General features: G+C 62.1%; 106 protein-coding genes, 1 other RNA gene, 2 pseudogenes and 1 riboswitch (2 of these 110 only partly in view). Of the genes and pseudogenes, 69 read left to right on the top strand and 40 right to left on the bottom strand.

Annotation, left to right across the window (positions count from 1 at the left end; genetic code table 11):
* On the bottom strand, positions 1-588 hold the 5' portion of the coding sequence (locus B7H23_RS06275) for a flagellar biosynthetic protein FliR (RefSeq protein ID WP_094076455.1). Its footprint begins 162 nt before the window's first position; the window shows 588 of its 750 coding nt (coding positions 1-588); its start codon is at positions 586-588; its stop codon lies off the left edge, out of view.
* Positions 589-596: 8 nt separating this feature from the next.
* On the bottom strand, positions 597-2,957 hold the full coding sequence (flhA, locus tag B7H23_RS06280; RefSeq protein ID WP_276293776.1) for a flagellar biosynthesis protein FlhA: 2,361 nt from the start codon (positions 2,955-2,957) through the stop codon (positions 597-599).
* Here flhA and B7H23_RS06285 point away from each other — a divergent pair.
* The 8 genes from B7H23_RS06285 to B7H23_RS06320 all read left to right on the top strand — a co-directional run bounded on the left by B7H23_RS06285 (position 2,944) and on the right by B7H23_RS06320 (position 9,730).
* On the top strand, positions 2,944-3,708 hold the full coding sequence (locus tag B7H23_RS06285; RefSeq protein WP_158215783.1) for a PaaX family transcriptional regulator C-terminal domain-containing protein: 765 nt from the start codon (positions 2,944-2,946) through the stop codon (positions 3,706-3,708). The genes flhA and B7H23_RS06285 overlap by 14 nt on opposite strands.
* A gap of 147 nt (positions 3,709-3,855) precedes the next feature.
* Positions 3,856-4,860 (top strand): 1,2-phenylacetyl-CoA epoxidase subunit PaaA, encoded by a 1,005-nt coding sequence (gene paaA, locus B7H23_RS06290; protein ID WP_094076458.1) that lies wholly within the window; start codon positions 3,856-3,858, stop codon positions 4,858-4,860.
* 31 nt (positions 4,861-4,891) lie between these two features.
* Positions 4,892-5,176, top strand: coding sequence for a 1,2-phenylacetyl-CoA epoxidase subunit PaaB (gene paaB / locus B7H23_RS06295; RefSeq protein ID WP_094076459.1), 285 nt, complete (start codon positions 4,892-4,894; stop codon positions 5,174-5,176).
* A 134-nt stretch (positions 5,177-5,310) separates the two neighbouring features.
* Positions 5,311-6,033, top strand: a complete 723-nt coding sequence (paaC, locus tag B7H23_RS06300; RefSeq protein WP_240535023.1) for a 1,2-phenylacetyl-CoA epoxidase subunit PaaC — start codon at positions 5,311-5,313, stop codon at positions 6,031-6,033.
* Positions 6,033-6,551, top strand: a complete 519-nt coding sequence (paaD, locus tag B7H23_RS06305) for a 1,2-phenylacetyl-CoA epoxidase subunit PaaD (RefSeq protein WP_094076461.1) — start codon at positions 6,033-6,035, stop codon at positions 6,549-6,551. The genes paaC and paaD overlap by 1 nt, the downstream gene beginning before the upstream one ends.
* Before the next feature lie 10 nt (positions 6,552-6,561).
* Entirely contained in the window at positions 6,562-7,635 is a 1,074-nt protein-coding gene (gene paaE, locus B7H23_RS06310; RefSeq protein ID WP_094076462.1) for a 1,2-phenylacetyl-CoA epoxidase subunit PaaE, read from the top strand.
* Entirely contained in the window at positions 7,625-8,401 is a 777-nt protein-coding gene (locus tag B7H23_RS06315) for a Phenylacetic acid catabolic protein (protein ID WP_206608854.1), read from the top strand. The genes paaE and B7H23_RS06315 overlap by 11 nt, the downstream gene beginning before the upstream one ends.
* A 60-nt stretch (positions 8,402-8,461) precedes the next feature.
* Positions 8,462-9,730: a cytochrome P450 gene (locus tag B7H23_RS06320; RefSeq protein WP_094076463.1), complete on the top strand. Its 1,269-nt coding sequence runs from the start codon at positions 8,462-8,464 to the stop codon at positions 9,728-9,730.
* On the opposite strand, the gene ggt is transcribed toward B7H23_RS06320, so the two are convergent.
* The 3 genes from ggt to B7H23_RS06330 all read right to left on the bottom strand — a co-directional run bounded on the left by ggt (position 9,731) and on the right by B7H23_RS06330 (position 13,876).
* On the bottom strand, positions 9,731-11,557 hold the full coding sequence (gene ggt, locus B7H23_RS06325; protein ID WP_240534987.1) for a gamma-glutamyltransferase: 1,827 nt from the start codon (positions 11,555-11,557) through the stop codon (positions 9,731-9,733).
* A 733-nt stretch (positions 11,558-12,290) separates the two neighbouring features.
* Entirely contained in the window at positions 12,291-12,719 is a 429-nt protein-coding gene (locus tag B7H23_RS15860; protein WP_143534730.1) for a hypothetical protein, read from the bottom strand.
* Positions 12,716-13,876 carry a helix-turn-helix domain-containing protein gene (locus B7H23_RS06330; protein ID WP_094076465.1) on the bottom strand — a complete coding sequence of 387 codons (1,161 nt, stop codon included), beginning with the start codon at positions 13,874-13,876 and terminating at the stop codon, positions 12,716-12,718. Before B7H23_RS06330 ends, B7H23_RS15860 begins: the two co-directional genes overlap by 4 nt.
* Positions 13,877-15,306: 1,430 nt before the next feature.
* Between B7H23_RS06330 and B7H23_RS06335 the strand changes: the two genes are divergently transcribed.
* The 6 genes from B7H23_RS06335 to B7H23_RS06360 all read left to right on the top strand — a co-directional run bounded on the left by B7H23_RS06335 (position 15,307) and on the right by B7H23_RS06360 (position 20,301).
* The gene (locus tag B7H23_RS06335) at positions 15,307-15,543 is read left to right on the top strand and encodes a hypothetical protein (protein WP_094076466.1); all 237 of its coding nucleotides are present in this window, start codon (positions 15,307-15,309) and stop codon (positions 15,541-15,543) included.
* 344 nt (positions 15,544-15,887) lie between these two features.
* Positions 15,888-17,732, top strand: coding sequence for a phosphomethylpyrimidine synthase ThiC (gene thiC, locus B7H23_RS06340; RefSeq protein WP_094076920.1), 1,845 nt, complete (start codon positions 15,888-15,890; stop codon positions 17,730-17,732).
* Positions 17,729-18,733 carry an FAD-dependent oxidoreductase gene (locus B7H23_RS06345; RefSeq protein WP_094076467.1) on the top strand — a complete coding sequence of 335 codons (1,005 nt, stop codon included), beginning with the start codon at positions 17,729-17,731 and terminating at the stop codon, positions 18,731-18,733. The genes thiC and B7H23_RS06345 overlap by 4 nt, the downstream gene beginning before the upstream one ends.
* Positions 18,702-18,899 carry a sulfur carrier protein ThiS gene (gene thiS / locus B7H23_RS06350; protein ID WP_094076468.1) on the top strand — a complete coding sequence of 66 codons (198 nt, stop codon included), beginning with the start codon at positions 18,702-18,704 and terminating at the stop codon, positions 18,897-18,899. Before B7H23_RS06345 ends, thiS begins: the two co-directional genes overlap by 32 nt.
* An 11-nt stretch (positions 18,900-18,910) precedes the next feature.
* A complete protein-coding gene (locus tag B7H23_RS06355) occupies positions 18,911-19,678 on the top strand; it encodes a thiazole synthase (protein WP_094076469.1) in 768 nt (255 codons plus the stop codon).
* A complete protein-coding gene (locus tag B7H23_RS06360; RefSeq protein WP_240534988.1) occupies positions 19,675-20,301 on the top strand; it encodes a thiamine phosphate synthase in 627 nt (208 codons plus the stop codon). Before B7H23_RS06355 ends, B7H23_RS06360 begins: the two co-directional genes overlap by 4 nt.
* A 259-nt stretch (positions 20,302-20,560) precedes the next feature.
* Here the strand turns inward: B7H23_RS06360 and B7H23_RS06365 are convergent, their stop codons facing one another.
* Positions 20,561-21,460, bottom strand: a complete 900-nt coding sequence (locus B7H23_RS06365; protein WP_094076922.1) for a LysR family transcriptional regulator — start codon at positions 21,458-21,460, stop codon at positions 20,561-20,563.
* Positions 21,461-21,593: 133 nt separating this feature from the next.
* Between B7H23_RS06365 and B7H23_RS06370 the strand changes: the two genes are divergently transcribed.
* Both B7H23_RS06370 and purU read left to right on the top strand, forming a co-directional pair.
* Positions 21,594-23,096: a CoA-acylating methylmalonate-semialdehyde dehydrogenase gene (locus B7H23_RS06370; RefSeq protein WP_173861887.1), complete on the top strand. Its 1,503-nt coding sequence runs from the start codon at positions 21,594-21,596 to the stop codon at positions 23,094-23,096.
* Positions 23,097-23,275: 179 nt separating this feature from the next.
* A complete protein-coding gene (purU, locus tag B7H23_RS06375) occupies positions 23,276-24,124 on the top strand; it encodes a formyltetrahydrofolate deformylase (protein WP_094076471.1) in 849 nt (282 codons plus the stop codon).
* 85 nt (positions 24,125-24,209) lie between these two features.
* On the opposite strand, the gene B7H23_RS06380 is transcribed toward purU, so the two are convergent.
* On the bottom strand, positions 24,210-26,498 hold the full coding sequence (locus B7H23_RS06380) for a methyl-accepting chemotaxis protein (RefSeq protein WP_094076472.1): 2,289 nt from the start codon (positions 26,496-26,498) through the stop codon (positions 24,210-24,212).
* A 211-nt stretch (positions 26,499-26,709) separates the two neighbouring features.
* Here B7H23_RS06380 and B7H23_RS06385 point away from each other — a divergent pair, with 211 nt between their 5' ends.
* Complete coding sequence (locus tag B7H23_RS06385) at positions 26,710-27,471, top strand: SDR family NAD(P)-dependent oxidoreductase (RefSeq protein WP_094076473.1); 762 nt, start codon at positions 26,710-26,712, stop codon at positions 27,469-27,471.
* An 18-nt stretch (positions 27,472-27,489) separates the two neighbouring features.
* Here B7H23_RS06385 and B7H23_RS06390 read toward each other — a convergent pair whose 3' ends face one another.
* Positions 27,490-27,843 (bottom strand): hypothetical protein, encoded by a 354-nt coding sequence (locus tag B7H23_RS06390; RefSeq protein ID WP_094076474.1) that lies wholly within the window; start codon positions 27,841-27,843, stop codon positions 27,490-27,492.
* 148 nt (positions 27,844-27,991) lie between these two features.
* On the opposite strand from B7H23_RS06390, the gene B7H23_RS06395 reads away from it, so the two are divergent.
* On the top strand, positions 27,992-28,237 hold the full coding sequence (locus B7H23_RS06395) for a DUF6455 family protein (RefSeq protein WP_094076475.1): 246 nt from the start codon (positions 27,992-27,994) through the stop codon (positions 28,235-28,237).
* Between the two features lie 147 nt (positions 28,238-28,384).
* Here the strand turns inward: B7H23_RS06395 and metH are convergent.
* From metH to B7H23_RS06410, 3 genes and pseudogenes are all read right to left on the bottom strand, one after another.
* Positions 28,385-32,091 (bottom strand): annotated as a pseudogene (gene metH, locus B7H23_RS06400) (methionine synthase).
* Between the two features lie 23 nt (positions 32,092-32,114).
* On the bottom strand, positions 32,115-32,657 hold the full coding sequence (locus B7H23_RS06405) for a carboxymuconolactone decarboxylase family protein (RefSeq protein ID WP_206608857.1): 543 nt from the start codon (positions 32,655-32,657) through the stop codon (positions 32,115-32,117).
* Between the two features lie 56 nt (positions 32,658-32,713).
* The gene (locus B7H23_RS06410) at positions 32,714-33,667 is read right to left on the bottom strand and encodes a methylenetetrahydrofolate reductase (RefSeq protein ID WP_240534989.1); all 954 of its coding nucleotides are present in this window, start codon (positions 33,665-33,667) and stop codon (positions 32,714-32,716) included.
* 244 nt (positions 33,668-33,911) lie between these two features.
* Here B7H23_RS06410 and B7H23_RS06415 point away from each other — a divergent pair, with 244 nt between their 5' ends.
* From B7H23_RS06415 to B7H23_RS06430, 4 genes are all read left to right on the top strand, one after another.
* Positions 33,912-35,942 (top strand): putative bifunctional diguanylate cyclase/phosphodiesterase, encoded by a 2,031-nt coding sequence (locus tag B7H23_RS06415; protein ID WP_094076476.1) that lies wholly within the window; start codon positions 33,912-33,914, stop codon positions 35,940-35,942.
* A gap of 121 nt (positions 35,943-36,063) precedes the next feature.
* Positions 36,064-38,715 carry an HWE histidine kinase domain-containing protein gene (locus B7H23_RS06420; protein WP_158215784.1) on the top strand — a complete coding sequence of 884 codons (2,652 nt, stop codon included), beginning with the start codon at positions 36,064-36,066 and terminating at the stop codon, positions 38,713-38,715.
* 157 nt (positions 38,716-38,872) lie between these two features.
* Entirely contained in the window at positions 38,873-39,232 is a 360-nt protein-coding gene (locus B7H23_RS16010; RefSeq protein WP_158215785.1) for a response regulator, read from the top strand.
* A gap of 78 nt (positions 39,233-39,310) precedes the next feature.
* Positions 39,311-39,844 (top strand): superoxide dismutase family protein, encoded by a 534-nt coding sequence (locus B7H23_RS06430; protein ID WP_094076479.1) that lies wholly within the window; start codon positions 39,311-39,313, stop codon positions 39,842-39,844.
* 54 nt (positions 39,845-39,898) lie between these two features.
* Here the strand turns inward: B7H23_RS06430 and B7H23_RS06435 are convergent, their stop codons facing one another.
* The gene (locus B7H23_RS06435) at positions 39,899-41,425 is read right to left on the bottom strand and encodes a cryptochrome/photolyase family protein (protein WP_338044320.1); all 1,527 of its coding nucleotides are present in this window, start codon (positions 41,423-41,425) and stop codon (positions 39,899-39,901) included.
* Positions 41,426-41,629: 204 nt separating this feature from the next.
* On the opposite strand from B7H23_RS06435, the gene B7H23_RS06440 reads away from it, so the two are divergent.
* The 8 genes from B7H23_RS06440 to B7H23_RS06475 all read left to right on the top strand — a co-directional run bounded on the left by B7H23_RS06440 (position 41,630) and on the right by B7H23_RS06475 (position 52,538).
* Positions 41,630-42,562, top strand: a complete 933-nt coding sequence (locus B7H23_RS06440; RefSeq protein WP_094076480.1) for an ABC transporter permease subunit — start codon at positions 41,630-41,632, stop codon at positions 42,560-42,562.
* Entirely contained in the window at positions 42,562-44,223 is a 1,662-nt protein-coding gene (gene livM, locus B7H23_RS06445) for a high-affinity branched-chain amino acid ABC transporter permease LivM (RefSeq protein WP_240534990.1), read from the top strand. The genes B7H23_RS06440 and livM overlap by 1 nt, the downstream gene beginning before the upstream one ends.
* A gap of 4 nt (positions 44,224-44,227) precedes the next feature.
* Positions 44,228-45,205 carry an ABC transporter ATP-binding protein gene (locus tag B7H23_RS06450; protein ID WP_094076481.1) on the top strand — a complete coding sequence of 326 codons (978 nt, stop codon included), beginning with the start codon at positions 44,228-44,230 and terminating at the stop codon, positions 45,203-45,205.
* On the top strand, positions 45,202-45,930 hold the full coding sequence (locus B7H23_RS06455; protein ID WP_094076482.1) for an ABC transporter ATP-binding protein: 729 nt from the start codon (positions 45,202-45,204) through the stop codon (positions 45,928-45,930). Before B7H23_RS06450 ends, B7H23_RS06455 begins: the two co-directional genes overlap by 4 nt.
* Positions 45,931-45,939: 9 nt before the next feature.
* The gene (locus B7H23_RS06460; RefSeq protein ID WP_094076483.1) at positions 45,940-46,281 is read left to right on the top strand and encodes a DUF6867 family protein; all 342 of its coding nucleotides are present in this window, start codon (positions 45,940-45,942) and stop codon (positions 46,279-46,281) included.
* 134 nt (positions 46,282-46,415) lie between these two features.
* On the top strand, positions 46,416-47,621 hold the full coding sequence (locus B7H23_RS06465) for a branched-chain amino acid ABC transporter substrate-binding protein (protein ID WP_094076484.1): 1,206 nt from the start codon (positions 46,416-46,418) through the stop codon (positions 47,619-47,621).
* 224 nt (positions 47,622-47,845) lie between these two features.
* Complete coding sequence (pyc, locus tag B7H23_RS06470) at positions 47,846-51,310, top strand: pyruvate carboxylase (protein ID WP_094076927.1); 3,465 nt, start codon at positions 47,846-47,848, stop codon at positions 51,308-51,310.
* A gap of 64 nt (positions 51,311-51,374) precedes the next feature.
* Positions 51,375-52,538 (top strand): MFS transporter, encoded by a 1,164-nt coding sequence (locus B7H23_RS06475; protein WP_094076485.1) that lies wholly within the window; start codon positions 51,375-51,377, stop codon positions 52,536-52,538.
* 66 nt (positions 52,539-52,604) lie between these two features.
* Here the strand turns inward: B7H23_RS06475 and B7H23_RS06480 are convergent, their stop codons facing one another.
* From B7H23_RS06480 to B7H23_RS06500, 5 genes are all read right to left on the bottom strand, one after another.
* Positions 52,605-52,757 (bottom strand): DUF3309 family protein, encoded by a 153-nt coding sequence (locus B7H23_RS06480; RefSeq protein WP_094076486.1) that lies wholly within the window; start codon positions 52,755-52,757, stop codon positions 52,605-52,607.
* Between the two features lie 107 nt (positions 52,758-52,864).
* Positions 52,865-55,138, bottom strand: a complete 2,274-nt coding sequence (locus B7H23_RS06485; protein ID WP_094076487.1) for a xanthine dehydrogenase family protein molybdopterin-binding subunit — start codon at positions 55,136-55,138, stop codon at positions 52,865-52,867.
* Entirely contained in the window at positions 55,131-55,634 is a 504-nt protein-coding gene (locus B7H23_RS06490; protein WP_094076488.1) for a (2Fe-2S)-binding protein, read from the bottom strand. Before B7H23_RS06490 ends, B7H23_RS06485 begins: the two co-directional genes overlap by 8 nt.
* 104 nt (positions 55,635-55,738) lie before the next feature.
* Positions 55,739-56,872, bottom strand: a complete 1,134-nt coding sequence (locus B7H23_RS06495; RefSeq protein ID WP_094076489.1) for a patatin-like phospholipase family protein — start codon at positions 56,870-56,872, stop codon at positions 55,739-55,741.
* Positions 56,873-57,073: 201 nt separating this feature from the next.
* Positions 57,074-57,433 carry a hypothetical protein gene (locus tag B7H23_RS06500; RefSeq protein WP_094076490.1) on the bottom strand — a complete coding sequence of 120 codons (360 nt, stop codon included), beginning with the start codon at positions 57,431-57,433 and terminating at the stop codon, positions 57,074-57,076.
* Between the two features lie 190 nt (positions 57,434-57,623).
* On the opposite strand from B7H23_RS06500, the gene ispG reads away from it, so the two are divergent.
* Both ispG and B7H23_RS06510 read left to right on the top strand, forming a co-directional pair.
* On the top strand, positions 57,624-58,874 hold the full coding sequence (gene ispG, locus B7H23_RS06505) for a flavodoxin-dependent (E)-4-hydroxy-3-methylbut-2-enyl-diphosphate synthase (protein WP_094076491.1): 1,251 nt from the start codon (positions 57,624-57,626) through the stop codon (positions 58,872-58,874).
* 4 nt (positions 58,875-58,878) lie between these two features.
* Positions 58,879-59,721, top strand: coding sequence for a lytic transglycosylase domain-containing protein (locus tag B7H23_RS06510; RefSeq protein WP_094076492.1), 843 nt, complete (start codon positions 58,879-58,881; stop codon positions 59,719-59,721).
* A 12-nt stretch (positions 59,722-59,733) separates the two neighbouring features.
* On the opposite strand, the gene B7H23_RS06515 is transcribed toward B7H23_RS06510, so the two are convergent.
* Positions 59,734-60,663: a polyprenyl synthetase family protein gene (locus tag B7H23_RS06515; protein WP_094076493.1), complete on the bottom strand. Its 930-nt coding sequence runs from the start codon at positions 60,661-60,663 to the stop codon at positions 59,734-59,736.
* Between the two features lie 216 nt (positions 60,664-60,879).
* On the opposite strand from B7H23_RS06515, the gene mtgA reads away from it, so the two are divergent.
* The gene (gene mtgA, locus B7H23_RS06520) at positions 60,880-61,650 is read left to right on the top strand and encodes a monofunctional biosynthetic peptidoglycan transglycosylase (protein ID WP_094076928.1); all 771 of its coding nucleotides are present in this window, start codon (positions 60,880-60,882) and stop codon (positions 61,648-61,650) included.
* A gap of 159 nt (positions 61,651-61,809) precedes the next feature.
* The gene (rpmF, locus tag B7H23_RS06525; RefSeq protein WP_094076494.1) at positions 61,810-61,989 is read left to right on the top strand and encodes a 50S ribosomal protein L32; all 180 of its coding nucleotides are present in this window, start codon (positions 61,810-61,812) and stop codon (positions 61,987-61,989) included.
* 72 nt (positions 61,990-62,061) lie between these two features.
* Here the strand turns inward: rpmF and B7H23_RS06530 are convergent, their stop codons facing one another.
* Positions 62,062-63,285 carry an AGE family epimerase/isomerase gene (locus tag B7H23_RS06530; protein ID WP_094076495.1) on the bottom strand — a complete coding sequence of 408 codons (1,224 nt, stop codon included), beginning with the start codon at positions 63,283-63,285 and terminating at the stop codon, positions 62,062-62,064.
* A gap of 87 nt (positions 63,286-63,372) precedes the next feature.
* The gene (gene phaR / locus B7H23_RS06535; protein ID WP_094076496.1) at positions 63,373-63,975 is read right to left on the bottom strand and encodes a polyhydroxyalkanoate synthesis repressor PhaR; all 603 of its coding nucleotides are present in this window, start codon (positions 63,973-63,975) and stop codon (positions 63,373-63,375) included.
* A 282-nt stretch (positions 63,976-64,257) separates the two neighbouring features.
* On the opposite strand from phaR, the gene B7H23_RS06540 reads away from it, so the two are divergent.
* From B7H23_RS06540 to B7H23_RS06570, 7 genes are all read left to right on the top strand, one after another.
* Complete coding sequence (locus B7H23_RS06540) at positions 64,258-65,439, top strand: acetyl-CoA C-acetyltransferase (protein WP_094076497.1); 1,182 nt, start codon at positions 64,258-64,260, stop codon at positions 65,437-65,439.
* Between the two features lie 202 nt (positions 65,440-65,641).
* Positions 65,642-66,370 carry an acetoacetyl-CoA reductase gene (phbB, locus tag B7H23_RS06545; protein WP_094076498.1) on the top strand — a complete coding sequence of 243 codons (729 nt, stop codon included), beginning with the start codon at positions 65,642-65,644 and terminating at the stop codon, positions 66,368-66,370.
* A 538-nt stretch (positions 66,371-66,908) separates the two neighbouring features.
* Positions 66,909-70,229 carry a helicase-related protein gene (locus B7H23_RS06550; RefSeq protein WP_094076499.1) on the top strand — a complete coding sequence of 1,107 codons (3,321 nt, stop codon included), beginning with the start codon at positions 66,909-66,911 and terminating at the stop codon, positions 70,227-70,229.
* A 14-nt stretch (positions 70,230-70,243) separates the two neighbouring features.
* Positions 70,244-70,588, top strand: coding sequence for an RNA-binding S4 domain-containing protein (locus tag B7H23_RS06555; RefSeq protein ID WP_240534991.1), 345 nt, complete (start codon positions 70,244-70,246; stop codon positions 70,586-70,588).
* 125 nt (positions 70,589-70,713) lie between these two features.
* Positions 70,714-71,052 carry a ferredoxin FdxA gene (gene fdxA, locus B7H23_RS06560; protein ID WP_094076501.1) on the top strand — a complete coding sequence of 113 codons (339 nt, stop codon included), beginning with the start codon at positions 70,714-70,716 and terminating at the stop codon, positions 71,050-71,052.
* A gap of 353 nt (positions 71,053-71,405) precedes the next feature.
* Positions 71,406-71,975, top strand: a complete 570-nt coding sequence (locus tag B7H23_RS06565; protein ID WP_094076502.1) for a CarD family transcriptional regulator — start codon at positions 71,406-71,408, stop codon at positions 71,973-71,975.
* 306 nt (positions 71,976-72,281) lie between these two features.
* Complete coding sequence (locus B7H23_RS06570) at positions 72,282-73,151, top strand: RNA polymerase factor sigma-32 (protein WP_094076503.1); 870 nt, start codon at positions 72,282-72,284, stop codon at positions 73,149-73,151.
* Between the two features lie 75 nt (positions 73,152-73,226).
* Here B7H23_RS06570 and B7H23_RS06575 read toward each other — a convergent pair whose 3' ends face one another.
* Positions 73,227-74,789, bottom strand: a complete 1,563-nt coding sequence (locus tag B7H23_RS06575; protein WP_094076504.1) for a M48 family metalloprotease — start codon at positions 74,787-74,789, stop codon at positions 73,227-73,229.
* Between the two features lie 182 nt (positions 74,790-74,971).
* On the opposite strand from B7H23_RS06575, the gene B7H23_RS06580 reads away from it, so the two are divergent.
* Positions 74,972-75,682 carry a thiamine diphosphokinase gene (locus B7H23_RS06580; protein ID WP_094076505.1) on the top strand — a complete coding sequence of 237 codons (711 nt, stop codon included), beginning with the start codon at positions 74,972-74,974 and terminating at the stop codon, positions 75,680-75,682.
* A 3-nt stretch (positions 75,683-75,685) separates the two neighbouring features.
* Positions 75,686-77,503, top strand: a complete 1,818-nt coding sequence (locus B7H23_RS06585) for an ABC-F family ATP-binding cassette domain-containing protein (RefSeq protein ID WP_094076506.1) — start codon at positions 75,686-75,688, stop codon at positions 77,501-77,503.
* On the opposite strand, the gene B7H23_RS06590 is transcribed toward B7H23_RS06585, so the two are convergent.
* Both B7H23_RS06590 and B7H23_RS06595 read right to left on the bottom strand, forming a co-directional pair.
* Complete coding sequence (locus B7H23_RS06590; RefSeq protein ID WP_094076507.1) at positions 77,504-77,860, bottom strand: cell division protein ZapA; 357 nt, start codon at positions 77,858-77,860, stop codon at positions 77,504-77,506.
* 22 nt (positions 77,861-77,882) lie between these two features.
* Entirely contained in the window at positions 77,883-78,155 is a 273-nt protein-coding gene (locus B7H23_RS06595) for a DUF4164 domain-containing protein (RefSeq protein ID WP_094076508.1), read from the bottom strand.
* A gap of 281 nt (positions 78,156-78,436) precedes the next feature.
* Between B7H23_RS06595 and tkt the strand changes: the two genes are divergently transcribed.
* The 7 genes from tkt to B7H23_RS06630 all read left to right on the top strand — a co-directional run bounded on the left by tkt (position 78,437) and on the right by B7H23_RS06630 (position 85,888).
* The gene (tkt, locus tag B7H23_RS06600; protein ID WP_094076509.1) at positions 78,437-80,437 is read left to right on the top strand and encodes a transketolase; all 2,001 of its coding nucleotides are present in this window, start codon (positions 78,437-78,439) and stop codon (positions 80,435-80,437) included.
* A gap of 163 nt (positions 80,438-80,600) precedes the next feature.
* Positions 80,601-81,611, top strand: coding sequence for a type I glyceraldehyde-3-phosphate dehydrogenase (gap, locus tag B7H23_RS06605; RefSeq protein ID WP_094076510.1), 1,011 nt, complete (start codon positions 80,601-80,603; stop codon positions 81,609-81,611).
* Between the two features lie 4 nt (positions 81,612-81,615).
* Positions 81,616-82,179, top strand: a complete 564-nt coding sequence (locus B7H23_RS06610; RefSeq protein ID WP_094076511.1) for a putative glycolipid-binding domain-containing protein — start codon at positions 81,616-81,618, stop codon at positions 82,177-82,179.
* Complete coding sequence (locus tag B7H23_RS06615) at positions 82,176-82,805, top strand: LysE family transporter (protein ID WP_094076512.1); 630 nt, start codon at positions 82,176-82,178, stop codon at positions 82,803-82,805. Before B7H23_RS06610 ends, B7H23_RS06615 begins: the two co-directional genes overlap by 4 nt.
* 104 nt (positions 82,806-82,909) lie before the next feature.
* Positions 82,910-84,100, top strand: a complete 1,191-nt coding sequence (locus tag B7H23_RS06620; RefSeq protein ID WP_094076513.1) for a phosphoglycerate kinase — start codon at positions 82,910-82,912, stop codon at positions 84,098-84,100.
* A 9-nt stretch (positions 84,101-84,109) separates the two neighbouring features.
* On the top strand, positions 84,110-84,937 hold the full coding sequence (locus tag B7H23_RS06625) for an SGNH/GDSL hydrolase family protein (protein ID WP_240534992.1): 828 nt from the start codon (positions 84,110-84,112) through the stop codon (positions 84,935-84,937).
* Positions 84,938-85,006: 69 nt separating this feature from the next.
* The gene (locus B7H23_RS06630; RefSeq protein ID WP_094076514.1) at positions 85,007-85,888 is read left to right on the top strand and encodes an SGNH/GDSL hydrolase family protein; all 882 of its coding nucleotides are present in this window, start codon (positions 85,007-85,009) and stop codon (positions 85,886-85,888) included.
* 12 nt (positions 85,889-85,900) lie between these two features.
* Here B7H23_RS06630 and B7H23_RS16090 read toward each other — a convergent pair whose 3' ends face one another.
* Positions 85,901-86,056 (bottom strand): hypothetical protein, encoded by a 156-nt coding sequence (locus tag B7H23_RS16090; RefSeq protein ID WP_094076515.1) that lies wholly within the window; start codon positions 86,054-86,056, stop codon positions 85,901-85,903.
* 204 nt (positions 86,057-86,260) lie between these two features.
* On the opposite strand from B7H23_RS16090, the gene B7H23_RS06640 reads away from it, so the two are divergent.
* A complete protein-coding gene (locus B7H23_RS06640) occupies positions 86,261-86,845 on the top strand; it encodes a hypothetical protein (RefSeq protein WP_094076516.1) in 585 nt (194 codons plus the stop codon).
* Positions 86,846-87,012: 167 nt separating this feature from the next.
* Positions 87,013-88,938 carry a propionyl-CoA synthetase gene (locus B7H23_RS06645; RefSeq protein WP_094076517.1) on the top strand — a complete coding sequence of 642 codons (1,926 nt, stop codon included), beginning with the start codon at positions 87,013-87,015 and terminating at the stop codon, positions 88,936-88,938.
* A 94-nt stretch (positions 88,939-89,032) separates the two neighbouring features.
* On the opposite strand, the gene B7H23_RS06650 is transcribed toward B7H23_RS06645, so the two are convergent.
* From B7H23_RS06650 to B7H23_RS06660, 3 genes are read right to left on the bottom strand one after another with little or no spacing between them, the layout of a single operon-like run.
* On the bottom strand, positions 89,033-90,205 hold the full coding sequence (locus B7H23_RS06650) for a DUF3618 domain-containing protein (RefSeq protein WP_094076518.1): 1,173 nt from the start codon (positions 90,203-90,205) through the stop codon (positions 89,033-89,035).
* Positions 90,202-90,663, bottom strand: a complete 462-nt coding sequence (locus B7H23_RS06655) for a phage holin family protein (protein ID WP_094076519.1) — start codon at positions 90,661-90,663, stop codon at positions 90,202-90,204. The genes B7H23_RS06650 and B7H23_RS06655 overlap by 4 nt, the downstream gene beginning before the upstream one ends.
* A 1-nt stretch (position 90,664) precedes the next feature.
* Positions 90,665-91,423 (bottom strand): hypothetical protein, encoded by a 759-nt coding sequence (locus B7H23_RS06660; protein WP_094076520.1) that lies wholly within the window; start codon positions 91,421-91,423, stop codon positions 90,665-90,667.
* Between the two features lie 273 nt (positions 91,424-91,696).
* On the opposite strand from B7H23_RS06660, the gene B7H23_RS06665 reads away from it, so the two are divergent.
* Positions 91,697-92,488, top strand: a complete 792-nt coding sequence (locus tag B7H23_RS06665) for an SDR family NAD(P)-dependent oxidoreductase (protein WP_094076521.1) — start codon at positions 91,697-91,699, stop codon at positions 92,486-92,488.
* Here the strand turns inward: B7H23_RS06665 and B7H23_RS16015 are convergent, their stop codons facing one another.
* Positions 92,489-92,656 carry a hypothetical protein gene (locus B7H23_RS16015; protein WP_158215786.1) on the bottom strand — a complete coding sequence of 56 codons (168 nt, stop codon included), beginning with the start codon at positions 92,654-92,656 and terminating at the stop codon, positions 92,489-92,491. It lies immediately after the preceding gene.
* Positions 92,657-92,737: 81 nt separating this feature from the next.
* Here B7H23_RS16015 and B7H23_RS06670 point away from each other — a divergent pair, with 81 nt between their 5' ends.
* A complete protein-coding gene (locus B7H23_RS06670; RefSeq protein ID WP_094076522.1) occupies positions 92,738-93,106 on the top strand; it encodes a VOC family protein in 369 nt (122 codons plus the stop codon).
* A gap of 39 nt (positions 93,107-93,145) precedes the next feature.
* Positions 93,146-93,892, top strand: a complete 747-nt coding sequence (locus B7H23_RS06675) for a helix-turn-helix transcriptional regulator (protein ID WP_094076523.1) — start codon at positions 93,146-93,148, stop codon at positions 93,890-93,892.
* A gap of 3 nt (positions 93,893-93,895) precedes the next feature.
* On the opposite strand, the gene B7H23_RS06680 is transcribed toward B7H23_RS06675, so the two are convergent.
* Entirely contained in the window at positions 93,896-94,615 is a 720-nt protein-coding gene (locus tag B7H23_RS06680) for a DUF1013 domain-containing protein (RefSeq protein WP_094076524.1), read from the bottom strand.
* A gap of 263 nt (positions 94,616-94,878) precedes the next feature.
* Between B7H23_RS06680 and ykgO the strand changes: the two genes are divergently transcribed.
* The 3 genes from ykgO (at position 94,879) to B7H23_RS06695 (ending at position 96,912) form a co-directional block, all read left to right on the top strand.
* A complete protein-coding gene (gene ykgO / locus B7H23_RS06685) occupies positions 94,879-95,004 on the top strand; it encodes a type B 50S ribosomal protein L36 (RefSeq protein ID WP_012709334.1) in 126 nt (41 codons plus the stop codon).
* A gap of 74 nt (positions 95,005-95,078) precedes the next feature.
* Positions 95,079-95,786 (top strand): tetratricopeptide repeat protein, encoded by a 708-nt coding sequence (locus B7H23_RS06690; RefSeq protein WP_094076525.1) that lies wholly within the window; start codon positions 95,079-95,081, stop codon positions 95,784-95,786.
* Between the two features lie 31 nt (positions 95,787-95,817).
* On the top strand, positions 95,818-96,912 hold the full coding sequence (locus tag B7H23_RS06695) for an alpha/beta fold hydrolase (protein WP_240534993.1): 1,095 nt from the start codon (positions 95,818-95,820) through the stop codon (positions 96,910-96,912).
* A 12-nt stretch (positions 96,913-96,924) separates the two neighbouring features.
* Here the strand turns inward: B7H23_RS06695 and B7H23_RS06700 are convergent, their stop codons facing one another.
* The 4 genes and pseudogenes from B7H23_RS06700 to B7H23_RS06715 form a co-directional block, all read right to left on the bottom strand.
* Complete coding sequence (locus B7H23_RS06700) at positions 96,925-97,551, bottom strand: LysE family translocator (protein ID WP_206608858.1); 627 nt, start codon at positions 97,549-97,551, stop codon at positions 96,925-96,927.
* Between the two features lie 62 nt (positions 97,552-97,613).
* The gene (gene pyk / locus B7H23_RS06705; RefSeq protein ID WP_094076527.1) at positions 97,614-99,065 is read right to left on the bottom strand and encodes a pyruvate kinase; all 1,452 of its coding nucleotides are present in this window, start codon (positions 99,063-99,065) and stop codon (positions 97,614-97,616) included.
* Positions 99,066-99,596: 531 nt separating this feature from the next.
* Positions 99,597-99,998: pseudogene (locus B7H23_RS16220) on the bottom strand (DUF1036 domain-containing protein); the annotation flags it as partial.
* Between the two features lie 141 nt (positions 99,999-100,139).
* Positions 100,140-100,955, bottom strand: coding sequence for a hypothetical protein (locus B7H23_RS06715; protein ID WP_094076528.1), 816 nt, complete (start codon positions 100,953-100,955; stop codon positions 100,140-100,142).
* Between the two features lie 169 nt (positions 100,956-101,124).
* Between B7H23_RS06715 and B7H23_RS06720 the strand changes: the two genes are divergently transcribed.
* The 3 genes from B7H23_RS06720 to B7H23_RS16370 all read left to right on the top strand — a co-directional run bounded on the left by B7H23_RS06720 (position 101,125) and on the right by B7H23_RS16370 (position 102,270).
* Positions 101,125-101,436: a DUF1244 domain-containing protein gene (locus B7H23_RS06720; RefSeq protein WP_094076931.1), complete on the top strand. Its 312-nt coding sequence runs from the start codon at positions 101,125-101,127 to the stop codon at positions 101,434-101,436.
* A gap of 124 nt (positions 101,437-101,560) precedes the next feature.
* On the top strand, positions 101,561-101,824 hold the full coding sequence (locus B7H23_RS06725) for a DUF2312 domain-containing protein (protein WP_094076529.1): 264 nt from the start codon (positions 101,561-101,563) through the stop codon (positions 101,822-101,824).
* Between the two features lie 113 nt (positions 101,825-101,937).
* Positions 101,938-102,270 (top strand): four-helix bundle copper-binding protein, encoded by a 333-nt coding sequence (locus B7H23_RS16370; RefSeq protein ID WP_476703821.1) that lies wholly within the window; start codon positions 101,938-101,940, stop codon positions 102,268-102,270.
* A gap of 60 nt (positions 102,271-102,330) precedes the next feature.
* Here B7H23_RS16370 and B7H23_RS06735 read toward each other — a convergent pair whose 3' ends face one another.
* Both B7H23_RS06735 and B7H23_RS06740 read right to left on the bottom strand, forming a co-directional pair.
* Entirely contained in the window at positions 102,331-102,510 is a 180-nt protein-coding gene (locus tag B7H23_RS06735) for a hypothetical protein (protein ID WP_094076531.1), read from the bottom strand.
* A gap of 95 nt (positions 102,511-102,605) precedes the next feature.
* The gene (locus tag B7H23_RS06740) at positions 102,606-103,802 is read right to left on the bottom strand and encodes a vWA domain-containing protein (protein WP_094076532.1); all 1,197 of its coding nucleotides are present in this window, start codon (positions 103,800-103,802) and stop codon (positions 102,606-102,608) included.
* 130 nt (positions 103,803-103,932) lie between these two features.
* Here B7H23_RS06740 and B7H23_RS06745 point away from each other — a divergent pair, with 130 nt between their 5' ends.
* Positions 103,933-104,871 carry a GGDEF domain-containing protein gene (locus B7H23_RS06745; RefSeq protein ID WP_094076533.1) on the top strand — a complete coding sequence of 313 codons (939 nt, stop codon included), beginning with the start codon at positions 103,933-103,935 and terminating at the stop codon, positions 104,869-104,871.
* 23 nt (positions 104,872-104,894) lie between these two features.
* Here the strand turns inward: B7H23_RS06745 and metA are convergent, their stop codons facing one another.
* Both metA and B7H23_RS06755 read right to left on the bottom strand, forming a co-directional pair.
* Entirely contained in the window at positions 104,895-105,839 is a 945-nt protein-coding gene (gene metA / locus B7H23_RS06750; protein ID WP_094076534.1) for a homoserine O-acetyltransferase MetA, read from the bottom strand.
* Between the two features lie 68 nt (positions 105,840-105,907).
* A riboswitch (SAM riboswitch) is annotated at positions 105,908-105,986 on the bottom strand.
* Positions 105,987-106,081: 95 nt separating this feature from the next.
* Entirely contained in the window at positions 106,082-106,924 is an 843-nt protein-coding gene (locus tag B7H23_RS06755; RefSeq protein ID WP_094076535.1) for an AAA family ATPase, read from the bottom strand.
* 144 nt (positions 106,925-107,068) lie between these two features.
* Between B7H23_RS06755 and ssrS the strand changes: the two genes are divergently transcribed.
* The 4 genes from ssrS to B7H23_RS06775 all read left to right on the top strand — a co-directional run bounded on the left by ssrS (position 107,069) and on the right by B7H23_RS06775 (position 109,547).
* Positions 107,069-107,225: non-coding RNA, 6S RNA (gene ssrS / locus B7H23_RS06760), on the top strand.
* A 44-nt stretch (positions 107,226-107,269) separates the two neighbouring features.
* Positions 107,270-107,860, top strand: coding sequence for a 5-formyltetrahydrofolate cyclo-ligase (locus B7H23_RS06765; RefSeq protein ID WP_173861898.1), 591 nt, complete (start codon positions 107,270-107,272; stop codon positions 107,858-107,860).
* 8 nt (positions 107,861-107,868) lie between these two features.
* Positions 107,869-108,690 (top strand): TIGR00282 family metallophosphoesterase, encoded by an 822-nt coding sequence (locus tag B7H23_RS06770; RefSeq protein WP_094076536.1) that lies wholly within the window; start codon positions 107,869-107,871, stop codon positions 108,688-108,690.
* A gap of 74 nt (positions 108,691-108,764) precedes the next feature.
* Complete coding sequence (locus tag B7H23_RS06775; protein ID WP_094076537.1) at positions 108,765-109,547, top strand: TerC family protein; 783 nt, start codon at positions 108,765-108,767, stop codon at positions 109,545-109,547.
* 164 nt (positions 109,548-109,711) lie between these two features.
* Here B7H23_RS06775 and B7H23_RS06780 read toward each other — a convergent pair whose 3' ends face one another.
* Together B7H23_RS06780 and B7H23_RS06785 are read right to left on the bottom strand one after the other, a co-directional pair.
* Positions 109,712-110,596: an MBL fold metallo-hydrolase gene (locus B7H23_RS06780; RefSeq protein ID WP_094076538.1), complete on the bottom strand. Its 885-nt coding sequence runs from the start codon at positions 110,594-110,596 to the stop codon at positions 109,712-109,714.
* A gap of 85 nt (positions 110,597-110,681) precedes the next feature.
* Positions 110,682-111,194, bottom strand: coding sequence for a GFA family protein (locus B7H23_RS06785; RefSeq protein ID WP_094076539.1), 513 nt, complete (start codon positions 111,192-111,194; stop codon positions 110,682-110,684).
* A 152-nt stretch (positions 111,195-111,346) separates the two neighbouring features.
* Between B7H23_RS06785 and B7H23_RS06790 the strand changes: the two genes are divergently transcribed.
* Together B7H23_RS06790 and B7H23_RS06795 are read left to right on the top strand one after the other, a co-directional pair.
* Entirely contained in the window at positions 111,347-112,093 is a 747-nt protein-coding gene (locus B7H23_RS06790; RefSeq protein ID WP_094076540.1) for a YebC/PmpR family DNA-binding transcriptional regulator, read from the top strand.
* Between the two features lie 51 nt (positions 112,094-112,144).
* On the top strand, positions 112,145-112,486 hold the full coding sequence (locus tag B7H23_RS06795) for an Rdx family protein (protein WP_094076541.1): 342 nt from the start codon (positions 112,145-112,147) through the stop codon (positions 112,484-112,486).
* Between the two features lie 43 nt (positions 112,487-112,529).
* On the opposite strand, the gene B7H23_RS06800 is transcribed toward B7H23_RS06795, so the two are convergent.
* Entirely contained in the window at positions 112,530-112,958 is a 429-nt protein-coding gene (locus tag B7H23_RS06800) for a cupin domain-containing protein (RefSeq protein ID WP_094076542.1), read from the bottom strand.
* 252 nt (positions 112,959-113,210) lie between these two features.
* Between B7H23_RS06800 and B7H23_RS06805 the strand changes: the two genes are divergently transcribed.
* Positions 113,211-113,376: the start of a hypothetical protein gene (locus B7H23_RS06805; RefSeq protein ID WP_139945436.1), read on the top strand. It continues 470 nt past the right edge of the window; the window shows 166 of its 636 coding nt (coding positions 1-166); it begins with the start codon at positions 113,211-113,213; the stop codon falls past the right edge of the window.

The raw sequence follows: 113,376 nt of genomic DNA on the forward strand, positions 1-113,376 counted from the left end.
GACGATGATACCGTAAGCCAGAAACGGAATGCCAAGACGCAAAGCCAGGAGGAAACCGTCCGTCGCCAGATTGTTGGCGCGTGTCAAAACGGCCTCGGCCGAAAGGCCCATGCCGATGGGCAGGAGCTGATAGGACTGGACCAGCGAGGCGATCACCGCATGATGGAAATTCAGCGTAAAAAGAAGGGTGAGCGCCGAAAGAGAAATGAAGGTGCCGAGGGAAGCCTGCGGCGTCGATTCGGCAACAGCCGGCCCAAGCATGCCGCCATAACCGATTGTCATGGCGATAGCTGAGGTAATGAATTCCAAGGCTGCGACCACGATCCTGACCGAAAATCCAATGATAACGCCGATCATCGTTTCGGTTGCGATCAGGCGAAGCAGATTGTCGCTTTCGGCCAGCCGGGTCGTGCCTGTGACGGTCGTTACCGAAGGTAGGATGGCGGCGGCAAGCGTGATGACCAGCAACATGCGTACGCGCGGCGGGATCCGGGAGGAGCCTATGCCAGGCAGAATCATCAGGCACCCGCCGATCCGGCAGAGAACGAGGAAGAATTCCAGGCCGAGCTGTTGAACCAGGAACGCCAATTGCCGTCCTAACCTATCGAACCCAGCAGCTTGACCTGCATGCCGCGCGCCAGTTCGGAATGGGCAATGACCGGCAGGCTCGGATGCAAACGCTCCAGGATCATCCTGACATAGGGACGTGTTTCCGCCGAAGTCAGAAGGGTGAAAGGCGCGCCGCTCTTCGCATGTTCGGCGATGACGGTTCCAGCATCGTCGGCGAATTTCTCCAGCGCCGCCGGGTTCATGTCGAAATCGCGAACCTCGCCATTATTGTCGCGGCGCAGGCTCTCCTGAAACAGGATATCCCACTGCGTTCCGAGCCGCAGAACGTTGAGAACGCCATTCTTGGACAGATCGCCGCAGATCTGCTGGCTGATGCGCATGCGAACATGTTCGACCAGCTTCTCGGTCCGGCGCATATGCGGCGCGACCTCGGCGACCGCTTCCAGAATGAGGTTGAGGTTGCGGATCGAAACCCGGTCTGCCAGCAGCATTTTCAGGATCGCCTGGAGGCCGGGATAGGACAGATGGTTGGTGCAGACATCGTCGGCAAGCTTGCGGTATTCCGGCTCCAGCCGGTCGATCAGATGTCGGACGGCTTTGTAGGATAGAAGCTGCGGCAGATTGTTGCGTACCACTTCCGATAGGTGGGTCAGAAGGACACTGACATTGTCGGCAGTGGAGATGCGACGACGTTTCAGTTCGTCTGCAAGGTGACCTGGCAGGCTCATCGCATCCATGCCGAAAGCCGGCTCCTTCACTTTGACGGAAGGCAGGTCCGCGACCGCCTCTTCCGGACAGAGCGCCAATACCTCTCCGAGGCGCAGTTCGTAGGATGCCAGAACCGTGCCGAAGACACGGATTTGATAGTGGCCGGGGGGGATGGTCAGATCGTCCTTGATCGCCACTTCCGGGATGACAAAACCGTATTCGCTGGCGAATTTCTTGCGGATCCGCGACATGCGGAAGGTCAGCTCTTCGTTTTGCGGCAACAGCGCTACGGAAACCTGTTTGCCCATCACCACTTCGATCTCGCTGACGGCAAGAGAGTGTTTCAGCGAGCGGTCGTCGGCCTGCTGTTGCTCGGCGACCTCCGCGTCGCGCTCGCTCTGGGCAAGAGCCTCATTGTCGCGTGTGGTTCGCTGGATCTTGAGAGCCGCAGCGGTGAAGATCGCGCATAGAATGATGAACGGCAGGAAGGGTAGTCCGGGCATGAAGGCCAGAACGCCCAGAAGTCCCGCGCCGACATAGAGCGCGCGGGGATAGGCGCCGAGCTGCTTGAACAGGATAACGTCGGCCGAGCCGCGCGTGCCGCCCTTGGAGACCAAAAGGCCGGCGGCAAGCGACGTAATCAGCGCCGGGATCTGCGAGATCAGGCCATCACCGACGGAGAGCTTGACGAAAACGTCGGCTGCCTCGCCGAAATCCATATTGTGACGGGTATAGCCGATAGCGATCCCGCCGAAGACGTTGACGGCAGTAATGATCAGACCGGCTACGGCGTCGCCGCGTACGAATTTCGATGCACCGTCCATGGAGCCGAAGAACGCGCTTTCCTCTTCCAGTTCCCTGCGCCGGACCTGCGCTTCCTTTTCCGTGATGATGCCCGCGCCAAGATCGGCGTCGATGCTCATCTGCTTGCCCGGAATGGCGTCCAGCGTGAAGCGCGCGCCGACCTCGGCAATACGCGTCGCACCCTTGGTGATGACGATGAAGTTGACCACGACAAGGATCAGGAAAACCACGACGCCGATGAGGAAATCGCCACTCATCACGAATTTGGCAAAACCGCCGATGACATGTCCCGCGGCGTTCTCGCCTTCGTGGCCTTCCGACAGGATGACACGCGTTGTGGCGATGTTTAGCGACAGGCGCAGCATAGTGGCGATGAGAAGGACGGTCGGAAAGGCCGAAAAATCGAGCGGCCGGTCGATCCACAATGCCACCAGCAGGATCAGGATGGAGAGCGAGAGCGAAAGCGCCAGTCCCATATCGATCATGAAGGACGGGATCGGCAGGAACAGGATGACGAGAATCATCGCGACACCGACGGCCAGACCGATGTCGGACCGTCTGGCTGCACCGTTCTTGGCAGGACTGCTAACCAGGCTCAATGGGAACTCCGCACGCTGATCGCGGCAGACTAGGCCGGCAAGCTTGCGCCTGACTGGCGACCCGCCGGTGCGTCCATATCGATTGCCATGGATCGCCACGCCCCCTTGGCCCAATTTTCGGCCGGATCGTTCGCCGAAGGGGTGTTTTGCTCTCCTGCCGATCCCTATTAGAGTAGCCTGTCCGCCAGCCAGAAGGCCACTCATGCCAGCCAATGCGTTGATCCGATCCATCTGCGGAGCGACCACGCCGCGAGCGCCGGCGATGATCGTCACCATCTATGGCGATCTTGTCATGCCGAATGGCGGGGTCATGGGCATGGCCGCATTGATCGCGCTCTGCGAACAGTTGGGATTTTCGGAAAGTCTCGTTCGGACCGCCGTATCACGACTTGTTGCGGCCGGACGGCTGGAAGGCGAACGGCACGGACGGCGCAGCTACTACCGTTTGACCGAAGCCGCCCATCGCGAATTTTCTGAGGTCGCGCGCCAACTCCACAATCCACCGCCCCCACCGAAGGGCTGGGCAATTCACATGGCGCCCGCGACGCTGGCCGCTCTCCAGACACCGGAACGTCCTCTCGGACGTCTCGCTGGCGATCTTTTCCTGGCGCCGGACCGGACCGCCCCGAATGTCGATGCGCAACTGACCTTCCAGATCGCATCGGTTTCCGACAGTTCAGCGCTTCGCGATCTTGCCGCATCGATCTGGCCGCTTGACGATCTGGGCAATGGCTACCGTGCGTTTCTCAATCGCTTCTCCGCTCTTGAAATGCGTGGCTCTGCGCAGCAGGCGCTTCTGCTTCGGCTATTGCTCGTCCATGAATTTCGGATGCTGCTTCTGGGCGATCCACGTCTGCCGGCCGATGGTTTGCCAACGGACTGGCCCGGCGAGGCGGCGCGTGGGCTGTTCGAAGGTCTGCACCGCAACCTTTCCCAATTAGCGGATGCTGCAATAGCCCCGCTTTTCGAAGATATGCCGGCGTTCGGCGACACCGGCTCTGCGGGCAGGCCACTACCAACCGTCTGACATCGTGATTTAAAGCATCACATAAATTACCCTTTTTCTTCCATTCCGTGATGTCTTGTGCTATCATCCCCGGAAGGAGGAAATGCGATCAAGCGAATGCCCTGCTGGAAGAGGCGGGACGTTCGATTGCCGCTATGGAGGATTTGCATGTACGGTCAGGAACTGGGCGCGACCCAACGCGACGGTATCGAAGCGGGAACCGAGGAACTGGAAGCAGCCTTCCAGGCGCGGATCGACAATAATGAGCGCATCGAGCCGAAAGACTGGATGCCGGAACATTACCGCAAGACGCTGATCCGCATGATGGGCCAGCACGCCCATTCGGAAATCGTCGGCCAACTGCCCGAAGGCAACTGGATCACCCGCGCGCCGACGCTGGAGCGCAAGCAAATCCTTCTGGCCAAGGTTCAGGACGAGGCCGGTCACGGTCTCTATCTATATTCCGCCGCCGAGACCCTTGGCGTCACCCGCGACGATCTGACCGAGCAGCTTCTGTCCGGCAAGATGAAGTATTCCTCCATCTTCAACTATCCGACGCTGAACTGGGCCGATATCGGCGCGGTCGGCTGGCTGGTCGACGGCGCGGCGATCATGAACCAGGTACCGCTGCAGCGGACGTCCTACGGGCCATATTCCCGCGCGATGATCCGCATCTGCAAGGAAGAGAGCTTCCACCAGCGGCAGGGCTTCGACATCATGCGCAAGATGGCGAACGGCACGCCGGAACAGCGTGAGATGGCGCAGGATGCGCTCAACCGCTTCTGGTATCCCTCGTTGATGATGTTCGGCCCGTCCGACAAGGAATCGGTGCATTCCGACCAGTCGATGAAATGGCGCATCAAGATCAACACCAATGATGAACTGCGTCAGAAATTCGTCGATCAGACCGTGCCGCAGGCCGAGTTCCTCGGCCTGAGCGTGCCGGACGACAAGCTCGCCTGGAACGAGGAAAAGGGCGGCTACGACTTTTCCGAGCCAGACTGGAACGAGTTCTTCCAGGTCATCAAGGGCAATGGCCCCTGCAATGAAGAGCGTATCGAGGCGCGTCGCAAGGCGTGGGACGATGGTGCCTGGTTCCGCGATGCGCTGACCGCCCATGCCGAAAAGCAGGCGCAGCGTCGGGGCGAGGGCGTGCTGCAGGCCGCCGAGTAAATTTCCAACACAGATCAATTGGGAGAGAGCCGTGAGCAAGGATTGGCCGCTCTGGGAGATATTCATTCGCGGACAGCACGGGCTGAATCACCGCCATGTCGGCAGCCTTCATGCGCCCGATGCCGAGATGGCGATGAACCATGCCCGCGATGTCTATACGCGTCGCAAGGAAGGCGTTTCCATCTGGGTGGTGAAGTCGGTCGATATCACCGCTTCGTCGCCGAGCGAGAAGGGGCCGCTTTTCGATCCTGCCGAGAGCAAGACGTACCGCCACCCCACCTTCTATGACATTCCCGATGAAGTGGGGCATATGTGATGCCATCTCTTCCGGACATGAACGCCACCGATGTTGTCGATATGGCGCGCCGCGCCGCCGAACATCAGGCGCCGCGCGACCACCATATCCACAATGAGGACCTGAAGCCCGCCCTCTTCGAATGGCTGTGCCGGATGGGCGACAGCTCGCTCATTCTCGGTCACCGCGTCTCGGAATGGTGCGGCCATTCGCCGGTCCTGGAAGAGGACATCGCGCTCGCCAATATCGCGCTCGACCTGATCGGCCACACGCAGATGTGGCTGGGTCTCGCCGGCGAAGTGGAGGGCAAGGGCCGCGACGCCGATGCGCTGGCCTATCGGCGCGACGCCGCGGATTTTCGCAACTTCCTGCTGGTCGAAAAGCAGAACGGCGATATCGGATCGACGTTGATGCGCCAATTTCTGTTCGACGCCTGGCATATCGAGCGGTTGCGCGGGCTGAAGGGGTCGTCCAGCGAGCGGGTTGCCGAGATCGCGACCAAGGCCTTCAAGGAAGTCAGCTATCACGTCGATCGTTCCGCCGATCTCGTCATTCGGCTGGGTGACGGCACCGATGAAAGCCACCGGCGGATGCAGAAGGCGCTCGATTCGCACTGGACCTACGCCAATGAGATGTTCACGGACGATGGGCTGGACGAGGCGGTCGCCGAGGCCGGAATCGCGATGCGCCCGTCCGGGCTGAAGCCAGCCTGGGACGCGCTGGTGGACGAGGTTCTCGCCGAGGCGACGCTGACCCGACCGCAGAACGACTTCGCTCGCAGAGGCGGCAAGACGGGCGAACGGCACACCGAGCACCTCGGGCACATTCTGGCTGAAATGCAGTTCCTCCAACGAGCCTATCCCGACGCGAGCTGGTGATGGCGACCACGACGCTGCCAAGCACCGAACAGGTCTGGACGTGGCTGGCCGACGTGCCGGACCCGGAAATCCCGGTCATCTCGGTCACCGATCTGGGGATCGTACGCGATGTACGGATCGAGGACGAAACGGTGATCGTTGCCGTCACGCCCACCTATTCGGGCTGTCCGGCGACGTCGATCATCGAACTCGACATCGAAACCGCCCTGGCGCGGCAGGGTGTGGAGAAGGTTCGTATCGAGCGGCGCCTGTCGCCCTCCTGGACGACGGACTGGATCGGTGACGAAGCGCGCGAGAAGCTGCGCCAGTACGGTATCGCGCCGCCCGACAGGGCGGGGGCGTCGTCCGCTGGAACCTTGCGGGCTTCTAGGCTGGGCGGCGGCGAACTGACCGTGGCGTGCCCGCGCTGCGGCTCCACCGAGACCGAGAAGGTCAGCCAGTTCGGCTCGACGCCCTGCAAGGCCGCCTATCGCTGCAAGAGCTGCCTCGAACCCTTCGATTATTTCAAATGCATCTGAGTGAGACGCCATGAGCCGCTTTCTGCCGTTGACCGTGACGGGGATCGATCGTGACACGCGCGATTCCGTCATCCTTTCCCTGGAACCGAGCCAGGAAGACCGCGACAAGTTCGCGTTCACGCAAGGCCAGTATCTGACCTTTCGGCGGACATTCGGCGATGAGGAATTGCGGCGATCCTATTCGATCTGCGCCGGCTGCAACGATCCGGTCCTGAGGGTCGGGGTCAAGCGCGTCGATGGCGGCGCCTTCTCCACTTTCGCCAATGAGGAACTGAAGGTGGGCGACCGGCTGGACGCCATGGCGCCGCAGGGGCGGTTTCATACGGCCATCGAGCCCGACGCGGCGAAGCATTATGTCGGCTTTGCCGCCGGCTCCGGCATCACGCCGATCCTGTCGATCATCCGCACCGTTCTGGCGCGCGAGCTGAAATCCAGCTTCACGCTGGTCTATGCCAACCGACAGGTGAACACGATCATGTTCCGCGAGGAACTGGAGGATTTGAAGAACACCTATCTGGGGCGGCTTTCCATCCTTCATATCCTGAAGTCGGAAGCGGGCGAGAACGAATTGTTCGGCGGGCGTATCGACCGCGAAAAGCTGGACCGGCTGTTCGACCTTTGGATCGAACCGGAATCGATCGACACCGCCTTCATCTGCGGGCCGGAAGCGCTGATGCTGACGATCGCGGACGCGCTGCGCGATCATGGCGTGGACGATGGCCGGATCAAGTTCGAACTGTTCGCCTCCAGCCAGCCGGGCCGCGCCGCCAGGAAGGCGCAATCCAGAAACTCCGTGCAAAGCGAGGGCGATACGGCCGCCACGGTCACCCTCGATGGCGTGACCCGCTCCTTCGCCATGCGAAAGGATGTAAGCCTGCTCGACGCAGCGCTGGAGCAGAAGATGGACGCGCCCTATTCGTGCAAGGCGGGGGTCTGTTCGACCTGCCGGGCCAAGGTGCTGGAAGGGGATGTCGAGATGGAGACCAACCATGCGCTGGAAGATTACGAGGTGCGGGCCGGCTACGTGCTGTCCTGCCAGTGCTTCCCGATGAGCGAGACGGTGGTGTTTTCCTATGACGAGTGAGGAGCGCAAGGTGAACGGCAATGAGGAGATGGCGAACTATCTGGCCCGCGGCGGCGTTCTGACGTCGCCGGACAATGTGCCGCCCCGCTACCGGGGCGAACTGCTGCGGCTCATGTCCTCCTTCGTCGACAGCGAACTGGCGGGCTCCTCCGGTTTCGCCGACGCCATCAACGAGGCGCCCGGCATCAAGGAGCGTATCGCCGCCAGCCGGATCGTGCTGGAAAAGGCCGATCATGCCGAGCGCGTGCTCGACCTGATGGCCGAATTCGGCACCGACAAGGCACGTTACAACAGTGCCCATGACTGGGCGGCGCGGCTCGATCGCGACGCCGAGGTGGCGGCGCGCCGGCAGGGTGCGGACATGCGTCTCTCCGTTTTTCATCTGCCCATCGATGGGTGGACCGATGCCGTTGTGCTGAATGTGCTGATGGGGCTCGCGACCGATGTTCACCTCGCCGAGATGGCGGAGGTCTCCTATGCGCCGCTCGCCGAGGTGATCCGCGACATCCGGCCCCGCGAGAAGCGCCATACGGAGCTCGGCATCGAAGGGCTGGAGAAGATCGCTGCCGACGAGGCGGGCCGTAAGGAAGCGCGCGTCTCGGTCGCCTATTGGCGGCCGCGCGTGGCCGATACGTTCGGCGAAGCGCAGTCCGAACGCTTCGAGCGCCTGCAGGCCAAGGGGCTGCGTTCGCGGCCCAACAGCGAATTGCTGGACGATTGGCGGCAGATTGCGGACAAAACGCTTGCGCCGCTGGGCCTCGCCTAGCGCGGATCGGCCGCCGCTTCGGATCGGGCAGGGCCGCGGGATGGACGGGAGGAGAGGGTGATGACGGGGCAGGATTCCGCAACGGCCGACCGACAGGCCGGGACATCGGACGGGGAACTGGCGCAGACTTTCAGTCTTGCGCAGCCGCCTGCCGGGTTTGTCGACGATCCCTATCCGACCTATGCGGCGCTGCTCACCCATGCGCCGGTCAAGAAGCTCGGCGAAAACAGCTACATGCTCAGCCGCCACGCCGACCTGACCGCCGTCTACAAGGACACCGCGCTCTTTTCCTCCGACAAGACGGTGGAGTTCGGCGAGAAATACGGCGACACGCCGCTCTTCGAGCATCACACCACCAGCCTCGTCTTCAACGATCCGCCGCTGCATACGCGCGTCCGGTCGATCCTGGCGGGCGCACTCAACCCGCGCGCGGTCTCGGCTCTCGAAAGCGATGTCGAAGCGCTGGTCGGCCGGCTGCTGGACCAGCTCGAAGCCAAGGCGGACCGCGGCGAGGCGGTCGATCTGATCGAGGATTTCGCCTCCGCCATTCCCGTTGAGGTGATCGGCAATCTTCTGGCCGTGCCGCATGAGGAGCGCGAGCCGTTGCGCGACTGGTCGCTTGCCATTCTCGGCGCGCTGGAGCCGGTGCTGAGCGCGGAGGAGGAAGCGCGGGGCAACAAGGCCGTCACGGATTTTCTCGCCTATCTTGAGACCTTGGTGGCACGGCGGCGCGAGCAGCCGGGCGATCCCGAAAGGGACATGCTGACCCGGTTGATCCAGGGCGAGAAGAGCGGTGAGAAGCTGTCCGAAAAAGAGCTTCTGCAGAACTGCATCTTCATCCTCAATGCGGGCCATGAAACCACCACCAATCTGATCGGCAACGGGCTGGAACTGCTGCACCGTTTCGCCGAGCAGCGGCAGCGCCTGCTCGACGATCCTACGCTGATCCGCACCGCCGTGGAGGAGATGCTGCGCTATGAATCGTCGAACCAGCTCGGCAACCGGATGACGACGGGGCCGGTAACGTTCGACGGGATCGAGATGCCCGCCGGCACCTTCCTCACGCTCTGCATCGGAGCGGCCAACCGCGATCCGGCGGTGTTCGACGATCCCGACCGGTTCGACATCGCCCGGCGGCCGAACCGGCATCTGGCGTTCGCCTCCGGGCCGCACCAGTGCATCGGCATGAGCGTGGCGCGCATGGAAGGTCAGATCGCGATTTCCCGCTTTCTGGAACGGTTCCCCGCCTACCGCCTCACGGAGGGCGCGGTGCGGAGCCGCCGTTTGCGCTTCCGCGGCTATACGACCCTGCCGGTGCGCCTGCGCTGATCACTCCCCGAGCGCGATGCCTTCGCGGCGGGGGTCCGCCCCGCCGGACAGCGCGCCATCCTCTGCTATCGCGATGGCGTGAAGGCCCGAATTGAGGGGCCGGACGGCCACTTCGAAACCGAGGTCCTCCAGCGCTTCCAGATCATCAGCAGCGGCGGTGCCCTCTTCCAGATCGTAAGTGCCGAAGCGGTTGACGGCATGGGGCAAGGCGAGGGCAGCCTGTGCGTCGAGGCCCCAGTCCAGATGAGCGACGATGGCATTCGCGACATAGGGAATGATGCGGCTGCCGCCGGGACTGCCGATCGCCAGACGCGGCGTACCGTCTTTCAGCACGATGGTCGGCGCCATTGAGGACCGTGGGCGCTTGCCCGGCTCGGCCCGGTTGGCGATGGGCCGGCCATCCTCATGCGTCGCGAAGGAAAAATCCGTAAGCTGGTTGTTCAGCAGGAAGCCGCCGACGAAGAGCCGCGAGCCGAAGGCGTTCTCGATGCTGCTCGTCATGGCGAGCGCATTGCCGTAGCGGTCGACGATGGACAGATGCGTCGTCGAAGGCTGTTCCGGCGAAACGCCGTCGCCGAGATCGAGCGCGGCATGGTCCCATTCCGGCTCGCCCGGCGCGACATCCGGCAGCGCGTCGTCGCCTTTCAGACGTTCCGAACGCGTCCGCAGATAGGCAGGGTCGATCAGGCCCTCCACCGGCACCGGCACGAAATCGCTATCGGCGAGGTAGCGGCCGCGATCGGCGAAGGCCAGGCGCGCGGCATCGCCCAGCAGACGCCGCGCTTCCGGTGCGTCCGGCGACAGGGCGGCCAGATCGAACGGAGCGAGGAGGCCGAGGATCTGGCCGACCGCGACGCCGCCCGAGGAGGGCGGGCCCATGCCGCAGACCTCATGGGCGCGATAGGCGACGCAGACCGCCGGGAGCTCCTTCACCGCATAGGAGGCGAGATCGGGCAGAGCGAGCCGGCCGGGATTGCCGTCCGCCTGCCGGACCGTCCGCACGATGTCTTCGGCGAGCGGGCCGCGATAAAAGGCGTCGGCGCCGCCTTCGGCCAGCGCCCGCAGCGTCGCCGCATAGGCCGGGTTGCGCAACGATGCGCCGGCTTCGATCGGCCGCCCGCCCGGCAGGAAATAGGCGGAGGTCGCCGCGAAACTGTCGAGGCGCTGGGCATCGCCGGCGACCAGTTCGGCCAGGCGCGGCGAGACCGGAAAGCCGTCATTCGCCAGCGCGATGGTCGGTTCGAACAGCGCGGGCCAGTTCGCCTTCCCCCAGCGGCGGTGGGCCTCTTCCATCAAGGCCGGCACGCCCGGCACGCCGACCGAGCGGCCGCCGACCACGGCGTCGAAGAAGTCGAGCGGGGCGCCATCCGCATCGAGGAAAAGCTTCGGCGTCGCCGCCATCGGCGCGGTTTCGCGGCCGTCCAGCGTGGTGACCGCGCCCGCCGCCGCATCGTACCAGACGAGGAACGCGCCGCCGCCGAGGCCGGAGCTTTGCGGCTCGACCAGCCCGAGCATCGCCTGCGCGGCGACCATGGCGTCGGCGGCGGTGCCGCCCGCTTCCAGAACCGCTGCGCCCGCTTCGGCGGCATGAGGGTTGGCGACCGCGATCATCCAGTCGCGCCCGGTGACGGGCTTACCCTGCGCCTTCCGCTTGAGCGCATCTTGAACGCGGGCGGGCAAGGCGGCGAAGGCGTCGGTCGGCGATGACGCCTCGCTCGCCTTTTCCGGCGCGACGGCATCCGCCGCCTGCTGGGCGTGAAGCGGCGCGGCGCTGAACAAGGCGAGCGCCAGAAGCGCGGCGAGCATCCCTCTTGGTGTTCCGGTCATGGCCCTTTCCTCCCGCGCTGGCGTTTGGCGGGCAGCGTAGCACAGACCGGCAGAGGATCGACCGGGTTGGGGAGATAAAGGCCGGGCAGGCCGAAACGCGCCACCGGCGCGGCGGGCCGGAAGCGTTGAAAAGGAAATGAGCAAGCCGGCGGCCGGATCGTCGCTCCTGGGTAGTGTAAGACCGCGACCATCCGGCCGCCGGCTGACGATTTGTGGCGTTCGCCTTTCAGACGGGGGGCCTTCCGGGCGTCGAACGCCCGTGGCGGAACCCCGCCGCCGAGACCTAGCGCGTGGCGCTGGCAGCCTCGGCTATCGACGACCCGCAGCCAAAGGGGATTGCTGCACCCCACCGCAACCGGCCACGGATCGCCGGCTGCGCGCTGCGCTCGTCACCGCCCTCCCAGGAATCTCCGGTTCGCGATCCCGTTGCTCCAAAAGGCGGCTGGTGGGGATTGTAGGGGAGGTTGGGAGGGGGTGGATAGGATGATCTAAAAAAAAGCCTCGAACGGAATCACAGAATCCGCGCCACCTATTCCGTCGTGCCGATGGTGATAAGCAAACGAAGCCACGCCACGTCCGCATAGTAATAAAAAAAAAGAGGTTCTGGTAGCAATTTTCGAAGATACGATACTTCGCACGGTGTCCGCATCCCAATCGAGAGGGCAAATTCAAACTCCTTGGCATCCCGAATTGCTATAAACCCTTGTTCAAATCTCTGGGCGAACTCTCCCGATCAGGGATCTATCATCTTATAAGGTGGAAATTTACTGCATCGTGTAATGCCATTGCCAAAAACTTCAGACAGAATCTGATTACGCTTCGCCATAAAACTATCTTGGATTTCAAGAACGTTGCCACCTTTTCTTACTGCAATACAGTGCTTGAAAAGATGATCGTCATTCTCGCCATGTCGGTATTGATTTGCCGCGATGGCTTCGTCCGTTTTATCCCCCGCAAGCTTATAATCATCGAGAGTTGGGCTTTCCACCAGAACACCGTAGGCTAGAGCTGCATCAACCATCTCGGCATCGTACTTACGTAACATCCCTTCGTCGGTTGAACAAAGAACAGGACTTCCGCCTTGAGCAGCTTCATGCACGCATTGATTGGTGTGGCAATCGGAAAAACTCTCAAGCGCCTCAGGCTCCAATACCAACGTCATCTATCAACCTCCACGAAGGTTTTGACTATTCCGTTAATCCTAACCTTTGAAAGACCTGTTGCTTCTGAAATTTCAATCGGTGAAGCAACTCCCGAACGAATTGATCGTGCAATAATGTCACTTGCAAAATTGCCAATGAGCGCTCGGGCAATTACACCTTGATCGGGACCATCTTCTGGCCCTCCTCCTTGTTTATTTTTCTCTGAGTCTGGACTATTTCTACCCCGATTATTCGATATAAAAGCCCGGGCCTCCTCCTGAGAAATCAATTCTTCTTCGGCGCATTTCCAGTAAGCTGCGCTATAAGATGTATGAAAACGATCAGCTATACGCCTCACTATATAACTGTTATCCTTGGATTTATCAAAATCAAATCCTTGATCTGCGATGAAGCGATTTAACTGACCGACAGGTATCAAGGTCTCCGCAGCGAAAATGTTGTTGAATTTCTCGAATCTATTATCACTCTGATAATCATTGGAAACGCCGGATTTTCTATTAAGAATATGTCCATACTCATGCAAAAGAGTAAAGTTTTTTCTACCGTCGCTGCGACTTCTGGTATTTATGTATACGAAATGGAGATTTTCATGATCAGAGGAATAGGCAAAACCATCGATGTTTTCTTCAATATTGTGGTCTATAACAACTATTACTCCCTGACTTTCGATTGCTGATCGCAAATTTCTAAAATAATCGCGGCGATCAGAGGATATGCTGGATATGTCATCAATGGATAGCAACTTCCTAATTCTCTCTGAAAGTTCAGGTGCACTTTCACCGTCATCCCTCTGAGGTGGTGAGGACGCAACATTTTCCTTCACGCGCGCCCTAAGGCCGGCTATGAATCTAGCAAATTTCAGTTGACGAGCGATCAACTTTGTATTTTTACGATACCTAAAAGGAGCTGGGTCCGCCGACCGGAAATCAACCAAATCAATTTCCGGCGGCGGCATACGCTTAGAAAAGAAAAACACAGGCGAAACTGCTAGTTGCTCCGCTAACGTTCTAATTTGTCGGGCTGTTGGGCTTCGATCACCATTTAGAATGGCTGGCAAACGCGCAGGTGAAAATCCTCCAACTGCGGGAAGCTCATCTGTTGTATACCCACGTAACTCAGCCGCCTGTACCAGTCTATCGGCAAGAAACTCCGGCATGATTTCCCCCAGCGAAGCAGTACCTATCTTACAGCTGCAGCCAGCTCTAGCAATAGGAATTGGCGCAGGCTTAGCTTTTCCGACCGCTACACAGATACGTATCGCTACGGTGGCGGAGGTGATCACGCGCGCTAATAATCGCTTTGAAACGCTAGATCGACAGCGTAACGAAACCTTAAAAAGTGAACTAGGTAAAGCAATAAGAAGGGTCGAGGGTCTGAAAGCGTCTGACGAGCGACGATCAACGAGGCTTTCGCGCTACTCGTTTTACATAGCTGGTGCCAACTCACTCGGCTTTATAGCAACTACAATACTGATGGAATTGTCGATATCGAAAGGGGTGTTCTTTATCATATCTATACTCGCCGTATTGCCCGTGTATATGATGATAATGGAGGCAATTTTTGCGATATATAGCACGCGGTCGATCAGAAAAATACTAGATTGTTCATTTGAGAGATGAAGGCGAGTTCACTTCTGGTCTTTTATGCTTTTTTGAGTTTCTTTCTCAGTTTGATAAGCGCCAAGACCGATTTTGTCCGAGCGGAGCGGAAGGGGTCCAGCGCCGACGCCTCGTCATTCTCGGGTCGGGCACGAAGATAGCTTCTGTTGTTGGGAGGGTGACGCTCTTTCAAAGCACGTCTATCCCCTCACCCTAGTGCAGCATCGGCTCGGCTATGCCTTGCCGTGCCTGCCTATCCCTCTCCCCAATGGGGCGAGGGAAACGTTCAGCATCGCTCCCCGTCCTGCGGACCCCCAAAGGGTAGAGGGAACGCGGTGGCGTGCAGCGTTTCACCTCCCCCTTGAGGGGAGGTCGGAGAGACGAGCGAAGCGAAGACGATCCGGGTGGGGGATGGACACGGTCGCATTGTCACCCCCACCCGCGGCTGCGCCGCGACCTCCCCCATCGGAGGGGGAGGTGGGCGGCGTCGTGTCTGAAGCGGATCGATGGCGACGTTGGATGAAGGGGTTTGCGCCGTGGTTGCCCCCTCTCTGTCGGCTGCGCCGACATCTCTCCCGCAAGGGGAGAGAGTGACGTGCACACCCTCCCCCGACGTGGGGAGGGTCGGACCAAAGGTCCGGGGGGGGCGAGAGACGCTTTTAGCCTGCACCCCCACCCGTCGCTTCGCTCCGACCTCCCCCATCAAGGGGGAGGTGGGCGTCGGCCCTTCCTGCGCCTCGGCGTTCGACCGTCGCCGGCGCGCCGGGCGTTCGTTGCTTCGCGAGCCAAATCGTTGGCTTCCGATCGGCCTGCGGCCGACCGCGCCTCACCCCCTCACCCAAGTGCGGCATCGGCTCGGTGGGCCCTCGCCGTGCCTGCCTATCCCTCTCCCCAATGGGGCGAGGGAAACGTTCAGCGTCGCTCACCCGGAACCATTCCCTCGCCGCGCGGATTGTTCGTCCGAACCATTCGAGCGAGGAGAGACATCATGGCGCAGTGCGACCTTTGCGGAAACGATTACGAACGGGCCTTTCAGGTCACGATGGACGGGCAGACCCACACTTTCGACAGTTTCGAATGCGCCATCCAGAAGCTGGCGCCGAACTGCGCGCATTGCGGCTGCCGGGTGATCGGCCATGGCGTGGAAAAGGGCGACACCGTCTATTGCTGCGCCCATTGCGCCAGCCAGGACGGCGTAACGGGCCTGACCGACAGCGTCTCCTGAGCGCGGGCGGGCGGGGCCTGCCGTTCGGCGCGGAAGCCGCCGTCGGGGAAGCACCCCTTGCGCAACGGGCGCGGCGCGCGTATCTCTTAAGGCATAGAGCCAGGGGGGCTCCACCGGCGCCAACCGTGCCGAGGAGCTGAGAGGCCGATAAGCGCAATTGCCCAAAAGCGATGCGCGGCGCGGCGACCCTTCGAACCTGATCCGGCTGACACCGGCGGAGGGAGCGCGAGACGGACGTCGAACATCGCAGCCGGACCTTTCCAACCCGGCCTTTCTCGTCCGGTTTCCCTTTCCTTCCGTTTCGTTTCTTCGGATCGCCATGCTGCGAAGCCGAGGAGCGCGCCATGAACGTCGTCAAGCCTGTCACCCCCGAAGTTACCCAAGGGCCGCTACCGGCATCCAGCAAGGTGTTCGCCAAGGGCGAGCATCATCCGCAGATCGCGGTGCCGATGCGCCAGATCGCGGTGCATCCGACGGCGGGCGAGCCGCCGGTCACGGTCTACGATTCCTCCGGCCCCTACACCGATCCCGACGCGCTGATCGACATTCGCGCCGGGCTGCCGCGTCATCGCGAAGCCTGGATCGCGGCGCGGGGTGACTGCACGCAGGTCGAGGGCCGCGAGGTGAAGCCGGAGGATAACGGCTTTGCCAAGGGCGACAAGCTGACGCCGGAATTTCCCGTTCGCAACAAGCCGTTCATTGCCAAGGACGGCAAGGCCGTCACGCAGATGGCCTATGCGAAGGCCGGCATCATCACGCCGGAGATGGAATATGTCGCGATCCGCGAAAATCTCGGCCGCGAAAAGGCCAAGACGGCGCTGGAGCGCGATGGCGAGGATTTCGGCGCGGCGATTCCCGATTTCGTGACGGCGGAGTTCGTGCGCGAGGAGATCGCGCGGGGGCGGGCGATCATTCCCTCCAACGTCAATCACCCCGAGCTGGAGCCGATGATCATCGGCCGCAACTTCCTGACCAAGATCAACGCCAATATCGGCAATAGCGCCGTCACCTCCTCCATGGCCGAAGAGGTGGAGAAGATGGTGTGGGCGATCCGCTGGGGCGGCGACACGGTGATGGACCTGTCGACGGGCCGCAACATCCACAATATCCGCGACTGGATCATCAGGAATTCGCCGGTGCCGATCGGCACGGTGCCGCTCTATCAGGCGCTGGAAAAGGTGAACGGCGTTGCCGAGGACCTCTCCTGGGAAGTGTTCCGCGACACGCTGATCGAGCAGGCCGAGCAGGGCGTCGACTATTTCACCATCCATGCGGGCGTGCGGCTGCATTACGTGCCGCTGACCGCCAATCGCGTGACGGGTATCGTTTCGCGCGGCGGTTCGATCATGGCGAAGTGGTGTCTGCACCATCACCGCGAAAGCTTCCTCTACGAGCATTTCGACGAGATCTGCGACATCTGCCGCGCCTATGACGTCTCGTTCAGCCTCGGCGACGGCCTTCGTCCCGGCTCCATTGCCGACGCCAACGACGCGGCGCAGTTCGCCGAGCTGGAAACGCTAGGCGAATTGACCAAGATCGCCTGGGCGAAGGACTGCCAGGTGATGATCGAAGGCCCCGGCCATGTGCCGATGCACAAGATCAAGGCCAATATGGACAAGCAGCTCGAAGTGTGCGGCGAGGCGCCGTTCTACACGCTCGGACCGCTGACGACCGACATCGCGCCCGGCTACGACCACATCACATCCGCCATCGGGGCGGCAATGATCGGCTGGTTCGGCACGGCGATGCTCTGCTACGTCACGCCGAAGGAGCACCTCGGCCTGCCGGACCGCGACGATGTGAAGACCGGCGTCATCACCTACAAGATCGCGGCCCATGCGGCGGACCTCGCCAAGGGCCATCCGGCGGCAAAGATCCGCGACGATGCCCTGTCCCGCGCGCGGTTCGAGTTCCGCTGGGAGGACCAGTTCAATCTGGGTCTCGACCCCGACACGGCGCGCGCGTTTCACGACGCCACGCTGCCCAAGGAAGCGCACAAGGTGGCCCATTTCTGCTCGATGTGCGGGCCGAAATTCTGCTCCATGCGGATCAGCCACGACATCCGCGCCGAAGCGCAGAAGGAGGGCATGGAGAAGATGGCGGAGAAATACAGGCAGGGCGGCGATCTCTACATGACGCCGGAAGAAGTGGCGGAACTGGATGGCAAGACGGAGACGCCCGCCGAATGACCGTTCTTATCGCCGGGGCCGGCGTTGCCGGCCTCGTCACAGCGCTGACCCTTGTCGAAGCCGGGCACACCGTGCGCGTCATCGATCGCGCGTCCGGCTTCGGCGCCGACACCTGCAGCTGGTATTCCGGCGCGATGCTGTCGCCGTGGATCGAGGCGGCGACGCAGGAGGAGATCGTCAAGCGGCGCGGGCTGCCGGCCATCGAATGGTGGGCCGAACGGGCCTGCGTGAAACGCATGGGCTCGCTCGTGGTCGCGCCGGGTCGCGATACCGCCGAACTGACGCGTTTTGCACGGCGGACCGAGGCGTTCGAATGGCTCGATGGGGAGGACATTGCGACGCTGGAGCCCGATCTTGCCGGGCGGTTCTCCAAGGCTCTCTTCTTCGCCGATGAGGGCCATCTGGATCCGCGCGAAGCGATGGTGAGCCTGATGGCGCGGCTTGCCGCCCAAGGCGTGACTATCGAATACGAGACCGATCTTTCCGGCGAGATCGCATCGTTCGGCGGCACGGTGGTCGATTGCCGGGGTATGGGCGCGAAGGCCGATCTGGCGGACCTGCGCGGAGTTCGCGGCGAGATGCTGGTGGTGAAGACGCACGATGTTGCGTTGTCGCGCCCGGTGCGTCTGCTGCATCCGCGCTTTCCCTGCTACATCGTGCCGCGCGGCGATGGGCGTTTCATGGTCGGGGCGACACAGGTGGAAAGCGAGCGGCGCGGTCCGATCACCGCGCAGGGCACGGTCGACCTTCTGAACGCGCTCTATGCGTTGCATCCTGCCTTTGCCGAAGCCGAGGTGCTGGAAACCGGCGCCGATCTGCGGCCCGCCTTCCCGGACAATCTACCGCGCATCGTTCAGGACGGACGGGTGATCCACGCGAACGGCCTTTTCCGCCACGGCTTCCTGCTCTCGCCTGCGCTCGCGGAGGATGTTGCCGGGCTGCTGGCCGGCCAAACTGTGGAGTTTCTGCATGAAACTGATCGTCAACGGGCAAGCGCGTGAGGCGCAGGCGAGCGATCTCGCCGCGCTTTTAGCTGAGATGGACTATGCGGACAGGCTGGTCGCCACGGCGCTGAACGGCGAATTCGTGCCGAAGGACGAGCGGAAGAGCGCTGCGCTCGCCGATGGCGACCGGATCGAAATCCTCGCGCCGATGAAGGGCGGCTGACAGGCACAATCATGACAAGCTTCTACGGTTTCGAACCGGCCTCGCGCCTCTTTCTCGGAACGTCCCAATATCCATCGCCGAAGGTGCTGGAAGATGCGGTGCGCGCCGCGGGCGTCGACGTCGTGACCGTCTCGCTGCGCCGGGAAGGGGCGGATGGGGCCGGGCAGGCCTTCTTCGATCTCATCAAGGCGCTGGATGTGCGCGTTCTGCCCAACACGGCCGGCTGCCATGGGGTGAAGGAGGCCGTCACAACGGCGCACATGGCGCGTGAAGTGTTCGGCACGCCGTGGATCAAGCTGGAGGTGATTGGCGAGAACGACACGCTCTGCCCCGATGTGATCGCTTTGGTCGAGGCTGCGCGCATCCTCAGCGAGGATGGGTTCGAGGTCTTTCCCTATTGCACCGAAGACCTCGTCATCGCCGATAAGCTGCTGGCTGCCGGATGCGAAGTTCTGATGCCCTGGGGCGCGCCGATCGGCACCGCGCGCGGGCTGAACAATGAATACGGGCTGCGCTCGTTGCGCGGTCATTTCCCGGACGTGCCGCTGGTCGTCGATGCCGGGATCGGCCTGCCGAGCCATGCGGCGCGGGCGATGGAACTGGGCTACGATGCCGTTCTGCTGAACAGCGCGGTGGCCGGGGCCGGCGATCCGGTCGGTATGGCGAAGGCCATGGCGCTCGCGGTGGAAGCCGGCGCCCTCGGGCGGCAGGCGGACCCGCTCGATCCGCGCGACATGGCGGTGCCCTCGACGCCGGTTTTCGGAAAGGCGATGCTATGAGCCGCGAAGCCATGCAGACGGCGCTCGATCCGTTCTATCTGATCGTGGACGACGCCGACTGGGTCGAGCGGCTTGTGCCGGTTGGCGTGAAGCTGGTGCAGTTGCGCTGCAAGGGGATGAGCGACGACGAACTGCGCGAGCATATCCGCCGCGCCAAGGCCTGCTGCATCGCCCATGACTGCACGCTGGTCATCAACGATTATTGGCGCCTCGCCATCGAGGAGCAATGCGCCTGGTTGCATCTGGGCCAGGAGGATCTGGCGCAGGCCGATCTACCAGCCATTCGCGCAGCAGGCTTGAGGCTTGGCATCTCGACTCATGACAAGGCTGAATTGACAACAGCACTGGCAGCACAGCCCGACTATGTTGCGCTCGGCCCCGTTTGGGAGACCAAGCTGAAGAAGATGCCGTGGTCGCCGCAAGGTCTGCCGAAAGTCGGCGAATGGAAAAGGCGGATCGGCGGTCTGCCGCTGGTCGGCATTGGCGGGGTCACGGTGGAACGCTTACCGGACCTCTTCGCTGCCGGAGCGGATATAGCCGCTGTGGTCACGGACATCACCCATCACGAAGACCCGGAAGCGCGCACCAGAAAATGGATCGACGGAACACGGGCTGCGGTCTGACGACAGAAACCGGGCCTTTCCGCTCTGTCTGCAATGTGCGTACATATCAATGAATTTGCAGGGAAAATTCACCACGAGAGGAAATTTGTCCTTGCTCATAAATCAAAACATGCTAAATTAGACCGGTCTAGATGACTTGGAAGGCAGCCTTCGGGTCGCTTTCTGGATGGTTGTCACGGCCATTCGGCGTCACTGCCCCGACGCCGGATAATTTGCGCCCGATGTGTTATGCATCGGGCGCTTTTCTACCCGCCCGGCCTTATCGCGTTTCGGGCTGTCGGACGAAGAGGTCCGACGCTTCCTTTACTTCACCGATCAGAAAATTCGATGCCGCGCGAATACGGGCCAGCCCCCGTAGACTCTGATGATGGATCAGCCAGTAATCGCGGCGCGTCGACAGGTGCGGAAGAAGACGAACGAGATCGTCGCGTCCGGCAGCCATGAAGTCGTGAAGGACAGCGATGCCCGCACCGCCGCGAACCGCCTCGAACTGGCCCATCGTGCTGGAGACTTCGATGGTGGAGCGCCAGTTCGGGTGAAACTCCTGCGCGTAGGCGAGCATGGGCGAGAACACCAGATCGTCGACGAAGCCGACCAGGCGATGGTCGAGCAGATCGTCACGTCCGCCCGGCACGCCGAAGCGAGCGAGGTAGTCGGGTGAGGCGTAGAGGCCGAGCGTATAATCGGTGAGCTTTCGGGCAATGAGACGGCCCGATTGGGGCCGGCCCAGCGTGACCGCGATATCGGCTTCCCGCTTGGATAGCGAGAATGTCTGCGACACCGGCACGAGCTGGATCTGCAGATCGGGACAGGCCGAGGCGAACGCATCGAGACGGGGCGCGATGAAAGCGTGGCCGAAGCCATCCGGCGCGCCAATTCGCACCGTGCCGGACGGGCTTTCGCCGCCTTCCGTCAGGGCGGCCTGCGTCTGGAGGAACTCGTTCTCGACCCGCTCCATGGCGTCAGCGAGCGTTCGACCGGCTTCCGTCAGAGTGCAACCCGTCGTCCGCCGGACCAGAAGCGAGGTTCCTATCGATGTCTCCAGCGCGGTCAGCCGGCGGGAGAGGGTAGCCTGATTGAGGCCGAGCGTGCGGGCTGCATCCAGCATCGTGCCGGAGCGCGCCACGGCCAGCAGCAGGCGGCCATCGTTCCAATCCATCATCGCAAACAATCCCCTCCGTCAAATCGGGTCGTCATTATGCTTTTTTGCATAACGATTATCGATTTGGCAGAATTGTTATGCAAGAAGATTTGCTCCATCTCTGCGGCACAACCATTCATGGAGAAGCCTGATGAGCCCCATCCCCCATTATGTTGACGGAAAGACCGTTGCCAGCGTTTCCGGCCGCAGCCAGCCTGTCTTCAACCCGGCAACCGGCGAGAGCGACAAGACCGTTCCCCTGGCCAGTGCCGATGAGGTGAACACGGTCGTCGCTTCCGCCAAGGCTGCATTTGCCGACTGGTCCGGGCTGTCGCCACTGCGCCGGGTGCGCGTGCTCGACAAGTTCAAGACGATCCTCTGGGACCGGATGGAGGAACTGGCGACCGCCATTTCCGCCGAACATGGCAAGACGCTGGACGACGCCAAGGGTGAGGTCACGCGCGGCATCGAGGTCGTGGAGTTTGCGGTCGGCATGCCCAGCCATCTGATTGGAGATTTCTCCGGCCAGGTGGGCGGCGGCATCGATACGCACGCGTTGCGTCACCCGCTCGGCGTTGTGGCCGGCATCACGCCGTTCAACTTTCCGGCCATGGTGCCGATGTGGATGTTTCCGGTGGCGCTCGCCTGCGGCAACACCTTCGTGCTGAAGCCGTCCGAGCGCGATCCCTCCGCCGCGATGCTGCTGGCCGAATGGCTGACGGAGGCCGGCCTTCCCGACGGCGTCTTCAATGTCGTGCATGGCGACAAGGAGGCGGTGGATACGCTGCTTCATCACCCGGATGTGAAAGCGATCTCCTTTGTGGGCTCGACGCCCATTGCGCAGTATATCCATGCGACGGGTACGGCGAACGGCAAGCGGGTTCAGGCGCTGGGCGGCGCGAAGAACCACATGATCATCATGCCGGATGCCGATCTCGACATGGCGACGAACGCGCTGATGGGTGCGGCCTTCGGTTCGGCCGGCGAGCGCTGCATGGCGATCTCGGTTGCCGTGCCGGTTACGGACGCGGTCGCCGACGCGCTGGTCGAGAAGCTCACCCCGAAGATCGAGGCATTGAAGATCGGCCCCTATAGCGATGGCGAGGCCGAGATGGGCCCGCTGGTGACGCGCGAAGCCAAGGAGCGGGTGCTCGGCTATATCGACAAGGGTGTCGAGGAGGGCGCCAGGCTCGTGGTCGACGGTCGTGACTTCAGGCAGGACAAGCAGGGCTACGAGAACGGCTATTATGTCGGCGGCACGCTGTTCGACCATGTGACGCCCGATATGAGCATCTACAAGGATGAGATCTTCGGGCCGGTGCTTTCCATGGTGCGGCGCGATTCCTATCAGGATGCGGTCGATCTGATCCACGGCCACAACTACGCCAACGGCACGGCGATCTTTACGCGCGACGGCGATACGGCGCGCGCTTTCAGCCACGATATCGAGGTCGGCATGGTCGGCATCAACGTGCCGATCCCGGTGCCGATGGCGTTCCACTCCTTCGGCGGCTGGAAGGCTTCGATCTTCGGCGATCACGCCATGCACGGAATGGAAGGGGTGCGCTTCTATACGCGGATCAAGACCACCACGACGCGCTGGCCGAGCGGTCTTCGCGACGACGCCCAGTTCACCATGCCGACGCTTGGCTGAGAGCGCCAGGCGCAAGACGAAAGGCCGGTGCGGTTTGCGCCGGCCTTTTTTCGTTCGGCCATGACGGTTTTGGCGCAGGAAATGACGCGTATCGACCATGGCGCAAAGCGATCTTCCCCGTTATAAGCGCCAAGATTTTCCGGCAGGGCCGCCTGCCGCTCCGAACGGGCCTTGCGCATATGAACCGGTTTGTCATCACGCTTTCCTGCGCCGACCAGGTGGGCATCGTCGCCGCCGTGACCACCGAACTGGCCGCCGCCGGCGCCAATATCGCCGAGAGCGGACAGTTCTGGGACCGGCACACCAACCGCTTTTACATGCGCCTTGCCGTGATCGTGCCGGAGGCGGTCGATCGCGACGCCATCGAACACGCACTGAAACCGGTGACTGACCGGTTCGACATGCGCACGCGGGTGTTCGACGCCGCCCGCAAGCCGAAGATCGTTCTGATGGTCAGCAAGTTCGATCACGCCATGCTGCATCTTCTCTACCAGATCCGGGTCGGATGGCTGAACGCCGAAGTGGTCGCCATCGTCTCCAATCACGAGGAGAGCCGCCGGACCGCGGACTATGAAGGCATTGCCTATCATCACTGGCCCGTGACGAAGGAGACGAAGGCGCAGCAGGAGGAGAAGATACTGGCATTGGTGAAGGAAAGCGGAGCCGAACTGGTGGTGCTGGCCCGCTACATGCAGGTTCTGTCGGACAATCTGTCGAACCGCCTCTTCGGGCGGATCATCAATATCCACCATTCGTTTCTGCCGAGCTTCAAGGGCGCCAAACCGTATCATCAGGCGCATGCGCGTGGCGTGAAGCTGATCGGCGCCACGGCGCACTACGTTACCCCAGCGCTCGATGAGGGGCCGATCATCGAGCAGGAAACCGAACGGGTGAACCACGCCATGACGGCAGAGGATTTCGTTGCCGCCGGCCGCGACATCGAGAGCCGGGTGCTGGCCCGAGCGGTGAAGATGCATCTTGAGGGCCGTGTGATGCTGAACGAATCCAAGACGATCGTCTTTGCGTAAAGGTCCGCCTCCGCTTATCGCCGTTGAACGACAAAGCCCGGCGCGATGGCCGGGCTTTTCGTTTGCACCATGTTCTTTGCGACGATCAGGCCGCGTCGGCGATTGATGCCATTTCCTCGGCGGCGGAAACGTCGAACTGCGACAATTGCCGGTTGAGCGCGGCGGCCTCGCCGGCCAGAACCTGGCTTCCGGCCGTGGATTCTTCGGCGATGGCCGCGTTCTTCTGGGTCTCCTGATCCATCATCCGCATCGTGCTGCTCACCTGCGACAGCCCGTCGGACTGGCTGCGCATGGACAAAGTGATCGCGGTGACATGTTCGCTGATGTCCGCCACTTCGCTGACGATGCGCTTCAGCGTATCGCCGGTATCGCTGACGAGGACGGAGCCGGACTTCACCTTCTCAACGGAGCGGGTGATCAGGCCGCGAATCTCGCCCGCCGCATCGCCGCATCGCTGCGCCAGCTCGCGCACTTCCTGCGCCACGACGCCAAACCCCTTGCCGGCATCCCCGGCGCGGGCGGCTTCCACGCCCGCATTCAGGGCCAGCAGATTGGTCTGGAAGGCGATCTCGTTGATGACGCTCACGATCTGCGTGATTTCATCGGAGGACTCCTCGATCTCGCGCATGGCGTTCATCGCGCGATCGACGATTTCCGCCGATTCGGCTGCCTCCTTCTGGGCATGATTGACGATCGACTGCACCTGATCGGTTCGCCCGGCCACCTCGGAGGCGTTCGAAGCGATCTGCGACAAGGTATCGGACGATTGTTCGATCGAAGCGGCCTGGGTTTCGGTGCGCTTGGCCAGATCGCCCGCCGCATTGCTGACTTCGGCCGATGACAGGCAGATCGAATCGGCGCTGCGAGCGGCCTGATAGAGCGCATCGGCCAGTTTTTCGGCCGCTTCGTTATAGTCCAGCCGAAGCTGGTCGAACTCGGCGGCGAAGGGCATGGCGATCCGATGGCTGATATTGCCGGCTGAAAGGCTTTTCAGCGCCGTGCCGAGCGTATCCAGCGCATGGCGGCGCGCTTCGTTGTCCTGTGCGGTCACGGCCTCGCGTTCGGCGCGCTCACTTTCGGACCGATTGCGCATCTGCTCGGTTTCGCCCTCTATGCGACGCTTTTCCAGCGCCTGTTCGCGGAAGATCTCCACGGCCGACGCCATCGAACCGATCTCGTTGCGAAGATCGTAATCATAGGCGGCGTTCTGGAGATCGCCATCGGCAAGCCGGCGCATATCCTCGGTCAGAACGTTGATCGGGCGGGCGACGATATTGGAAAAGATCATGCCGGTGATCGATACGAGGATCAGGGCAGCCAGCGTTAGACCGGCCATGGTCAGGCCCATATTGCTGACACCGGCCATGGCCGCATCCTGTTCGTACAATGTGATGACATGGAACGTCCTGCCGTCGAAATCGACATCCGAGGCCGCCGCGAGCGACGTGCCGAAACCCTGCGTGTCCTCGATAAGGCCATGGCTGATGCCATCGTCGCCAGGTTTCAGCGCCGACAGATCGAGCGGCTCAGGGCGCTTGCGGCCATCGCTGCTGGCGACAACCTGGCCGGAGGCGTCCGTCATGAGGATCGACCGGCTTTGAGGATCGAGCTGCTGCCTGGCGAACATTTCGGAGAATTTGATCGCGGAAACGCGAAAGGCGACGACCGCCATTGGCGGAGCGACCTCACCCTCGGCAAGGCCGAAGGTGGATTTGCGTTCAACCCCGTGCGCCAGGATAAGCGAAGGCCCGCCGACGGGGAAGCGTTCGAACCCCTTGCTCGACAGACTGGTGGCTTCGCCTGCCATGATGGACTGGAAGAACCGGTTGAGCGAGCCGAATTCGCTCGCCTGAAGGTTCTGCATGAATTCTTCGGACTTGGTGACCGTGTAGACGATGTTGCCCTTGTCATCGATCAAATAGAGATCCGAAAGACCAAGATCCTTCCAATAGCTGAAAAGCGAATTGTGCACCTCGGAATGCTTCCATTCGTAGATGCTGACATTGCGGTTGCGGCCGGCGAACTGAGCGCGTTCCTCCGGCGTCGCGCCGGAATTGCGGAACGTGTCGATGTTCTCCTGCCGCTTGCGCTCGACATTGAAGCCGATCGAAAGTTCGGCCAGGCTGTTGGGCACCATCGCGCCGCCGGACATATTGGTGATGGCTTCGTTGAGACGTTGTTCGTAATCGTTGACGAGTTGAGCCTGGTTGCTGGCGATGAGGCCGAGCTCGCGTGCGATGGACTGCCGCATCTCGCCCGCCGACTGGATGTAGCCGACCGTGCCGACGACCGCGCTGGCAAGAACGGCCAATACCGCAAATAGAGCCGAAAGGCTGAAGCGAAGACTATATCGCCCAACAATGTTCGCGAGCATTCGTATCTCCTATTAGACCATTCGTTCCATTGGATGCCGCAAGACATTTAAATTTGATTTAAACCGGATGAATTGCGCGCCGGGTGCTTATCGACGAGTGCGAAGTCCCGCACGGCCAGAAATTGCGCATGTGCTGCAACGATAAATGGTTTGCCAGGCGGATTTCGGCCTGTATGTCGTAGCCGACCGCAGACAAAAGAGGAGGAATTTCATGATTATTTCAGGACAGGCCGCATTGGTGACGGGTGGCGCTTCGGGCCTCGGTCTGGCGACCGCGAAACGCCTGGCCGAAGCCGGTGCGAACGTCGCCCTGCTGGATATGAACGAGGAGGCTGGCCGCAAGCAAGCCGAGGCTCTCGGCGGTCATTTCATCAAGGTCGATGTCGGCGATGACGCCGCCGTTCGCGATGCCGTGGCCGAAGCCGAGCAGAAACACGGCGTGGCTCGCGTCCTGGTCAATTGCGCCGGGGTCGGCACGCCCTCGAAGATGCTCGATCGCGAAGGCAAAGCGACGCCGCTCGACTTCTTCGCCAAGGTCGTCGGCATCAATTTGATCGGCACCTACAATGTGACCGCCAAATTCGCCGAACGGCTGGCCGCGAACGAACCCCTCGACGAAGAGCGCGGCGTCGTCATCAACACGGCATCGGTGGCGGCATTCGACGGTCAGATCGGCCAGCCGGCCTACGCGGCCTCCAAATCCGGCGTCGCCGGCATGACGCTGCCGCTCGCCCGCGAACTGGCGCGATACGGCATTCGCGTCATGACCATCGCGCCCGGCATCTTTCGCACGCCCATGGTGGCCGGCCTGCCGCAGGAGGCGCAGGACAGTCTCGGCAAGCAGGTGCCGTTTCCCAGCCGCCTTGGCGAGCCCGACGAATATGCCAAGCTGGCCGAAGCGATTATCGGCAACCCCATGTTGAACGGCGAGACGATCCGCCTGGACGGCGCGATCCGCATGGCCCCGAAATAGGATCGCGAGCCTCGTCGATCAGAACAGTCCGCCATAGGCGAGGGCCATGCTGATCGGCGAGAACGAGCCGAAAAAGAGAAGCGTCATGGCGCAGGCAAAAGTCCAGAGCGCCATGGCCCACACGCCGGGCGTCCATCCGTCGGCGCGTTTCGCGCGCCATGTCAGCCAGGCATTGTAGCCGATCACGCCAACGCCGATTGCCAACGCCAGAACGACGAAGACAAAGGGCGGCATGGCGGCCAGCGCACCGCCTTTCGCCAGAAGGCTGTAGACGAAGGCGAGCGCCGGCACGCCGAACAGATTGACCAGCACGAAGGTCTTTGCCGTGACCTCAAAAGCTGGCGGCGGCGGCAGTTCGATACGGCCTTTCAAAGGTCTGGTCCCTTTCGACGGTCGGCGGAATCAGCCGCGGCGCGGCTGGCCGGTGAACAATGATGCGTGTTTCGTTGATTCAGATCAAACGCTCATTCTCAAGGAGCGATTAAGTTCTCACCCTACGAGAGGCGTTGGGAGAGGCACGATGGGTTTTTTCAATAGGTCCGAAAAGCATGGCGACTTGGTTGGCGCCATGATGGACCGGACAGGCGCGCTGGACGATGAGCGTATTCTTCGCCTTTCCGATTCCGTTTTGCGCACGGCATGGTTCCGATGCCAGGGCTGCCGTCAGGCCGACGCCTGCGCCGAGTTCCTGGAAACGGGCGATGCGGACGCGCCGACGCCGGATTACTGTCAGAACAAGGCGCTTATGGACTCGCTGGCCCGCTGAGGTCCGGGCTGCGCGCCGATGGATCGGCAATGACAGCATTCGCTCGTCCGGCGTTCAGCGCCGGCGGCGAAACAGCCACGATGCGATAACGAACGCCGCAATGAAAATGGCAATCCAGATCAGCCAGCGCAGCATGACGTTCTCCTCCTAGCGATCGTAATTGAGGATGGGCGCCAGCCAGCGCTCCATATCAGCCAGATCCATCTTCTTGCGCCGCGCATAATCCTCCACCTGATCCTTCTCGATCTTTCCGACGCCGAAATAGACACAGTCCGGATGGCTGAAGTAAAGGCCGGAGACCGATGATGCCGGATGCATGGCAAAGCTCTGCGTCAGCGTGACGCCGGCTTCCTCGGTGGCGTTCAGCAGCGAGAAGAGCGTCGCCTTCTCCGTATGGTCCGGCTGCGACGGATAGCCCGGCGCGGGGCGGATGCCGCGATATTTCTCGCCGATCAGCTCGTCATTTGAGAGGGCTTCATCCGGCGCATAGCCCCAGAATTCGCGGCGGACGCGCTTGTGCATGTGTTCGGCAAAGGCCTCGGCCAGCCGGTCGCAGAGCGCCTTGAACAGAATGTTGTTGTAGTCGTCATGGGCTGCGGTGAAGGCTTTCGAGCGAACCTCCTCGCCGAGGCCTGCCGTGACGCAAAACCCGCCCATCCAGTCTTCCGTCGGAGAGACGAAATCGGAAAGGCAGTAATTGGGGCGCTTGTTGCCCCGCTTCTGGATCTGTTGCCGCAGGCCATGGAAGGTCGCGATGCGGTTCTGCCGGGTTTCGTCCTCGAAAATCGCGATATCGTCTTCCTGGTCGCGGCGGGCCGGCCAGAAACCGATGACGGCGCGGGCTTCTACCCACTTCTCCTCGACCATCTTGTCGAGCATCTCGTTGGCGTCGCGGAAGAGATCGCGCGCCGCCGGCCCATAGCTCTCGCTTTCCAGAATGGCCGGATAGCGGCTCTTCATCTCCCAGGTCGCGAAGAACGGCGTCCAGTCGATATGCTCGCGCAGGGTGGCCAGATCGTACTCGACGAAATTGCGAATGCCGGTGAAGGTCGGCGCGGGGGGCGTGTAGGTCTCGAAATCGAGCTTTGCGGCGTTGTCCCGCGCTTCCTTGAGCGTCAGGCGTTCCTTCTTGCCCTGCGAATCCAGATGGGCGGCGCGGGCCTTTGCATTCTCGTCGCGGACGCGGGCGACATAGCCGGCCTTCTGCTCGCCGAGCAATTGGCCGACAACGCCGACCGCGCGCGAGGCATCGGTCACATAGACCACGGCGTCGTTCTCGTAGGCCGGTTCGATCTTGACCGCAGTGTGGGTCGATGAGGTGGTCGCGCCGCCGATCAGCAGCGGAATGCGCATATCCAGACGCTGCATCTCCTTGGCGACATCGACCATCTCATCGAGCGAGGGCGTGATCAGGCCGGACAGGCCGATCATGTCGACCTTGTTGTCGTTGGCCTCCTGCAGGATTCTTTCCGCCGGCACCATGACGCCCAGATCGATGACGTCGTAGCCGTTGCATTGCAGCACGACGCCGACAATGTTCTTGCCGATGTCGTGGACGTCGCCCTTCACCGTCGCCATCAGGACGGTGCCGTTGGATTTGCCGGCATTGCCGCTCTCTTCCTTCTCCGCTTCCAGATATGGGAAGAGATAGGCGACGGCGGCCTTCATGACGCGGGCGCTCTTGACGACCTGCGGCAGGAACATCTTGCCGGCGCCGAAGAGATCGCCGACCACGTTCATGCCGTCCATCAGCGGCCCTTCGATGACATGGAGCGGGCGCTCGGCCTTCTGGCGCGCCTCTTCGGTGTCCTCGACAATGTAGTCTGTGATGCCGTGAACGAGCGCATGTTCCAGACGCTTGGTCACGGGCTGCTCACGCCATTTCGTGTCCTGCTGGCGCGCCTTCGCGCCACCTTCGCCACGATATTTGTCGGCGATGGCGAGCAGGCGGTCGGTCGAGTCGTCGCGGCGGTTGAGGATGACGTCCTCGACAGCCTCGCGCAGCTCTTCGGGGATGTCGTCATAAATCGTCAGCTGCCCGGCATTGACGATGGCCATGTCGAGACCGGCCGGAATGGCGTGATAGAGGAAGACCGAATGCATCGCTTCGCGGACAGGTTCGTTGCCGCGGAACGAGAAGGAGACGTTGGAGAGGCCGCCGGAAATCCGCGCATGGGGCAGATGGGCCTTGATGCGCCGGCAGGCGTCGAAAAATGCCACGGCGTAGTCGTTGTGCTCTTCGATGCCGGTGGCGACGGCGAAGATGTTGGGATCGAAGATGATGTCTTCCGGCGGGAAATCGATTCTGTCGACGAGCAGATTATAGGCGCGCTCGCAGATCGTGAATTTGTGCTCGGCCGTTTCGGCCTGACCGTCCTCGTCGAAGGCCATGATGACGGTCGCCGCGCCATAAGCCTTCACCTTGCGGGCCTGTTCGAGGAACTGTTCTTCGCCTTCCTTCAGGCTGATGGAATTGACGACGGCCTTGCCCTGCACGCATTTCAGCCCGGCCTCGATCACCTCCCATTTGGAGCTGTCGATCATGACCGGCACGCGGGCGATGTCGGGTTCGCCGGCCATGCGCTGCAGGAAGGTCGTCATCGCCTCGGCGCCGTCGATCAGGCCGTCATCCATATTGACGTCGATGATCTGGGCGCCGTTCTCGACCTGCTGGCGGGCAACGGAAAGCGCTTCCTCGAACCGGCCATCGACGATCAGCTTCTTAAACTTCGCCGAGCCGGCGACATTGGTGCGCTCGCCAATATTGACGAACTGGGTGGAGGCGGTCTGGCTCATGCGTTCACCGCGATCTGGAAGGGTTCGAGACCGGAGAGTCGAAGGGTCGGCGTGATTTGGGGCGGCTGGTGAGGTTTCGTCGCCTCGACGGCCTTGGCGATGGCGCGGATATGGTCGGGCGTGGTGCCGCAGCAGCCGCCGAGAATGTTGACATAGCCTTCGTCCGCCCATGGCTTGAGCTGCGCCTGCATCTCATCCGGGCTCTGGTCGTATTCGCCGAAGGCGTTGGGCAGGCCAGCATTCGGGAAGGCCAGGATGCTACAATCGGCGACCTTGGAAATCGCCACGATATGGGGGCGCATTTCGTCGGCGCCAAGGGCGCAGTTCAGCCCGACCGCGAAGGGTCTGGCGTGCTTGACCGACAGCCAAAAGGCTTCCGGCGTCTGGCCGGAGAGGGTGCGGCCAGACCGATCCGTGATGGTGCCGGAAATCAGAATCGGCTTTTCCGCGCCATGGGCATCGAACGCCTCCTGCGCGGCAAGGATGGCGGCCTTGGCATTGAGCGTATCGAAGATCGTCTCGATCAGCAGCGCGTCGACATTGTCGAACATCGCGTCGATCTGGCCGCGATAGGTCTCTTTCACCTCGTCGAAGGTGACATCGCGAAAACCGGGATCCTCCACTTTGGGTGAGATCGACAGCGTCTTGTTGAGCGGGCCGATGGAGCCCAGAACGGCGCGTGGCTTGTCCGGTGTCTTCTCCGTCCATTCATCGGCGCATTGGCGGGCGACCTTCGCGGCGGCGGCGGCGATCTCGCCGGCATGATCCTGCAGGCCGTAATCGGCCTGGCTGATCGTGGTGGCGTTGAAGCTGTTGGTTTCGATCAGGTCCGCACCGGCTTCCAGATAGGCGTCGTGGACTTTCGCCACCGCTTCCGGCTTCGTCAGCGACAGAAGATCGTTGTCGCCTTTCAGCGGCAACTTCCAGTCGACGAATTGCGTGCCGCGAAAATCCTCTTCCTCCAGCTTCTGGCGCTGGAGCATCGTGCCCATCGCGCCGTCGAGAATGAGAATGTGGTTTGCGGCCCGCTCGGTGACGTCTTTCCAACGCTCAGTCATGAAGTTCAATCCCTGATGGTGGCCTATTGGGCCGCCGGTTCGGTTCTTGTTGCGGTTTGGGCTTTCGCAAGCCGGCGCATCGTTTCGATATTGCAAGCCGTCGCATAGCCCAATGCGCGCTTGATGCCCGGCAGGATGGCCGCGCCGTTCATGGCGTAGGCCAGTTCGATCAGACCTGGGTCGCCATAGGCCGCCCGGACAGCCTCACGGGCCTCGGTGTCGTCGGTTCGATCGCGGACGGTCGCGTCGGCAAGCCGACAAACCCATTGCAGGTCGGGTGTAAGGTGCTGGCCAGTCAAAGCGCGATCGATGGTCGCGTCATCCATTCCGGACTGCCTGGCCAGGTTGATCTCGACTTCGACGCAAGCGCCGCGTATTCGCGCCACATGGTAAGCATCCTTCGGGGCATGGCGGTTCGGATCGAGAAAGCCGAACAGCCTGTTGTAACGCATCAGAAGGCCAAAATCCGTTTTCGCGATCTCGCGCACATAGTCCAGCGTCACGCCGAGCCGCTTTTCCCCACGACGGATCATGGAAAGCGCGAGCATTGTCAGAGGTGAAGTCATGCCAATTCCTTCCGTGCCGGATTTTGCCTGCATGTCAAAGCAGCTGCCCTGACAGTTCATTCTCTGTGTCGGATACGGGCATGGGCTTCGCCCAGCGCACGGCTGACCGCAATGGCGATGTCCGCCCGGTTCAGCGTGTAAAGGTGAAAGTCGCGAACACCGCCATCGTAAAGTTCGGCACACAGATCCGTCGCAACCGATGCCGTGAGCATCTGGCGGGTCGGAAGATCGTCCTCCAGCCCTTCGAAGAGGCGCCGATACCAGTCCGGCACCGCGACGCCGACGGCGTTCGCCATGCGCGACAGGCCCTCGACATTGGGTTGCAGCATGACGCCCGGCACGATGTCGATGTCGATCCCGGCATCGGCGACACGGTCGCGGAAGCGAAAGAAGATGTCCGCTTCGAAGAAGAACTGGGTGATGGCCTTACTTGCGCCCGCGTCGGCCTTGCGCCGCAGCACGTCGAGTTCGGTCTGCCAGTCGGGGCTTTCGGGATGCCGTTCGGGATAGGCCGAACAGAACACCTCGAAATCATGGCGTTTCTTCAGCCCCTCGATCAGTTCCGGAGCATAGGGATAGCCCTCGGGATGCGGCTCGTAGCGACCGCCGAAGCCGGACTGCGGATCGCCGCGCAGGGCGACGATCGACCGGACACCGGCCTCCCATAATTCATCGGCCACCGCATCGATGGTCGCGCAGCTTGCGCCGACGCAGGTCAGATGAGCAGCCGGCGTCAGAGACGTCTCGCGCACCATTCTGGCGACGGTGCCGAGAGTGCGCTCCTGGGTGGTGCCACCCGCGCCATAAGTGACGGATACATAGGAGGGCTGGAGGATCTCCAGTCGTTTGACGGCGTCCCATAAAGCCGCCTCGGCCTTCTCGGTCTTTGCCGGGAAAAACTCGTAGGACACCTTTACATCGGCATCGTTCGCGCCATCCAGCCGAATGACGGGAGCCCGGTCCGTGCTCTCCCGAAGGGGCGTATGCGGCATCGCCATCATGGTCTCCATTGGCCCTGGCCTCCGGCGCGGCATGAGGTCAACCGCTGCGGGAAGTCAAGCGGCGAACCGACCTGCGCTCCAGGTGGCGCGAGGACATAAACAATTCTTTATGTCTCTTGTCAATGGTTCGCGGCAGAAGCGGCGCACATCATATCCAACCTGACATTACGTAAGGTGCAATTCGTTACAAATTAAGCAGGTGTCAAGGGTTGATGCTGCAAGTTGATATTCGCTGCCAAAGGAACTCAGGGCTATGCCGGCCAAGCAAACCTATCGTATTCTTCTTGCTGACGCGGATCGCGACCGGTTGCTTGTGGTGCGCGAAGCTCTGAGTGAACTCACCCGAACATCGCTTTCGGTCACGACCTGCCATAGCGCGGGCGCCATGATCGGCCTGCTCAAACGCGACACATTCGACTTGATCCTGGCTGCCGCCGACCTTCCCGGCTGCTGTGGCGCCGAACTGCTGTGTTGGATGAAGGCGCAGGCCCGGCAGGTGCCGATCGTGCTGATAGCTCCCGAGTGGCAGAATTCGGACGAGATGGAATATAGCGGCGCAGCGGATCTGCTGCATCATGGCGAACTGACCGCGCCCATTCTGGAGCGCGCCATCCGCTATGCGGTGTACGGCCATGACCGACAGGCCATGACGATGTCCGTTCTGGAGAACACCGAGGCGGCCATCGCCGTCATCGATGGCGAAAACCGTGTGAGAATGGCCAATTCGGCCTTCTGGAGCGCCGCGGCACAATCGGCGGCGAGCGCGGGCCGCTTTCAGTCCGACGTACTTCTGGCCAAAGTCCTGCGCCACGAAACCGGCCAGATCCACGTCGGCGACCGTGTGTTCGAAAGCCGTGTCGTCGACCTGCCGCATGATTTCCGGTCGATCGTGCTGGTCGACGTCACGCGCCACGCCATGGCTCTGGAAGAGCGGCGGGACACCGAGAAGCGCATCACGCACCTGGCCACGCACGATCCGTTGACCGGCCTGCCCAACCGGCTCGGTTTCAGCGGCGAAATCAACAAGCGCATTCGTTCGGCCAAGCTGGAGGAACGCGAATTCTACCTCGTCACCTTCGATCTGAAGCGCTTCAAGGAGATCAACGACGTTTTCGGACATGCGACCGGAGACGGCTTGCTCCGAAGCGTTGCCAAGCGAATGCGCGAATGCCTGCGGGAAGATGAGTATCTGGCCCGGCTGGGCGGCGACGAATTCGTTGTCATTCAGCCGAAGACACAAAGCGATGACGACAAGCTGCCCTCGGTCGTTCGGCGTGTCCTCAAGGCCTGCGACCAGAGCTTCAGCATCAAGAAGAAGCTGATCAACGTGTCGCTCAGCGCCGGCATATCGATCTATCCGGACCACGGCCGCACTGCGGAGGAACTGCAGGCCAATGCGGGCTGCGCGATCGGGCGCATCAAACAGAACCCGCTGGAACGCGTTTGCACCTTCGACGAGAATATGGACCGGGCTCTCCGCAAGCGGCGGACATTGGCCGCCGATCTGCAGAAGGCGCTGGAGGACCGCGCCATCGAAGTGCATTTCCAGCCGAAAGCCAGGGTCGGCGATTGTCGCCTGACCGGTTTCGAAGCGCTGGCGCGATGGACCCACCCCGAGCTCGGACCGATTTCACCGGTCGAGTTCATCTCGATTGCCGAAGAGTATGGCATGATCATCGAACTGGGCCGATGCCTGATGGAGAAGGCCTGCTCCATCGCCTATCACTGGCCGCGCGATCTTCAGCTCGCGATCAATGTCTCGCCCGTTCAGATCATCCATACCGATCTGGTCGAAACGGTACGCGAAACGCTCCTGACGACCGGTCTCAATCCCAAACGGCTTGAAATCGAGATCACCGAATCCCTCCTTATCGGGGATACGGAGCGGACGCTGGACGTGCTGCGCAAGTTGCGGGCCATGGACATATCGATCGCCATGGACGATTTCGGCACGGGCTATTCCTCGCTATCGGCTCTCATGGCCTTCCCCTTCGATACGCTGAAGATCGACCGGAGCTTCATCGAGAAAATCACGCATAATCCGCAGGCCTACGAAATCGTACGCTCGGTGATCGGTCTGGGCCGGATGATGGACTTCAAGGTCGTGGCCGAAGGCGTCGACATGCAAAGCCATATCGACTTTCTGCGCGAGCATGGCTGCTCGGAAATGCAGGGCTTCCTTCTCGGCAAACCGATGCCTGCCGAACAGGTCACAAGGCTGATCGAAGCGGGACCGGTGCTGAAATATACCGCGTCGCCGGGCGTGGTGCCACGCGCCGCCTGATCGCCGGGTCGCGCCGGCGGGCGGTGGCTGCCACTTTGAACAAAGCTATGGGATCGGAAACGACTATCCGTTGTATTCTGCCCGAAGCTTGTCCATGTTTGCGATGGATTTGGCAGGGTTCATGGACTATCGATTGACCGGCAACATTCTGGGTGAATTGCACCAGCGTCGGCTCGGTCTACTGCCGGCCAACGTCGTTGCCTTTCTCTTCTTCTTCACGGCGTCGGGCGGTGTGCTTTACCTGTCCGACCGCACCGATACGTTTGCCCCGATCTGGCCTGCGGCGGGCGTGGCGCTCGCCATGATTTCGCTGTTCGGCTATCGCGTCGTTCCAAGTCTCTTCCTGGCCAGCCTTCTGGCGCTGCGCTTTTTCGCCGGCAATCTGGCCTTGGGTGAGATGCTGGTCATCGCCGCCGTCGACGTGGCAGGCCCGATGGCCGGGGTTGCGGCGGCACGGCTGATTGGCGTGCGCGACCCCTTCGAGCGTGTTTCCTCACTCCTGTTATTTCTTCTGGTCGCGGGCATACCGAGCGCTTTGGCCACCGTCGGCACCTCGCTGATCGTCGAGACGCAGAACGGACATCTGCCCGCCGACCGCTGGCACGATCTGGGTCTCGTGCTGTTGCTCGGCCAACTGGTCGGCATCGTCACCATCTGGCCGCTTCTGGAAAGCTGGTGGCGATATGGCGTGCCGCAACGTCCGGGCCTTCTGGTCCTGATCGTCGCACTCATCGTCAGCGCCACCAGTGTGCTTCTTCTGACAGACAGCATCTATCTGCGCTTCATCCATGTGGCGCCACTGATCATCTGGGCCTCGCTTGCCTATGATGTGCGGGGCGCCTCGCTGGCGGTGGCGCTGGTCGGCCTGCTCTACAGCGTCAATCTGATCTGGCAGGCGGACACGGTAATGGGCGTGGACATGGTTCAGGGCCGCACCGCCTTTCTACAGCAACAGCTCTTCATCGTTGGAGCGATCGCCCTGGTGGTCGGGGTCATCGACTATTCCCGGCAGAAGAAGCAGCAGGACCGACTTTCGCTCGCGGCCGATGCTGCCGGGCTCGGTTTCTTCGAAGCCAATCTGAAAACCGGCGTCATGCTCGTCGATGAGCGCATCCGCCAGGTGCTCGATCTTCCGGCTTCGAACCAGCCCATCAGGATCATCAGCTTTTTGAACCAGCTAAACCCGGATGACGCGGTCGCGCTTCGGCCGATTCTTCTGCATGACGACCAGTCCGACGGCACGACCTTCACCGTGGAGCCGCGCATCGACGACAAGGCAACCGCACTGCCGCGCTGGGTTTCGATCAATGGCAGGATCGCTCATGAACGCCGCAGCATGGGCGCCACGCGGATCATGGCTCGCGGCTCGGTGCGCGACATCACCGAGCGGAAGCGCGTCGAGCGGCGCGTACGCCAGCATGAACGTCTGTTGCGCGGCATTCTCGATAGTCTGGCTGCCTGGGTGGCGGTGGTCGGCCCGGATGGCACGGTTGTGGAAACCAATGAGGGCGACTTCGTGCGCACCGATCGTTCGATGACGGGCCTTCTCGGCACGAAGATCTGGAACGAGACCTGGTGGGACGGCAGCGCCGATGCCGCCTCCATGGTGCGCGAAGCGGTGCAGGCGGCCACGCGGGACGGCGAAACGTCCCGTTTCGATATTCGCATGAGCGGGCCGGACGGGCAGAGTTTCGAAGCTTTCTGGATCGATTTGCAGATCGCGCCATTGCAGGGCGCGCCGATCACCGGCTCGGTGGTGCTGTCCGGTATCGACATCACCTCGCGCCGCGCTGCGGAGAAATTGTCGCGCAGCCTCGGCGATATTGTCGATGCCACGCCCGACTATGTGGCGTTCGGCACGCCCGACGGATCGGTGAGCTTTCTTAATCCGGGCGGTCGCCGGCTGCTTTCCGAAGGCCGCGACCGGAGCGATGCGCACGATCCCGTGCCCGACGAAGCGCCCAATCTCTTCGCCAATCTCACCGACGATCAGCGTGATACGCTCTTCACCGACGGGTTCTGGATGGGTGAAAACACGCTGGAACTGGCGAATGGACGGCGCATTCCCGTCAGTCAGGTGCTCATCGCCCATAAGGACGACGGCGTCGTGACATCGCTATCGACCATCATGCGCGACATGACGGAACAGCAACGGAGTGTGGAGCGACAATCGCTTCTCATGCGCGAACTCTCACACAGGGTGAAGAACACGCTGGCCGTGATCCAGGGCATGGCCCGGCAAACCTTGCGGACGGCCGACAGCCCCCAGAATTTCGCCGACAGCTTCATGGGCCGGATCGCCAGCCTTTCGGCAAGTCATGCTCTTCTGACGGAACGCGACTGGTCGGCGCCGAGTCTTCGCGAGGTGATCCATTCGCAGTTGCGCCCGCTTCTCGGCGCGGACCGGTCGATCGAGATTTCCGGGCCGGTCGTTCTGCTACCGGCGGAAACCGCCACGCAGTTCGGCCTGGTCATTCACGAACTCGGAACCAATGCGATCAAGCATGGCGCGCTGGCGTCGGACGAAGGGGCGCTTTCGATTACATGGACGATGGGGGACAGGCGGCGTCTGCATTTCGTCTGGAAGGAAAAACACTCGCCGTCCCAATCCTGTGACGAGAGCGATACGACCGGGTTCGGAACGCGCCTGCTTCAGATGACGGCGATCGGACTGGAGCGACGTTTCGAGGCCGATGGGCTGCGTGTCATATTCGATCTGGAACTGCCCGACAGCGCGGAACGGCTCGTCGATCCAGCCACTTCGCGGCAGTGAAACCGGCCAGATTCACGCATTTTCTGCAGTTCGGCTTCCGATCGAGCTGTCGCGAACCGGCACACTTTACCGTTCGATAACGATAAACATGCTCTTTTCGTATCTGGGAGAAACTAAAGCGATGATCGAACATTGTTCTTCCCGAAAGGACAATAAAATGATGACAGTTTTATTTAAGAACGTCCTAATTGTAGAAGACGAGATGCTGATTGCCATGGATGCGGAGGACAGCCTGGAATCGGCTGGTCACGGCGTTGCGAGCATCGCCCGGACGGTGAGAGACGCCATGAGCATTCTTCAGAATGCCAAGGTGGACGCCGCCCTTCTGGATTTCAATCTGCCGGACGGCACATCCGCCCCGATCGCCCAATGGCTGCAGGACCATGGCGTCCCCTTTGCGATCGTGACGTCTCAGAGCCCCAACCAGCTTTGTGACGAGGGCCTGCCGCGCTCGCGCATCTATCAGAAGCCATCCGATTACGCAGCCATAGCGCAGGATCTCGCCGCTGCGGCCTGATCGCCGGAGTTTGCCTGGAACAGCTTTTGCCGCAATGGCGTTGGTCTCCCGCAAGTCACTTGTGAGGAGACCTTTTTTATGCGCATCACCTCGACAGCCATTCTGGCTCTTTGCCTTTCCACCATGGCCGCACCGGCTCTGTCTCAAGACGAAGGCGGCGCCATGGCTTCAGCGACGGCCGCGCTCAAAGGCGCGGATGGCGCCGATCACGGTTCGGTCATGCTCAAGCAGACGCCCAATGGCGTGCTCCTGACACTGGATCTGAAGGACGTTCCCGCCGGTGTTCATGGGTTCCATATCCACGAGACCGGCAAGTGCGCTCCCGACTTCAAGGCCGCCGGCGGGCATTTCGCCGAGGGCAAGGACCATGGCTTTCTGGCCGAGGGCGGTCCGCATCCCGGCGACATGCCGAACATCCATGTCGACGATAGCGGAGCACTCAAGCAGGAAGTCCTGAACACGCGGATCAGTCTGAACGAAGGCGAGGACGGCTATCTGATGGACGAAGACGGGTCGGCCATCCTGATCCATTCCGGGGCAGACGATTATCAGAGCCAGCCGAGCGGCGATGCCGGAGACCGGATTGCCTGCGGAGTCATCGAGACGAATTGAGGCCGCCCATCGCGGTCGATCATGAGGGCGGTGCCGTGCCGCCCTTTTTTGTTGTCAAAGCGCGTCGAGAAACCGTTTGGCGTCTTCGCGGATCGTCTCGACCTTCTCGTCATCGAACCGGTCCAGCGTCTTGTACATCATGCCGATACGCGGATTGTCCTTCAGCCTGTCGCGATTGCGGTCGAGGAAGTCCCAATAGAGATAGTTGAAGGGGCACGCATCCGGTCCGTGCCTGCGTTTGACCGCATAGTCGCAATGGACGCAGTAATCGCTCATCTTGTTGATGTAGCTGCCGGAGGCGGCATAGGGCTTGGATGCGAACAGGCCGCCATCGGCGAAGAGGATCATGCCGACGACATTGGGCATTTCGACCCATTCATAGGCGTCGTGATAGACGATCAGATACCATTCCTGCACCTCCTTCGGATCGAGACCGGCCAGAAGGCAGAAATTGCCGATGACCATCAGCCGCTGGATATGGTGGGCGTAGGCATTGTCGCGGGTCTCGGCAATGGACTGCTTCATGCAGTTCATCTTCGCATCCCCGGTCCAGAAGAAGTCGGGCAAGGGCCGTTGCGCCAGCAATTTGTTCGACCGGCCATAGCCGGGCATCTGGCTCCAATAGACGCCGCGAATAAATTCGCGCCAGCCGATGATCTGGCGGATGAAGCCTTCCGCGGCATTGATCGGCACATGGCCCGCCCGCCAGGCCTGCTCGGCCTTCTCGACCGCTTCCATCGGCGAGAGCAGCCCGCAATTGATGAGCGCCGACAGGTGGGAGTGGAAAATGAGCGGGCGGCCCTGTTTCATCGCGTCCTGATATCGACCGAAGCAGGGCAGGGCCTCTTCGATGAACCAGTTGAGATAGTGCGTGGCCTGTCGCCGCGTGACCGGATAGGCGAAATTGTCCAGCGTGCCGAAATGATCCGAAAACCGGCTTTCGACCAGATCGATCACCTCCTGCGTGATCGCGTCGACCGTCCAGTCGGGCCGGTCCGGGATTTCGACCTGGCCATCGAGGGGCTCGCGATTGTCCTTGTCATAGTTCCACTGCCCGCCAGCCGGCTCGCCATCCTCCATCATGATGGCGTACTTCCTGCGCATGGTGCGGTAGAAATATTCCATGCGCAGCGTCTTGTTGCCCTCGGCCCAGTCGCGAAATTCCTCATGGGTGCACAGGAAGCGGTCGTCCGCCCGCACCTCGACCGCGCAGTCGAACATTTCGACCCAGCCCTCGATCATCTGCTGGACGCGCCATTCGCCGGCTTCGGTAACGACGATCCGATCCGGCGCGAATTCGTTCACCGCATCTATGAGCGCCTGGGTGAAGCTTTGCGGACCATTCGCCTCGTCGAGCTTGCGATAGTGCACCGCGTATCCCCGTTCTTCCAGGTCGGCGGCGAAATGACGCATTGCGGAAAAAAGAAAAGCGATCTTTTTCTTGTGGTGCTTCACATAGGTGGCTTCGTCCGACAGTTCGGCCATCAGGACGATGTCATTACGTGGATCGGCGTCGCGCAGCGTGGCAATGTCGGTGGAAAGCTGATCGCCGAGAATCAGGCGAAGTGTCCTGGGCATCATCCACCATCCTTCATGGCACGCGCGAAGCGGGAGCGAATCATGACCTAGCGCGGCATGACCGGTTCGCCAGCGACCGCACCGCACAATATCTAAGCGATACCTCAAGCTGTGGAAAAAATAGGCGGAAGGGGGTTGGCGCGCCTTAAATTCTAAGATTATTGTCACCCAAACAGGCCGCCGGCCCATGGGGATACCGAACCTTCAATGGAATATTTCATACAGCAGCTCATCAATGGGCTGACGCTTGGCTCTATCTACGGGCTCATCGCCATCGGCTATACGATGGTCTACGGCATTATCGGCATGATCAATTTTGCTCATGGCGATATCTTTACTGTGGGCGCCTATGTGGCGCTCGCCGTCATTCTCCTTCTCGGCATTAGTGGCGCAACGGGCGCCACCATGCTGGTTCTCGCGCTATTGCTGGTGCTGGTGATCTCGATGGTGTTCACAGCCGTATGGGGCTGGACGGTCGAGCGGATCGCCTATCGGCCACTGCGCGGATCGTTTCGCCTTGCGCCGCTCATCACGGCCATCGGCATGAGCATTGTTCTGCAGAACTTCATTCAGGTGACGCAGGGTGCGCGCGTCAAGCCGATCCAGCCGATCATTTCCGGCGGTATTCCGCTGTTCGACGGGCGCAGCGATGGTGGCATCATCGTGCAGCTTTCCTGGATGCAGCTTCTGATCATCGTCTCGACATTCGTTCTGATGGTCGGGTTCACGTTCCTGATCACCAAAACAGCGCTCGGACGATCGCAGCGGGCCTGCGAGCAGGATCAGAAAATGGCGGCGCTGCTGGGCGTCGACGTCGATAAGACGATCAGCCTGACCTTCGTGATGGGCGCCGCGCTCGCCGCCGTGGCCGGACTGATGTTCCTGCTGCTCTATGGCGTGCTGGACTTCTACATCGGGTTCCTTGCCGGCATCAAAGCGTTCACCGCGGCCGTGCTGGGCGGAATCGGATCGCTGCCCGGCGCCATGCTCGGCGGCATCGTGCTCGGCCTGATCGAAGTGTTCTGGAGCGCTTACTTCTCCGTGGAATACAAGGATGTGGCGGCGTTCTCGATCCTCGCCATCGTGCTGATCTTCATGCCGAGTGGTCTTCTCGGCAAGCCGGAAGTGGAGAAGGTCTGATGGCGGGCGAAACCGAGAGCGGAACCGGCCAGGATCAGCCGGTCGCGACCACGCATCCCGAAGGGGCGCAGATCAAGACGGAAGAGCGGGCCGAAGCCCCGAACCTCGTTGTCAGCACCGGGCCGCGCGGTTTGTCGGAGCGCGTGAAGCAGGCGGCGATCGCCACCTTCATCACCGCTGTTTTGGCCTTCTTCTTCTTCCCGATCCGCACCAGCATTGCGCCTGGCGGGCTCGACATTACCTGGCGCTGGAGCCTCTATGCGCTGGCGCTGATCTTCGCCTTTTTCGGCAAGCTTCTCGTCGACGCCTATCTGCTGTCGCCGGCGGGCCCACGCGTTCGGGCAATGGTCTCGGGGCTCTTCATTCTGGGCTTCGTGATCCTCTACGCCTGGCATCCGCTTGGCGACATTCTGTTCGGCACGGGCCAGTTCGAAGAGCTTCTCGGATCGATCCTCATCGGTACGGTGTTCGGCGCTATTCTGCTGGGGCTGGTCGTTCTCATTTCCCGGGCGACCGGCAAGATCGGCACGGCCGCAACGGGTGTCGCCGCTCAGAAGAAGGCCGACCGGATCAGCACCTTCGGCAAATGGGCGCTGCGCGTGCTCTTCGTCGTGGCGCTCATGCTGCCGTGGATCGTCATGTTCCTCTTCCCCAATCGCGACCGTCAGCTCATCGATATTTCGATCCTGATCCTGACCTATGTGATGCTGGGCTGGGGGCTGAATATCGTGGTGGGCCTCGCCGGCCTCCTCGATCTCGGTTACGTCGCGTTCTACGCCGTCGGCGCCTATGCCTATGCGCTTCTGGCGCAGTATTTCGGCTTCGGCTTCTGGATGGCGCTGCCGCTGGCGGGGCTTTTCGCCGCGATGTGGGGCATCATGCTGGGCTTTCCGGTTCTGCGCCTGCGCGGCGACTATCTCGCCATCGTGACGCTGGCTTTCGGTGAGATCATCCGCGTGGTGCTTCTGAACTGGTCGGAGTTCACGGGCGGGCCAGACGGGATCGGCCGCATTCCAAAACCGACCCTGTTCGGCATCGAGTTCAATCGAGGCGAGGGCGGCTTTGCCGATATTTTCGGCCTCGACTACGACACCATCCACCGGTTCATCTTCTTCTACTACATCATCTTCGTGCTGGCGCTGATCACCCATTTCGCCACGATGCGGCTGCGCCGGCTGCCGGTCGGACGCGCATGGGAGGCCTTGCGCGAAGACGAGATCGCCTGCCGCTCGCTCGGCATCAACACCACGCTCGTCAAGCTGTCGGCCTTCTCGATCGGCGCGATGTTCGGCGGTTTCGCCGGCTCGTTCTTCGCCACCCGGCAGGGCTTCATCAGCCCGGAGAGCTTCACCTTCATCGAAAGCGCGATCATCCTGGCCATCGTCGTCCTTGGCGGCCTCGGCAGCCAGATCGGTGTCGTGTTCGCCTCCATCGTGATGATCGGCGGGATCGAATTGCTGCGCAATATCGGCTTCCTGTCGGTGGTGTTTGGCGAGAATTTCGATCCGACACAGTTCCGCATGTTGATCTTCGGCCTTGCCATGGTGCTGATCATGGTCTGGAAGCCGCGCGGATTGATCTCGGCGCGCCAGCCCAGCGCGGTCTATAAGGAACGCAAGAGTATCGGAGCCGACGTCGTCGCTCAGGGCGAGGGGCACTAATCCAATGAATGTGACCACGACATCCCGGTATCCCTGGGAAAACGATCCCCTTCTGACCGTCGAGAACCTGACCATGCGGTTCGGCGGCCTCGTTGCGGTGGACAATCTGTCCTTTACCGTCGGGCGCGGCGACATCACCGCGCTGATCGGGCCGAACGGCGCCGGCAAGACCACCGTCTTCAACTGCGTGACAGGGTTCTACAAGCCGACGGAAGGCCGCATCGTGATGCGCCACGGTCCGGGCCGGCGCGACGAAGCGGTGGAGGAACTGACCGATTCGGCAGCGCGCTACGCCCGTCAGGAGGACGGCGCCGTCTTCCTGCTGGAACGGATGCCGGATTTCACCATCAGCAGCACGGCAAAGGTGGCGCGGACGTTCCAGAACATCCGTCTTTTCGGGGGCATGACCTGTCTGGAAAACCTTCTGGTCGCCCAGCACAATCCGCTGATGCGGGCATCGGGCTTTTCGATCGCCGGCCTTCTGAACCTGCCCTCCTACCGCTCGGCGGCGAAGGAGGCGAAGGATCGCGCGATCTACTGGCTGGAGCAGTGCCAGCTGATCCATCGCGCCGACGACCCGGCGGCGGATCTGCCCTATGGCGATCAGCGGCGTTTGGAAATCGCCAGAGCGATGTGCTCAGAGCCGCATCTTCTGTGTCTGGACGAGCCGGCGGCTGGTCTGAACCCCCGTGAATCGGCCGAACTCAATGCGCTGTTGCAGTTCATCCGCTCGGAGACGGGCACGTCCATTCTGCTGATCGAACACGATATGGGCGTGGTGATGAAGATTTCCGACCACGTCGTGGTGCTCGATTACGGGCGCAAGATCGCCGACGAGACAGCGGATGCGGTTCGCAACGATCCGAAGGTGATCGCCGCCTATCTTGGCGTCGACGATGAATCTGAGATCGACGACGAAGACATTCGCGCCGATCTGCATCGCGGCGAACACCAGGCCGGAACCCAGGGAGGCGAGGCATGAGCGCGCACCCGATGCTGAAGGTCGAGGGCCTTCATGCCGCTTATGGCAAGATCGTCGCCTTGCGCGGTGTGGATGTGGAAGTCGCCAAGGGCGAGATCGTCACGTTGATCGGCGCCAACGGCGCCGGTAAATCCACTTTGATGATGAGCATTTGCGGCACGCCGCGCGCCAAGGCCGGTCAGATCCTGTTCGACGGGGAAGACATCACGACCACGCCGACGCATCTGATCATGCGCAAGGGGATCGCACAGTCGCCGGAAGGGCGGCGCATCTTCGCCCGCATGACGGTGATGGAAAACCTGCAAATGGGCGCCAGCCTCGTCGACGAACAGTACTTCGACGAAGATCTGAACAAGGTGTTCGACCTTTTCCCGCGTCTGAAGGAGCGTTCGGCCCAGAGAGGCGGCACGCTGTCCGGAGGCGAGCAGCAGATGCTGGCGATCGGGCGCGCGCTGATGAGCCGGCCGAAAATGCTGATGCTGGACGAGCCGTCGCTTGGCCTGGCGCCGCTGATCGTCAAACAGATTTTCGAGGCGGTGCGCGAACTGAACCGCAATGAGGGGCTGACCGTCTTCTTCGTGGAACAGAACGCGTTTCATGCGCTCAAACTGGCCCATCGCGGCTATGTTCTCGTGAATGGCGAGATCACCATGACGGGCACGGGCGCGGAACTGCTCAAGCGGGAGGATGTTCGCGCGGCCTATCTCGAAGGCGGCGCGCATTAGGAGGTTTCTATGAACCCGATCTGGGAAGTTGGTCTAGCGGACTTTCTGCTCGTCACGGTCTTTCTGGGCGGCGGGGCCGCGTTCATGACCGGTCGTGCCGCCGCAGCAGACTGGCGCGGTCCGCGCGAACTGGGCCTTTACGTGCTGCTGCTCGGCTGTGCCGTGCGGTTCTTACACTTCGCTCTCTTCGAGGGCACATTGCTGCAGCCCTACTATTATCTGATCGATGTTCTGGTCCTCGCCGGCTTTGCATGGCTTGGCCGCCAATTGACCCGCGCAAAGCAGATGAGCCAGCAATACAGCTTCACTTTTGAAAAGAGTTCGCCACTGACCTGGAAGCGAAAGTCTTGAAATTCCAGCGCGGTGCCCCCTTTTCAACGGCAGCGTGATACGCTTTCATGCGTTTCACAGGGACTAGGGAGGCAGCCGGCACACACCCACCGTGCTGCAGGCCCGACAAAAACAGGGTGGAATTTGGAGCGAACATGAAGAAACTACTTCTTGCTGGCGTGGCCCTCGGTTTCATGGGTGCGGCGCCCGCTTCCGCTGAAATTCTCGTCGCTGTGGCCGGACCGATCACGGGTCAATACGCATCCTTCGGCGCTCAGATGCAGGCTGGCGCCGAACAGGCCGTCGCCGACATCAACGAAGCCGGCGGCGTCAACGGCGAAATGCTGAAACTGGTCGTGGGTGACGATGCCTGCGATCCGAAACAGGCCGTGGCCGTCGCCCAGGATTTCGCCTCGCAGGGCGTGGCCTTCGTGGCCGGGCACTTCTGCTCGGGCTCGTCGATCCCCGCTTCCTCGGTCTATGCCGATGAGGGTATCATTCAGATCACGCCGGCCTCCACCAACCCGGCCTATACGGACGATCGCCCCGGACCCGGTATCTATCGCGTCTGCGGACGCGACGATCAGCAGGGTGAAACGGCCGGCGCGTATCTCGCCAAGAACTTTGCCGACGCCAATATTGCGGTCATCAACGACAAGACCGCTTACGGCAAAGGCCTCGCCGATCAGACACAGGCGGCCATGGAAGCTGCAGGCAAGGACGCTACGGTCGTCGAATCCTACAGTGCCGGTGAAAAGGACTACTCGGCCCTGATCTCCAAGCTGAAGGAAGAGGGCGTGACCGTCCTTTATGTCGGCGGTTATCACACCGAAGCCGGTCTGATGGCCCGTCAGGCCAAGGAACAGGGCATGGACCTGCAGATCGTTTCCGGCGATGCGCTCGTCACCGACGAGTACTGGGCCATCACCGGCGATGCCGGCGAAGGCACGCTGATGACCTTCTCGCCCGATCCGCGCAACAATGAAGGCGCGGCCGAGATCGTCAAGGAACTGGAAGATGCCGGTAAGCCGACCGAGGGCTATGTGCTCTACACCTATGCGGCGATCCAGGCCTTCAAACAGGCGGCCGAAACGGCAGGCTCCACCGAGTTCGACGCCATGGTGACGGCGCTGGACGATGGCGAGTTCGACACGGTGCTCGGCAATCTCAGCTTCGACGACAAGGGTGACGTCTCGCTTCCGGGCTACGTCTTCTATGAGTGGAGCGGTGGCAAGTACACGCAGATGGACACTGCGATGGCCGACACCGGCATGGAGAAGAAAGACGACGCATCGATGGAAAAGACCGACGATGCCGCTAACGACAATATGGAAGCTGGCGAAGAAAAGAAGGCTCAGTAATCCATTACGTCCGATCCTTCCGGCTTCGGCCGGGAGGGCCTCTATAGAACGGGTCCGGCAATCGCCGGGCCCGTTTTTTTGCAAGGCACCCAATCGACGATGCGCTTGAGTGCCCCAGCGGCATCATGTAGTTCATCTTGCGTTGCAGCAAATTCTTCTGCGCCTGCCTTCTAACTTCGGTGCCGGTTAGCGCCTGCGCCCTTCTGTTCCAAGGATCCGCCAACGTGAAGATCAAGAAGCTCCTCGTCGCCAACCGCTCCGAAATCGCCATCCGCGTTTTTCGCGCCGCCAATGAACTCGGTATCGAGACGGTCGCCATATGGGCCGAAGAGGACAAATATGCGCTGCACCGGTTCAAAGCCGACGAGAGTTACCAGATCGGTCGGGGTCCGCACCTGAAGACGGATCTCGGGCCGATCGAAAGCTATCTGTCGATCGACGAGGTGATCCGCGTCGCCAGGATGGCCAAGGTGGACGCCATCCACCCCGGTTACGGCCTTTTGTCGGAGAGCCCGGAATTTGCCGACGCCTGCGCCGAGGCCGGCATCGTCTTCATCGGCCCGAAGCCCGACACCATGCGCCGCCTCGGCAACAAGGTCGCCGCGCGCAACCTGGCCGTCGAGGTCGGTGTGCCAGTCGTGCCCGCGACGGAGCCCTTGCCGGAGGATATGGATAAGGTCGCCGAAATGGCCGAGGAGATCGGCTATCCGGTCATGCTCAAGGCGAGCTGGGGCGGCGGCGGGCGCGGCATGCGCGCCATTCGCTCGGCGGATGATCTTGCCCGGGAGGTGACCGAAGCCAAGCGCGAGGCCCGCGCCGCCTTTGGCAAAGACGAAGTCTATCTGGAAAAGCTGGTGGAACGGGCGCGGCACGTCGAGGTGCAGGTGCTGGGCGATACGCACGGCAATCAGGTGCATCTGTTCGAGCGCGACTGCTCGATCCAGCGGCGCAACCAGAAGGTGGTGGAGCGTGCGCCGGCCCCCTATCTCGACAATGCACAGCGGCAGGAGCTTTCGTCTCACGCGCTGAGGATCGCGGAGGCGACGGATTATATTGGCGCGGGCACCGTGGAGTTCCTGATGGATTCCGACACGGGCGCCTTCTATTTCATCGAGGTCAATCCACGCATTCAGGTGGAGCACACCGTCACCGAGGAAGTGACCGGCATCGACATCGTGAAAGCGCAGATCCGCATCCTGGAGGGCGAGGCCATCGGCACGCCGGAAAGCAAGGTGCCGGCGCAGGCCGACATCAAGCTGAACGGCCATGCGCTGCAATGCCGCATCACGACCGAGGACCCCGAACAGAACTTCATTCCCGATTACGGCCGCATCACCGCCTATCGCGGGGCGACCGGCTTCGGCATTCGGCTTGATGGCGGCACGGCCTATTCCGGCGCGGTCATCACGCGCTTCTACGATCCGCTTCTGGAGAAGATCACAGCCTGGGCGCCGACGCCGGAAGAGGCCATCGCGCGGATGGACCGCGCGCTACGCGAATTCCGCATCCGCGGCGTGGCGACGAATCTGACCTTCCTCGAGGCGATTATCAGCCATCCGAAGTTTCAGGATAACAGCTACACCACGAAGTTCATCGACAATACGCCCGAACTGTTCTCGTCGGTGAAGCGGCAGGACCGTGCGACCAAGCTTCTGCGCTATGTGGCGGATGCGACGGTGAACGGTCATCCCGAAACGCGTGGCCGGCCACGCCCGCCAGCGGATGCGTCTGCACCGGTGCCACCCTATTTCGACGGCGCCGCGCCGGATGGCGCGCGGCAGGTCTTCGAAACGAGGGGTGCGAAGGGATTTGCCGAATGGATGCGTGAGCAGACCCGCGTACTCGTCACCGACACGACGATGCGCGACGCTCATCAGAGCCTGCTTGCCACCCGCATGCGCAGCCACGACATCACGGCGATCGCCGGCACTTACGCCCGCGCTCTGCCGCAGCTCCTTTCGCTGGAGTGCTGGGGCGGCGCGACGTTCGACGTGTCCATGCGCTTCCTGACCGAAGATCCGTGGGACCGGTTGAGCGCGATCCGCGAGGCGGCGCCGAACATGCTCACGCAGATGCTGCTACGCGGCGCCAATGGCGTCGGCTACACCAATTATCCGGACAATGTGGTGCGCTATTTCGTGCAGCAGGCGGCAGAGGGCGGCGTCGACATCTTCCGCGTCTTCGACTGTCTGAACTGGGTGGAGAACATGCGCATCGCCATGGATGCGGTTGGCGAAAGCGGCAAGATCATCGAAGCGGCGCTTTGCTATACGGGCGACATTCGCGATCCCGACCGCTCCAAATACGATCTGAAATACTACGTTTCGCTTGCCAAGGAGCTTGAGGATGCCGGCGCGCACGTTCTGGCCGTCAAGGATATGGCGGGCCTGCTGAAGCCGGCAGCGGCAACGGTACTGTTCAAGGCGCTGCGTGAGGCGACGGACCTTCCGATCCATTTCCATACGCACGATACGAGCGGCATCGCGGCCGCCTCGATCCTGGCGGCGGTCGATGCCGGCGTCGACGCGGTCGACGCGGCCATGGATTCGTTCTCCGGCAATACCAGCCAGCCCTGCCTCGGCTCCATCGTGGAAGCGCTGTCGGGCACCGAACGCGATACCGGTCTCGATCCCGCGTGGATCCGGCGGATCAGCTTCTACTGGGAAGCGGTACGCGCGCAATATGCCGCATTCGAGAACATCTCCCAGAGTCCGGCCTCGGAAGTCTATCTGCACGAGATGCCTGGCGGTCAGTTCACCAATCTGAAGGAGCAGGCCCGCAGCCTCGGCCTGGAAAGCCGCTGGCACGAAGTCGCGCAGGCCTATCACGACGTCAACATGATGTTCGGCGATATCGTCAAGGTGACGCCGTCCTCCAAGGTCGTCGGCGATATGGCGCTGATGATGGTGAGCCAGGATCTCACCATCGCCGATGTGAAGGATCCGAACCGGGACATCGCCTTTCCCGACAGCGTGGTCTCAATGATGCGGGGCGATCTCGGGCAGCCGCCGAACGGCTGGCCGGACGATATTCAGAAAAAGGTGCTGAAGAGCGAAGATGCCTATACGGTGCGGCCGGGTTCGCGCCTGCCGGATGCCGATCTCGCCGAGGAGCGCAAAACAATCGAGGAGAAGCTGGGCCATTCCATCGATGACCGGCGCTTTGCCTCCTATCTGATGTATCCGAAGGTCTTCACCGACTTCATGACCGTCCGCGAAGAATACGGGCCGGTCGATGCGCTGGCGACCCCGATCTATTTCTACGGCCTGCCGGTCGAGGAAGAGACCTATATCACCATCGAGCAGGGCAAGACGCTGACCGTCCGCACGCTTGCCGTCGGCGAAACCGACGAGAAGGGCGAGAAGACCGTCTTTTTCGAGTTGAACGGCCAGCCGCGCCGGGTCAAAGTGCCGGACCGCCTGCATGGCGGCGATGCGGTGAAGGCGCGGGCCAAGGCGGAAGCCGGAAATACCGCGCATATCGGCGCGCCCATGCCGGGCGTCATCTCCTCGGTGGCGGTGAAAACCGGGCAGGACGTGAAAGCCGGTGATGTTCTTGTCTCGATCGAGGCGATGAAGATGGAAACCGCGCTTCACGCCGAAGCGGACGGGAAGGTGGCGGACGTGCTGGTTGCGCCGGGCGACCAGATCGACGCCAAGGATCTGCTGGTGCGGATGGAGGCGGGCTGAGCGGTTTCAGCCGTAACGAAGTCGAAGAAAGCGAGGGCGCTTGGGCGTTGTCGGGGCGAAAGTCATGCCGGAAACCCGATGGCCGCTTGCGCGGATCGCCATCGGTTGCGCCTTTTTACAGTCGGGCCTGATCGTCGGATGCTGGGTGCCGAAAATTCCTGAATTCGCCGAGCGCATGGGCGTCGGCGAACGGGGGCTGGGACTCTTCATCTTTTTCTTCGGCATCGGCTCGCTGACGACCATGCCGCTTGCGGGCCGCTGGATCGTCCGCAGCGGCGCACGGGTGCCATTGCTTATCGCTCTTTGGCTGAGCCTTCTGGTTCTGCCGGTTTTGACGCTCGCGCCCGGACCGGTGGTCGGCGGCATCTCGATCTTTCTGTCCGGGGCGGTGATCGGGCTCGTCGAGGTCAGTATGAACAGTGCGGCAGCGGAAACCGAACGCCATATGGGCCGACCCATCATGAGCGCCTGCCATGGGTTCTGGTCGCTCGGCGGGTTCTTCGGCGCGGCCAGCGGTGGCTGGCTGATCGCCTATTACGGGTTGTGGGGGCAAACGGCGGTGGCCACGCTGGCCGCCCTGCTTCTGACCGTCGTGGCGTCGCTCTGGCGTGAATCCGACCCATCGCATCGGTTCGACGCCGAGAACGGAAAGCGCGGGACCAACTGGCCGCTGGCCGCGCTTCCCTATCTTATCGCCGGGCTGGCGCTGATCGCCTATGTAACGGAAGGTGCGCTTCTGGACTGGAGCGCCTTGTTCCTGCGCGAAGAGCGCGCGGTGCCAGTGGCGCTTTCGGGCTACGCTTTCGGCTTCTTTTCGGCGGCAATGGCGCTCATGCGTTTTGTCGGTGATCCGCTCAGGCGGCGGTTCAGCCTCTGGTGGTTGCTTGGCGGCGGTGCGGTGGTTGGCTGTGCCGGCCTGTTCCTCTTCGGCATGGCGACGTCGTTGCCGCTGATTCTCGTCGGCGCGGTGCTGGTCGGCATCGGTCTCAGCAATATGGTGCCGGTGCTGTTCGTTCTGTCCTCGTCCATTCCTGGCGTTCCCGCCGCAACCGGTATCGCTATCACTTCGACGATCGGGTTTTCCGGCATTTTGCTGGCGCCGTCCGTGATCGGACTGATCGCATCGTGGACAAGCCTGGGCGCCGTGATGGTCAGCCTGTCGGCGCTTCTTTTGATCTTCCTTGCGGTGTTGCCGCTCGTTCGAAGCCGGGTCGCGCCCGGGAACTGAACGCAAAAAGAAACGCCCGGCGGGACAAGCCGGACGTTTCTCTGGAGGTCAAATCCTGTCTGTCGGTCAGATGTAACCGACCAGCACCAGAATGATCACGATGATCAGTATGACACCGAGAATGCCTATCGGTCCGTTACCGAAACGGCCGCGGGCCGGAATGGCGCCCAGCAGCAGCAGGACCAGAATGACAAGAAGAATAATGCCGAGTGTGCTCATTTCAAATCTCCCCAATTATTGAATGGAAATGCGGCAAGCGGCGATTTGTTCCATGTTGACAGGGCCATAGGAAGTTTCGCGTTGAAACCTCTTGGGGCGGCCCCGATCTAAGCGAAAGTGACGGCCTTGTTCAGCGGTAGGGTGCGAACCCGCTCGCCGGTCAGCGCAGCCACAGCGTTTGCAAGGGCGGGCGCGGCCGGCGGCGTGCCCGGTTCGCCAACACCGCCCATGAAGGTCTGCCGGCGACTGAGCGAGACCTCGATGGAGGGGCACTGATGATACCGCATCATCGGGTAGGTATCGAAATTGCCCTGCTCGACAGCGCCGTCCTTCAGGGTGATCTCCTGCATCATCGCCGATGAAAGGCCGAAGACGATACCGCCGGACAATTGCGCGCGGACAATGGCCGGATCGAGCACAAGCCCGCAATCGGCGGCACACCAGACCTTGTCGATCGAGATGCGCTCGTCGTCGTCCCGCGACACTTCAACGATCTGGGCGACGGAGGTGTTGAAGGAGAAGCAGAACGCCAGGCCCTGCGCGCGGTTCGGCCCGACCGAGCCGCCCTGCCAATTCGCCATCTCGCCGACCTTGCGCAGCACCGCCTTGGCAGGCTCGAATCCGTCGAGCAGCGACAGGCGCAGTTCAAGCGGGTCGCGGTCCGCCGACCGGGCGATCTCGTCCAGAAAACACTCCATGAAGAACGCATTGTTGGAATTGCCGACCGAGCGCCAGAAGCCGACATTCAGAGGCAGATCGATCTCGGGCGTCGAAACGCGGAAGTTCTCCAGCCGATAGGGCTGGTTGCCCGCGCCCTCGCTCATCGTCGCATCCTGGCCGAAAGCGGACATGCCCATCCGACCCATCAGCGACCCCAGAATGGAGGGCGAGGCGAGTTGCATGTCGAGCGCGGCGATCGCGCCATCACCGTCCAGCCGGGCTCGGCATCGCGCACGGGCCGGCGGGCGATAGAGATCGTGGCGGGTGTCCTCTTCGCGGCACCATGTCACCTTGACCGGGATGCCATCGGTGCGCTCGGCCATTTGCGCGGCGTAAAGCGCGAAGTCGAATTCGGCGCGTCGGCCGAAACCGCCACCCAGCATCATGGTGTGGACCCGGCAGTCTTCCTCGTCCAAGCCGAGCCCTTCCGCGCAGAAGCGACGGACCAGTGTCGGCGCCTGATTGCCGCACCAGATATCGAGTTTGCCGTCCTTCAGCCGTGCGGTCGCATTCATCGGCTCCATGGTGGCATGGGCGAGAAGCGGCACGGCGTAGTCCGCCGCCAGAATGTCGTCTTCCGCTGCTTCGGAGAAGATCGAATCCACATCGCCATCGTCGCGGTGAACGTCGCCGCCGCCGGCATCGAACGCCTCGTCAAAAGCAGCGTTCAGTTCGGTTTCGCCGTAGCTCTCCTCGCTCTCCCATTCGATGGCGAGCGCCTCGCGCGCCTTGAACGCCGTCCAGGTGTTGTCGGCGATGACGCCGAATCCCTCGCCATAGACGCTCGACAGCGGAACGACGGCGCGAACGCCGGGAATTGCCAGCGCGGCATTGCGGTCGGCCTTCTTTGCCTTGACGCCGGGCAGCGGGCCCATGGCGACGGTGCCGTAGAGCATCTCGTCGAAAGCCATGTCGACGCCGAAGATCGGCGCTCCCCTGACCTTGGCCGGGACATCGACACGGTGCTGGCTCCGACCGAGAATGGTCCATTCCGACGGATCGCGCGGCTCGATATCGGTAATCGGCTCGCGAAGGGCCGCAGCAGAGGCGAGTTCGGCATAACGGACCGAGCGTGGCCCGGAAGGGTCGATCACCGAACCGTTGCGTGTCTGAAGCGTCGAACGGTCGACGTTCCACACCTCGGCAGCAGTGGCCTTCAGGGTTTCCCGGGCGCAGGCCCCGGCAATGCGCATTCTGTCGAAGGCGTCGCGTGTCGAGGTGGAGCCGCCGGTCAACTGCATGCCCATCACCTTGCCGACGATGCCTGCGAACTGGCGGAACCCGTCGGCCATCATACCGTCGTCCCAGGGCTCGACCGGCATGGCGGACGTGATGAGGGCGGCGTTGTAATAGGCGCTGGAGGCAGGGCCGTGGATAACGGCGATATCCGACAGGCCGACATCGAGCTCCTCGGCGACGAGGGCCGCGAGCGTCGTCGTGACGCCCTGGCCCATCTCGGCGCGCGGCACGACGATCGTGACCGTGCCGTCTTCGGCGATCAGGACGAAGGGGTTGAGCGCAGTATCGCCGGAATCGGGATTGCCGCGAAACGGGTTTTCGAGCGGCTGGTTCACCCGCCAGGCTACGAAGGCGACGCCGGCGCCGATGGCCGCCGTACCCACCAAAAGCGTCCGTCGGGTGATGGTGCCGAGCTTACCCACGGTCGATTGTCCTTTCCGACGCATTCGCGGCCGGCGGGCCGGTTTCCTGGCCGGATGCACGTAAAATGGCCGCGCGGATCGCGGGATACGTGCCGCATCGGCAGTAATTGCCGGTCATCGCCCGGGCGATCTCTTCTTCGCTCGGTTCAGGGTTCTCCTCAAGCAGAGCCACGGCGCTCATGATCTGGCCGGCCTGGCAATAGCCGCATTGTGGCACCTGTTCGTCGATCCATGCCTGCTGAACCGGATGGGGCCGATCGCCGACCGCCAGACCCTCGATGGTGGTGATTGAGGCATCCTCGAGCGATCCCACGGGTGTGACGCATGAGCGGCGTGGCATGCCATCGACCATGACCGTACATGCGCCGCATTGGGCGATGCCGCAGCCGAATTTCGTTCCCATCAGGCCCAGAACGTCGCGCAATGCCCACAGCAGGGGCATTTCGGGATCGACGTCGAATTGGGCCGGCTGGCCGTTGACCGTCAGCTTCACCATAGGCTCCTTTGCGGCAAGGGCTGTCTCGGACCGCCCATATGCAATGAAGAGAATATAGGCAATCAATTCAATTGTCGCGTGTAGCGGCCCAGATAGTCAGCGCGTCAGCGGCTCACAAGTCCGCGTATCCGGTCCATCAGCATGGTTTTGACCTGTTTGTGCCGATAGGGTTGCAACAGTCGACCATCTTCCGTCAGGCCGGGAAGGTCGAACGTTTCCTCCCTGCCGACCCGATCGAGACAGCCGGTCATCCAGTCATCGGCCGCCGCACGGCCAAGGTCGCGCATATGGGTCAGAAACTCCCACTCCGCCGATACTTTCGAACTGGCGCCCAGTTCGTCCAAATGGCTGTCGCCATCGATCCGATGGAAACGCTGCAGTTTGACGGCGGATGGATCGAGCTTGCCCTCCGCTATCAGGCCACGGAACATGGCGATATCGCGCAATTCGCGCAAAAGGGTGGCGTTGAAGGTAATCTCGTCGACGCGGTTCTGAATGGACCGCGCGGTTTGCGGCACGCCCTGGCGAACAATCGGATTGATCTGAATCAGCAGTAGATCGGGATGATCGTTGGCGTCCCGAAGCGGAAAGAGCGCCGGATTGCCGCCATATCCGCCATCCCAATAATATTGCCCGTTAATCTCGACGGCGGGAAAGAGCGTCGGCAGGCAAGTGGAAGCGGCGATGACGCGCGAATCCAGCTCGTCATTGATGAAAAGGCGAAGCTGGCCCGTCTCCACATTCGTCGCTGCAATAAAGAGATCGATAGCGCATTTGCGCTGGATCAGATCGAAATCGATCTCCGCATCAACCACCTCTTTGAGAGGGTTGTGATTGAAAGGGTTGGCCATATTCGGCGATACGGTTCGCGACAGCGCTTCCAGCCAGTTGAAGCCGACCGTGTTTTCGACCGACCAATTGCCCCATGCCCGGTCCCACGGGTTCCGCTGGATCGGAGAGAATCGGCCCTTCAAACCGACGCGTCGCCAGACATCGTGCAGCTTCTGCCGCGCGCCTTCGCGCCCGTTCTCGGCCCAGCCATGCGCCAGCGCCACGGCGTTGACAGCGCCGGCCGACGTACCCGAGATCGCGGGGAATGCCAGGCGTCCGTCTTCGAGCAACCGGTCCAGAACGCCCCATGTGAAGGCGCCGTGACTGCCGCCGCCCTGAAGGGCCAGATTGACGAGCAGGCCATCTTTCGCCGTTATCGTGTTCCTGCAAAATGCGCTCTGATCCATATATGGTCGGTCCTTGTCGCTTCAGCCGGTGTCGTGGGGGTTCTATGGCTGTCGGCGTTTGTTCGGCTTCGCCCATCGGGTTGAAACGCGTCACCCTTAAATGGGTCCGCATAATCTCTTCGCAACTGCAGCATTTTATCATAACAAGAAAAAGGCCGCCGTGGAGGGCGGCCTTTCAATCATTGTTACGCCTGGCGCGTATCAGTTATCCGACGGTGGCGGCGTCGGCGTTCCGGGATAGTCGCGCTGTTCGGTCCTGGACGACTGGCTGAGGAAGAAGGTAGCCGCCAGGCCCACGAGCGCCACGCCCACGAGCGCTGCCGCAGCCGTTGTTCCCGGATTGTCGCTCGCCAGCCGCGAGCCGCGTTGATAGAAGCTTTTCGGCGGGTTGAAGTAGTCGCGGATGGTTTCGAAAACATCCTCGCCCGTGTGGCGGGTCGATGCGACGGCACGGCTCGATTTGCGTGATGCGTCGCGGCGCAGCGAAGCGATCTCGCCACGCAGAGCCTCAAGCTGTTCGGACAGATCGTCGCGCCAGTCGTTCTCGCGAAAGAAACTCATGAAAATATCCCTTTGATCCTCTAATACTGATCCTGCTTTTCAACGAAGCGGAATGAAACGGGTTCCATTCTTCCCCGTCTTCAATCACCGGCTTGACGCCTTTACGCGCTTGACGCAAGCGCTTCGGTAACCGACCTAGGAACGGAAGGGTTTCGACCCTGTCAGGACCGCGACGACAGAGAGGTTTGTCATGACCGCCATTCTCCGTGAGCCGCTTGCCCGCCGCCATTCGGTCGGGGTCAGCGTCGGAGGCGTGACCGTCGGTGGACAGGCGCCGGTGGTTGTCCAGTCGATGACCAATACGGATACGGCCGATATCGACGGGACGGTCGCGCAGGTCGCGGCGCTGCACCGCGCCGGCTCCGAGATCGTCCGCATCACGGTGGATCGCGACGAAGCAGCGACTGCCGTGCCGAAAATCCGCGAACGGCTGGAGCGGCTCGGCCTCGATGTGCCGCTCGTCGGCGATTTTCACTATATCGGACACAAGCTTCTGGCCGATCATCCGGCCTGCGCCGAAGCCCTTGCCAAATACCGCATCAACCCCGGCAATGTCGGTTTCCGCGACAAGCGCGACCGGCAGTTCGCCGAAATCGTCGAAATGGCGATCCGATACGACAAGCCGGTAAGGATCGGTGTCAATTGGGGGTCGCTCGACCAGGAACTGCTGACGCGGCTGATGGACGAGAACCAGGCGAATGGCTCGCCTCTATCGGCGCGCGAAGTGACGCGCGAAGCCATCGTCCAGAGCGCGCTCCTGTCCGCGGAACTCGCCGAGAGCATCGGCCTCGGGCGCGACAGGATCATCCTGTCGGCCAAGGTCAGCCAGGTGCAGGATCTGATCGCGGTCTACGCCATGCTTGCCGAGCGGAGCGATCACGCCCTTCATCTCGGCCTGACCGAGGCCGGCATGGGCACCAAGGGCGTCGTCGCTTCGTCGGCGGCGATGGGCATTCTGCTCCAGCAGGGGATCGGCGATACGATCCGCATTTCGCTGACGCCGGAGCCGGGAGGCGACCGCACCCGCGAGGTGCAAGTGGCGCAGGAACTTTTGCAGACCATGGGGTTCCGGCAGTTTCTGCCGGTGGTCGCGGCCTGCCCCGGATGCGGGCGGACGACATCGACCGTCTTTCAGGAACTGGCGCAGCGGATCGAGAGCGATCTGCGCGAACAGATGCCGCTCTGGCGCGAGAAATATCCCGGCGTCGAGGAACTGAAGGTCGCGGTGATGGGCTGCATCGTCAACGGGCCGGGCGAGAGCAAGCATGCCGATATCGGCATCTCGCTGCCCGGCACCGGCGAGAGCCCGGCAGCGCCGGTCTATGTCGAGGGGCGCAAGGCGGCCACGCTACGCGGCAACAATATTGCCGAGGATTTCCGCGCCATGCTCGCCGATTATATCGAGCGACGATTCGGCCGAAACGCCGACGCGGCGGAGTGAGGCCATGCGGGGCCGGCGCATCGGCCTTGCTCTCTGCCTTCTCCTGCTTGCCGTGCCGGTTTCGGCCCAGCCTGTGGAAACCGCGCCGGCCGCGCATGTGAAACGGGTCTGCGGCCTGATCAAACGCGAAGCGGAGAAGAACGGTCTTCCCGCCGCTTTTTTCGCCCGCCTGGTCTGGACGGAGAGCCGATTCGATTCCGGTGCGATCTCGCCGGTCGGCGCGGAAGGCATCGCGCAGTTCATGCCCGGCACTGCCAAGCTGCGCGGTTTATCCGATGCGTTCGATCTGGAAACGGCGCTGGCGGCATCGGCGGCGTATCTTGCCGAGATGCGGGCGCGCTACGGCAATCTCGGCCGCGCGGCCATCGGCTACAATGCCGGCGAAGAACGGTTGCGCAAATGGATCGGCGGCAATCCATGGCTGCCGCTCGAAACCGAAAATTATGTGCTCAAAGTGATGCAGGAGCCGGCGGATCGCTTCGCCGATGCGTCTTATCGGAGCGGGATCGCGCCGCTGAGCGTCAAGCACTCCTTTCTCAAGGGATGCGAACGCCTGCCGGTGATTCGCACCCGTTCGCCCGCCATGGCGCGCTCGGCCAAGCGCTGGTTGGTGCAACTGGCCGGCAGCTTCCGGCGATCGGCGGCAGAGCGGCAATTGCAGCGGCTGCGGCAGCGTCATGCGATGCTGGGGCGCCACGATCCGGTCGTGACAAGAATGCGGCGGCCCGGCGTCAGAGCGCGGATCTATGCCGCCGGGATTGGCGCGGACAGCCGCGCCGAGGCCAACCGTCTGTGCGCCGAATTTCGCCGGCAGGGCGGAAGCTGCGTGGTGCAGCGCATCCGCTGACGGGCGTTGACGCTAGCGGTCGCGAAAGGCGATGTAGCGCGCCGTCTGCACGAGGATGTCCGCCTTCGATCCAAAGGGGTCCAGCAGATCGGTCGCTTCGACCACGAGGTCGCGCAGGCGCGCGGTCGTCCAGTCGATGCCATGAAGCGAGGGCAGCGTCGCCTTGTTGGCAGCAGCATCCTTGCCGGTCGCCTTGCCGGTGGTGGCCGTATCGGAGGTCAGGTCCAGCAAATCGTCGGCAAGCTGGAAGGACAGTCCGACGATTTCGCCAAAGCGGCGCAGCCGCGCCCGTTCATCGCCCGATGCGCCGGCGGCAATGGCGCCCGCTTCGCAGGCATAGCGCAGGAGCGCGCCGGTCTTCATGCTCTGAAGCATCTCGATGTCGCGAATTGCGAGCGGCCGGTCGGTCTTTTCCGCCTCCAGGTCGCGCATCTGGCCACCGACCATCCCGCCAATGCCGGCAGCGCGCGACAGGCCGGCGACCAAAGCGAGCTTGCGGGTCGGGGGCAGATCCGTTTCATCGCTCGACACGATGTCGAAGGCGAGGGTCAGGAGGGCATCGCCCGCCAGGATCGCCGTCGCCTCGTCGAAGGCGCGATGGACCGTCGGCCGACCGCGCCGGAGATCGTCATCGTCCATGGCCGGCAGATCGTCATGGATCAGCGAATAACAATGAACGCATTCGAGCGCCGCTCCGACCCGAAGAACGGCGTCTGTATTTGCGTGGAACAAAGCCGCGCTCTGCTCGACCAGAAAGGGGCGCAATCTTTTGCCGCCACCGAGCAGCCCATGCGCCATTGCCGCGCGCAGCCGTTCCGGTCGGGCGATTTCATCGCAGAGCGTCTGCGGCGATAAAAGCCGGTCCAGCAATTTCTCCATCCGCTCGGCATGATCGGCAAGAACGGCGGGCGGCGTTGCAGGGGTGGGGCGGCTTTCATCCATGGCGGCTGACCTGCCCTGTCCTTATCGCCCGGTCAAGCGTGGTCCGATCCTCATTCGGCGGCGTTGCGCCCGGCGGCCTCCCTCAGTATGGCAAGAGGACAGCTGGAGCGCGCCGCGCGATACGGACAAACGGGATATAATTGTGTGCCAAAGCGTGATGACAGCAGCATGGCAGACGGCACGAAGAGCGATGGCGCGTCCTTTCCCGATGCGGTCATGGCCGAGGACCGCGTCTTGAGCCGCGGGCCGAAGGCGAAGCCGGGCCGCCGTAAGGGCAAGGCAACTGCGCCACGCCGTGGAAAGCGCGGCCGGCGCTGGTTCGTGCGGGCCGCTCTGGTTCTCGCCATCATCGCGCTCCTTCCCATCGGTCTGATCGCGCTGGCGCTCGTACCGCAGATTCGTCCGGTCTCCACATTGATGATCGCCGATCTGATCGCGCTGAAGGGCTATGAACGGCAATGGGTCTCTCTGGACGAAATGGCGCCGGTCCTGCCACGCAGCGTGATGATGAGCGAAGATGGCCAGTTCTGCCGCCATTACGGCGTGGATCTCGGTGAATTGAAGGTGGTCGTGGAAGACGCGCTGGACGGGGAGAAGACGCGCGGCGCGTCCACCATTCCGATGCAGCTTGTGAAGAACCTCTTCCTCTGGCCGTCGCGCTCCTTCGTGCGCAAGGGGATCGAGATCCCATATGCCGTTGCGATGGACGCCATTCTGCCCAAGCGCCGGATCATGGAAATCTACCTCAATGTGGTGGAGCTGGGTGAGGGGATTTACGGCGTCGAGGCGGCTTCGCAGCACTATTTCGGCCGTTCGGCGGCAAAGCTGTCGGCGGAGCAGGCAGCAAGGCTGGCCGCCACTTTGCCGAACCCTGCCGAACGCAACCCGGAAGCGGGCGGGCCGGGCACCCGCAAGCTGGCGCGGCTGATCCAGCGCCGGGCAACCCGAAGCGGAGCCTATACCGGATGTCTGGAACTGGATGGCTGACCGAGGAAACGGTCGCGTTGCGGTGCAATTTTTCGCCGCAAGGTGCTGGCCATCGCCGCATGGACGGTGTATAGGCCCGCCAATTCATAAAACCATCGCCGCTCTGGATGGTCCTTTCGTGAGGGCCGGCAAGCGTGTTGAGCCAAATGGAGACGCACCATGGCAGTGCCGAAAAGGAAAGTTTCGCGTGCGAAGCGTGGTATGCGCCGCAGCACGGATGCGCTGAAGCAGCCTACCTATATCGAAGATTCGAATTCGGGCGAACTGCGCCGTCCGCATCACATCGACCTGAAGAGCGGCATGTATCGCGGCCGCCAGGTGCTTCAGCCGAAGGACTGACGCGGCACCCCTGCGGCGAACGACGTCTTTCGATGGTGAGCCGGCCTCCTTCGGGACGCCGGCTTTTCTGCGTCACGTGCTATCCAGCGAACGCCGCACAGCGGCGGCGTAGGTCGGTGCAAGCGGAAGTCGCGCAGCGAGAACGGCCTGGTAGGCATGGTAGAGGTCCGGCTTGCCCCGATAGATGGCCTCGGAGGGCTGGTTCCGACCGTCCACCTCGTTCCACCAACCGGCGAACGCCTCATCGACAAACACATCTTCGATGGTGGCCCAGAATCGGTTACGCCATTCGGCATAGCCTTCACCGCCGGTTCGGCCGGACAGAAATTCGGCAGCGACTGCTGCTTCGGCTATGACCCAGTGCGGACGGTTTTCAACGCTCGCCTCGCCATCCCAGCCAACCGTGTAGACGATACCGGGCGGCTCATCCTTCCAGCCATCGCGCAAGGTGGCGGCGAACAGTCCCTCCGCGTCGTCGCGAAGGGTGGAAGGGGACGCGCGTCCGGCCTCCTCCAACGCCATTTGCAGCCGCAACAGCAGATGAGACCATTCGGCGTAATGGCCCGGCGTCAGTCCGTAAGGGCGAAGATCGTCATATGGCCGTTCGGCGTTGAAGGTTCTCAGGACATTCCAGGTCCGGTCGAAATGCTCGATCACGGCATGGCCATTGCTTCGGGCGTGGTCATGGATCAGCCGCTCGACGATCCGTTCGGCCCTTCCGAGCCATTCGGTATCACCCGTCACGTCGGCAAGAGCGAGAAACGCTTCGACGCTATGCATGTTCGCATTGGCGCCGCGATAGTCCATTTCGCCGGTCCAGTCCGCCTCGAAGCGTTCGCGCATCGCGCCCTCGTCTTCGGACCAGAAGCGCCGTTCGATCACGGCGATGGCTTCGTCGAGAAGGTCGCGGGCGTCGTAGCCGAAGCCGACGGCGGTGCTGGCGGCCAGCGCCACGAAAGCGTGGAGGTAGGCCTCCTTGCGGCGGTCTTCGCCAGTATCGTTCTTGTACCAGCCACCATGTTTGTCATCGCGCAACGGGCCCCGAAGGGCCTTGAGGCCGTGGCCGACGAGATGGGCGCCGTCAAATTCGCCCAGCGCCGTCGCCAGCGCGTAGCTGTGGATCTTGCGGCAGGTCAGAACACCGTCGATCGGCGCGTCCGTCGGCAACCGTCCAGCAGTGTCCAGCACCCCGAACCCACCGCCGGGTATGGCGGCCGCGACGGAAAACTCAAGAAGGCGCCGGGTTTCGCGTCGCAAGAAGTCCGGCTGCGGCGGCAAGGGTTTGGCTGACGGCATCGTCCGGTCCTGGTCCTGACAGGGAAGGATCAAGCTGCGCCCCACGCATTCGAAGAAGCCGGCGCTGCGTTGCGATTGTCCGGAGGATCAGCTGCTGCCGAGCTTGTCGAGCTTTTCCTGCATGGCGGCGATCTGGCGCTTCATCTCACTTAGATCATTGCCAGACTGGGTCTCCTGGCCACCGTCGACCTCCATGGCGTCGATGCCGGCAGCCGGGCCCGCGGCGAACGGATTGAACATGCTCATCGCCTTGGTGAACATTTCCATATTGCGCCGGGCCTGCTCTTCCATGGCCTTCTGGCCGACGCTCATCAGCTGAACCGGGTCGCCCATCGCGCTGGTGAATTCCTCGCGAAGCTGTTCCTGACGGCTCTGGAACGCCTTCATCGACTGTTCGAGATAGGACGGGACAAACATCTGCATCTGGTCGCCGTAATAGGCGATCAGTTGACGCAGGAAGGGTATGGGCAGCATGGCGTTGCCCGTCTGGTTCTCCAGCTCGAAAATGATCTGGGTCAGGACGGAATGGGTGATATCGGCACCGGTCTTCGCGTCCTGCACCACGAAGTCCTCGTCGCGCTTGACCATGTTGGAAAGGTCTTCAAGCGTAACGTATGTGCTGGTGCCCGTATTGTAGAGCCGGCGGTTGGCGTATTTCTTGATGACGATGGTGCCGCCCTTTTCTGCCATTCCATGTCTCCCTGTCTGATGACGGATCGCAATCCGGCGTTGCTGCATCGTTTTGCACTGTGCTGCGACAATAGGCATGGCAATTGTGCGATGCCAAGCGGTATTGTGCAGATGCGTAGAAGAATTGTGACCCTTGCCAAAGGGCCTGTCGAAAGCAATTCTTACCCAGAGGCAAATGCGGACGCACGTCAAGGGAGGATATTGGGGCCAGGGCTGGTCTTGATCCGGGGCCTCATATAGGCCGACAAACAGAAAAGTCTTTGCAAGGAAGGTTAATAACCGATGAGCCAATCCATCGTCATCGCCAGTGCGGCGCGTACCCCCGTGGGTTCATTCAACGGCGCTTTCGCCAATGTTCCGGCCCATGAGCTGGGCGCTACCGCCATCAAGGCCGCGCTGGAGCGTGCGGGTGTCGATCCCAACGAGGTCGACGAGGTCATTCTCGGCCAGATCCTGACGGCGGCGCAAGGCCAGAACCCGGCGCGCCAGGCCGCGATGGCGGCGGGCTGCCCTCAGGAGACGACGGCGTGGGGGCTCAACCAGCTCTGCGGATCGGGCTTGCGCACGATTGCCATCGGTATGCAGCAGATCGCCATGGGTGATGCCTCGATCATCGTGGCCGGTGGCCAGGAAAGCATGAGCATGGCGCCTCATGCCGCGCATCTGCGCGGCGGCGTGAAGATGGGTGACCTCAAAATGCAGGACACCATGCTGAAGGACGGCCTGATGGACGCTTTCTACGGCTACCATATGGGCAACACCGCCGAGAACGTGGCCGAGAAATGGCAGCTTTCGCGCGATACGCAGGACGAATTTGCTGTTGCATCGCAAAACAAGGCGGAAGCCGCCCAGAAGGCCGGCAAGTTCAAGGATGAGATCGTGCCCTTCACGGTGAAGGGCCGCAAGGGCGATACGGTCGTCGAGGATGACGAGTACATCAAGCATGGCGTGACGAAGGAAAAGATCGGCAAGCTGCGCCCGGCCTTCAACAAGGAAGGCTCCGTCACGGCGGCCAATGCCTCCGGCATCAATGACGGCGCGGCGGCCGTGGTGCTGATGAGCGAAGAGGAAGCGTCCAGGCGCGGCATCACGCCACTGGCGCGGATCGTGTCCTGGGCGACGGCGGGCGTCGATCCGCAGATCATGGGCACCGGCCCGATCCCGGCTTCGCGCAAGGCGCTGGAAAAGGCTGGTTGGAAGGTCGACGATCTGGACATTGTGGAAGCCAACGAAGCCTTTGCCGCGCAGGCCTGCGCGGTCAACAAGGATATGGGCTGGAACCCCGACATTGTGAACGTCAATGGCGGGGCGATCGCCATCGGCCATCCGGTCGGCGCCTCGGGCGCGCGCATCTTCAACACGCTTCTGTTCGAGATGAAGCGCGGCGGCGCCAAGAAGGGGCTCGCCACGCTCTGCATCGGCGGTGGCATGGGCGTCGCCATGTGCGTCGAAAACATGAACTGATCTTCGGAGCGTTTCCCGATGAACGGCCCGCGATTTTCCTGAGGAAAGTCGCGGGCCTTTTCTATGGTGCTTTTGGCTCGGTTTGTGTTGCGGTGCGGCAAAAACTAAGCCGAATGAAGCACTTGCGCTGACCTACCCCTGTCCTACAAAAAGAAGGGTGGAATGACGGAAAACCGTCATCCCGGACAATTGGGAGGACTATATGGGACGAGTAGCAATCGTGACGGGAGGCAGCCGCGGCATTGGCGCGGCGATCTCAAAAGCGCTGAAAGAGGCTGGCCATACAGTCGCCGCCACCTATGCCGGCAATGACGAAAAGGCCGCCGCCTTCACCGAGGAAACCGGAATCAAAACCTTCAAATGGGATGTCGGATCCTTCGACGCCTGCAAGGAGGGGATCGCCAAGGTGGAGGAGGCGCTCGGCGGGCCGGTGGAAATCCTGGTCAACAATGCCGGCATCACCCGCGATGCGCCGTTCCACAAGATGACGCCCGAACATTGGGACGCCGTTATTGGCACCAATCTGACCGGCCTCTTCAACATGACCCGTAATGTCTGGGAGGGCATGCGCGATCGCGGCTTCGGACGTATCATCAATATATCATCGGTCAACGGGCAGAAGGGCCAGTTTGCGCAGGCGAACTATTCGGCGGCCAAGGCCGGGGACCTCGGTTTCACCAAGGCCCTGGCGCAGGAAGGCGCGCGCAAGGGGGTGACGGTCAACGCGATCTGCCCGGGCTACATCAACACCGACATGATGAGCACGATTCCGGAAAAGGTGATGAACGAGACGATCCTGCCGCAAATTCCGGTCGGCCGGCTCGGCGAGCCAGAGGAGATCGCGCGTTGTGTCGGGTTCCTTGCCTCCGACGACGCGGCCTTCATTACCGGCTCGACCCTGTCGCCGAATGGCGGCCAGTACATGATCTGACGGTTTGGGATCGTAAACGTGATGCGATGGCGCGCTCATTCGAGCGCGCCATTTTTTCGTGACATCGCATTGTGGCATTTCGTGCCGCGTCCGCTTGCCAAGGAACGACGAAATGCGTTCAGACTTCGTTAGGAAAATGCGCTGGCCGAGTCGGCGAATCGGTGTGTTCCGTTTCGGCCTCCCTTCGTTCCGGTATCGTTTCAAAACCTAACAAAATCAAAATTTTGCGGTAAGACATCGATAGGGTTTCTTTCTGAAAGGTTTCTCCCCGGCCGGTCCGGCACTGCTTCATTAACGTTTCGGCTCCGGATGGCGGACCGGGCAGGTCAGCGTCTCCTATATTTCGGTGCGAGCCGAGCCCTCCGCGCACGATCTAGCGGTGAACAAAGCGGCAATCCGCCGATACACGCGATTCGGCCACGGTCCGTTCCATTCCCGTTCCAACCCTTAACGTACCGGGCCGGCCTCTCTATGTACTGGCTGAATAAAGAAGGGGCGAAAGGCGCGGTGCGCGCCTGGCGGACGGTCGAAAGAGGCGATGCGGATCACGCAGAAAAAGCAGAAGCCGAGTTCGCCCTTTTCCGGGGCGGGCGTGACGGCGATCCTGGGGCCCACCAATACCGGCAAGACCCATCTGGCGATCGATCGGCTCGTTGCCCACCCATCCGGGATAATCGGTCTGCCGCTGCGGCTTCTGGCGCGAGAGGTCTATAGCCGCGTCTGCGAGCGGGTCGGCAGCGCCAATGTGGCGTTGATCACGGGCGAGGAGAAGATCGCGCCGCCCGGCGCACGATACAGCGTCTGCACGGTGGAAGCGCTGCCGCGTCAGACCGATGTCTCCTTCGTCGCCATCGACGAGGTGCAGCTTGCTGGCGATCTGGAACGCGGGCACGTCTTCACCGATCGCATCCTGCATCTGCGGGGACGGGACGAAACCCTGCTGCTCGGCGCGGCCACGATGTCGGGCATTCTGTCGCGCCTTCTGCCGGGGGTGACGATCACCACCAGACCCCGCCTTTCGCAGTTGTTTTACGCCGGTTCACGAAAGATCACCCGGCTGCCGCGCCGCACGGCCATCGTCGCCTTCTCCGCCGATCAGGTCTATTCGGTCGCCGAACTGATCCGCCGCCAGCGTGGCGGTGCGGCGGTGGTGCTGGGGGCGTTGTCGCCGCGCACTCGCAACGCGCAGGTCGAGCTCTACCAGAATGGCGATGTCGATTATCTCGTCGCGACCGATGCGATCGGCATGGGGCTGAACCTCGATGTCGATCATGTGGCCTTCGCGCAGGGCTGGAAGTTCGACGGTTTCCAGCATCGGGCGCTGAACCCGGCGGAACTGGCGCAGATTGCGGGCCGCGCCGGCCGCTATCAGAATGACGGCACGTTCGGCGTGACGGGCCTGCAGGACCCGTTCGACGAAGAGATCGTGCAACGGATCGAGAGCCATGAATTCGCGCCGGTCCGCACCATGCAATGGCGCAGCCGCGCCTTCGATTTCTCGTCCGTTAAGGGGTTGCTTGCCTCGCTGGACGTTTCGCCCGTCGTCGAAGGGCTGACCCGCGCGCTGCCGGCAACGGATGCGCAGGCGCTCGCCTTTCTTACCAAGGACGAGGACGTTCGCGCGCTGGCGAAGGGCCGTAACCGGGTGTCGCTTTTGTGGGATTGCTGCGCGCTGCCAGACTACCGACGGATCGCGCCGGCCCAGCACGCCGACATTATCGGCCAGCTTTTCGGCGATCTGGCGCGCACTGGCCATGTCGACGAGGATTACATGGCCGGGCAGGTGAGGCGGGCCGACCGGATCGACGGCGATATCGACACTTTGTCGTCCCGCATCGCCCAGATACGGACCTGGACCTATGTTTCTCATAGAATGGGCTGGCTTCGCGACCCGATCCACTGGCAGAATGAGACCCGACGGATCGAGGATCGTTTGAGCGATGCGCTGCATGAGCGGTTGACGAAACGCTTCGTTGATCGCAGGACAAGTGTTTTGATGAGGCGGCTGAGAGAGAATGCCATGCTGGAAGCGGAAATTGGTTCTGCCGGGGAGGTAACGGTAGAAGGCCACACGATCGGAACTCTGAACGGGTTCCGGTTCACGGCCGACCGTACGGCGGAAGGGGAGGAGGCCAAGGCCATCCGGAGTGCCGCCGAAAGGGCGCTCGCCGCCGAGTTCGAGAAACGGGCGGAGCATTTTTCGACCGCGCCCAACAATGATCTGGCCATCGGTTCGGACGGCGTTCTGCGCTGGGTCGGCGATCCGGTGGCCTCGCTTACATCGGGCGAGGACGTGCTGACGCCGCGGATCGTGCTGCTGGCGGATGAGCAACTGACCGGGCCGATGCGCGACAAGGTGCAGGCGCGGGCCGAGCGCTATTTGCGTCATCTCGTCGATGTGCAGTTGAAGCCGCTGCTCGACTTGAAAGCGGGGGAGGGGCTGGACGGTATGGCCAAGGGCCTCGCCTATCAGCTGTTCGAAGCGCTGGGCGTGATCGACCGGCGCAAGGTTGCCGAAGAGGTGCGCGGCCTCGATCAGGATGCGCGGGCCGGTCTTCGCAAGCTGGGCGTACGCTTCGGCGCCTATCACATTTTCGTTCCGGCTCTTCTGAAACCGGCTCCGGCCGGGCTTTTGACGACGCTTTGGCAGATCGCCAACGATGCGCGCGGCGAACCGGGTGAGGGCGATGTCATCGCCGCCCTGATGCAGGGTCGCACCTCCTTTCCGATCGATCCGTCCTGGCGAGAGGAATTTTACCGTCTCGGTGGGTTTCGCGTTCTGGGCCAGCGTGCGGTGCGCGTCGACATTCTGGAGCGGCTGGCCGATCTCATCCGCCCGGCCCTGTCGTGGAAGCCAAGCGATGGAACGCCGCCGGACGGGGCCGTCGAAGGCCGCGCCTTTTTCGTGACGCCCGCCATGATGAGCATTCTCGGGGCGACGTCGGACGATATGGAGGAGATTCTGAAAGGCCTCGGCTATCGCGGGGAGACCAGGCGCGAGGCCGATATCGTCATTCCGAAAACCGATGCGGCCGATGCGCCCGCTACATCGGAAAAAGACGCCGAGAAACCGGAGGGGTGGACGCCGAAAGCGACGTCGCCCCTGGTCGCCGACACGGACAATGCCCGTGAGGAAGAGGCCAAACATGCCGGTGAAGTCAATGAGACATTGTCTCACGCCCATGCCGCGGCGCAGGTCAATATTGCCCGTCAGAGGAAGCTGAAGCCGGAGCCGCACGATCCCCATGCCGTGCTTGGCCAAATCATGGGCGATGTTCCGGGTTCCGGGCTTGCCGAAGCGGATCGGCATGCCGAGAGGAAACCGATCTCGCCCGCTGCCGTTGCGGACCTGGAAGGCGACCGGGCACAACGCGACGAAGAAGAGCATATCGGCGAATTGAACGAGACGCTGTGCAGCGCCCATGCCGCTTCTCACATGTCCAAGCATGCCAAGCCGATCGTCGCCAAAAGCGATCCTCATGCCGTGATGGCGGCGACGCACGGTCCAGGCGTGACTGCCGGCATCAGCAGCGATGAACTTGGCGAAAAGTCGGCTGTGGTCGAAGACGCGGGGTCCGACCCGGCAGCCGAAGCCGAAGAAAAGACGATCACCATCTGGCGGCCGGGCCGGACGGATCGCGCCCCGCGTCATGGCGGCAGAAACGCCCGCAATGCTGGCGGCGAACGCGGCGGACCCAGTCGCAAGGCTCAGCCGAATGGTCGTCCGGCCGGCAAGGGCCAGCGCTCTGCCAAAAAGGGTGGCGGCAAACCGAAGCAGTACGAAGCACGGCCCCAGAAGGTGGATCCGGATTCACCCTTCGCCAAGCTTCAGTCCCTGAAGGACAAGCTTGGCGACTGACCGGACCGGACGGCGTGCGGGCACCAAAGCGTTCGCGAAGCGAGGAAGGCGGCGACCCGGCTATGCGGAGCCAGCGGCTGGATCGCTGGCTGTATTTCGCCCGTATCAGCAAAAGCCGGACATTGGCGCAGAAGCTCTGCCAGGCGGGTCATGTGCGGATCAATCGCGACAAGGTGCGGAGCGGCGCGAAGGCGGTTCGGCCCGGCGATGTGCTCACCCTTTCGCTGCCATCGCGGGTCCGCGTGCTGAAAATCGCCGCCCTCGGCGATCGTCGGGGGCCGGCGGCCGAGGCGCAGACCCTCTATGAAGACATGACGCCGGCATCGCCATCGCCACAGCTGTTTCCGCCACGGCGCTGAAATAATGTTTCGCCTTTCGAATGTCTGGCAGACGCATCTGTGCCTTGAAAGGCAAAGCCGGACATTATAGGTCCGTGCCGACGTCTCCCGAGACACATCTACCGCAATTCCGAAAGTGGAACTCGATGACCTATCTCGTCACGGATAACTGCATCAAATGCAAATATACCGACTGCGTGGAAGTTTGTCCGGTAGACTGTTTCTACGAAGGTGAGAACATGCTGGTCATCCACCCGGACGAATGCATCGATTGCGGGGTGTGCGAACCGGAATGCCCGGCAGACGCCATCAAGCCCGATACCGAACCGGGGCTCGACAAATGGCTGGAAATCAACACCGAATATGCCGAAAAATGGCCCAATATCACGGTGAAGAAAGAGCAGTTGCCGGAAGCCGAGAAGTTCGATGGCGAAGATGGCAAGCTCGACAAATACTTCTCGCCGGAGCCGGGCGAAGGCGACTGACCGGCAAAGGCGAACCGCAGCCTTCGCTATGGACATGACCGCGATGGCTGCGTAAACCATAGACAATGATTCTGGCATCTTGCGGTATTCGCGCACGCAGCAAATATTTGCTTTGCGGCGTATTTCGTGTTACGTTTCTGACGCATGCCGCAACATCAAGCAGTTTTCAGGCGCTTTCTTTGACCACTTGCTGAGACTTCGCAGTTCTGACCGTACTCGTTTCGACAAACGCTGGACGGTAGAGCCAAATTCGTTTCGCTGCGGACACGGTTAAAGATATGTTAATCGCCGAGTTGATGGCGGTCTGCGACTTCAAGCCCCGCGCCGTGGGGCGAATAGGGAGTTTGCCGAGTATGGCCAGTAAGAAACCAGCACAGCGTCAAGGTTACAAGACGGGACAGTTCATCGTCTATCCGGCGCATGGCGTGGGTCAGATCACAGCGATCGAAGAGCAGGAAGTCGCCGGCATCAAGCTGGAACTGTTCGTGATCGATTTTCAGAAGGACAAGATGCGGCTGAAGGTGCCGGTCGCCAAGGCCGAATCGGTCGGGATGCGCCGTCTTTCCGAAGGCGACTATGTCGAGCGCGCCCTGAAGGTCGTGCAGGGCAAGGCGCGTGTGAAGCGCACCATGTGGTCGCGCCGCGCCCAGGAATACGACGCCAAGATCAATTCCGGCGATCTGATCTCCATCGCCGAAGTGGTCCGCGATCTCTACCGTGACCAGAGCCAGCCGGAACAGTCCTACTCCGAACGCCAGCTTTATGAAGCGGCGCTGGATCGTATGGCGCGCGAAATCGCAGCGGTGAACAAGATGAGCGAAACCGAAGCGGTTCACCTCATCGAGCAGAATCTGGCCAAGGGCCCGAAACGCGGCGCGAAGGCCAATGACAGCGAAGCCGATTCCAAGGAAGAAGCGGCCTGATCGCGATCGATCTGCAGGACAGACCTTTTGAAGAACCCGGCTTCGGCCGGGTTTTTTACGCGACTGTCACAAAAAGGATTTGGCAAGGCCTTGACCGCCTCTGCAACTTCGAGACGGACTTGTCAAGTCTAAAAACCTAAGAAATTCCGAGGGTTCCGGCTATAAAAATTTCTGTGGGGCCGGAACCTTGCCCGCCAAACGGCATTCTTCCTTCGAGGCTGGATGTGGTGGCGTGAAATCTCCTCTTCGTCTGGTTCATGACTCAGCCTTGCCTCAAGGCTGCATTTTATGACGAAAGGGATTGCCATGCGAAACGACAGCGGCCGCTCCTCCATGATCCGGGCAGCGATGAAGGCGCCCTATCTCGAACGGCAGGAAGAACACGAGCTTGCCGTTCGTTGGAAGGACCAGCAGGATCAGGTCGCTCTTCACAAAATCACGACGGCCCATATGCGGCTGGTGATTTCCATGGCTTCCAAGTTTCGCAATTTCGGTCTTCCGATGAGCGATCTCATCCAGGAGGGCCATGTCGGTCTTCTCGAAGCGGCCGCGCGGTTCGAGCCGGAACGCGAGGTTCGCTTCTCCACATACGCCACCTGGTGGATCCGGGCCTCGATTCAGGATTACATCCTGCGGAACTGGTCCATCGTTCGCGGAGGCACATCCTCCGCTCAGAAATCGCTGTTCTTCAATCTTCGCCGCCTTCGCGCCAAGCTGAGCCAGGGCGGCGAAATGCTGTCATCCGCCGTGATGTACAAGGAAATCTCCTCGGCGCTCGGCGTTTCCGAATCGGATGTGGCGCTGATGGATAGCCGCCTTTCCGGTCCCGATTCCTCGCTGAATGCGCCGATGGTTGCCGACAGCGACGGCAGCGCGGATCGCCAGGACTTTCTCGTCAGCGACGATCCGCTGCCCGATGAGGTTGTCGGCACAAGCATCGATGAGAGCCGCCGGACCGAGTGGCTCCGCACGGCGCTGTCTGTGCTGAACGAGCGAGAATTGCGGATCATCAATGAGCGCCGCCTCTGCGATAATGGCGCGACGCTGGAAGCGCTCGGCGACAAGCTGGGCATCTCCAAGGAGCGCGTCCGGCAGATCGAAAGCCGTGCCATGGAGAAGCTGCGCGGCGCGCTGATGAAGGATCATCCCGAAATCGTCGATCACGCCACGGCCTGACTGGTCTGATCCGCCATTCACCGGCGGGATGCACGCACGAAACTTTTGCCCGGTCTTTTCGAAGGCCGGGCCTTTTTATTCGACGACCAGCTTGAATTTTTCGCCCGCGCGAATCCTGTCGTTTTTGCTCAGCCCGTTCAAGACGAGGAAGAGCTGCTCCTTGCGCGTTACCGGGGCCATCTTCGCTGCAAGGCTGCCGATCGTGTCACTGCCGCTCGCGGTAACGATCCTGATCCGCAGGGGTTTCAGGGTGGCGCGTTCCGATTTCGGCAGTACGCGGAAGGAGCGGGCGGTCGTATGGGCCAGCCTGGCGAGTTCCTTCGTTCCGACGGGCGCAGCGGTAAGCAGTCGATAAACGGTGTTGTCGACACGGTAGACCGAAATGGCGAACTCCCAGCCATCGGCGGCGGCCCGCGCGCGCGCATAGGGCAGGCCGTTGACCTGACCCGCCTCGACAGAATTGGGATCGAGCCCGCCGATCCAGCCGCTGGCCAGATAATCCGTCAGCGAAATGCTGCGGGCCACGCGTACCCCATCGAACCGGATCGCCATGTCATTCGGCCCCGCCGCCGTGACCGCCTCGGAAGAATTGTCGATGACGAAACCTTCGGGCACCCGAAAGCCGATACCGATTCTGGGATGCAGGAAATCGCGGCCGCGAATGAAGCCCTCGCGCGCCGTGTCGCCATAAGTCATGCCGTCGATGCCGGCTAGATAGGCGTCGCGCGCGCGTGTTCCGACGCCCGGCCCGCCCTGCTGCCGCGCCAGGCGCTGGGCGATTTCCATGCGGCGCTCGCTGGTCGGATGGCTGGCTAGAAAATCCAGCTCGGGCTTGGCGCCCGTGACCGAGCGAAACCGTGTGTAAGCACTGAGAGACCGGAGAAACCGGACGGCAGCGTAGGGATCGAAGCCAGCGGCGGCCGTGGCGCGAATGCCGATGGCGTCGGCCGCCAATTCCTGCCCGCGTGAAAACTGCGCCAGGCGAAGCTGGCCGCGAATAGCCGCCGCGCGCGCCGCATTGGAGCTGCCGAGCAGGTCCTCGGCGACTTTGGTCGCAACGGTCTCGGCCCGCTCCATCTTCTGGCGTTCGATGCCATGATTGGCCGTGACATGCGCCATCTCATGGGCGATCACGGTCGCAAGCTCCGCCGAATCACTGGCAAGAGCCAGAAGGCCGCGAGTGATATAGAGATAACCGCCGGGCAGCGCGAAAGCGTTGATCGAGGGCGAATCCAGCACGGTAATATTGTAGATCTGCGTATTGTTGTCGCCTGCGGTCGTCAGTTCGCCCACAATGCGTGCGACCGTCCGCTCCAGCTTGGGATCGTTGTATTCGCCGCCATAGGACGCCACGATCTTCGGGTGCTGCTCGGCAGCCAGCCGGCGCAGGCGGTTGTTGCCGGCCACATTGTCCACCGTCACCGGCTTGGAGGATGGGCTGAGAATGGCTTCGCCCCGGGACTGGCCCGACGTCTCCACAATGCTGTCGGTCACGGCGGCACAGCCGGAAAGGGCCAGGCCCGCAAGAGCGACAAGGCCGATGGCGCGCCGATGGACCGTGCCGCCTTTCCGCAAAACGGTGAAATTCGGGCCGTATATCAAACGTGAAAAACCCCGTTCATCCCTAATCGTTCGCATGTGTCCCGCCCATGCCGGCCGCTAAAGCCCAACCGACCGTGTGCTGGCCTAATTCAGGATTATGGCCCCTTCCGGGCATTTGCGTGGCGCGAGACGTCGCAAGACTATGGCTGGCGAAAGGTGAAGGAAATGGTTAGAGCGGGCGGCTTGAATTGGGCTGGCGAAGAATGAGGCGACACGACATGACCCGCTATGCGCTGTTTCTCGGAGGCGACATGGACGCCACGCCGCGCCTGATGAGCCAGGTTGCCGGCCTGCCGGCTATCGCTGCCGATAGCGGTATGAAACATGCCGAGACGCTCGGCGTGACCCCGGAACTGTGGATCGGCGATTTCGACAGCGTAACCCCGGGCGACATGGAGCGATTCCGCGATGTCGCCATGGAACGCCATCCGGTTGACAAGGATATGACCGACGGCGATCTGGCGTTTCGCGAGGCGATCCGGCGGGGCGCGCGTTCTCTGCTCGTGGTCGGCGCGTTTGGCGGTGCACGCCTCGACCATGCGATGCAGATCACAATGGCCGCGATCGGATTGCACGAGGCGGGGATCGACACGATGCTGACCGATGGTCGGCAGGAAGGCCATCCGCTTCGCATCGGCGAAGAGAACCGGTTCGAGCTGTCCGAAGGCACGCTGTTTTCTATTCTGGTCTTCGCCGATCTGAAGGATCTGTCAGTCAGCGGCGCCCGTTGGCCGCTTGCCGATGAAGCGATCCCGTTCGGCTCGTCGCGGACGCTCTCCAATGTGGCGGAAGGGCCGGTCACGATCACCCTTTCGGCCGGGCGCGGCCTGCTGCTTGTGACGCAGGACGTCATCGAGCCGGCCTCAACCGACCGCATGGTCGCCGAGATGATCGCCGATGCCGCCGAATCCGGCGAAGGGGCGGGCTGATCAATGGCGCCGCCGCTACTGACGCTCGACGGCATTTTCCTTACCTTTGGCGGCGCACCCTTGTTCGAGGGCGCGTCGCTTTCGATCGCGCCTGGCGAGAAGATCGCGCTGATCGGACGGAACGGATCCGGCAAATCGACGCTGCTGAAGATCGCGGCCGGCCAGACCGAGCCGATGGATGGCGAGATCTTCCGCCAGCCGGGCGCGACGCTGCGCTATCTGCCGCAGATGCCGGATTTCGAGGGATTCGAGACGGTCGAAGCCTATGTGGAGGCCGGTCTCGGCCCGGCGGACGATCACTGGCGCGTTCTTTACCTTATCGAGCATCTCGGTCTGTCGGCATCGGCCGACCCTGCCACGCTTTCCGGCGGGGAGGCCCGGCGCGCGGCGCTCGCCCGGCTGATGGCGCCGGAGCCGGACATCCTGCTGCTCGACGAGCCGACCAACCATCTGGACCTCGCCACGATCGAATGGCTGGAGGAGGAACTGGTGCGCAGCCGCTCGGCCCTTGTCACGATCAGCCACGACCGGCGGTTTCTGGAAAATGTGACGGACAGGGTGGTCTGGCTCGACCGGAGCCGGACCCGCCGGCTGGACGAGGGGTTTGCCAAATTCGAGGATTGGCGCGACAAGCTGATGGAGGAGGAAGAAGCAGCCCATCACAAGCTCGGTCGCAAGATCGAGCGGGAGCAGCACTGGATCGTCCATGGCGTGTCGGGCCGGCGCAAGCGCAATATGCGACGGGTCGACGAGCTTGCCGAACTGCGCCGGCAGTTTCGCGAACGGCGCGGCCCGCAGGGCAATGCGACGATGGCGGCCAGCGAGGCCGAGGCGAGCGGCAAACTGGTGATCGAAGCGAAGGGTCTTGCCAAGAGCTATGATGGGCGGCCTATCGTCCGCGATTTTTCCATCCGCATTCAGCGCGGCGACCGGATCGGTCTCGTCGGGCCGAACGGCGTCGGCAAGACAACGCTTCTGAAACTGCTGCTCGGCGATCTTTCCAGCGATGAGGGGTCGCTGCGGCATGGCACCAATCTGGAAGTGGCGATGCTCGACCAGCGCCGCGCGGCGCTCGATCCCGATATGGGTTTGGCCGACTGGCTGACGGGCGGGCGGGGCGACCAACTCGTCATCGACGATCAGCCACGCCACGTCATCTCCTATATGAAGGACTTCCTGTTCTCGCCGGAACAGGCGCGCACGCCCATCCGCGAATTGTCGGGCGGTGAGAAGGCCCGCCTGCTTCTGGCGCGGACGCTGGCGCAGCCGGCCAATCTGCTGGTGCTGGACGAGCCGACCAATGATCTCGACATGGAAACGCTCGATCTGCTGCAGGAGCTGGTGGCCAATTTCAAAGGCACAGTCATTCTCGTCAGCCATGACCGCGATTTCCTTGATCGCACGGTGACGAGCACGCTCGTGCCGGAAGGCGACGGGCGCTGGACCAACTATGCCGGCGGCTATTCCGACATGCTGGCGCAACGCGGCAGCCGGCCCTTCAAACCCATCGGCGAGGCAGCCGAGAGCAAGCCGAAGGCTGCGTCTGCCACAGCTCCCTCGAAACCCGAAGCGAAAAAGAAAAGCGCCAAACTGTCCTACAAGCAGCAGTTCCGGCTGGAGAAGCTGCCGGGCGAAATGGAAGCGCTGGCTGCCGAGATCGAAAAGGGCGAAGTGAAGCTGGCCGCGCCGGATTTCTTCGGCCGCGACCCGCAAGGCTTCAACGCGCTGGCGAAAAAGTTGGAAGCGACGAAAGCCGAGCTGGCGAGCGCCGAAGAGGAATGGCTGGAACTGGAAATGCTGAAGGAGGAGATGGAGGGTTAGTCAGCCATCCAGCTTCTTGGCGATGGTCTGCACCCGCTCGGCAAGGCGGGTGATGTCGCCGGCAATGGCGCCACCGGCGTCGCGCGCCTTCTTCTCGGCGCTGTCGCGCTCGCTTCTCAGCGTCTCGATCTCTTTCTCCAGCTTGTCCAACCGCGCCTTCGTGTCGGACAATTCGTCCATCACCATGATACCGGCCATGACGGAGAGGCGATGATCGCCGATCTCGCCGAAACTGCCTTTCAGATGACGGATATAGCCATCCAGCTGTTCGGCGAGCCCCAGAAGGTGCTCTTCCTGACCTTCATCGCAGGCCATGCGATAGGTCTTCTCATCGATGGTAACGGAGACTTGCGCCATTCAGCCGGGTCCTGCCCTTAATCTAGCGATCCACGACCGCGCGGATGGTTTCCATGGCCGAAACGAGGCGGCCGGAGACTTCGCGATTGGCGTCCGCCAGCCTTTCGGCGCGGCCCTCGCTCTCATCCAGAAGGTCGGCGAGGCGGGCGCGGTCGGTGTTCATCCGCTGCACTTCTTCCTGCGCGCCCGCGAAATCCTGCTCGCGCTCCAGCCGGGCATCGACGGCGTTCTCCAGCGTTCCAATCGCCTCGGCGAGCTTTTTGATCGCCTGTCGAAAATTGCTCTCCTGCGTCATTGTCCCCCACCGAAAGATCACGGCTGCCTGCGAATCAACGCGGCTTTTCCGTCGATTAGAAAGCGCAGCTTATGGGCCGCTTTAAGGAAGGGTCAACGCGCCGGGTGCGCCATCCACCTCATTTCGGGCGCGGTTCGATTGACTCATTTCACGGCCCTGCTATGTCTCGCCGGCATTTTCAACCGGATCGGGCGACCAGCGCGAGCGCGCTTCCCTTGAGAATCCATGACGGCCCCACCAGACGGGCGCCCGGGCCCAACACCATCAATCAGCGAGCGATCATGACCCAATCGGAGAAACATGAGCGGATGGCCAATGCGATCCGCTTCCTTTCCATGGATGCGGTGGAACAGGCCAATTCCGGTCATCCCGGCCTGCCGATGGGCGCGGCGGACATTGCGACCGTCCTGTTTTCGCGTTTCCTGAAGCACGATCCGAAGAACCCTGACTGGCCTGACCGCGACCGCTTCGTGCTGTCGGCCGGTCATGGCTCCATGCTGCTCTATTCGCTCCTTTACCTCACCGGCTACGAGGATATCACGCTCGAGGAAATCAAGAATTTCCGCCAGTTCGGCAGCAAGACGGCGGGCCACCCGGAATATGGCCATGCCGCCGGTATCGAAACCACGACCGGCCCGCTCGGCCAGGGCATCACCAATGCGGTCGGCATGGCGCTGGCGGAGCGGCTTCTGAACGCCCGCTATGGCGACGCGCTGGTCGACCATTACACCTACACCATCGCCGGCGATGGCTGCCTGATGGAAGGCATCAGCCAGGAGGCCATCGCGCTGGCGGGCCATCTGCGGCTGAACAAGCTGATCGTCTTCTGGGACAATAACGGCATCACCATCGACGGTTCCGTCGATCTGTCCGATTCGACCGATCAACGGGCGCGGTTCGAAGCGTCGGGCTGGGCGACGCTCGATGTGGATGGCCACGACGCCGAAGCGATTGCAGAGGCCATTGAGAAGGCGCGCGAAAGCGACAAGCCGACCATGATCGCCTGCAAGACCGAGATCGGTCGCGGCGCGCCCACCAAGGTCGGCACCAACAAGGTGCATGGCAGCCCGCTTGGCGCCGACGAAATCACGGCGACGCGCAAGTCGCTGGACTGGGCGCATGAGAGCTTCGACATTCCGAGCGAAATTCTGGACGACTGGCGATTGGCGGGACTGCGCTCCACCAAGGCGCGGACGGCCTGGGAAGGCCGGCTTCAGGACGCCGATCCGGAGATGAAGGGCGCGTTCGAGCGGGCCATGCGCGGCGATCTGCCGGGCGCGCTGGAAACGGCGATCGCCGATTACAAGAAGTCGCTGGCGCACGACAAGCCGAAGGTCGCGACCCGAAAGGCGTCCGAAATGGCGCTCGAAGTCATCAATGGCGCGGTGCCCGAGACCATTGGCGGATCGGCCGATCTGACCGGCTCGAACAACACCAAGACCAGCCAGACCAAGCCCGTCTCGGCCGACGATTTCTCTGGTCGCTACATCTATTACGGCATTCGCGAGCACGGCATGGCCGCCGCGATGAACGGCATCGCCCTGCATGGCGGCCTCATCCCCTATGGTGCGACCTTCCTCGTCTTCACCGACTACTGCCGCCCGGCCATGCGCCTGTCCTCTCTGATGGGGCTGCGCGTCATCTATGTGATGACCCACGATTCCATCGGTCTTGGCGAAGATGGGCCGACGCACCAGCCGGTCGAGCATCTGGCGGCGCTGCGCGCCATTCCGAACCACTACATCTTCCGCCCGGCAGACGCCTGCGAGACGATGGAATGCTGGCAGCTGGCGCTGGAGAGCCGCAAGACGCCCTCGACGCTCGCCCTGACGCGTCAGGGTCTCGCCACGGTGCGCCACGAGTTCGAAGAAGAGAATATGTGCCGCTATGGCGCCTATGAGCTGGAAACGGCGTCCGCCGAACCCAAGGTGACGATCTTCGCCACCGGTTCGGAGGTCGGCCTGGCGCTGGAAGCCCGGACGGCGCTGGAAGCCAAGGGCCATCCGACGCGCGTCGTCTCGGTGCCCTGTTTCGAACTGTTCGAGCAGCAGAGCGAAGCCTACAAGGCGGCCATTCGCGGCGATTCGAAGGTGCGCATCGGCGTCGAAGCGGCCATTCGCCAGGGCTGGGACCTGTTCCTGGACCGCGACGATCCCTTCATCGGCATGAACAGCTTCGGCGCATCGGCGCCGGCGGACGAGCTGTTCCGGCATTTCGGCATCACCACCGAGGCCATCGTGGCCGCGGCCGAAAAGCGGCTCGCCGCGCTCGAACGGGGCTAGCCGCCGCCTGCCGGCGGCCGCATGCACCGCAATTTGTCTCGGCGATAATGCGCGGGGTGGATTCTTCCGCGCGGCAGGATTATGAGCGGGGCGAACCGAATTCAGGGGCGCGCGCTGCGGAAAGCGGCGGCCGGCGGCCCGCTTCCCGCAGGAGAAATCGCTCATGACGCTTCGTATCGCCATCAATGGCTTTGGCCGCATCGGCCGCAATGTGGTTCGCGCCATTTATGAGAGCGGCCGCACCGATGTGGATGTGGTGGCCATCAACGATCTGGGCCCGGTCGAGACCAATGCGCATCTGATGCGGTTCGACAGCGTGCACGGCGCGTTTCCGAAATCCGTCGAGGTCGATGGCGACACGATCAGAATCGAGGGCGGCGACAGCTTCAAGGTGCTGTCGGAGCGCGATCCGAAGGCGCTGCCCTGGGGCGATCTGGACATCGATGTGGTGATGGAATGCACCGGCATCTTCACCGCCCGGGACAAGGCGGCAATGCATCTGGAAGCTGGCGCCAAGCGCGTTCTGGTCTCCGCGCCCGCATCCGGCGCCGACAAGACCGTCGTTTATGGTGTCAATCACGACGTGCTGACCAAGGACGACCTCGTCGTCTCCAACGCCTCCTGCACGACCAACTGCCTGTCGCCCGTCGCCAAGGTGCTGCACGATCTGATCGGCATCGAAAAGGGCATGATGACGACGATCCACTCCTATACGGGCGACCAGCCGACGCTGGACACCATGCACAAGGATCTCTACCGCGCCCGCGCCGCCGCGATGAGCATGATCCCGACCTCGACCGGTGCGGCCAAGGCGGTCGGCCTCGTCCTGCCGGAATTGAACGGCAAGCTGGACGGTTTCGCCATGCGCGTGCCGACGCCGAACGTCTCGGTGGTCGATCTGAAGTTCATCGCCAAGCGCGACACGTCGGTCGAAGAGATCAACCAGGCGATCCGTAGCGCGGCGGATGGCGGTCTGAAGGGCGTCCTGTCCTACACGGACGCGCCGAACGTCTCCATCGACTTCAACCACAACCCGAACTCGTCGATCTTCCATCTCGATCAGACCAAGGTGATGGACGGTACGTTCTGTTCGATCCTGACCTGGTACGACAATGAATGGGGCTTCTCCAACCGCATGGCCGACACCGCCGTCGCGATGGGCAAGCTGATCTGACAGTATGGGTTTCGAGAGCTGTTTCGGCATAGATATACGTTGGGCAGCTCTCGATCCCGCTGGTCTCGAACATTGCCGGATCGAAGCCGTTTCGGATGGGGTGACGATTCGGTCCGTTCTCGTCGGCGGTCGTGGCGGCCGCGACTATGGCATCAGCTACACGATACGATGCGACGAGACATGGGCGGTTCAGTCCTTTTCCGTCGAGGATGTCGGCGGCATTCGTCTGTCGATGCGCCGGCAGGACGATGGCTGGGTCGGCGCGGACGAGGCCCACGACACCCGCTTTGACGGCGCTTCACTGATCGATCTCGCTGGAACGCCGTTCACAAACACGCTCGCGATCCGGGCTCTTCCCGATCAGCACGAGAGCACGAGTGCAGCGTTTCGCGTCGTCTATGTTCCGTTCGATGATCTGGCCCCGATCCTCGACCAACAGCGTTACACGGTGGTCGAACCCTATCGCAGCTATCATTACGCGGCCGTCGATCGCTCTTTCGAAGTGATGCTGCCAGTTGATCGCAGCGCAATCGTCAAAGACTATCCAGGAATGTTTCGACGCCTATGACCGGTATCGCCACCGTCTTCGTGCTGACCCTGTTTGCGGCGATGCTGCCAGGGCCGGATTTCGCGGTCGTCTCGCGCAACGCGCTGGTAAGCGGGCGGCGCGCAGGCGTGCTGACGGCGGTTGGGATCGCGGCGGGCCTGCTGGTTCACGCCGGCTACGCCATTGCCGGTATCGGCGTTGCGGTGAGCCAGTCGATCCTGCTTTTCAATATCCTCAAATGGGTCGGCGCGGCCTATCTGATCTTTCTGGGCCTTTCGATGATCCACAGCGCATCGGCGGGGCAGGGCACGTTGGTCGACGAGGGCGCCGACCTGGCGCCAATGGGCCCGTGGCAGGCCCTGCGCTGGGGCTTCTTTACCAATGCTACCAATGTGAAGGCGACCTTCTTCACGCTTTCCATCTTCACCCAGGTCGCGACACCCGAAACGCCGCTCTCGCTGAAGCTGGCCTTCGGTGCGACGACCTCGATCACCTGCTTTCTTTGGTTTTCCGCGGTGGCGCTCTTTCTGTCGCGTCCGTCCGTTCGGCGAGCCTATCTGTCGCTCAAGGTCTGGATGGAGCGCATCTTCGGCGCGCTGATCGCCGGCTTTGGCGTGACCCTCGCCTTTGCACGCCAGCCGGGCTGAGCCGACCTTCCATTCGCCTGCACGGAGACCCGACCTAAAATCTGGACGTCGTCGCTCCGGCCCTTTATGCGAAAGCCGGTGACGAATCCCGAGGTATTGCGAAAATGAGCTTCAAGACGCTGGACGATCTGGCCGAACTGACCGGTAAGCGCGCGCTGCTGCGTGTCGATATCAATGTGCCGATGAAGGATGGAAGGGTGACCGACGCCACCCGCATCGAGCGCGTCGCGCCGACGATAGCGGAACTGTCCGACAGGGGCGCAAAGGTCATTCTGCTTGCCCATTTCGGTCGGCCGAAGGGCAAGACCGTATCGGAGATGAGCTTGAAACCCGTCGCCTCCGCCGTGGAGGAAGTGCTGGATCACCGGGTGCATTTCGCCACGCTGGATCAGGCGGACGACGCCATCGCCAAGATGGCCAATGGCGATGTACTGCTGCTGGAGAACACCCGCTTCGAGCCGGGCGAAGAGAAGAACGATCCCGATCTCGCCACCCGCTATGCGGGCCTCGGCGATCTCTATGTCAACGACGCCTTTTCCGCCGCCCATCGCGCGCATGCGTCGACCGAAGGGCTGGCGCATCAACTGCCGGCCTATGCGGGCCGGACCATGCAGACCGAGCTGGAGGCGCTGCAGAAGGGCCTCGGCGAGCCGGAACGGCCAGTCGTTGCGATCGTCGGCGGGGCGAAGGTCTCCACCAAGATCGACCTACTCATGAATCTGGTGAAGAAGGTGGATGCGGTCGTCGTCGGTGGCGGCATGGCCAATACGTTTCTCGCCGCCGACGGCATCGACGTTCAGGCCTCGCTCTGCGAGCACGATCTGGCCGACACCGCCCGCGAGATCGAGGCGGAGGCCGAGAAGGCCGGCTGCGCGCTCGTGCTGCCGGTCGATGCGGTGGTCGCCAGTGAGTTCAAAGCCGGCGCCCCGAGCGAGACCGTCTCGGTTGACGCCGTGCCGGCGGGCCAGATGATCCTCGATGCCGGGCCGCAAAGCGTCGAAAAGATCAAGGAGTGGATCGAACGGGCGAACACGCTGATCTGGAACGGCCCGCTCGGCGCGTTCGAGATCGAGCCCTTCGATACCGCGACCGTAGCGGCGGCGCGCTATGCCGCCGAACGCACCGAAGTGGGGGAGCTGGTGTCGGTGGCCGGTGGCGGCGATACCGTTGCCGCGCTCAACCATGCCGGCGTCGCCGATGAATTCACCTATGTCTCCACGGCGGGCGGCGCCTTTCTGAAATGGATGGAAGGCAAGACCCTGCCGGGTGTGAAGGCGCTCGACGCCGACGACTGAGAGGACGACGTGCTCAAGCGACCGGAACCGCTCACCGGAGCCGTCAGCGAAGACGGGATCGAACCAACGGACGCCATCGGACCCGGCCGCTATGGCCGGCTCGCCGGTCCCCTCTCGCTCCTCGGTCTGCCGATCTATGTCTGGCAGGGGATCGGCATGCGCCGCCGCAGCCTGCGCCTGTCGCCGCCGCCCGGTCCGGTCGAGGGCCGGTTCGAGGGGCAGGAGCCGGAAATTCGGTTGCTGGTGATCGGCGACAGTTCGGTACAGGGGGTGGGCGCGAACCGGCAGGAGGAAGGCCTGGCCTTCCAGATCGGCCGGTCGCTGGCGCAAAGGTCGGGCCGGGCCGTCCGCTGGCGGGCCGCCGGCTTCAATTCGGCCACCGTGCCGCAACTGACCCTGCGGGTCCTGCCGCATCTGGAGCCGCGCGACTTCACCCATATCGTCGTCTCGGCCGGCATCAACGACGCCAAGAACTGGCATGGCGCGCGCCGCTTCAAGCGCGACTTCGGCGAATTGATCTACGCCCTTCGCGCGCGGTTTCCGGGCGCGCAGCTGTTCTGGAACCCGATCTTCAATCTGCGCCTCGTGCCTGGCCTGCCGCCGCAACTCGCCACCGTGCTCGACATGCGGGCGGAGCTTCTAACGCGACGTGCGCGCCAGCTCTGCCGCGAGCGAGGCATGAACGCGCTGCCGGAGCTGCGGGCTGTCGAAGCCAAGGGCTTTTCGCGGGACGGCTTTCACGCCGGTGCGGCGGGTTATGCGGCGCTCGGGTCGCATCTGGCCGATCACATGCTGGCCGGCGATGAGACCATAAGTGATCGAACCGCCGAAATTTGACCGCCCTGTTTCGCCACGGTTCTATGATCGGCTTTGAAATTTCCGGCAGAAAAGGCAGGACGGCTCCCGATGCGGATGCGACACCATCGACGGAACTATCGGTATCGGATCGTCAGCGAGGCGGGACTGTTGCCTTCGCCGGAACCGATCAGCCGGCATTCGCGCCTGGCGTGGCTGCTCTCCGATCTGGCGGTGCCCATCTATCTTCTGCAGGGTCTTTGGACCCGCATTCGGACGCCACGGCTCGCGCCGCCGCCGGGCCGAACCGGAGGGCGCCTGAATGGCCGCGGTGCCGAAATCTCGCTTCTCGTGATCGGCGACAGCACCGTGCACGGCGTCGGGACGGACAGGCAGCACGACACGCTCGCACCTTCCATCGCGCGCCGGCTGCAGGACATGACGAGCCGTCCCGTCCGCTGGCGGGCCAACGGATTCAACGGTTCCGTTATCCGTGAGATCACCGAATGCGTCGTGCCGAATCTGCCGCATGGCGGCTGGTCGCATATCATCCTGTCGGTGGGTCACAACGACGCCAAGAATTTCCACACGCGGCGCCGCTTCGTCCGCGATCTGACCCGGCTGATCTTCGCCGTAAAGGCGCGGTTCCCCGATGCGAAGATCTATTGGGGCTCGCTGCTCGACTTCCGCAAGATGCCCAACCTGCCGGAGCCGCTCGCCACGATCATCGATCTGCGGGCCGATACGCTTTCGCGGGTCGGCTGGAGCATCTGTCGGGAGCAAGGCGTCACCGTCCTGCCGGCGATCGACCTGGTTCTGCCGGATCACTTCTCGCGCGACGGGTTCCATGCCGGCCCGGTCGGCTACAATGTGTGGGCGCGCCATATTGCCGAACATATCGCGCGATCGGAGTTCATTCCGGCGGCGGACCACCGAAAGCACGTTGCCGATGCACCTGCCCTCGCTGTTCGGGAAGAACGCTCGGGCCCTTGACGAATCGGGCTTCTATGGCCGGATCAGCACGGTCAGCATCATCATGCCGAGTGCGACGAGCGCCAGCTTCCAGAAATCGCGCCGGCGTTTGAGCCCAGGCAGGCCAAGCGGGTAAATGACCTGCACGACCATGATCAGGAGGATGAGAAGGGAGAAGGCTTTCGACACAAGGACCTTGCACGCGGTCGGTTCGGATATCGCCCTTCTGCCATGAATGGTTTTGAAAGAAAAGAAAAAATAACCGATCGTTAAAATTGTCGGATTTCTTCCTCTTAACGGCCCATTATCTCTATTGAATCAGTTTTTCCTAGGAATCGCATCCTTTTTTTGGCTGCCTGATTGTTCTGGCGTGTAACCAAAAAGGAGATCGCCATGAATATCGTCAAAGTCTCGCTTCTTGCTTCCGGGTTCGTTCTTGCCGGCATGTCGCCCTCATTCGCGCAGGTCAGCGTCGGCGCGGATGTGGGTGGCACCTCGGTAGGCGCCAGTGTTGGCGGCGGTGGAGCAAGTGCCGGCGCCAGCACCGGTGTTGGCGGCGGAACGAGTGCTTCCGCGGATGCCGGCTCCCGCAGTGGCGGCGGGCTCGGTGCCGATGCGAATGTCAGTACCGGTCTTTTGGGTGGCACGACCGCCGATGCCGATGTCGATATTGGCGGCGGCAATGGCGTTAGCGCCGATGTAGATGTCGGAACCGGCGCTCTCGGCGGTACGAATGCAAATGCCGATGTCAATGTCGGTGGTGGCGCGACGTCGGCGGATGTGAGGGTCGGCATAGGCGGCGGCTCGATCATCCCGGGCAATGAGGCCGCCAGTTCGGTCATCAACGGCGTCGACGGCACGATCACCAGCGCGGTCGGGCTGTCCGAGGACGAATTGACGAAGCTCTGCGAGAAGGTCGCGGCGAACCGCGGCGCCTATTCCAGCGAGATCATCGCAACCTGCGTCGAGCGGCAGTAAGCGCTACCATTCTATAAGCGCACGTTGATTCCATCGTGGAATGGCCCCGCCAGGTGCGGGGCCGTTTTGCGTTTGCGCGTTTGCGTCGTCATATTCGCCCATAGTCAAATGGCTCATTGTCGCGCAGTTTGTCATGAACGCGCGGAAGAATTCGGTTCGGGAGGAAAATGATGAGCGACTATGAGAGCGTCTACGCTCAATGGCAGGCGGGCCCGGAGACCTTCTGGGAGGAGCAGGCGGAAGCGATCGACTGGATGAAGCCCGCCGACAAAATCTTCGATGCCGAGGCTGGGGTTTACGGACGCTGGTTCGCCGGCGCCGAATGCAACACCTGCGCCAATGCGGTCGACCGCCATGTCGAAGCCGGCCATGGCGACCGGCTCGCCATCATATACGACAGTCCGATTACCGGAACTAAAAGCCAGATCACCTATTCGGAGCTTTTGAAGCAGGTCAACGCACTGGCCTGCGTCCTTTCCGACAAGGGCGTGACGAAGGGCGACCGCGTCGTTCTGTATATGCCGATGATCCCGCAAACCGCGATCGCGATGCTGGCCTGCGCGCGTCTCGGTGCGATTCACTCGGTTGTTTTCGGCGGGTTCGCGGCAAAGGAACTGGCGACCCGCATCAACGACGCCAAGCCGAAAATGGTCATCGCGGCTTCCTGCGGGCTGGAGCCTTCGCGCATCGTCGAATACAAACCGCTGCTCGATAAGGCCATCGAGATGGCGGACACGCCTCCCGAAACATGCGTGATCTTCCAGCGGCCCCAGGCCGAGGCATCGATGGTCGAGGGACGCGATATCGACTGGGCGGACGCCGTATCGGCCGCAGAGGGCCGGACGGTCGAGCCAACGGCCGTGGCGGCGACCGACCCGCTCTACGTCCTCTATACCTCCGGCACGACCGGCCAGCCGAAGGGCGTGATCCGCGACAATGGCGGCCATATGGTCGCGCTCGAATGGACCATGAAGAATTTCTACGGCATCGATCCGGGCGATGTCCTCTTTACCGCATCCGATTTCGGCTGGGTCGTCGGCCATTCCTACATCGTCTATGGCCCCCTGCTGCGTGGCGCCACGACCATCATCTTCGAGGGAAAACCGGTCGGCACGCCCGATCCCGGCGTGTTCTGGCGGATTGTCGAGGAGTATGGCGTCAAGGCGATCTTCACCGCGCCGACGGCCTTCCGCGCCATTCGCCAGCAGGATCCTGAAGGCGAGTTCATCAAGAAATACGACCTGTCATCGTTTCAGACGCTGTTTCTGGCCGGCGAACGGGCCGATCCTGAGACGATCAAATGGGCCGAGCGGCAGTTGAACGTGCCGGTGATCGACCATTGGTGGCAAACGGAAACAGGCTGGGTGATGTGTGGCAACCCGGCGGGCCTCGGCTTGCTGCCGGTCAAATACGGATCGCCGACCAAGCCGATGCCGGGCTACGACATTCAGATTCTGACCGATGAGGGCGAGCCGGTGACCGAGCCAAATGTGCTGGGCAATGTGGTTGTCAAGCTGCCGTTGCCGCCCGGCGCACTACCGACGCTCTGGAATGCCGATCAGCGGTTCAGGGACGCCTATCTCGAAGAGTATCCCGGCTACTACAAGACGGCCGATGCCGGCAAGATCGATGAGGATGGCTACCTGTTCGTCATGGCGCGGACGGACGACATCATCAATGTGGCCGGCCATCGTTTGTCGACAGGCGCGATGGAAGAGGTGCTCGCCGAGCACCCCGACGTCGCGGAGGCGGCGGTGATTGGCATTGCCGACCCGATGAAGGGACAGGTGCCGCTCGGTTTCGTCGTGCTGTCGAACGGTGTGGACCGGCCCGAATCGGAATTGGAGAAAGAGATCGTCGCCATGGTCCGGGACCGGATCGGGGCGGTGGCCGCCTTTCGGCAGCTTGTCTGCGTCAAGCGGCTGCCAAAGACCCGCTCCGGCAAAATACTTCGCGCCACCATGCAGAAGATCGCCGACAAGGAAGATTCGCCGGTGCCGGCGACCATCGACGATCCGGCCATTCTGGAAGAGGTCTCGGCGGTTCTGGAACGACGGGGCTTCTTATCGCGGCCATTGGAAGCGAAAGAATAACCCACCGCAGGTTTTCGACGGCAACGGAAAAGGGCGCGCCTTCATGGCGCGCCCTTCGTATCGGTGGTTCAAGCAGTTATCGTAAAATGTCTGCTCAAGTCTTCTTCTTCACTTCGTCCCTGGCCGTTTGTGCGGCCGTGCGGGCAACGTCTGCCACCTTTTCAGCCACCGTCTCACCTTCGCCTTTCGGTTTCAGGCCTTTTTGTTCGGCACGCTCCGACGCAGCGGTGTAAGTCTTCTCCGCTACATCGCGCGCTTCGGTGACGGCGTCACGGCCGCGCTCGTAGGCCTGGTCGCGCAGATTGTCGCGGGTTTCACCCATCAACTCGTCTTCGCGACGTGTCGGCGGCAGAGCCGCGCCGATCGCCGCGCCCACCGCGACTGCGATCGCACCGAACACGAGTGGTTCATCGCGAAACGCGCCGATCAGTTCGGACTGAATGTTGCGGTAGCCGCGCGTCGCAGACTGCCGCGCTTGCGAAGCGCGGTAGCTGACCGCCCGTCCGCCATCGGCGAAGGCCTGCCCGGTGCTTGCCGCAGCATCTCGCGCAGCCTGGCTAGCACTGGAAGCGCCCGAAGATATGCTCGATGCCGCATTGCCGGCGGCACTGCCGACTGCCGAACCGGCGGATCGTGCGCTCTCGCCGACCGAAGACGCGGCGCCTGAGATGGCCGAACCGGTCTTGGACGCGCCGCTGGAAACGGACGAGCCTGTACTCGACGCAGCTCCGGAGATGGCCGAGCCGACGCCCGACGCGGCTCCGGAGACGGCCGAGCCGACGCCCGACGCCTTGTCTTTCAGCGATGAGCCGGTCGTATCACTGCCGCCGACATAGGTGGCGCCGCCCGTTCGCGGATCGGCATCCGACGGGGATCGGTAGGGATCGTGATATTCGCCGCTATCCGGAAACCGGTCGGGATCGAGATGCCGTCCGCCGCCTGCACGAAAGCGGCCATATTCATCGACATCCGCGCCATCGTCGGAACCGTAGCGATCGTAAAGGTCGCGTCCCGTGGAACGCACGCCGCTGCCAAAGGCAAGCCACGCTATGCCGGCCCCGATGAGGCCAAGAGCGAGAGGGTTGTCGCGAACCTGCTGGCCGAAGTTCTTACCGGCTTCGGCAACCTGTCCTTCCTTGAAGAAACCCAGGGCTTCGTCCATCATCTGGCCGGGGCTCATACGATCCTTCAGCGCATCGATCGTATTATCAATGTTGGAACGATGACGTTCCGCTTCTGCCTCCAGGCGGTCGGTCTTGTCGCTCATCGCGCTTGCTCCTTCACGAGTTTCGCATCGCGGGAGACCTGATCGGCGGTCCGCTCCGGTACGAGATTTTTGGCTTGCAGATTGGTGCGTCCGCGGTTCAGCAGCACCATGCCGACGACGGCGAATAGAATACCGACAATGAGCGCGGCCCACGCGGCCCAGCCACTGCCAGCCGCCGCCTGTGCGGACGTCGCCGCTTCCGTATCGAACAGGAAAGCAAGCAGTTTGGTTATAGCCGCCACAAGCGCCTGGCTGAGGACAAAGAGAGCAACCAGAAGGCACATCGCGCCAGCGGCGATTTCGCCGCCACCGACCTGAACCTGAGTGAGCTTGTCGTTGAGTTCCGACCGGATCAGCTTGCCTTCCGCCTGGAAAAGCGAGCGCACCTCGTCCACGAGTGTGCGAATGAGGTCCGGAAGCGAACGGGTGTCGTTCGAATGTTCTGTAGGCTGGCTCATCTTACTGCCCCTTCTTCGGCTGGCCGATCGGCCCGCTGGTTCCACCACTAATCGTTCCGCCGCTACTGGGCGTACGACTGCTCGTGACCGTCGTTGACGGGCTGGGCTTCGGAGAACCTGCTGACGATGGCGACGTCGGGGTCGTGGAGGACGATGGTGAAGATGCTGACGGAGAGGGCGTCGACGGCGATGTTGCACGATGCGTTGTCGCACCGCCTGTCGGCGATACTCCGCCCGTACCGGTGTAGGGTGCCGGCGGTGGCGGTGTTTCGCCGTAATCTCTTGGACTGTGGGCCGATGAGGCGCGGGCAAACCTGCCGAGCGCGACACCCGTCAGGGCAGCGCCAACGAGAAATGCGGTCGGCTGATTGCGGGCAAAGCCCGATACGCTGTTGACGATCTCACCGACGGAGCGGCCCGAAATAGCGCCGCTGACATCTTCAAGACCTCGCGCCGCTTCACGAACGAGATTGGCGGACATCGACTGGTCGCGCTCACCGAGCTTGTCGGCTGCCGCACGAATGGATGCTGCAAAGTCTTCGACGGTCGAGGCCGCCACATCCTTGCCGCGTTCGGCCTGGTTGAGACCTTCCTGCTTGGCCTTTTCGGCCATGTTGCTCGCCTCGGACTTCAGGTCCGAGGCCACTTTCGAAGCTTCAGCAGAGGCGGCGTCAGCTTCGCGCTGGGCGGCCTGTTTGACGTTTTCGGCGTCGGCTTTCGCCTTATCGGCGGCCGGGCCGGATCTGGGATCTTGGGGCATGAATATTCCCTCAGGCGAGTCCGAGTAAAGAAAGGATGAAGATGACGACCACCACTAGGCCGACGAGATAGATAATACTGTTCATTGGATGCCTTGCGCCTCCGGGTAATCAGGAACTTACCTGAGGCTAAGCCCCGATACCGCGCGAAGGTTCCCGTTCGTCTTGCAAATTGATACAGATTAATCGGACGCTCTGCCTGATGCGATACCCGGCGGCGATTGACGGATAGCGGCGCTGGACCATCCTTTAAGCGTCAGCAGAGGGAAACGCGCATGAGCATCGAAGGCAGGACGGCCATTGTGACGGGTGGCGCCAGCGGAATCGGCCTGGCCGTCGCACGCGTACTCGTCAAGGCAGGCGCCAAGGTCGTTATTGCCGACATGGATCAGCAGACCGGAGAAACCGCCGAGGAGCAGCTATCCGCCCATGGTGCGGTGCAGTTTATCCGCACCGACGTTTCCAAGCGGTTGGATGTGCACAATCTGATGGCGCTTGCCGTCGACCATTTCGAAACGATCGACATATTGGTCAACAATGCCGCGATACTGGAGCGGTGCTCTCTTCTGGATCTGCACGAGGATGCCTTTCGCCACGTATTGGACATCAATGTCACGGGTGCGTTTCTGACCACTCAGGCGGCGGCAAGACTGATGGTGTCTCAGGCAGAAAACGGCCAACCGCCGGGCATCATCGTGAATATTTCCTCGCTGAACGGTCGGGTCGCGATGAACGGCCAGCTTGCCTATTGCGTCTCCAAGGGGGCGATGGACCAACTCACACGAAGTGCCGCCGTCGAACTGGCGGCCTGGGGTATCCGCGTCAACGGCGTTGCGCCCGGAACCATCGCAACGGACATGGTGGCCAATCTGACCGACAATCCCGGCATACGCGACCAGATCCTCAGTCGCACGCCCCTTGGCCGGCTCGGCGAGCCCGACGAAGTGGCCGATCTGGTGAAATTCCTCGTATCGGGACGCGCGGCCTATATGACCGGCGAGACCATCCTGGTCGACGGGGGACGGCGGGCGCTGAACATCCCCCTTCCGCCCGCCGACGAGGATTGATCAGGCCACGCGACGGCGCGAGTTTCTGCGATCGGAACTGCCCAATACGCGTTTCATGATCCAGCCGATCACCAGTGTCTTGACGATTCGTTTGAACATTGTCGTGCCTCCATCAATAGGTTTTGCCCTGAACGCGCCACCGGCCAAAAGGTTGATGGCGGCCGGCACGAATTTCATCCTGACAGCAGGGTGTCAGTAGCGCTGTGCGATAAACCGGCCCTCACCAATCGGACGCGAAGGGAAACGGCGATGGCAAAAGAGAATGTATGCGTGTGGTTCGAACTGCCCGTCAGCGATATGGCCGCCAGCAAGGTGTTCTATGAGAAGGCCACCGGTCATTCGTTGAAAGAACAGGACATGGACGGCAGCACCATGCTCGTCTTCGAATGTGCGGATGAAGAAAATGGCGTGTCCGGCCATCTTTACAAAGGCAAGCCTGCCGGCAATGGCCGGGGGCCGACGGTTCATCTGGCCGCCGAGGGAACGGTGGAAGAGGCGATGCAGAGGGCCAAGGACGCTGGCGCGACGATCGTTTCACCCATTATCGAGATCCCTGCCGGGCGGTTCGTTTACTGCACCGACCCGGACGGCAATTCGATCGGTCTTTTCAGCTCATAAGGAAAGCGCGATGGTAGGCCGTCGAATGGGAGGGAAGCCATGCGCCGGGCCGACCGTCTTTTCATGATCGTGCAGGCTCTTCGCCGCGGGCGCGTGCTCACGGCGAAGGCGCTCGCGACCGAGCTGGAGGTGTCGGATCGGACGATCTATCGCGACATCGCCGATCTGCAGGGCGCCGGCGTACCGATCGACGGCGAGGCCGGTGTCGGCTACGTCCTGCGACCCGGCTTCGACCTGCCGCCGTTGATGTTCACGATCGACGAGGTGTCGGCGCTGGCCGCAGGCGTTCGCATGATTATGGCGTTCGGCGGCGCAGCCATGAGCGATGCCGCACGCGGCGCGCTCGACAAGATCGAGGCGGTTCTGCCAGCCGACCGGGCGAAGGCGGCCGACGGTCTGCGCCTGTTCGTGCCACCTTTTCTGATCGATCCACCGCATCGCGTACTGATCGACCGCATCAACCGGGCGGTCGAGCGGAACGAGGTGCTGGAGCTTTCCTATGCCGATGAAGAGCGCGCCCGGACGAACCGGTTCGTCAGGCCCCTGGCGCTGGTGTTCTGGGGGAAGGCCTGGACGCTGATCGGATGGTGCGAATTGCGGCAGGCTTTTCGCATGTTCCGCGTCGACCGGATCGTCCGCCTTGGCGAAACCGGCCGTATCGAACGGCCGATCCCGGAACAGTCATTGGCCGAATATTACCGGCTTCTCGAAGAAGACGAATGCGCGCCGCTCTCTCCAGAGATGGCGCGCGAAGCCCGAAAGTCGCGTCTGGGGCGCCATCCCTAGAGGTCAGTTGTCCTGTTCGTCCGAACCGCCGCCCTTCAGCGATGACAGCTTGGCGAAGACCTTGTCGGCATCGAGTTCTTCTTCCTCGCCATCCTTCTCTACCGGCTTTTCAGAGCCGAAGACCGCCGTATTCTCGGTCAGATTTTCGGTGGCGGACGCAGGGAGCAGCGTGGTGTCGTTCGTCTCCTCGACGACCGGCTTGTCCTTGGATGCCTTGGACACTTCGAAATCCAGGTCGATCTGCGAGCACATGCCGAGCGTCACCGGATCCATCGGCACCAGGTTGGACTGGTTCCAGTGTTCACGGTTGCGGATGGTTTCGATCGTGCTCTTGGTCGTGCCGACAAGCCGGCAGATCTGACCGTCTTTCAGTTCGGGATGGTTTTTCACCATCCAGAGAATGGCGTTGGGCCGATCCTGCCGGCGCGACACGGGCGTATAGCGCGGACCCTTTCGCTTGGCTTCGGGTACCCGGACCTTCGGGTCCGACAGCTTCATGCGATGGTTCTTGTCGGCCTCGGCCTTTTCGATCTCTTCGCGGGTAAGCTGACCGTTGCTGACCGGGTCGAGCCCCTTGATCCCCTGCGCCGATTCGCCATCGGCGATGGCTTTGACCTCGAGCGGATGCAGCTTGCAGAAATGAGCGATCTGATCGAAGGACAGCGCCGTGTTGTCGACCAGCCAGACAGCCGTCGCTTTCGGCATGAGAAGCTGTTGAGCCATGAGAATAAATCCTTCCTTCGCCCGCGTCCCGAAGCGCGGGCGGTGGTCGATGCCACCGGTGAATGGGAATGGCTCGCATATAACGCGGCAGGACGTGCTATGCAACGCGGCAGACAAGCCCGTTCCCGATCCTTGACAGCCACCGTCGTTCCATCTTATGGAGCCGCATCTTTTTCGGCGCGCCCGCTGGGTGCGCCGTTTCCTTTGACGAATGAGACGTCGGCCATCGCCGCGATCTCGACAGACGAACCGGGATCGAACCCATGAAGATCAAGAATTCGCTGAAAAGCCTGAAGACCCGGCATCGCGAGAACCGTCTCGTGCGTCGCAAGGGTCGTGTCTATATCATCAACAAGTCCAATCCTCGCTTCAAAGCCCGCCAGGGCTGACATTCGGCGATTAATCGTCGCCAATGACGCAAGTGCGATTGTCGAAACCGCGTGAGAGCCTTAAATTGGCTTTCATGCGGTTTTTCCTTTGCCTTGGCCTGATGTTTCTGCCCTCCGGCCTCATGGCCGCCGAGGCGCCTCCGCGCGAGGCTCAGTTTTTCGGAATGCCGGATGAGCGCGACCCGTTCGGCGATCCGTTCGACGAGGATGCCGATTCGGTCCCGCCATTGCTGGCGCCCGAAGACGACGTCGAGACGGAGACCGATCCTCTACCGCCACTCCTTTACGGAGAAGAACGTCGGCAGAAGAAACTCGACGATCTCTTCGACACGCTGGCGAAAGCACCCAATCCCGTGATCGGTAAACGCGTGGCCGGCGCGATCCAGACGACATGGAACGAATCGGGCAGTCCGACCGTCGATTTTCTGATGGAGAGGGCTCGCGAGGCCATGCGGACCAATCGCAACGATGTCGCCTTCGATCTCATCGGCGAGAGCATCGTTCTGTTCCCGAACTACCCCGAAGCCTGGAACCTGAGGGCGACGCTGCATTTCCTGGAAGGCAACATGGACAAATCCATGGTCGATATCGAGCGGGTGCTGGCGCTGGAGCCCCGCCATTTCGGCGCTCTGACGGGTATGGCGGCGATCCTGCAGCAGGCGGGACGCGACAGTGCGGCCCTTGCGGTCTATGAACGCGCGCTCGAAATCTTCCCGACCCTCGAACCTGCGCGGAAGCAGGCCGAACGGTTGCGCAAATCCGTCGAGAACCAGACTCTGTGAGAGTGGCCGGGCACCATTGATGGAGCTGTTCGTGGCGATCCCGATCGGTCTGGCCCTCGGCATTCCCGTATTGCTGGCGCTGTTTTCGTTTCTTGCGACCCTTGTCATCGAATGGCGCTATCCGCGCGTGGGCGAAATCGCGCCTGTGGACGGGATCGATCTCCACTATGTCGTCTGGCCTGGTGAGGGGGCAGGGGCGGATATTCCGCCAGCGCTTTTCATCCACGGCGCGACGGGCAATCTGCACGACCAGATGAGCGCGATGGCGCCGTTTCGGGGCCAACTTCCAATGATCTTCATCGACCGGCCCGGCCATGGCTATAGCGGACGCGGGCATGGGCACGACCGGCCGGACGGGCAGGCGCGAGCCATTGCGGCTCTCATCGCGACAATCGCGCCGGAAGGCGTGACGGCGGTCGGGCATTCCTTCGGCGGAGCGGTTGCGCTCAATCTCGCCATGAACCATCCGGATCGGGTTCGCGGGCTCGTGATGCTGTCGCCGGCAACCCATCCCTGGCCGGGTGGCGCGACGAGCTGGTATTACCCGCTTGCTGCGCGACCGGTTATCGGCCGGTTTTTTGCCTGGACGCTTGCCATGCCGGGCGGTTTCCTGCGCCGCAAGGGCGGCATCGCCTGCGTCTTTGCGCCGAACCGCCCACCCAAGGGCTATGCCAGCGCAGCGGCCATCGATCTGGCGTTCCGGCCTCGCCATTTTCGCGCCAACGCCATCGATGTCGAAGGGCTGTTCGACCACGTCACCACGACGCAGGATCGCTATTCGTCGGTAACCTGCGCAGCGGTGATCCTGACCGGCGACCGAGATACGGTCGTTTACGAGCATGTCCATTCGGTGGGTTGTGCGCGCGATCTTCCCAACGCCGCGCTCTTCGTCATCCGCAATTGCGGTCACAAGAGCGATCATGTCGCACCGCGTGCGGTTCTGGCCGCCGTCGCCCGCGTAAGCGGCTATCCGATCAAAGGGATCGCCAGCGTCGAGAGCGAGATCGCGGGTGTCGAAGCCGCCATCGCGGCGGATCGGCACGGACCGGACTGCGTTCTGGAGAAACCAGGCGATGCGGGCGATCTTCTGGCAGCGGCGGAAACGGCCCGTTTACCCGCCACCTGAAGCCTTCTTTTCCTACGGCCGGCGGGCAGCCAGCGCCATGGCGGCGGATCCGAACAGGGCTATCGCGCCGAACCGGTTCAATCCGCGCCGGAAGGCTGGGCTGCGGACCGCTTCATGCGCCCATCCGGCCAGAAGGCCGTAGAGCGCGGCGTTGACGATGCTCAGAAGAACGAAGGTCAGGACCAGAACGACCGCCTGCGGCAGGAAGGGCAGATCCTGTGCGATAAAAAGCGGCACGAAGGCGACAAAGAACAAAATGCCCTTCGGATTGAGCAGTGTGACAAGGAATGTCTCGGCAAAGAGCCGGCGTGGCGACAGGCCTTTCGGCTGCGCTGTCGCCTCGGTCTTTGGCGAACCCGACCGCCAAAGACGGATCGACAGGAAGATCAGCCAAGCTGCGCCCGCATAGCGAACGATCTCGAACAATGTCGCCGATGTCGCAAGAAGGACGCCGACGCCAGCCAGCGAGATGGATGCTGCGAACAGGTCGCCAAGACCGACGCCCGCGACCGCTGGCGCCAATGTGGCGCGGCCATGAGCGGCAGCGCGCGCGACGATGAGCGTGATCGTCGGGCCGGGAATGACCAGGATGAGGACGCTCGCCAGAACGAAGGCGATGTAGCTGGAGATGTCGATCATGGCGCGGCCGGCCCTTCCTTGCAGCAGTCAGGCGGAAAGAAAGGCCGGCGCGCCGCGCCGTGTCAATCGTCGGATTTCGGCAGATCGCGGTAGCGCTCGCCGCCAATACGGGCGACGCGCAGCATGTTCGTGCTGCCGCGCGTGCGAAGCGGCACACCCGCGACGATGATGATCCGGTCGCCCGGCTGTGCGAAGCCCTCGGCCTCGGCGATCCGGCTCGCCCGAAGCACCATATCGTCCAGATCGGTCGCGTCCTCGGTGACGACGCAGTGACAGCCCCAGACAAGCGACAGCCGGCGGGCTGTGTCGATACGCGGCGAAAGGCTGATGATCGGCACCAGAGGCCGTTCGCGCGCGGTGCGGATGCCGGTGGCGCCGGAATCGGTATAGGTGACGATGGAAGCGACTTCGAGCGTTTCGGACATCTGCCGAGCGGCCAGCGACACCGCGTCGGCGGTGGTCTGCTTCGGCTCGGCGCGCTGGGCGGTGATGATGCTGGGATAGGTCGGCTCGCGCTCGACCGTCTCGGCGATGTCGTTCATCATCGTGACGGCCTCGACAGGGTAATCGCCGGCCGCGCTTTCCGCCGACAGCATGACCGCGTCCGCGCCCTCGAAGACGGCATGGGCAACGTCGGAGACCTCGGCGCGCGTCGGCATGGGGTCGGAGATCATGCTTTCCAGCATCTGGGTGGCAACGACGACCGGCTTGCCCGCTGCGCGGCACAGGCGGGTCAGACGCTTCTGGATGCCGGGCACCGACTGGATGGGCATTTCCACGCCCAGATCGCCGCGCGCCACCATGATGGCGTCGGACAGTTCGATGATCTCGTCGATGCGGTTCAGCGCCTGGGGCTTTTCAATCTTGGAGAGGATGTAGGCCTTGCCGTCGGACAGTTCCCGGCATTCGATCAGGTCTTCGGGCCGCTGGACAAAGGACATGGCGATCCAGTCGACATTGGCGGCGATCGCGGCTTTCAGATCCTCGCGATCCTTGTCGGTCAGGGCGCCGACGGCCAGCTCCGTATCGGGCAGCGAGACGCCCTTCCTGTTGGAGATGGAGGTGCCGGCGACGACTTTGCAGGTGATCGACCGCTTGTCGCTCTCCTCCGCGATCAGCTGCAGCTTGCCATCGTTGATCAGAAGGCGATGGCCGGCCTCGACCGCTTCCAAAATCTCCGGGTGGGGCAGATGGACGCGGGTGGCGTCTCCCGGCGTCGGATCGTCGTCCAGCGTGAAGGTCTGGCCCTCTTCCAGTTCGACGCTTTCTTCGGCAAAGATGCCGACGCGCAGCTTCGGCCCCTGCAGATCGGCCAGGATACCGATGGGGCGGCCGACCGTCTTCTCCACCGAGCGGATGCGCTCGACCTGTTGGCGCATCATGTCATGGCTGGCATGGCTCATATTGATGCGGAAGACGTCCGCGCCCGCCTCGAAGAGCTGAAGAATGGTTTCTTCCGTGTCGGAAGCGGGGCCAAGCGTGGCGAGAATCTTGACCTTGCGGCTGCGTCTCATTGTCGGGATTTCCAATGCCTAAATCGGTTTATGGTGCATCCCTGCGTAAGGCGAAGTTTGTAACACTGCAAGCGCGATGGCGCGGAAACATGCGGTGGCCTATTCGGAACCGCCGTCCGAGCCGCCATCCGAACCATCGCCCCCACCCGAATCGTCGCCACCGCCCGAATCGTCTGAACCACTGTCTCCATCCGATCCATCGCCGCCCGAATCGGTTCCGTCGGTGGATGAATCGGGCCCATCGGTGCCGCCATCATCATCTGCGCCACCATCGTCGGAATCGTCCCCGAAATCCGGTTCGGACGTATCGGTGGACCGGGACGGTTCGCTGGATCGCGGATTGTCCCGTGGAGTGGGAGGTGCGGTCCGCTTCGGCAGCGGTGGCGCGACGGACGGCGATGGCACGGCGTCGCTGCGGCTGTCTGCCGAAGAGTCGGTCGGTCCGACCGCGGCAGGCGGCGCTGGCGCAGTTTCCACGGTTGCGGGCGGTTCCGCTTGTGGCTCCAACTGCGGTTCCGGTTCCGGTTCCGGCTCGTCGGTCAACTGAACCATCCAGTTGATCTGTTCGCCGGTGTCGTGCTCCTGAAACCCTACGCGCTGATAGCCTCTGGCATAGCAATCGTTGATGCCGACGATTTTGAATTCCCGATCGGCGACGCACATATTGATCGGCCCGTCCCAGCGGCCGCCACGTTGCGCATCTTCGGCATAGAGATAATAAAAACGGGACGTCAGTGGCCCGTCGATGAGCGTTTTGCAGTTTGCCGGCTCGATATGATACCAGCCCTCCGTGATCCATCCGGACGAACCGCGCAGACCGATGGAAACGCCGACCAGGCTTTGCGTCGCATTGCAAACCCGGAAGTCCGCTTTCGCCGACACGGTGCCGGCGAGAAGAGCGGCGAGCATGGGCAGAAGAGCGGTAAGAACCATGCCTGAGATGCGCTTCAAACCAACCCCCAAGAGCAGCGACGCTGCCGGCCTACTGTACCAAACCCGGCTGTTTTTCGGCAATCGCCGCGCGTCTGTCAACGCGGGCGGACGGCCGAAAGTCCGATGTTTCGTCCGGCCTGCTCAAATTTCGAGATCCCGCAAACGCGCGACAATATCGGCTCTGTGGTCCGGCTCGTAGATGTTGCGCAGAACGAAACGCTCCACGCTGACATCGAGATCGAGCGCGCCGATGATCCGCTCCTGCATGGCGCGTTGACTGGTGGCCGGCAGGCGGCAATCGAAGGCCGGGGTCGTGTCGAGCCGGTAGGGGAGGGGGCCCGCCAGGCCCTGATAACCATAAAGCGGCATGCCTTCGATCGGGGCAAAGCCGCTACCTTCTATCTGGCCGAATTTCGTGAGCCCGTAATGCGTGCCGAGACCCTCCGTATGGTTGAGCCGCTCCAGCATGTGGGGATCAAGGAAGTTGACGTAGAAGAGGGATGCCGCGCCCTCATGGCGGACGATCATTGTGGGGATCGATCCGTAGGGCGCCATCTGGCGGGTGTAACAGGCGATGTGATCGGCCACCCGCAGACGCAGGCAAGGGATGACGATCGAACTCAGATGATCTTCATGGATCATGTATTTTCGCGTCAGCTGCAATGGTGCGGCATTGGAACCGGCTGCCAGAACCGCCGTCGCGGTAGAGAAATTGAAGGCGGCGAGCGCTTCGACGGCCCGATGCGTTGCCTTGGGCGCGCCATCGGGCAGCACCCAGCGCGCCGGCTCGTCCGGCAGGGGCGCTGCGCCATAATCGCCCAGATAAACATAGCTTCGGTCCGGATGCGAAAACGGATAGGCAAGCGCGAAGGCGAGCCGGCGCATCCGAATCTCGTGAGCCTCTTCCTCCGTGGCGGCGTCGGCGTCGACTGCGATATCGGCGAAGGGGATGGTCATGACGTTCGTTCCGGATGGTATGCTTTGGGCTCTTATGTGCTGCGCTTGGCCGCTTGCCAAGCGGTGTGGTGGCCATGTCTTGACGCAGTGCGATGGCGTGGCGATATCCTCGGATATGTCGGCAGGCCCGTTCCCTACGTTTCGCCTGCCACCGCTTGGAGGCGAACCGATGGATCACGAACTGACCGAAGACGAACAGCGCACGCTGGAAGCGGCGGCCTTTCGCCGCCTTGTCTCACATTTGCAGCAGCGAACCGACGTCCAGAATATCGACATGATGAATCTGGTGGGTTTCTGCCGCAACTGCCTGTCGAACTGGTATCTCGAAGCGGCCAAAGAGCGGGACATCGATCTGTCGAAGGAAGCCAGTCGCGAACGCGTCTACGGCATGCCCTATGCCGAATGGAAGGCCAAGCACCAGAGCGAAGCCACCGCCGAACAGCGCGAAGCGTTCAAGACGAGTCATCCGCATAGTCACTGACCGGCCGGCGCCGTTTATCCACCATGTGCCGCATTGTGTTATTCGAACCGGCCTTAACAGTTGACCGGGCGACCTGTGCTCTGGCACGAGCGGGCCACGATTTTTGATACCGACGGAGACAGTCTTGTCAGAACATAGCGATTCGCCGACCAGCGAAACCGTGGCCTCCGGCCAGCTCCGGGCCTTCATCGAGCGGATCGAGCGGCTCGAAGAGGAAAAGAAGACCATTGCCGACGACATCAAGGACATCTTCGCCGAAGCCAAGGGGAGCGGTTTCGACACAAAGGCCATGCGAACCATCATCCGCCTGCGCAAGCAGGAAGAGGCGGAAAGACAGGAAGCCGAAGCCATGATCGACCTTTACAAGGAAGCACTCGGCATGCGCTGAGCGCCGGTCACAACTCGTTCACAAACAATATTTTTTAGGACAAACTAATGTCAATCTCCTGTCACGGTAGTGACGTAGCAGGAGCGCGTTCTTGAGCCAACGAGGAGGCCCTAGTGAACGCGATCGATCTGACATTGAATCATCAAAGCCGCGCGAGCGCCTGCACCCGATGCATGCTGGCCTGCGCTTATTGTCTCGACCAGTCCATTGGATTGGCGAATATGGATGCGTGCATCCGCGCCTGCCGAGACTGCATGCTGATATGCGCCGATTGCGCCCGGGCCTGCGCAACCGAATCGAAGAACGGGCTCGCCCTTTGCGCGTCCTGCGCCGCGATCTGCGAAGCCTGTATGGAAGAATGCAGCCGGCACGATCTCGACCATTGCCGCCAATGCGCCGAGGCCTGTGCAGAATGCATGCAGGAATGCCGGCGTCTGGCAGCCTGATGCGGGGGTTGCCCTCAGCAATACAAGCGCGTGGCTCCGACGTCGCGTGGTTTCTTTGCCTCAGTCCTGACGGCCATCCGGCTCTTTCGCGACGCCCTTGAACGGCTCGTCGTCAGCCTTCTTGTCCATGAACTCGCCCGTCGTGCGGTCGCGCTTGTTCCAATGGCCGCCTGCATCCTTGATCTGGGTTCGATCCTTCACCGCTCCGATGCGGTGGCCATCGCCTGTATTGGTCGCCATGGTCGATCTCCTCGCCCTGCCGCCGCGCCGCGCGGCGGTTCTGACAGGAAGGTGGAGTCGGGTGACGCGGCGTCAAGGCGCAGGCCGCGAGTCTGTCAATGCCGGCGCGACAGTTCCCTGGTGGCGTTCTCAAGCCCCTTGAGAGTCAGCGGATACATGCGCCCTTCCATCAGATCGCGGATCATGGCGGTGGATTGCGTCCACTTCCACTGCGCCGGTTCGACCGGATTGATCCAGATGGCGTTCTTCCATTTGGCCGTGACGCGCTGCATCCAGAGTGCGCCGGGCTCGGCATTCCAGTGTTCCACGGATCCGCCAGGATAGGCGACTTCGTAGGGACTCATCGCTGCGTCGCCGACAAAGATCACCTTATAGTCCGGCCCGTATTTGTGAAGGAGGTCGTAGGTCGGGATCGTCCGGTCGTGACGGCGCCGGTTCTCCTGCCAGACGCGCTCGTAAATGCAATTGTGGAAGTAGAAATATTCCAGCTGCCGAAACTCCGATTTGGCCGCGGAGAACAGTTCCTCAACGACGCGGATATGGTCGTCCATCGAGCCGCCGACATCGAAGAACATCAGTAGCTTGACTGCATTGCGGCGTTCCGGCCGCGTCTTGACGTCCAGATAGCCATGTTCGGCCGTCGAACGCACCGTGCCGTCGAGGTCGAACTCTTCATCCGCGCCCTGACGAACCCAGCGTCGCAAGCGCTTCAGCGCGACCTTGATATTGCGCGTACCGATCTCGACATCGCCGTCGAGGTCGCGAAATTCCCGCTTGTCCCAGACTTTGACCGCCCTGCGGTGGCGGCTTTCCTTCTGGCCGATCCGAATGCCTTCCGGATTGTACCCGTAGGCGCCGAAGGGCGACGTGCCGGCAGTGCCGATCCATTTATTGCCGCCCTGATGGCGGCCCTGCTGTTCCTCCAGGCGCTTCTTCAGCGTCTCCACCAGCTTTTCGAACCCGCCAAGGCTCTCGACGAGTTTCTTCTCCTCGTCGGACAGATGTTTTTCGGCTAGACGCCGCAGCCATTCTTCGGGCAGGTCGATGCGCGACGCGCCATTGGCGCCCTGGCCCGATACCGCCTCGACCCCTCGGAAATACTGGCTGAAGATCCGGTCGAACCGGTCGATATGACGCTCGTCCTTCACCAGAACAGCGCGGGCGAGATAGTAGAAGCCCTCCACGTCATAGGTGACGAGATCGGCGTCCAGACCCTCCAGCAGCGACAGATATTCGCGCAGGGAGACCGGAACGGCAGCGGCCTTCAGCTCGAGAAAGAACGGGATGAACATCCTATTTCGCCGCCCTCGAACGCTTCAAATAGTAAAAAATCGCCTGTCCTTTCAAATTGATAAATTTTATGCCGGGTAATTGAATCGTAAGGGTCGAACCGTAGTGTCACCGCCAGAGGGCAGTGACGTTATGTTTGAACTTTTTGATTGTGACGAGCAAGGCTCGGCAACGGCGGATATTACGCGCGCGTCGCTGGTCGACACCGAAGACCGCCTCGGTATCATGCTCGATGCGATGCCGCTCGGTGTTCTGATCCACTCCCAGCACGCCATTCTTTACGCCAATGCTGGCGCATGCGGCCTTCTGGGGGAGGATCGCAACAGCCTCATCGGAAAACATTTCCTCGATTTCCAGGGCTCCGATACCGGTTCGCCGGCGTTCGACGAGGCCTTCACCGCCCTCGGCCGGACGACCGAACAGGAAATGGTCATCGTCATGCCGCGGACGGGCCGCGAACGGCTGATGCGGGTCATCATGGGGCGGTTGCCCTGGAAAGGCTTGCCGGTCGTTCAGATTCTGCTGCAGGACATTACCGACCAGAAGCGGGCCGAAAATTCTCTGCGCAAACTGTCGATCACAGATGAATTGACCGGCGCCTATAACAGGCGGCACGCCTTCTACGAGGCCGGTCTCTACATGGAGCGGTCGAAAACGGCGCACTTTTCGGTTGCGCTGATCGATGTCGATCACTTCAAGCACGTCAATGACTGTTATGGCCATGCGACCGGTGACGAGGTCCTGAAGGCGTTCACGGAGATCGGCCATCGTTTCCTGGCGACCTCCAATTTGGACTCCGCCATCTTTGCCCGGATCGGCGGTGAGGAGTTTCTGATTCTCGCACCCGATCGCGATCGGGCCCAGACCGTGCAGCTGGCCGACAATTTCCGACAGAAGCTGGCCGATCATGTGATGATGACGGCCAAGGGGCCGCTTTGCGTGACCGCATCGATCGGGGTGGCCGAACGGATGGCCGGCGACGCCAGTTTCGACAATATTCTGCAACGGGCCGACGAAGCGCTCTACGAGGCAAAGGAAACCGGACGCAACAAGGTTGTCAGCGCCGGGTGAGGCTTACAGCCGATGCGGGGCGGTCATGCCGCTCGGGACTGGCGTTCCCGGCCATTGCCGATTTCTGACAGATCATAGGCCGTCGTCTGATACATCTGGTTGATCCAGTTGTTGAACAGCAGAAACGCGTGAGACCGCCAGCGATTGATCGGCTTTCGCTCCGGATCGTCTCCGGGGAAGTAATTGGCCGGGATCTGAATGGATTTGCCTGCCGCCCGGTCGCGAAAATATTCGGTAGCCAGCGTACCGTGATCATATTCGATGTGGTTGAAGATATAGAGGCGGTTGGCGAAGTCTTCCGCCAGAAGGCACAGCCCCGTCTCATCGCTCTCCATCAGGATTTTCAGGCCCGACCTTTCGTCGATGTCGCTACGCCGCACTTCGGTCCAGCGTGAGACGGAGATGGAGAAATCGTCGGAGAACCCCGCAAGATAGGGGGATGATGGCTGGAGATTGCGATGCCGGTAGACACCGAATGCCTTGTGCGCCAGCTCTTGCTTCGGCACGCCATGGAAATGGTGAGCCGCAGCCATGGCGCCCCAACAGATAAAGAAGGACGAATGGACGTTCGTCGTCGTCCAGTCCAGGATCTGCTGCAGTTCCGGCCAGTAGGTCACATCCTCGAATGGCAGGGTCTCGATAGGTGCGCCGGTGATGATGAACCCATCGAACTTGCGATCCTTCACCTCCTCCCATGTCGAGTAGAACGAGATGAGATGGTCTTCGGCGGTGTTGCGCGCCTGATGGGTGCCGACGCGTATCAAGCTGAGTTCGATCTGAAGCGGGGTCGATCCGATCAGCCGGGCGATCTGCGTTTCCGTCTCGATCTTGTTGGGCATGAGGTTGAGCAGGCCGATCTGAAGCGGGCGAATGTCCTGCCGGACGGCCACGCTTTCATCCATGATCTGGACACCCTCTTTGACGAGGATTTCACGGGCGGGCAGGGTATCGGGAATTCGGATCGGCATGGCGTACACTCCAGAACAGGGCCGGGCCGCTTGGTCTGCTACCCGCTCTTCACCCACGACCGTTTCTTGGAATATCCGCAACGGCCATTTTAGCGAGTTGTTTAACGTGGCTGCAAGCCGGCCGGCCAAATCACCACAGACGCCAAAATAGGCGCCCTTTCAGACAGCGTCAATGTCCCCGTTTCAGCGTGCAGGACGATGGGCCGCCGCTTCGGCGGCGATTGCGGAAGCCCGGCGGACGATCAGCGGGCCTGCTGTCGCGCCAGAAAGGCCATCCGCTCCAGCAGATGCACATCCTGCTCGTTCTTCAGCAATGCGCCATGCAGGCGGGGCAGGGCATTCTTGGCGTCGCCGCGCAGATCCTCCGGCGAGACATCGTCGGCGACGAGCAGGCGGATCCAGTCCAGCGCTTCCGATGTGGATGGTTTCTTTTTCAGGCCCGGCGTCTCGCGCAGTTCGTAGAACTGGTTGAGAGCGGACGCGACAAGGCGCTGCTTGATGTCCGGATAATGCACGTCGACGATTCTGGTCAGCGTCTCCAGATCGGGAAAGCGGATATAGTGGAAGAAGCAGCGGCGCAGGAAGGCGTCCGGCAGTTCCTTCTCATTGTTGGAGGTGATGATGACGATGGGTCGGTGTTTGGCGCGGATGGTCTCGTCGAGTTCGTAAACGAAGAACTCCATCCGATCGAGTTCCTGCAGCAGATCGTTCGGAAATTCGATATCGGCCTTGTCGATCTCGTCGATGAGAAGCACCACACGCCGGTCGGCGGTAAAAGCCTGCCAGAGCTTGCCCTTCTTGATGTAGTTGCGGATGTCCTCGAAACGCGGATCGCCGAGCTGGCTGTCGCGCAACCGAGAGACGGCATCGTATTCGTAGAGGCCCTGTTGGGCGCGCGTCGTCGATTTGACGTTCCATTCGATCATCGGAACGCCGAGCGCCTCGGCCACCTGCCGCGCCAGTTCGGTCTTGCCGGTGCCCGGTTCGCCCTTGACGAGCAGCGGACGCTCCAGTGCGATGGCGGCATTCACCGCGACCATCAAATCCCTGTCGGCGACGTAGCTTTCGGTTCCCTCGAAACGCATTATGCTGTATATCCTTTGCTTCACTTCGGCGGCGCGGACATTAGGGGCCGCTACCGCTTCTCACAAGGACCGGTTTTTCACACGCCCCTTTTGGTCCGGCGTCGGGCTTTCCGTGGTTGAGCGAACAGCCTATATAAGCCGGAGAGCGGACTGCGCTTCTCGGCAGGCCAACACATTTCCGGGGCCTTATTGATCTCTTAGGGAGCTGTCCCTGACCGGGCCCGTGGGCCCGGATATACGGCGCCCACCTACCTTGTAGGTTCCCGGGATCGATCGCGCCACCGGTCGCCGCGGTCTGCTCACTCCTTTGCACGACCGCCGATCGTGCGCGATCGGGCGTGGCGGATGGGCAGGCGTTTGAAGCATTCCGACAAATCGCAATTGCGCACCGAAGCCCTCCGAAGGCGCGACGCGCTTGATCCGGTCTTTCGGATCGAATGCGCCACTGCCATCGCCGCCCATGCCAGCCTAATCGGCGTGAATGATGGCGAAATCGTCGCTGGCTACATGCCGATCCGCTCGGAGATCGACCCACGGCCGCTGATGCATGCGCTCGTGACGCGCGGCGCGCGGCTTTGTCTGCCGGCGGTCATCGACAGGACGACTATCGTGTTCCGCGAGATGACGAAGGAGACGCCGCTCGTCGATACCGGTTTCGGCACGATTGGGCCGGGGCCAGACGCCGCGCCCATGCAGCCCGGCATCGTTCTTCTGCCGCTCGCCGGTTTCGACAAGGCGGGTCATCGCCTCGGCTACGGGGCCGGCCATTACGACAGGGCGATCGCGCGAATGCGTGAAGCGGGCCGCGGGCCGCAACTGATCGGCTTGGCTTTCTCGATGCAGGAATGCGACGCCATTCCCGCAGCTGGGCACGATGTCCCACTTGATGCGGTTATCACGGAAAACGGCTTGCGCCGTTTCGATCCGCCCGCTTAGAAGAGTTCATGCGTTTTCTCTTTCTTGGCGATATGGTGGGCCGCACAGGCCGGATGGCGGTTTTCGAACGGCTGCCGGGGCTGATCTCTGATTATGCCCTCGATTTCGTAGTGGTGAATGGCGAGAACGCGGCGGGCGGGTTCGGCGTCACCGAAGCCATTCTGCATGACACGCTGGCTGCCGGGGCCGATGTTATGACGACCGGCAATCACGTCTTCGACCAGCCTGAGGCGCTCAGCTTTGCGCCGCGCGAGGACCGGTTCCTGCGTCCCGCCAACTATCCGAAGGGCACGGCCGGACGGGGCAGCGGGCTCTATGAAGCGAAGAACGGCGCGCGGGTGCTTGTCGCCAATCTGATGGGCCGGGTCTTCATGCATCCGGAACTGGACGATCCGTTCCACGCCGCCGAATCCATTCTTTCAGATGCCCCGCTCGGCGAAGTCTGCGACGCCGCGATCTTCGATTTCCACGCCGAGGCGACGAGCGAGAAAGTCTGTTTCGGCCATTTTCTGGACGGCAAGGTTTCAGTTGTGGTCGGCACCCACACCCACTGCCCGACAGCCGATCACATGATCCTTCCCGGCGGCACGGCCTATCAGAGCGATGCCGGCATGTGCGGCGACTACGATTCCTCGCTCGGCATGGACAAGGAGGAGCCGCTCAACCGGTTCCTCTCCAAGGTGCCGAAAAGGCGGATGGAAGCGGCGACCGGCCCGGCGACGGTTTGTGGGTTATGCGTCGAAATTTCCGACCGGACGGGTCTTGCGGAAAAGGTCTCGCCGTTGCGGCTCGGACCGCTTCTCGGCGAGGCCCGCCCGGACTTCTGGTAAGAAATGTGCTTGAGCCGTCGGGCGGCTGGCTTAGATAGCGCATTTGTCGATTGCCCACGACCAATGGAATTGTCATGCAAGCCATCATCGAATCCTTCGCCTACATCGGAACGCCGGAAGGCATCGCCGCGCTGATCACGCTGGTCGTGCTGGAGATCGTGCTCGGTATCGACAATCTGATCTTCATTTCGATCCTGACCAACAAGCTGCCTGAGCACCAGCAGGACCGCGCGCGCAAGATCGGCATTTCGATGGCGCTGATCATGCGTCTGGCTCTTCTGGCGACGATCTCCTTCATCGTGCAGTTGACCGAGCCGCTCTTCACCCTGTTCGGGCACGGTTTTTCCTGGCGGGACATCATTCTGATTGCGGGCGGCCTCTTCCTGGTCTGGAAGGCCACGAAGGAGATCCACCACACGGTCGATCCCGAGGACCCGAAAGAGAATATGGGAAAGATCGGCACGCTGACGATGGGCACCGCGATCGCGCAGATCCTTATCCTCGATCTGGTTTTCTCCATCGATTCGATCATCACGGCCGTCGGCATGACCGATGTGCTGGCGATCATGTTCATCGCGGTCATCACCGCCGTGATCGTCATGCTGATCGCCGCCAATCCGCTCTCGCGTTTCATCGCGGCCAATCCGACCGTGGTGATGCTGGCGCTCGCTTTCCTGCTGATGATCGGCATGACGCTGATCGCCGACGGTTTCGGTTTCCATGTGCCGAAGGGTTACATCTACGCCGCCATGGCGTTCTCCGCGCTGGTCGAGGGCCTGAACATGCTGGCGCGGCGCAAGCGGCAGAGGGCCAAGGCTGCGGCAGAGGCCGAGGCGCCAAGCGCGCCGGCGCAGTGATCTGCTAGAGATCGATCAGCCCTGCCGGTCATTTCTCCGGCGGGCAGGGCCGATCTGACGGCGCCACGGTTCGACCTTTCAAGCAGCGCCGCCGTCAGAGGTGGAGCCGCTATCGCAACGAGACTGCTGCGAAGCGCATGTGCCAGGCATAGGCGCATGTGGTGTCAGACACCCTTGAGGATCACGATGGTCGGGGTCCTCGGCAGGCTCCGGATCGACACGTCGATCGTGTCCTCGGTCTCGAACCGCACGTCGAAATTGCCGCGCGTTCGGGACAGGAAATCCTCGATCGGCGAAAAGCGGCGGTGCATCGGCAGAACGAGCCGCGCCTGCAGACGTTCGACCAGTTCGGCCATGGCGGAGGTGGATAGGGTCAGGCCGCCATCGACGGGCACCATAACGATGTCGAGCCGTCCGATGGCGGCGTGATGGGCATCCGTAAGCGGATGGTGCAGATGTCCAAGATGGCCGATGCACAGATCGGCGATCTCGAAGATGAAGATGGAATTGCCTGCGACCTCCATGCCGCCGCCGCGGCGGATGTCGGTCGGCACATTGCGGATCAGCGCATCGCCAACCGCCAGCCAGTGCCGTGCCGGCGCGCCGTTTTCGTCCGACCAGCCGCGCAGAACATGGGCAATGCCCGGATCGGGCGCAGGCGTCCAGTGGGTGATGTGGGCATGGTTCATGGTGACGATGTCGGGCAGGGGCCGTGCGCCGAACGCACCGGAGAAATCGGTCGCGATCCGCAGCCCCTGCGGCGTCTCGATTACGAAAGTGGAGTGGCCGGCGTAACGGATGCGTATCTCTGGCGGCTCATAGGCGCTCCATTGTAGGGGGGTATCCATTGCGCCTGGCATCGCCCGCGCCAGTTGCACCGGAAGCGCCTGTCTCTGCAGGTCGCGGGCAACGAGCATGCAGCGGCTGGCCGCCTGCTTCTGCGCGGAGGGATCGATCGGTTCGAGAGGTGGAGCGGCGTATGCCGTGGCCGGCGCAAGAAGCAATCCGGCCAGCAAAGCGGCGGCAGACGATATGGCGACCTTCAGCATGGCGGGTCCTTCCATTCACCGATGGACGAGACCACCATACAGCCTTGAGTGGCGCAACGGTTGGACGCTCAACCTTTCCGAATTGTCATGTTTCGGGATCGACGCCAGCGGAGTAGGGCGACAGTCTGCGCGACCATCGCGCCTTCAGCTCTTCATAGTCGGGCGGCTGGCCCTGATAGACCAGATCGTCGGCGCGGAAGTCCAACCCGCCAATGGCGCTCGACACCCAGATATGGCCCACGGGGCGCAACCAGGACGTATCGTCCAGTGTCCCGGCCTTGATCGTGATGCGATCGTCCGGGCCGCCATCGAGACGGCCGTGAAACAGGCGGACGCCACAGGATGGGCAGAACCCGCCGGACTTCTCCGCGCCGCTATCGGCCTTCCAGCGAAGGATGGCCGGTTCGCTCTGGAGCGCCAGCGCCTGGCGGCGGATCAGGAGGGATGCGCCGGCGATCGACGAGGACTGGCGCTGACAGTTGGTGCAGTGGCACAGATAGAAGGTGAGGGGCGCTTCTTCTATCCGGTAGCGAACGGCGCCGCACTGGCAGCCGCCATGGAGGGGAAGGGGCGGAATCGTAATGGGTTCGTCTGTCATCTTCGTATCATTTCCACGGTTTCTTCGCCCGGGCAAATGAACTATAAGCGCGCCCGATCCAGATACTTTCGGGGACCGCCCACCGGCTGCCTGACGCGCCGAATGAATGTGGTGCTGAAACGTCGCCCCGAAGCAGACACGGGAGACCCGCCATGGCCGGCCATTCACAATTCAAGAACATCATGCACCGCAAGGGGCGGCAGGATGCCGTCCGTTCCAAGATGTTTTCCAAGCTGGCGCGCGAGATCACCGTGGCCGCGAAGATGGGCGCGCCCGACCCCGACATGAACCCACGCCTTCGCCTTGCCGTGAACAACGCCAAGTCGCAGTCCATGCCCAAGGACAATATCCAGCGGGCGATCAACAAGGCGTCCGGCGGCGACAGCGAAAACTATGAAGAGGTGCGCTATGAGGGCTATGGGCCGGGTGGCGTCGCCTTCATCGTCGAAGCGCTGACCGACAATCGCAACCGCACCGCCTCGAATGTGCGCACGGCTTTCACGAAAAGCGGCGGCGCGATGGGCGAAACCGGCTCCGTCGCCTTCATGTTCGAGCGTGTCGGCGAAATCGTCTACAAGGCGGAAGCAGGCGATGCCGAGGCGGTGATGGAAGCGGCCATCGAAGCCGGGGCCGAGGACGTACAGTCCGATGAGAACGGCCATACAATCTATTGCGCGTTCGAGGATATCGGCGACGTTTCCGGCGCGCTGGAAAGCGGCCTCGGCGAAGCAGAGAGCGTCAAGGCCATATGGAAGCCGCAAACCACGACGCCGGTCGATGAGGAAAAGGCCGAAAGTGTTCTGAAAATGATCGATAGGCTCGATGAAGATGACGACGTCCAGAACGTCTACGCCAATTTCGAAGTCGACGACGAGACGATGGCCAAGCTCTCGGCTTAGGCAGGGTGGTATCGTCCGGCCAGTATTTCACGAACGAAGCAGGGTAATGTCATGACCGCTACACCGGATGCGCCCGTCGGGCAGGATCGCGGCGCGTCCGTCGAAGCGCAGGCGGGCCACGGCCCGCGTATCGCGATCACCTATTGCACGCGCTGCAACTGGCTGCTCCGGGCCGGTTGGCTCGGCAGCGAACTGCTCTCCACCTTTGCGACCGAGATCGGAGAAGTGGCGCTGGTTCCCGATGCGACCGGTGGCGTGTTCACGGTCGACGTCGGCAATCGCCGTGTCTGGGACAGGGCGGCGGAAGAGCGGTTTCCAGAAGCCAAGGAACTGAAACAGCGCGTACGCGATCTGATCGATCCGGATCGCGATCTCGGCCATGCGGACCGTTAGTCAGGCCCGATCCCACTTTCCAGTCCCTCATCGAACAGCGCGTTCAACCGGGTTCCCAATCCGGCGCTGCCAGTTCGAAGCCGGAAAAGTCGAAGCCCGGCGCAACGGTGCAGCTGACCAGCACCCACCCATCGAGCGGACGGGCAGCCTGCCAGGCATTGGCAGGGACGAGCGCGTGAGGAACGTCGCCGTCCAATAGTTCAGGTCCGAGGCGGAGCGCAGACGTCGTATCGTCGCCTTCGGCCAGCACACGCAATTCGAGCGGACCACCGGCGTGCCAGAACCACAGTTCGGCCGCATCCACCCGGTGCCAATGGCTCTTCTGATCCGCTTCGAGAAGGAAGAGAATGGCGGTGCCGACCGCCCGCCCTTCCGCGCCAGCCGGGCCGCGCCATGTTTCCCGATACCAGCCACCCTCCGGATGGGGCTGTAACTGAAAGCGTTCAATGATGCGGTGGGCCTGTTCTGTCATCGTACTCGTTCGGTTGTCGGATCAATGATTTCGAAGGGTTAGTACCGGTTTGCCGTCCGTCCCATGCCATTCGGTAAAAAGCTGTCATAATTTCGGCTTGAACGTCCGGCAGTATCTTTGCCTCACCTCCCCGGACCCTGGTATCGAAGTCATAGTTCCATGCTTTTCCCTTCTCGGCTGACGATTTGCGCGGCTTTGCTGCTCGCGCCGCTTGCAACGCCCGCCTTTGCGACGGACAGGCTTGAAGAGAAAATGATCGATCGCCCTCCGGACAACTATATCGCGGTGCAGGAGGCGCGGGAGGACGAGCGCGAGCGTATGGAAGCCGCCGGTTTGAACGATGGACAAAAGCTGACGCTCTCATCCTTTGCGCCGAAGGCGGGCGCTATCAATTCCGGCGCCGAACGCCTGCGGGCTT

The organism is Notoacmeibacter marinus (assembly GCF_002238045.1).
GTDB classification, from domain to species: domain Bacteria; phylum Pseudomonadota; class Alphaproteobacteria; order Rhizobiales; family Rhizobiaceae; genus Notoacmeibacter; species Notoacmeibacter marinus.

Bases quoted from the DNA above. Each gene is read 5' to 3' on its own strand.
- B7H23_RS06285 (WP_158215783.1), top strand. From the start codon at position 2,944: ATGATCGTCACCATCTATGGCGATCTTGTCATGCCGAATGGCGGGGTC.
- flhA (WP_276293776.1), bottom strand. From the start codon at position 2,957: ATGGTGACGATCATCGCCGGCGCTCGCGGCGTGGTCGCTCCGCAGATG.
- paaA (WP_094076458.1), top strand. From the start codon at position 3,856: ATGTACGGTCAGGAACTGGGCGCGACCCAACGCGACGGTATCGAAGCG.
- paaC (WP_240535023.1), top strand. From the start codon at position 5,311: ATGGGCGACAGCTCGCTCATTCTCGGTCACCGCGTCTCGGAATGGTGC.
- paaD (WP_094076461.1), top strand. From the start codon at position 6,033: ATGGCGACCACGACGCTGCCAAGCACCGAACAGGTCTGGACGTGGCTG.
- paaE (WP_094076462.1), top strand. From the start codon at position 6,562: ATGAGCCGCTTTCTGCCGTTGACCGTGACGGGGATCGATCGTGACACG.
- B7H23_RS06315 (WP_206608854.1), top strand. From the start codon at position 7,625: ATGACGAGTGAGGAGCGCAAGGTGAACGGCAATGAGGAGATGGCGAAC.
- B7H23_RS06320 (WP_094076463.1), top strand. From the start codon at position 8,462: ATGACGGGGCAGGATTCCGCAACGGCCGACCGACAGGCCGGGACATCG.
- ggt (WP_240534987.1), bottom strand. From the start codon at position 11,557: ATGACCGGAACACCAAGAGGGATGCTCGCCGCGCTTCTGGCGCTCGCC.
- B7H23_RS15860 (WP_143534730.1), bottom strand. From the start codon at position 12,719: ATGACGTTGGTATTGGAGCCTGAGGCGCTTGAGAGTTTTTCCGATTGC.
- B7H23_RS06330 (WP_094076465.1), bottom strand. From the start codon at position 13,876: ATGCCGGAGTTTCTTGCCGATAGACTGGTACAGGCGGCTGAGTTACGT.
- B7H23_RS06335 (WP_094076466.1), top strand. From the start codon at position 15,307: ATGGCGCAGTGCGACCTTTGCGGAAACGATTACGAACGGGCCTTTCAG.
- thiC (WP_094076920.1), top strand. From the start codon at position 15,888: ATGAACGTCGTCAAGCCTGTCACCCCCGAAGTTACCCAAGGGCCGCTA.
- B7H23_RS06345 (WP_094076467.1), top strand. From the start codon at position 17,729: ATGACCGTTCTTATCGCCGGGGCCGGCGTTGCCGGCCTCGTCACAGCG.
- thiS (WP_094076468.1), top strand. From the start codon at position 18,702: ATGAAACTGATCGTCAACGGGCAAGCGCGTGAGGCGCAGGCGAGCGAT.
- B7H23_RS06355 (WP_094076469.1), top strand. From the start codon at position 18,911: ATGACAAGCTTCTACGGTTTCGAACCGGCCTCGCGCCTCTTTCTCGGA.
- B7H23_RS06360 (WP_240534988.1), top strand. From the start codon at position 19,675: ATGAGCCGCGAAGCCATGCAGACGGCGCTCGATCCGTTCTATCTGATC.
- B7H23_RS06365 (WP_094076922.1), bottom strand. From the start codon at position 21,460: ATGGATTGGAACGATGGCCGCCTGCTGCTGGCCGTGGCGCGCTCCGGC.
- B7H23_RS06370 (WP_173861887.1), top strand. From the start codon at position 21,594: ATGAGCCCCATCCCCCATTATGTTGACGGAAAGACCGTTGCCAGCGTT.
- purU (WP_094076471.1), top strand. From the start codon at position 23,276: ATGAACCGGTTTGTCATCACGCTTTCCTGCGCCGACCAGGTGGGCATC.
- B7H23_RS06380 (WP_094076472.1), bottom strand. From the start codon at position 26,498: ATGCTCGCGAACATTGTTGGGCGATATAGTCTTCGCTTCAGCCTTTCG.
- B7H23_RS06385 (WP_094076473.1), top strand. From the start codon at position 26,710: ATGATTATTTCAGGACAGGCCGCATTGGTGACGGGTGGCGCTTCGGGC.
- B7H23_RS06395 (WP_094076475.1), top strand. From the start codon at position 27,992: ATGGGTTTTTTCAATAGGTCCGAAAAGCATGGCGACTTGGTTGGCGCC.
- B7H23_RS06405 (WP_206608857.1), bottom strand. From the start codon at position 32,657: ATGACTTCACCTCTGACAATGCTCGCGCTTTCCATGATCCGTCGTGGG.
- B7H23_RS06410 (WP_240534989.1), bottom strand. From the start codon at position 33,667: ATGGAGACCATGATGGCGATGCCGCATACGCCCCTTCGGGAGAGCACG.
- B7H23_RS06415 (WP_094076476.1), top strand. From the start codon at position 33,912: ATGCCGGCCAAGCAAACCTATCGTATTCTTCTTGCTGACGCGGATCGC.
- B7H23_RS06420 (WP_158215784.1), top strand. From the start codon at position 36,064: ATGGACTATCGATTGACCGGCAACATTCTGGGTGAATTGCACCAGCGT.
- B7H23_RS16010 (WP_158215785.1), top strand. From the start codon at position 38,873: ATGATGACAGTTTTATTTAAGAACGTCCTAATTGTAGAAGACGAGATG.
- B7H23_RS06430 (WP_094076479.1), top strand. From the start codon at position 39,311: ATGCGCATCACCTCGACAGCCATTCTGGCTCTTTGCCTTTCCACCATG.
- B7H23_RS06435 (WP_338044320.1), bottom strand. From the start codon at position 41,425: ATGATGCCCAGGACACTTCGCCTGATTCTCGGCGATCAGCTTTCCACC.
- B7H23_RS06440 (WP_094076480.1), top strand. From the start codon at position 41,630: ATGGAATATTTCATACAGCAGCTCATCAATGGGCTGACGCTTGGCTCT.
- livM (WP_240534990.1), top strand. From the start codon at position 42,562: ATGGCGGGCGAAACCGAGAGCGGAACCGGCCAGGATCAGCCGGTCGCG.
- B7H23_RS06450 (WP_094076481.1), top strand. From the start codon at position 44,228: ATGAATGTGACCACGACATCCCGGTATCCCTGGGAAAACGATCCCCTT.
- B7H23_RS06455 (WP_094076482.1), top strand. From the start codon at position 45,202: ATGAGCGCGCACCCGATGCTGAAGGTCGAGGGCCTTCATGCCGCTTAT.
- B7H23_RS06460 (WP_094076483.1), top strand. From the start codon at position 45,940: ATGAACCCGATCTGGGAAGTTGGTCTAGCGGACTTTCTGCTCGTCACG.
- B7H23_RS06465 (WP_094076484.1), top strand. From the start codon at position 46,416: ATGAAGAAACTACTTCTTGCTGGCGTGGCCCTCGGTTTCATGGGTGCG.
- B7H23_RS06475 (WP_094076485.1), top strand. From the start codon at position 51,375: ATGCCGGAAACCCGATGGCCGCTTGCGCGGATCGCCATCGGTTGCGCC.
- B7H23_RS06480 (WP_094076486.1), bottom strand. From the start codon at position 52,757: ATGAGCACACTCGGCATTATTCTTCTTGTCATTCTGGTCCTGCTGCTG.
- B7H23_RS06490 (WP_094076488.1), bottom strand. From the start codon at position 55,634: ATGGTGAAGCTGACGGTCAACGGCCAGCCGGCCCAATTCGACGTCGAT.
- B7H23_RS06495 (WP_094076489.1), bottom strand. From the start codon at position 56,872: ATGGATCAGAGCGCATTTTGCAGGAACACGATAACGGCGAAAGATGGC.
- B7H23_RS06500 (WP_094076490.1), bottom strand. From the start codon at position 57,433: ATGAGTTTCTTTCGCGAGAACGACTGGCGCGACGATCTGTCCGAACAG.
- ispG (WP_094076491.1), top strand. From the start codon at position 57,624: ATGACCGCCATTCTCCGTGAGCCGCTTGCCCGCCGCCATTCGGTCGGG.
- B7H23_RS06510 (WP_094076492.1), top strand. From the start codon at position 58,879: ATGCGGGGCCGGCGCATCGGCCTTGCTCTCTGCCTTCTCCTGCTTGCC.
- B7H23_RS06515 (WP_094076493.1), bottom strand. From the start codon at position 60,663: ATGGATGAAAGCCGCCCCACCCCTGCAACGCCGCCCGCCGTTCTTGCC.
- mtgA (WP_094076928.1), top strand. From the start codon at position 60,880: ATGGCCGAGGACCGCGTCTTGAGCCGCGGGCCGAAGGCGAAGCCGGGC.
- rpmF (WP_094076494.1), top strand. From the start codon at position 61,810: ATGGCAGTGCCGAAAAGGAAAGTTTCGCGTGCGAAGCGTGGTATGCGC.
- B7H23_RS06530 (WP_094076495.1), bottom strand. From the start codon at position 63,285: ATGCCGTCAGCCAAACCCTTGCCGCCGCAGCCGGACTTCTTGCGACGC.
- phaR (WP_094076496.1), bottom strand. From the start codon at position 63,975: ATGGCAGAAAAGGGCGGCACCATCGTCATCAAGAAATACGCCAACCGC.
- B7H23_RS06540 (WP_094076497.1), top strand. From the start codon at position 64,258: ATGAGCCAATCCATCGTCATCGCCAGTGCGGCGCGTACCCCCGTGGGT.
- phbB (WP_094076498.1), top strand. From the start codon at position 65,642: ATGGGACGAGTAGCAATCGTGACGGGAGGCAGCCGCGGCATTGGCGCG.
- B7H23_RS06550 (WP_094076499.1), top strand. From the start codon at position 66,909: ATGCGGATCACGCAGAAAAAGCAGAAGCCGAGTTCGCCCTTTTCCGGG.
- fdxA (WP_094076501.1), top strand. From the start codon at position 70,714: ATGACCTATCTCGTCACGGATAACTGCATCAAATGCAAATATACCGAC.
- B7H23_RS06565 (WP_094076502.1), top strand. From the start codon at position 71,406: ATGGCCAGTAAGAAACCAGCACAGCGTCAAGGTTACAAGACGGGACAG.
- B7H23_RS06570 (WP_094076503.1), top strand. From the start codon at position 72,282: ATGCGAAACGACAGCGGCCGCTCCTCCATGATCCGGGCAGCGATGAAG.
- B7H23_RS06575 (WP_094076504.1), bottom strand. From the start codon at position 74,789: ATGCGAACGATTAGGGATGAACGGGGTTTTTCACGTTTGATATACGGC.
- B7H23_RS06580 (WP_094076505.1), top strand. From the start codon at position 74,972: ATGACCCGCTATGCGCTGTTTCTCGGAGGCGACATGGACGCCACGCCG.
- B7H23_RS06585 (WP_094076506.1), top strand. From the start codon at position 75,686: ATGGCGCCGCCGCTACTGACGCTCGACGGCATTTTCCTTACCTTTGGC.
- B7H23_RS06590 (WP_094076507.1), bottom strand. From the start codon at position 77,860: ATGGCGCAAGTCTCCGTTACCATCGATGAGAAGACCTATCGCATGGCC.
- B7H23_RS06595 (WP_094076508.1), bottom strand. From the start codon at position 78,155: ATGACGCAGGAGAGCAATTTTCGACAGGCGATCAAAAAGCTCGCCGAG.
- tkt (WP_094076509.1), top strand. From the start codon at position 78,437: ATGACCCAATCGGAGAAACATGAGCGGATGGCCAATGCGATCCGCTTC.
- gap (WP_094076510.1), top strand. From the start codon at position 80,601: ATGACGCTTCGTATCGCCATCAATGGCTTTGGCCGCATCGGCCGCAAT.
- B7H23_RS06610 (WP_094076511.1), top strand. From the start codon at position 81,616: ATGGGTTTCGAGAGCTGTTTCGGCATAGATATACGTTGGGCAGCTCTC.
- B7H23_RS06615 (WP_094076512.1), top strand. From the start codon at position 82,176: ATGACCGGTATCGCCACCGTCTTCGTGCTGACCCTGTTTGCGGCGATG.
- B7H23_RS06620 (WP_094076513.1), top strand. From the start codon at position 82,910: ATGAGCTTCAAGACGCTGGACGATCTGGCCGAACTGACCGGTAAGCGC.
- B7H23_RS06630 (WP_094076514.1), top strand. From the start codon at position 85,007: ATGCGGATGCGACACCATCGACGGAACTATCGGTATCGGATCGTCAGC.
- B7H23_RS06640 (WP_094076516.1), top strand. From the start codon at position 86,261: ATGAATATCGTCAAAGTCTCGCTTCTTGCTTCCGGGTTCGTTCTTGCC.
- B7H23_RS06645 (WP_094076517.1), top strand. From the start codon at position 87,013: ATGATGAGCGACTATGAGAGCGTCTACGCTCAATGGCAGGCGGGCCCG.
- B7H23_RS06650 (WP_094076518.1), bottom strand. From the start codon at position 90,205: ATGAGCGACAAGACCGACCGCCTGGAGGCAGAAGCGGAACGTCATCGT.
- B7H23_RS06655 (WP_094076519.1), bottom strand. From the start codon at position 90,663: ATGAGCCAGCCTACAGAACATTCGAACGACACCCGTTCGCTTCCGGAC.
- B7H23_RS06660 (WP_094076520.1), bottom strand. From the start codon at position 91,423: ATGCCCCAAGATCCCAGATCCGGCCCGGCCGCCGATAAGGCGAAAGCC.
- B7H23_RS06665 (WP_094076521.1), top strand. From the start codon at position 91,697: ATGAGCATCGAAGGCAGGACGGCCATTGTGACGGGTGGCGCCAGCGGA.
- B7H23_RS06670 (WP_094076522.1), top strand. From the start codon at position 92,738: ATGGCAAAAGAGAATGTATGCGTGTGGTTCGAACTGCCCGTCAGCGAT.
- B7H23_RS06675 (WP_094076523.1), top strand. From the start codon at position 93,146: ATGCGCCGGGCCGACCGTCTTTTCATGATCGTGCAGGCTCTTCGCCGC.
- B7H23_RS06680 (WP_094076524.1), bottom strand. From the start codon at position 94,615: ATGGCTCAACAGCTTCTCATGCCGAAAGCGACGGCTGTCTGGCTGGTC.
- ykgO (WP_012709334.1), top strand. From the start codon at position 94,879: ATGAAGATCAAGAATTCGCTGAAAAGCCTGAAGACCCGGCATCGCGAG.
- B7H23_RS06690 (WP_094076525.1), top strand. From the start codon at position 95,079: ATGCGGTTTTTCCTTTGCCTTGGCCTGATGTTTCTGCCCTCCGGCCTC.
- B7H23_RS06700 (WP_206608858.1), bottom strand. From the start codon at position 97,551: ATGATCGACATCTCCAGCTACATCGCCTTCGTTCTGGCGAGCGTCCTC.
- pyk (WP_094076527.1), bottom strand. From the start codon at position 99,065: ATGAGACGCAGCCGCAAGGTCAAGATTCTCGCCACGCTTGGCCCCGCT.
- B7H23_RS06715 (WP_094076528.1), bottom strand. From the start codon at position 100,955: ATGACCATCCCCTTCGCCGATATCGCAGTCGACGCCGACGCCGCCACG.
- B7H23_RS06720 (WP_094076931.1), top strand. From the start codon at position 101,125: ATGGATCACGAACTGACCGAAGACGAACAGCGCACGCTGGAAGCGGCG.
- B7H23_RS06735 (WP_094076531.1), bottom strand. From the start codon at position 102,510: ATGGCGACCAATACAGGCGATGGCCACCGCATCGGAGCGGTGAAGGAT.
- B7H23_RS06740 (WP_094076532.1), bottom strand. From the start codon at position 103,802: ATGTTCATCCCGTTCTTTCTCGAGCTGAAGGCCGCTGCCGTTCCGGTC.
- B7H23_RS06745 (WP_094076533.1), top strand. From the start codon at position 103,933: ATGTTTGAACTTTTTGATTGTGACGAGCAAGGCTCGGCAACGGCGGAT.
- metA (WP_094076534.1), bottom strand. From the start codon at position 105,839: ATGCCGATCCGAATTCCCGATACCCTGCCCGCCCGTGAAATCCTCGTC.
- B7H23_RS06755 (WP_094076535.1), bottom strand. From the start codon at position 106,924: ATGCGTTTCGAGGGAACCGAAAGCTACGTCGCCGACAGGGATTTGATG.
- B7H23_RS06765 (WP_173861898.1), top strand. From the start codon at position 107,270: ATGGGCAGGCGTTTGAAGCATTCCGACAAATCGCAATTGCGCACCGAA.
- B7H23_RS06770 (WP_094076536.1), top strand. From the start codon at position 107,869: ATGCGTTTTCTCTTTCTTGGCGATATGGTGGGCCGCACAGGCCGGATG.
- B7H23_RS06775 (WP_094076537.1), top strand. From the start codon at position 108,765: ATGCAAGCCATCATCGAATCCTTCGCCTACATCGGAACGCCGGAAGGC.
- B7H23_RS06780 (WP_094076538.1), bottom strand. From the start codon at position 110,596: ATGCTGAAGGTCGCCATATCGTCTGCCGCCGCTTTGCTGGCCGGATTG.
- B7H23_RS06785 (WP_094076539.1), bottom strand. From the start codon at position 111,194: ATGACAGACGAACCCATTACGATTCCGCCCCTTCCCCTCCATGGCGGC.
- B7H23_RS06790 (WP_094076540.1), top strand. From the start codon at position 111,347: ATGGCCGGCCATTCACAATTCAAGAACATCATGCACCGCAAGGGGCGG.
- B7H23_RS06795 (WP_094076541.1), top strand. From the start codon at position 112,145: ATGACCGCTACACCGGATGCGCCCGTCGGGCAGGATCGCGGCGCGTCC.
- B7H23_RS06800 (WP_094076542.1), bottom strand. From the start codon at position 112,958: ATGACAGAACAGGCCCACCGCATCATTGAACGCTTTCAGTTACAGCCC.